This is a genomic window from Xenorhabdus littoralis (assembly GCF_033949345.1).
Lineage (GTDB): Bacteria > Pseudomonadota > Gammaproteobacteria > Enterobacterales > Enterobacteriaceae > Xenorhabdus > Xenorhabdus littoralis.
Map to the genome: position 1 here is coordinate 1 of NZ_VCDP01000010.1, position 115,343 is coordinate 115,343.

79 protein-coding genes, 1 tRNA gene, 1 pseudogene and 1 other annotated feature (1 of these 82 running past the window's edge) are annotated in these 115,343 nt (G+C 42.6%); of the genes and pseudogenes, 37 read left to right on the plus strand and 44 right to left on the minus strand.

Annotation, left to right across the window (positions count from 1 at the left end; all coding sequences use genetic code 11):
- The 5 genes from FE394_RS03525 to FE394_RS03545 all read left to right on the plus strand — a co-directional run.
- Positions 1-5,663: amino acid adenylation domain-containing protein (locus FE394_RS03525; RefSeq protein WP_419836296.1), on the plus strand; the 5,663-nt coding region annotated here is incomplete at its 5' end.
- A 397-nt stretch (positions 5,664-6,060) separates the two neighbouring features.
- Positions 6,061-8,154 carry a prolyl oligopeptidase family serine peptidase gene (locus FE394_RS03530; protein ID WP_319925123.1) on the plus strand — a complete coding sequence of 698 codons (2,094 nt, stop codon included), beginning with the start codon at positions 6,061-6,063 and terminating at the stop codon, positions 8,152-8,154.
- A gap of 763 nt (positions 8,155-8,917) precedes the next feature.
- Complete coding sequence (locus FE394_RS03535) at positions 8,918-9,208, plus strand: putative hemolysin (protein WP_319925024.1); 291 nt, start codon at positions 8,918-8,920, stop codon at positions 9,206-9,208.
- 223 nt (positions 9,209-9,431) lie between these two features.
- Positions 9,432-10,148, plus strand: coding sequence for a tyrosine-type DNA invertase (locus FE394_RS03540; protein WP_319925025.1), 717 nt, complete (start codon positions 9,432-9,434; stop codon positions 10,146-10,148).
- Between the two features lie 317 nt (positions 10,149-10,465).
- Positions 10,466-16,255, plus strand: coding sequence for an inverse autotransporter beta domain-containing protein (locus FE394_RS03545; protein ID WP_319925026.1), 5,790 nt, complete (start codon positions 10,466-10,468; stop codon positions 16,253-16,255).
- 120 nt (positions 16,256-16,375) lie between these two features.
- Here FE394_RS03545 and dsbB read toward each other — a convergent pair whose 3' ends face one another.
- Together dsbB and nhaB are read right to left on the minus strand one after the other, a co-directional pair.
- Positions 16,376-16,894: a disulfide bond formation protein DsbB gene (gene dsbB / locus FE394_RS03550; protein WP_319925027.1), complete on the minus strand. Its 519-nt coding sequence runs from the start codon at positions 16,892-16,894 to the stop codon at positions 16,376-16,378.
- 182 nt (positions 16,895-17,076) lie between these two features.
- Positions 17,077-18,621: a sodium/proton antiporter NhaB gene (nhaB, locus tag FE394_RS03555; protein WP_319925028.1), complete on the minus strand. Its 1,545-nt coding sequence runs from the start codon at positions 18,619-18,621 to the stop codon at positions 17,077-17,079.
- A gap of 265 nt (positions 18,622-18,886) precedes the next feature.
- On the opposite strand from nhaB, the gene fadR reads away from it, so the two are divergent.
- A complete protein-coding gene (fadR, locus tag FE394_RS03560) occupies positions 18,887-19,609 on the plus strand; it encodes a fatty acid metabolism transcriptional regulator FadR (RefSeq protein WP_319925029.1) in 723 nt (240 codons plus the stop codon).
- Between the two features lie 1,084 nt (positions 19,610-20,693).
- On the plus strand, positions 20,694-22,175 hold the full coding sequence (locus tag FE394_RS03565; protein WP_319925030.1) for a hypothetical protein: 1,482 nt from the start codon (positions 20,694-20,696) through the stop codon (positions 22,173-22,175).
- Positions 22,176-22,553: 378 nt separating this feature from the next.
- Here FE394_RS03565 and tssH read toward each other — a convergent pair whose 3' ends face one another.
- From tssH to FE394_RS03655, 18 genes are all read right to left on the minus strand, one after another.
- Entirely contained in the window at positions 22,554-25,274 is a 2,721-nt protein-coding gene (gene tssH, locus FE394_RS03570) for a type VI secretion system ATPase TssH (RefSeq protein ID WP_319925031.1), read from the minus strand.
- A gap of 137 nt (positions 25,275-25,411) precedes the next feature.
- The gene (tssG, locus tag FE394_RS03575) at positions 25,412-26,461 is read right to left on the minus strand and encodes a type VI secretion system baseplate subunit TssG (RefSeq protein ID WP_319925032.1); all 1,050 of its coding nucleotides are present in this window, start codon (positions 26,459-26,461) and stop codon (positions 25,412-25,414) included.
- Between the two features lie 16 nt (positions 26,462-26,477).
- Positions 26,478-28,352: a type VI secretion system baseplate subunit TssF gene (tssF, locus tag FE394_RS03580; protein ID WP_319925033.1), complete on the minus strand. Its 1,875-nt coding sequence runs from the start codon at positions 28,350-28,352 to the stop codon at positions 26,478-26,480.
- 31 nt (positions 28,353-28,383) lie between these two features.
- Positions 28,384-28,938, minus strand: coding sequence for a type VI secretion system baseplate subunit TssE (locus tag FE394_RS03585; RefSeq protein WP_319925034.1), 555 nt, complete (start codon positions 28,936-28,938; stop codon positions 28,384-28,386).
- A gap of 148 nt (positions 28,939-29,086) precedes the next feature.
- Entirely contained in the window at positions 29,087-30,703 is a 1,617-nt protein-coding gene (gene tagH / locus FE394_RS03590) for a type VI secretion system-associated FHA domain protein TagH (protein WP_319925035.1), read from the minus strand.
- Between the two features lie 114 nt (positions 30,704-30,817).
- Positions 30,818-31,309: an Hcp family type VI secretion system effector gene (locus FE394_RS03595; protein WP_319925036.1), complete on the minus strand. Its 492-nt coding sequence runs from the start codon at positions 31,307-31,309 to the stop codon at positions 30,818-30,820.
- A gap of 157 nt (positions 31,310-31,466) precedes the next feature.
- On the minus strand, positions 31,467-32,969 hold the full coding sequence (gene tssC / locus FE394_RS03600) for a type VI secretion system contractile sheath large subunit (RefSeq protein WP_319925037.1): 1,503 nt from the start codon (positions 32,967-32,969) through the stop codon (positions 31,467-31,469).
- Between the two features lie 3 nt (positions 32,970-32,972).
- Entirely contained in the window at positions 32,973-33,530 is a 558-nt protein-coding gene (tssB, locus tag FE394_RS03605; protein WP_319925038.1) for a type VI secretion system contractile sheath small subunit, read from the minus strand.
- A gap of 127 nt (positions 33,531-33,657) precedes the next feature.
- The gene (tssA, locus tag FE394_RS03610; RefSeq protein WP_319925039.1) at positions 33,658-34,749 is read right to left on the minus strand and encodes a type VI secretion system protein TssA; all 1,092 of its coding nucleotides are present in this window, start codon (positions 34,747-34,749) and stop codon (positions 33,658-33,660) included.
- 90 nt (positions 34,750-34,839) lie between these two features.
- Positions 34,840-38,565, minus strand: coding sequence for a type VI secretion system membrane subunit TssM (gene tssM / locus FE394_RS03615; RefSeq protein WP_319925040.1), 3,726 nt, complete (start codon positions 38,563-38,565; stop codon positions 34,840-34,842).
- A 12-nt stretch (positions 38,566-38,577) separates the two neighbouring features.
- Positions 38,578-39,798 (minus strand): DotU family type VI secretion system protein, encoded by a 1,221-nt coding sequence (locus FE394_RS03620; RefSeq protein WP_319925041.1) that lies wholly within the window; start codon positions 39,796-39,798, stop codon positions 38,578-38,580.
- Between the two features lie 8 nt (positions 39,799-39,806).
- Positions 39,807-41,153 (minus strand): type VI secretion system baseplate subunit TssK, encoded by a 1,347-nt coding sequence (gene tssK / locus FE394_RS03625; protein ID WP_319925042.1) that lies wholly within the window; start codon positions 41,151-41,153, stop codon positions 39,807-39,809.
- Entirely contained in the window at positions 41,146-41,730 is a 585-nt protein-coding gene (tssJ, locus tag FE394_RS03630) for a type VI secretion system lipoprotein TssJ (protein WP_319925043.1), read from the minus strand. The genes tssK and tssJ overlap by 8 nt, the downstream gene beginning before the upstream one ends.
- Positions 41,731-41,762: 32 nt before the next feature.
- Positions 41,763-42,155 (minus strand): DUF4150 domain-containing protein, encoded by a 393-nt coding sequence (locus tag FE394_RS03635; RefSeq protein ID WP_319925044.1) that lies wholly within the window; start codon positions 42,153-42,155, stop codon positions 41,763-41,765.
- 70 nt (positions 42,156-42,225) lie between these two features.
- Positions 42,226-42,846, minus strand: a complete 621-nt coding sequence (locus FE394_RS03640) for a DUF3540 domain-containing protein (RefSeq protein WP_319925045.1) — start codon at positions 42,844-42,846, stop codon at positions 42,226-42,228.
- A gap of 14 nt (positions 42,847-42,860) precedes the next feature.
- Positions 42,861-43,928 (minus strand): pentapeptide repeat-containing protein, encoded by a 1,068-nt coding sequence (locus tag FE394_RS03645; protein WP_319925046.1) that lies wholly within the window; start codon positions 43,926-43,928, stop codon positions 42,861-42,863.
- Complete coding sequence (locus FE394_RS03650) at positions 43,925-46,528, minus strand: DUF2169 family type VI secretion system accessory protein (protein ID WP_319925047.1); 2,604 nt, start codon at positions 46,526-46,528, stop codon at positions 43,925-43,927. Before FE394_RS03650 ends, FE394_RS03645 begins: the two co-directional genes overlap by 4 nt.
- A 23-nt stretch (positions 46,529-46,551) precedes the next feature.
- On the minus strand, positions 46,552-48,750 hold the full coding sequence (locus tag FE394_RS03655) for a type VI secretion system Vgr family protein (protein ID WP_319925048.1): 2,199 nt from the start codon (positions 48,748-48,750) through the stop codon (positions 46,552-46,554).
- 1,058 nt (positions 48,751-49,808) lie between these two features.
- Between FE394_RS03655 and FE394_RS03660 the strand changes: the two genes are divergently transcribed.
- On the plus strand, positions 49,809-51,110 hold the full coding sequence (locus tag FE394_RS03660) for a D-amino acid dehydrogenase (protein ID WP_319925049.1): 1,302 nt from the start codon (positions 49,809-49,811) through the stop codon (positions 51,108-51,110).
- 19 nt (positions 51,111-51,129) lie between these two features.
- Positions 51,130-52,197, plus strand: a complete 1,068-nt coding sequence (gene dadX, locus FE394_RS03665) for a catabolic alanine racemase DadX (RefSeq protein WP_319925050.1) — start codon at positions 51,130-51,132, stop codon at positions 52,195-52,197.
- 208 nt (positions 52,198-52,405) lie between these two features.
- Here the strand turns inward: dadX and FE394_RS03670 are convergent, their stop codons facing one another.
- Together FE394_RS03670 and gapA are read right to left on the minus strand one after the other, a co-directional pair.
- Positions 52,406-53,287 carry a D-hexose-6-phosphate mutarotase gene (locus FE394_RS03670; protein WP_319925051.1) on the minus strand — a complete coding sequence of 294 codons (882 nt, stop codon included), beginning with the start codon at positions 53,285-53,287 and terminating at the stop codon, positions 52,406-52,408.
- Positions 53,288-53,395: 108 nt separating this feature from the next.
- A complete protein-coding gene (gene gapA / locus FE394_RS03675) occupies positions 53,396-54,391 on the minus strand; it encodes a glyceraldehyde-3-phosphate dehydrogenase (protein WP_319925052.1) in 996 nt (331 codons plus the stop codon).
- A 342-nt stretch (positions 54,392-54,733) separates the two neighbouring features.
- On the opposite strand from gapA, the gene msrB reads away from it, so the two are divergent.
- Together msrB and FE394_RS03685 are read left to right on the plus strand one after the other, a co-directional pair.
- Positions 54,734-55,147 (plus strand): peptide-methionine (R)-S-oxide reductase MsrB, encoded by a 414-nt coding sequence (gene msrB, locus FE394_RS03680; protein ID WP_319925053.1) that lies wholly within the window; start codon positions 54,734-54,736, stop codon positions 55,145-55,147.
- Positions 55,148-55,334: 187 nt separating this feature from the next.
- A complete protein-coding gene (locus FE394_RS03685; RefSeq protein ID WP_319925054.1) occupies positions 55,335-55,616 on the plus strand; it encodes a YeaC family protein in 282 nt (93 codons plus the stop codon).
- A 79-nt stretch (positions 55,617-55,695) separates the two neighbouring features.
- On the opposite strand, the gene pncA is transcribed toward FE394_RS03685, so the two are convergent.
- The 3 genes from pncA to sppA all read right to left on the minus strand — a co-directional run bounded on the left by pncA (position 55,696) and on the right by sppA (position 59,404).
- The gene (gene pncA / locus FE394_RS03690) at positions 55,696-56,334 is read right to left on the minus strand and encodes a bifunctional nicotinamidase/pyrazinamidase (RefSeq protein WP_319925055.1); all 639 of its coding nucleotides are present in this window, start codon (positions 56,332-56,334) and stop codon (positions 55,696-55,698) included.
- Between the two features lie 20 nt (positions 56,335-56,354).
- Complete coding sequence (gene ansA, locus FE394_RS03695; RefSeq protein ID WP_319925056.1) at positions 56,355-57,374, minus strand: asparaginase; 1,020 nt, start codon at positions 57,372-57,374, stop codon at positions 56,355-56,357.
- Between the two features lie 140 nt (positions 57,375-57,514).
- Entirely contained in the window at positions 57,515-59,404 is a 1,890-nt protein-coding gene (gene sppA, locus FE394_RS03700) for a signal peptide peptidase SppA (protein WP_319925057.1), read from the minus strand.
- 167 nt (positions 59,405-59,571) lie between these two features.
- On the opposite strand from sppA, the gene FE394_RS03705 reads away from it, so the two are divergent.
- The 3 genes from FE394_RS03705 to FE394_RS03715 all read left to right on the plus strand — a co-directional run bounded on the left by FE394_RS03705 (position 59,572) and on the right by FE394_RS03715 (position 63,402).
- Positions 59,572-60,123: an NAD(P)H nitroreductase gene (locus FE394_RS03705; protein ID WP_319925058.1), complete on the plus strand. Its 552-nt coding sequence runs from the start codon at positions 59,572-59,574 to the stop codon at positions 60,121-60,123.
- Between the two features lie 14 nt (positions 60,124-60,137).
- On the plus strand, positions 60,138-61,181 hold the full coding sequence (gene selD / locus FE394_RS03710; RefSeq protein WP_319925059.1) for a selenide, water dikinase SelD: 1,044 nt from the start codon (positions 60,138-60,140) through the stop codon (positions 61,179-61,181).
- 271 nt (positions 61,182-61,452) lie between these two features.
- Entirely contained in the window at positions 61,453-63,402 is a 1,950-nt protein-coding gene (locus tag FE394_RS03715) for a DNA topoisomerase III (RefSeq protein WP_319925060.1), read from the plus strand.
- 55 nt (positions 63,403-63,457) lie between these two features.
- On the opposite strand, the gene xthA is transcribed toward FE394_RS03715, so the two are convergent.
- The gene (gene xthA, locus FE394_RS03720) at positions 63,458-64,264 is read right to left on the minus strand and encodes an exodeoxyribonuclease III (RefSeq protein WP_319925061.1); all 807 of its coding nucleotides are present in this window, start codon (positions 64,262-64,264) and stop codon (positions 63,458-63,460) included.
- Positions 64,265-64,914: 650 nt separating this feature from the next.
- On the opposite strand from xthA, the gene FE394_RS03725 reads away from it, so the two are divergent.
- Complete coding sequence (locus FE394_RS03725) at positions 64,915-65,778, plus strand: LysR family transcriptional regulator (RefSeq protein ID WP_319925062.1); 864 nt, start codon at positions 64,915-64,917, stop codon at positions 65,776-65,778.
- Positions 65,779-66,074: 296 nt separating this feature from the next.
- Here the strand turns inward: FE394_RS03725 and FE394_RS03730 are convergent.
- From FE394_RS03730 to FE394_RS03740, 3 genes are all read right to left on the minus strand, one after another.
- Positions 66,075-66,159: transfer RNA gene (locus FE394_RS03730), tRNA-Tyr, on the minus strand.
- Between the two features lie 146 nt (positions 66,160-66,305).
- Positions 66,306-67,154 (minus strand): formyltetrahydrofolate deformylase, encoded by an 849-nt coding sequence (gene purU / locus FE394_RS03735; RefSeq protein ID WP_319925063.1) that lies wholly within the window; start codon positions 67,152-67,154, stop codon positions 66,306-66,308.
- Positions 67,155-67,220: 66 nt separating this feature from the next.
- Entirely contained in the window at positions 67,221-67,682 is a 462-nt protein-coding gene (locus FE394_RS03740; RefSeq protein ID WP_319925064.1) for a YchJ family protein, read from the minus strand.
- A 476-nt stretch (positions 67,683-68,158) separates the two neighbouring features.
- On the opposite strand from FE394_RS03740, the gene galU reads away from it, so the two are divergent.
- The 3 genes from galU to FE394_RS03755 are packed head-to-tail and all read left to right on the plus strand — an operon-like array spanning position 68,159 to position 71,460.
- On the plus strand, positions 68,159-69,076 hold the full coding sequence (galU, locus tag FE394_RS03745; protein WP_319925065.1) for a UTP--glucose-1-phosphate uridylyltransferase GalU: 918 nt from the start codon (positions 68,159-68,161) through the stop codon (positions 69,074-69,076).
- Positions 69,077-69,100: 24 nt separating this feature from the next.
- Positions 69,101-70,444: a UDP-glucose dehydrogenase family protein gene (locus tag FE394_RS03750; RefSeq protein ID WP_319925066.1), complete on the plus strand. Its 1,344-nt coding sequence runs from the start codon at positions 69,101-69,103 to the stop codon at positions 70,442-70,444.
- Positions 70,445-70,452: 8 nt separating this feature from the next.
- Complete coding sequence (locus tag FE394_RS03755; protein WP_319925067.1) at positions 70,453-71,460, plus strand: NAD-dependent epimerase; 1,008 nt, start codon at positions 70,453-70,455, stop codon at positions 71,458-71,460.
- A gap of 239 nt (positions 71,461-71,699) precedes the next feature.
- Here the strand turns inward: FE394_RS03755 and hns are convergent, their stop codons facing one another.
- Entirely contained in the window at positions 71,700-72,104 is a 405-nt protein-coding gene (hns, locus tag FE394_RS03760; protein WP_319925068.1) for a histone-like nucleoid-structuring protein H-NS, read from the minus strand.
- A 646-nt stretch (positions 72,105-72,750) separates the two neighbouring features.
- Between hns and FE394_RS03765 the strand changes: the two genes are divergently transcribed.
- Positions 72,751-73,347: a thymidine kinase gene (locus tag FE394_RS03765; RefSeq protein WP_319925069.1), complete on the plus strand. Its 597-nt coding sequence runs from the start codon at positions 72,751-72,753 to the stop codon at positions 73,345-73,347.
- A 115-nt stretch (positions 73,348-73,462) separates the two neighbouring features.
- Here the strand turns inward: FE394_RS03765 and adhE are convergent, their stop codons facing one another.
- Entirely contained in the window at positions 73,463-76,123 is a 2,661-nt protein-coding gene (gene adhE / locus FE394_RS03770; protein ID WP_319925070.1) for a bifunctional acetaldehyde-CoA/alcohol dehydrogenase, read from the minus strand.
- 479 nt (positions 76,124-76,602) lie between these two features.
- Between adhE and FE394_RS03775 the strand changes: the two genes are divergently transcribed.
- From FE394_RS03775 to oppF, 7 genes are all read left to right on the plus strand, one after another.
- A complete protein-coding gene (locus FE394_RS03775) occupies positions 76,603-77,247 on the plus strand; it encodes a YchE family NAAT transporter (protein ID WP_319925071.1) in 645 nt (214 codons plus the stop codon).
- Between the two features lie 725 nt (positions 77,248-77,972).
- On the plus strand, positions 77,973-79,613 hold the full coding sequence (locus tag FE394_RS03780) for an ABC transporter substrate-binding protein (protein ID WP_319925072.1): 1,641 nt from the start codon (positions 77,973-77,975) through the stop codon (positions 79,611-79,613).
- Between the two features lie 123 nt (positions 79,614-79,736).
- Positions 79,737-81,383, plus strand: a complete 1,647-nt coding sequence (oppA, locus tag FE394_RS03785) for an oligopeptide ABC transporter substrate-binding protein OppA (RefSeq protein WP_319925073.1) — start codon at positions 79,737-79,739, stop codon at positions 81,381-81,383.
- 86 nt (positions 81,384-81,469) lie between these two features.
- Positions 81,470-82,390, plus strand: a complete 921-nt coding sequence (gene oppB, locus FE394_RS03790; RefSeq protein ID WP_319925074.1) for an oligopeptide ABC transporter permease OppB — start codon at positions 81,470-81,472, stop codon at positions 82,388-82,390.
- A 14-nt stretch (positions 82,391-82,404) separates the two neighbouring features.
- Complete coding sequence (gene oppC, locus FE394_RS03795; protein ID WP_319925075.1) at positions 82,405-83,313, plus strand: oligopeptide ABC transporter permease OppC; 909 nt, start codon at positions 82,405-82,407, stop codon at positions 83,311-83,313.
- A gap of 9 nt (positions 83,314-83,322) precedes the next feature.
- Complete coding sequence (oppD, locus tag FE394_RS03800; protein WP_319925076.1) at positions 83,323-84,321, plus strand: ABC transporter ATP-binding protein; 999 nt, start codon at positions 83,323-83,325, stop codon at positions 84,319-84,321.
- A complete protein-coding gene (oppF, locus tag FE394_RS03805; RefSeq protein ID WP_319925077.1) occupies positions 84,318-85,319 on the plus strand; it encodes a murein tripeptide/oligopeptide ABC transporter ATP binding protein OppF in 1,002 nt (333 codons plus the stop codon). Before oppD ends, oppF begins: the two co-directional genes overlap by 4 nt.
- 113 nt (positions 85,320-85,432) lie before the next feature.
- On the opposite strand, the gene FE394_RS03810 is transcribed toward oppF, so the two are convergent.
- The gene (locus FE394_RS03810) at positions 85,433-85,762 is read right to left on the minus strand and encodes an HI1450 family dsDNA-mimic protein (protein ID WP_319925124.1); all 330 of its coding nucleotides are present in this window, start codon (positions 85,760-85,762) and stop codon (positions 85,433-85,435) included.
- Between the two features lie 157 nt (positions 85,763-85,919).
- Entirely contained in the window at positions 85,920-87,380 is a 1,461-nt protein-coding gene (cls, locus tag FE394_RS03815; RefSeq protein WP_319925078.1) for a cardiolipin synthase, read from the minus strand.
- Positions 87,381-87,619: 239 nt separating this feature from the next.
- Here cls and FE394_RS03820 point away from each other — a divergent pair, with 239 nt between their 5' ends.
- Positions 87,620-87,799: a YciY family protein gene (locus tag FE394_RS03820; protein ID WP_319925079.1), complete on the plus strand. Its 180-nt coding sequence runs from the start codon at positions 87,620-87,622 to the stop codon at positions 87,797-87,799.
- A gap of 248 nt (positions 87,800-88,047) precedes the next feature.
- Complete coding sequence (tonB, locus tag FE394_RS03825; RefSeq protein ID WP_419836297.1) at positions 88,048-88,725, plus strand: TonB system transport protein TonB; 678 nt, start codon at positions 88,048-88,050, stop codon at positions 88,723-88,725.
- Between the two features lie 244 nt (positions 88,726-88,969).
- Here tonB and yciA read toward each other — a convergent pair whose 3' ends face one another.
- Positions 88,970-89,404: an acyl-CoA thioester hydrolase YciA gene (gene yciA, locus FE394_RS03830; protein WP_319925081.1), complete on the minus strand. Its 435-nt coding sequence runs from the start codon at positions 89,402-89,404 to the stop codon at positions 88,970-88,972.
- Positions 89,405-89,482: 78 nt separating this feature from the next.
- Positions 89,483-90,019 carry a septation protein A gene (locus FE394_RS03835; RefSeq protein WP_319925082.1) on the minus strand — a complete coding sequence of 179 codons (537 nt, stop codon included), beginning with the start codon at positions 90,017-90,019 and terminating at the stop codon, positions 89,483-89,485.
- Positions 90,020-90,245: 226 nt separating this feature from the next.
- Here FE394_RS03835 and FE394_RS03840 point away from each other — a divergent pair, with 226 nt between their 5' ends.
- Positions 90,246-91,952, plus strand: a complete 1,707-nt coding sequence (locus FE394_RS03840) for a SulP family inorganic anion transporter (protein ID WP_319925083.1) — start codon at positions 90,246-90,248, stop codon at positions 91,950-91,952.
- Between the two features lie 120 nt (positions 91,953-92,072).
- On the opposite strand, the gene FE394_RS03845 is transcribed toward FE394_RS03840, so the two are convergent.
- On the minus strand, positions 92,073-92,828 hold the full coding sequence (locus FE394_RS03845) for a YciC family protein (protein WP_319925084.1): 756 nt from the start codon (positions 92,826-92,828) through the stop codon (positions 92,073-92,075).
- A gap of 500 nt (positions 92,829-93,328) precedes the next feature.
- On the opposite strand from FE394_RS03845, the gene ompW reads away from it, so the two are divergent.
- Positions 93,329-93,970, plus strand: coding sequence for an outer membrane protein OmpW (ompW, locus tag FE394_RS03850; RefSeq protein WP_319925085.1), 642 nt, complete (start codon positions 93,329-93,331; stop codon positions 93,968-93,970).
- A 178-nt stretch (positions 93,971-94,148) separates the two neighbouring features.
- Here the strand turns inward: ompW and trpA are convergent, their stop codons facing one another.
- From trpA to FE394_RS03880, 5 genes and pseudogenes are all read right to left on the minus strand, one after another.
- Complete coding sequence (gene trpA, locus FE394_RS03855; RefSeq protein WP_319925086.1) at positions 94,149-94,955, minus strand: tryptophan synthase subunit alpha; 807 nt, start codon at positions 94,953-94,955, stop codon at positions 94,149-94,151.
- Positions 94,955-96,145 (minus strand): tryptophan synthase subunit beta, encoded by a 1,191-nt coding sequence (gene trpB, locus FE394_RS03860; RefSeq protein WP_319925087.1) that lies wholly within the window; start codon positions 96,143-96,145, stop codon positions 94,955-94,957. The genes trpA and trpB overlap by 1 nt, the downstream gene beginning before the upstream one ends.
- A 31-nt stretch (positions 96,146-96,176) precedes the next feature.
- Positions 96,177-97,541, minus strand: coding sequence for a bifunctional indole-3-glycerol-phosphate synthase TrpC/phosphoribosylanthranilate isomerase TrpF (gene trpCF, locus FE394_RS03865; RefSeq protein ID WP_319925088.1), 1,365 nt, complete (start codon positions 97,539-97,541; stop codon positions 96,177-96,179).
- Between the two features lie 2 nt (positions 97,542-97,543).
- Positions 97,544-99,205: pseudogene (trpD, locus tag FE394_RS20105) on the minus strand (anthranilate phosphoribosyltransferase).
- Complete coding sequence (locus FE394_RS03880) at positions 99,205-100,779, minus strand: anthranilate synthase component 1 (RefSeq protein ID WP_319925091.1); 1,575 nt, start codon at positions 100,777-100,779, stop codon at positions 99,205-99,207. Before FE394_RS03880 ends, trpD begins: the two are co-directional and overlap by 1 nt.
- A gap of 56 nt (positions 100,780-100,835) precedes the next feature.
- Positions 100,836-100,936: a sequence feature (Trp leader region), on the minus strand.
- A gap of 454 nt (positions 100,937-101,390) precedes the next feature.
- On the opposite strand from FE394_RS03880, the gene FE394_RS03885 reads away from it, so the two are divergent.
- The 5 genes from FE394_RS03885 to rluB all read left to right on the plus strand — a co-directional run bounded on the left by FE394_RS03885 (position 101,391) and on the right by rluB (position 111,564).
- Entirely contained in the window at positions 101,391-103,703 is a 2,313-nt protein-coding gene (locus FE394_RS03885; RefSeq protein WP_319925092.1) for a hypothetical protein, read from the plus strand.
- Positions 103,704-103,727: 24 nt separating this feature from the next.
- On the plus strand, positions 103,728-108,833 hold the full coding sequence (locus FE394_RS03890; RefSeq protein ID WP_319925093.1) for a trypsin-like serine protease: 5,106 nt from the start codon (positions 103,728-103,730) through the stop codon (positions 108,831-108,833).
- A gap of 216 nt (positions 108,834-109,049) precedes the next feature.
- On the plus strand, positions 109,050-109,922 hold the full coding sequence (gene rnm, locus FE394_RS03895; RefSeq protein ID WP_319925094.1) for an RNase RNM: 873 nt from the start codon (positions 109,050-109,052) through the stop codon (positions 109,920-109,922).
- A gap of 16 nt (positions 109,923-109,938) precedes the next feature.
- Positions 109,939-110,559, plus strand: coding sequence for an L-threonylcarbamoyladenylate synthase (locus tag FE394_RS03900; protein ID WP_319925095.1), 621 nt, complete (start codon positions 109,939-109,941; stop codon positions 110,557-110,559).
- An 81-nt stretch (positions 110,560-110,640) separates the two neighbouring features.
- Positions 110,641-111,564 (plus strand): 23S rRNA pseudouridine(2605) synthase RluB, encoded by a 924-nt coding sequence (gene rluB, locus FE394_RS03905; protein ID WP_319925096.1) that lies wholly within the window; start codon positions 110,641-110,643, stop codon positions 111,562-111,564.
- Between the two features lie 45 nt (positions 111,565-111,609).
- On the opposite strand, the gene cobO is transcribed toward rluB, so the two are convergent.
- Entirely contained in the window at positions 111,610-112,206 is a 597-nt protein-coding gene (gene cobO, locus FE394_RS03910; protein ID WP_319925097.1) for a cob(I)yrinic acid a,c-diamide adenosyltransferase, read from the minus strand.
- Positions 112,206-112,970, minus strand: a complete 765-nt coding sequence (locus FE394_RS03915; RefSeq protein ID WP_319925098.1) for a YciK family oxidoreductase — start codon at positions 112,968-112,970, stop codon at positions 112,206-112,208. Before FE394_RS03915 ends, cobO begins: the two co-directional genes overlap by 1 nt.
- A 225-nt stretch (positions 112,971-113,195) precedes the next feature.
- Here FE394_RS03915 and sohB point away from each other — a divergent pair, with 225 nt between their 5' ends.
- Positions 113,196-114,242 (plus strand): protease SohB, encoded by a 1,047-nt coding sequence (gene sohB, locus FE394_RS03920; protein WP_319925099.1) that lies wholly within the window; start codon positions 113,196-113,198, stop codon positions 114,240-114,242.
- A gap of 206 nt (positions 114,243-114,448) precedes the next feature.
- Here sohB and FE394_RS03925 read toward each other — a convergent pair whose 3' ends face one another.
- On the minus strand, positions 114,449-114,700 hold the full coding sequence (locus FE394_RS03925) for a YciN family protein (RefSeq protein ID WP_319925100.1): 252 nt from the start codon (positions 114,698-114,700) through the stop codon (positions 114,449-114,451).
- Between the two features lie 307 nt (positions 114,701-115,007).
- Here FE394_RS03925 and topA point away from each other — a divergent pair, with 307 nt between their 5' ends.
- Positions 115,008-115,343, plus strand: the start of a protein-coding gene (gene topA, locus FE394_RS03930; RefSeq protein ID WP_319925101.1) for a type I DNA topoisomerase. 2,262 nt of this gene lie beyond the right edge of the window; only the first 336 of its 2,598 coding nucleotides appear in the window; its start codon is at positions 115,008-115,010; its stop codon lies off the right edge, out of view.

The following is a 115,343-nucleotide window of genomic DNA, read 5'->3' on the forward strand; positions in this document are numbered from 1 at the left end:
GACTGGCGCATCAATTAATTGCGCTGGGGGTTGAACCGGATCAACGGGTAGCCATTTGCGTGACACGGTCACCGGCCATGGTGGTGGGTGTGCTGGCGGTATTAAAAGCGGGTGGAGCCTATGTACCGTTGGATCCTGCGTATCCGAGTGAACGTCTGGGGCAGAGTCTGATGGATGCTGCGCCTGCTATTGTGCTGGCGGATAATCTCGGGCGCACAACACTGGGTGAGCAGGCACTGGCAGGACGGAGGATTTTTGATCCGAATATCTTGCCTGAACAGCCGGACACAAATCCCCAGATAGCCGGATTGACGTCACGGCATTTAGCCTATGTGATCTACACTTCAGGTTCTACCGGATTACCTAAAGGCGTCGCCATCGAACACCGTAATGCAGTGAATTTCCTCACTTGGGCAAAACAGGCTTTCAGCCGGGAAGAACTGGAACACACCCTTTTTTCGACGTCACTGAATTTTGATTTGGCTGTGTACGAATGTTTTGCGCCACTTATCTCGGGTGGCACAGTGTATCTGGTTGCTGATGTCCTCTCTCTGATCACGACAAAACAAACTGTCAGTCTTATCAACACCGTGCCTTCAGCTATCACGCATATGATTGAGACTGATACGATCCCGACAACCATACACACCATCAATTTAGCCGGAGAAGCCCTGAAACCCCATATTGTTGAGCAATTATTTGCCCGGACGGAGGTACAAGACGTATGTAATTTGTATGGCCCTTCGGAAACCACAACCTATTCAACGTGGGTACGCATGAACCGATCAACAGGCGTGACCACTCATATCGGCCGGCCTATTGCCAATACGCAAATCTATATTCTCGATCCCCACGCGGAACCTGCTCCAATAGGTGTTATCGGTGAAATCTACATCGGAGGAACCAGTGTCGCCCGTGGTTACCTTAATCGTCCCGAACTGACAGCAAAACACTTTTTACCTAATCCGTTTGATGAAGAACCAGAAGCACGTATGTATAAAACCGGTGATCTGGCTCGCTGGTTGCCTGACGGTAACATTGAATATCTTGGTCGCAATGACCAGCAGGTTAAAATCCGTGGCTTCCGTATTGAACCGGGGGAAATTGAAGTCCGGTTGATGGAACACCCGGCAGTACGTGAGGCGGTGGTGTTGGCGCTGGGGGAGGTACAGGACAAACGACTGGTGGCGTATGTTGTGGCAGAAACGGCAGAAGCAGATACGGGGCTGGTAAGCAATTTACGTATACACCTGAGTGCGGTTTTACCGGATTATATGGTGCCGGCGGCGTTTGTGCGGCTGGAGGCGTTTCCGTTGACCCCGAACGGCAAGCTGGATCGTCGGGCGCTGCCAGCCCCGGACAGTGAGGCATTTGCCCGTCAGAGCTATGAGGCCCCGCAGGGCGAAATGGAAACCGCATTGGCAGCCATTTGGCGTGACGTGCTGGGGATTGAACAAATCAGCCGACACGACAATTTCTTTGCTTTGGGCGGTCATTCACTGCTGGCGGTACGGGTGATGAACCGGATAGCCGCGTTGGGGGCTGAGCTACCGCTGACGGAGTTGTTTATCTCTCCTTCTTTGATTGCCCTTGCTGAGGCGATTCAGGCCCGGATTGATTCACAGCACAGCACATTGCCTGCCATTATGCCCGTCTCCCGTGAGGGGATATTGCCGCTGTCATTCGCTCAACAACGTCTGTGGTTTCTGGCCCAGCTTGATGACATCAGCGAGACGTATCATTTATCGATTGCGCTGCGTTTGCGTGGTCAGTTGGATATAGCAGCTTGGCAGCAGGCCCTGAATGCTTTGTTTGCCCGTCATGAAGCCCTGCGTTCTGTATTCGTTTCCGTTGACGGTCAGCCGCAGGTTAAGTTGCTGGCAACAGATAACGGATTACCGTTGACCCAGCATGACCTGCGCGGGTATCCGGATACCGAAACGACACTTAAACAGTTGTGCGGTGAGGCAGCGTCTGCGCCATTTGAACTCAGCCGTAGCCCGCTCATCCGGGCGGCGCTTATCCGGCTGGCGGATGACGAATATCAGTTTTTACTGACCCAGCACCACATTGTCTCCGATGGTTGGTCAGTCAATATATTGATACGGGAACTGAATGCGCTTTATACGGCGTGTCTGGCCGGACAACCAGATCCCTTGCCACCGCTGATGATTCAGTATCCGGATTATGCAGTATGGCAGCGTCAGTGGTTTTCCGCAGAGCGTATTCAGGTGCAGTCGGACTATTGGCGTACAATGCTGGCTGATGCCCCCGTGTTGCTGGATCTGCCTACCGATCGGCCTCGGCCGCCTGTACAGTCGTTTACCGGACAGTTTTTACCGATCAATCTGGATACCGAGCTAACGGGTGCCCTGAAACGTCTTAGTGAGCAGCAGGGATGCACGTTATTTATGACGCTGTTGTCCGCTTGGTCGGTGGTCTTATCACGTTTGTCCGGCCAGACGGATATCATTATCGGGACCCCCAGTGCTGGCCGTAATCGTCAGGAAGTGGAGCCGTTGATTGGATTCTTTGTGAATACGCTGGCATTGCGTCTGGCGATCTCAGGTGAGCTAACGGTAGCGGAATTGTTGGCGCAGACAAAGCAAACAGCGTTAGCGGCACAGGCGAATCAGGATTTACCGTTTGAACAGGTGGTGGAAATCGTGCAACCGCCGCGTCGGTTGGCACATACGCCGCTGTTTCAGGTGATGTTCGCCTGGCAGAACAATGAAAGCACAGACTGGGAATTGCCGGGTCTGGCCGTGTCCCCGGTTGAGCAAGCTCAGGATGCCCGGGATGCCCAAGATATAATTAATATAGTTAAATTTGATCTCGAGCTGAACCTGTCTGAAGAGGGAGACAGGATTGTCGGAGCGTTGCGTTATGCGACAGCCTTGTTTGACAAACCGACAATCGAACGGCACATCAATTACTTACACAAAGTGTTGCAGGCGATGGTGGGCTCTTCTCAACGGCGGCTCGGCGAGATTGATATCCTGCTCCCGGCAGAGCGCCGGTTATTGCTGGAAACCTGGAACGCGACGGACATTGTGTACCCAGAACAGTTATGCACTCATCAGCTATTTGAGCTGCAAGCGGAGAACACCCCTGACGCTCCAGCATTAATGCATGAAGGACAGACACTCAGTTATGCCGAGTTAAATGTCCGCGCCAACCAGTTGGCCCGCCAGTTGATTGTGTTGGGGGTTAAGCCGGAACAGCGGGTAGCGATTTGTGTGACACGGTCACCCATTATGGTAGTGGCATTATTGGCGGTATTAAAAGCCGGCGGTGCCTATGTGCCGCTGGACCCCGCTTATCCGAGCGGGCGCTTGGGGCAGAGTCTGGTGGATGCTGATCCGGCGATTGTGCTGGCGGATCATATCGGCCGGACAGCACTGGGTGAGCGGGCACTGGCAGGACGAACGGTGCTTGACCCGAATACCCGCGTTAACCAGCCGGACAGCAATCCGCAGATAGCCGGATTAACATCACGGCATCTGGCTTATGTGATTTACACCTCCGGCTCAACGGGAACGCCGAAAGGCGTGATGGTGGAGCATCGAAGCGTAGTGAATCTGGCTTTGGCGCAAATCACCCGATTTAATGTTGATGAAACCAGCCGGATATTACAGTTTGTCTCATTGGGATTTGATGTCAGTGTATCGGAAATTATGACGGCGTTAAGTGCCGGTGCCTGTCTGGTTATCCCTGACGACTCGGTTCGTCAGGACTCTCATTGCTTCTGGCATTATCTGGAAAAACACGCGGTGACGCACGCCTGTTTAACCCCGGCTCTGCTGCGTGACGGGGCTGATTTAGCGAGCCTGACGGTAAAACCAACCCTGATCCTGGGAGGAGAAACCCCCAGTGCGGTTCTACTCCGGGCGTTGTGTGAGCGGGTCACGCTGTTTAATGATTATGGTCCGACAGAAGTGACGGTGTGTGCCATGGCTTGGCGCTGCCCGTCAGATTATTCAGATACAAGAGTACTTATCGGGCGTCCAACGGCTAACACACGGGGTTATCTGTTGAATGCTGATGGTCAGCCGGTACCACTGGGAAGCGTGGGGGAACTGTATATTGGTGGAGCCGGCGTGGCGCGGGGCTATCTGAACCGCCCTGAACTCACGGCGGAACGTTTCCTTGTCGATCCGTTCAGTAATACACCGGATGCGCGCATGTACCGCACTGGCGATTTGGCTCGTTACCTGCCTGACGGCAATCTGGAGTTTCTGGGGCGTAATGACCAGCAAGTGAAAATCCGGGGCTTCCGCATTGAACCGGGAGAAATAGAAGTCCGGCTGATGGAACATCCGGTGGTGAATGATGCTGTCGTGCTGACGTTGGGAGAAGGTGCAGAAAAACGACTGGTGGCCTATGTGGTAGCGCAAGCCGATACGGGGCTGGTAAATAGCCTGCGTGACCACCTGAGTACGGTTTTACCGGATTATATGGTGCCGGCGGCGTTTGTGCGTCTGGATAGTCTTCCGTTATCTCCGAACGGTAAGCTGGATCGTCGGGCATTACCGGCACCGGACGACGAGTCGTTTGCCCGTCAGGTTTATGCCGCACCGCAGGGAGAAAACGAGCTAGTGTTAGCGGCGATTTGGTGTGAGTTACTGGGTATTGAACAGGTCAGTCGATATGACAGTTTCTTTGCTCTGGGTGGTCATTCGTTGCTTGCCATGCGAATGATAGATCTTGCCGCCACTCTGGGTATGGTTTTTACATTGAATGATTTGTTTCAGTTCCCGGAGTTAGCCGAACTGGCTGCGAAAACCTCCTCAAACTTGATGTCTCAGCCACAAAATAGCGCGATATCAATACGGTCAGCCGGAACAGGATTGCCGCTGTTTTTTGTTCCCACGGGCATGGGTGATCATTCCTATGCTTTTGTGTTGGCTCAACATCTCCCGCCGGATTACCCGATTTATACGCTGCCTTGGCCTTCCATTAGTGAAACACCAATGTCAACGATGGAAGAGCAGGCAGCCAGAATGATCACCTTGATGAAAGCCGTTCAACCAACAGGTCCGTACCGGATGAGTGGCTATTCTTCCGGCGGTGTATTGGCTTATGTTATTGCTCAGCAACTTTTGAGTGCTGGTGAGCAGGTGAATTTTCTGGGATTGATTGATACATCTGCACCTCATCTTCTCAGGAAAGAAGTTAAACAGCCTAAATATCACTTCTTTACCAGACTGGCTTGGCGGTCAGGAGAGGAGCACTCAGAGACGCTTGCGGAACTGTACCAACAAATTGATGTGTTAAATTTGGTGCAGTTTATTGAAGCAGCACAAGAATTGGCGCTATATCCGGCAAATCCATGTGCTGATGTGATCGCAAAACGTTGGGAACAAATTGTGCGTTACGGACAAATCGTTGCGGATTATGAGCCGCCGGCATTGGCAATAACACTGCACCAGTTTTATGCAACAGAACCTGTCCCCGGCACTTCTTTTGTGTCGGATGAAAAGTCTGAGTCTGCCAGCATAGATCCGTCATTAGGCTGGACAGAAATCATTCCCGAGACTTCACTTCAGTTGATTGCTATTCCGGGTAATCATGTTAGCTTGATGGAGGATAACGAACACAGAATCGTTTTGGCTGAGGCTCTGAATAATTTGTTGACAACCAGTTATGGTGATAATGCGTAAATATCCGCTCATTGCACCTTGCTGACCTCAGATCTGTATATTGTTTAGTCTTGATGAGTCATTTGTACGCCCCGTCCTGAATGCTTAATCGGTGTTTTTGAGCCTAAAAGCTGAACAGGGTTTCGGGGCGTCAGTTTGACCTGTTCTTTATCATCTTTGTCGGAGGCAAGAAATATCGGACACTTGTTTAGCCTCTTCCCATTGGGCATATCGTGGATAACCGTTTCACGCCCTCAATATTCTATTGGTTCACGTACAGGAAATCTTTTCAGGTTCCTATGCGTTGAAAGTAACTCTTGTTTTATTTTTCGCTATCAGAAGGAGTTTGATTTTGCCCGTTACCAATCGACGCAAGTTTATTAAAATCTGTGCACAAACCGCAGGGGCCGTCTTAGCAATGACTTCACTGCCCAACAGTATCCGTCTGGCGATGGCCGCGGAGGGCGGAGCTACCGCCAGCGATGAATTCCTATGGCTGGAAGATCTGCAGGGCGAGGCGGCGCAGCAGTGGGTGAAACAGGAGAACCAGCGCACCATCGTGCGTTATGCTCAGGAAGATGGCTTCCACAAGCTGGAACAGCAGGTATTGAATATTCTCAACAAGGACACTCAGATCCCGTGGGTCAGCAAGCGTGGTGACTACTATTACAACTTCTGGCAGGACCAGGCCAATCCTCGCGGCCTGCTTCGGCGCACCACGCCGCAGGAGTACCGCAAAGCCAAACCAGCGTGGGAAACGGTGCTGGATATCGACGAGCTGGTCAAAGCGGAAGGCAGGGAGTGGGTGTACCACGGTTCGCAGCCACTGGCACCAGAATACCGATATTGCCTGATGAAGCTGTCTCCGGATGGAGGAGATGCTATCGAAATCCGCGAATTTGACCTGATCGCCAAGCACTTCATTAAGGACGGTTTTAACGTACCTGCGGCCAAAAGCGAGGCGTCGTGGATCGATAAAGACACCGTGTTCATCGCTACGGACTTTGGTCCCGGTTCGATGACCCAGTCCGGCTATGCGCGTATCGCTAAACGCTGGCGGCGCGGTACACCGCTGAGCGCTGCCGAAACACTGTATGAAGCGCAGCCGGAGGACATAATGGTATTCGCCTATCACAATCGCACACCGGGCTTTGAACGCGATTATGTAGGCCGCTTTCTGGATTTGTATCGCCGTGAATATTTCTTGCTGACAAAACAGGATCAGAAGGTCAAGATTGATATCCCGGAAGACGCCGAGCTCAACACTCACCGTGAATGGCTGCTGATCAAACTGAGCAGAGATTGGAAAGTGGGCGGGAAGCGCTACCCGGCCGGTGCTTTGCTGACGGTAAACTTCGATGATTATCTGGCGGGCAAGCGCGAGTTGCAGGTGCTGTTCACGCCCAATGAGCAGACGGCGTTGAGCGGCTACAGCGGCACGCGCGATCACCTGATCCTCAGCATTATGGATAACGTGGTAAACCGACTCGAAGTATTGACGCCGCAGGGCAATAGTTGGCAACGTCGGCCGCTGGGCAATCCGGGTACTATCAACACCATTTCCGCCAGCGGCGTTGATGAGGAAACCAACGATTACTTTCTGATCATCAACGGCTTCCTGCAACCGACTTCGTTGTATATGGGCAACCTCGACGGCAGTGAAGCGGTGCTGCTGAAACAGGGGCCACAGAACTTTGATGCTGGCCGCTATCAGGTAAGCCAGCATTTTGCCCGTTCCAAAGACGGCATCCGCGTGCCGTATTTCCAGATTTCAGCCAAGGATCTCAAGCTGGACGGCAGCAATCCGACGCTGCTGTACGGCTATGGCGGCTTTGAAGTGCCGCTGCTACCGAACTACATGGGCAGTGAGGAGTCAGTCTGGCTGGAGCGTGGCGGGGTGCACGTGGTTGCCAATATCCGTGGTGGTGGGGAGTATGGTCCGGCCTGGCACCAAGCGGCGCTCAAGCAAAATCGCCACCGCGCCTATGAGGATTTTGCCGCGGTAGCGGAAGATCTGATTGCACGAAAAGTGACGTCATCACAACATCTTGGGGCGCGTGGCGGCAGCAACGGCGGCCTGCTGGTCGGCAACATGCTAACGTTATATCCGCAGCTGTTTGGCTGCATAATTTGCGAAGTACCACTGCTGGATATGCAGCGCTATACCCAGCTTTCCGCTGGCGCCTCGTGGATTGCCGAATACGGCGATCCGAGTAAACCGGATCAGTGGGCGTATATCAAGACCTTCTCACCGTACCACAATATCAAGGCGCAGATGGCCTATCCGCCCGTATTGTTCTATACCGCAACCAGCGACGACCGGGTCAACCCAGCGCACGCGCGCAAAATGGCGGCACGTATGCAGCAGATGGGTTACCAACAGGTGTATTTCTATGAGAACACCGGAGGCGGGCACAGCGCCGCAGCCGATAAAAAACAGGCGGCGTTCCATAGCGCTCTGGTCAGCGAATTTATGTGGTCCAGCCTGAACAGTAGCACTCCGGCGACGTAACCGTGTTTGTGTCGGCAGGTTGAAATGAAACGGGCAGTATCGTGGGCCCTGTCTGGCTTGGCGTTGTAAATAAGCATTCAAAATGCGAAATCACATCCTTACTCCTCGCGCTGCGAGGAGTAAGGAATCTTCATCCGATAAGTGTACTACTATTATGAAACCTTTTTACTTCGGGGTTAAATTCGCGATTTAATATGTGAATCCAGCTTTTGTTATTCGTAAAAATATATTTTTATTGAGTTTCTTGGAAAGAACAGAGTTGGTTATAGTGAATGGCAGTGAAGTTGATGCATGTGAGTAAATAAAATGAATAAATTATAAGCAAGATTTTTCTGATAAATTCAATGAAATAAAAATAGACTGTATTTTTTCATTGCGGGGTAATTCCGGCCTTCATAAGGATATAAAAACACCTGTTTTCATTAAAGCATTGTATTTCGAGTTATGGTAGATTAGCCCGCTTTTTTGAAAATGGGTTTTATCTTATAAAATTTGAGTCATCGGTATTCTGTTGATTATTTCAGGTGTTTTGGTGATTAATTTACTGTCTAAAAGTGCCGGGAACTGATTGATACTTCATTAATCGTCACTTGTAATTACCCATCGTCTTTCAAATTCAACTCGAAATTTATTGAGTGTAAATTACACTAATATTAACTAGTTATTATGACTTGAATAGTTAAACTATCTTGAACTTTTGGTAAAAAACTTCCAAAAGTGTAACGGGTTGATTTATATCTAACTAGATTCAATGGGAGAAAACATGTTTTTGAGGCGGACAATGCTTTTGGGCAATCTGTTGTTAGTCGGATGGATATTGGCAGGTTGTAGTGGGCATCAAACGAATACTTCACAAAAACGGTATAAACATTATCAAAACTCTGATTTGGGGATTAATTGGAGTCAGGATGCCAATGATACCTGTTCTGATGCAGGAGGAATTCCTTCACTAACTAAGCAGTTGAATGGTAACTCAATTCCTGTATGTCAACTGGCAAATGGTCGTCGTTGTAATGAACAGGCTTTGTTGGATGGAGGATGTGCATCGATTTAATTTTCTACGGCAGAAACGTGTCGTGGTCCATAAGCATGTTTCTGCCAATTCCTGAAGCCTATCCCTTCATCTTTCACGCTGTAATACGAAATCCAAACCCATTAGATATTAAGAAAAACTTCCGAATCAGGCAGTGATCAACATTGCAGTCTGAAAATAATCAGCAAGAATCATTCAGGTGTCCTAACGACATCTTTTAATTAATTATTTGGAGATAAAAAATATGTTAAAGCGTAAATATCTGACTCAAACCGAGATCGAAGTGTTACTTAACGAATTAGAAAAGCATGCTCATTCTAAACGTAATCTCTGCATGATATTTATGGGATTTATTCATGGATTCCGTGTTTCTGAATTATTGAATCTGCGAATTTCTGATGTGGATCTGGAAGGCAAAAGCTTACGGGTACAACGATTGAAAAATGGTTTTTCCACTATTCACCCAATGGTGTCCCGTGAAATCCAATTAATACGACATTGGTTAATAGAACGTCCGAAATATCTTCCTAAAAAAACAGTTTTATCGGATGAGCAACAAATGAGTAGTGAAGAACCTGAATGGTTATTTTTGTCACGTTCTGGTCAGCGTATGTCGCGTCAACAGGTCTATAAAATCATTCGACAGACCAGTTTAAAGGCTAAATTATCGATTTGCGCGAATCCGCACATGTTGAGACATGCCTGCGGTTATGCGCTGGCAGACAATGGCGTCGATACCCGTTTGATTCAGGACTATTTAGGCCACCGGAATATTCGCCATACCGTCCGTTACACCGCGAGTAATGCGGGTCGCTTTGAGACGATATGGGATGGAAAAGGAAAACGAAAACAGTTGACAATTAGTACCAAACTGTCAACTGCGGTAAGTTCGTCTTTTTTAAAGTTAGTTCATTTTATTATTATCTGCAAAAATAGGCATAATTTCTTGATATTAAGATAAAAATAAAATATCGGTTTTTAATCCTGTCTGTGACCACGGTTCGTAATATTTTTTCCTCCTTTCCTATGCAATTTTCCAATCTTGTACACCACTCAAATACGAAAGACCAATTCACTTAATTGTTTGATTAGGATGGTTTATTCATCTGAAATTTTTTATTTATCAGATTGAAAGTCCTCACTTGACAGTTTGGTACTAATTGTCAACTCGGTATGGGGTGCAACGTGTGGACAGCAACATCGCTCCGGGATGAGTCAATAGCACTGGTGTCTGCGGACAGCCGATGAGGATAATGTTGATTCGAAAGGTGAATAATTATGCTAAAGAAACAAGATAAGCGGTGGACAAAAAAGCCGTATCCGTTGCTCAAACGGGTGGCCTGGGTAAATATTGTTGCCCAGATAGTTTTTCCGGTGGCGGGGACAGTGACACCGGCTCTTGCCCGAGCCAATACGCCGCCGGTATCACAGGCAGCGCCCCTGCCTCACGTGCAGACCCAGCCTTACCGGCTGGCAGCGGGGGAAAGCGTCAAGACCGTGGCGAAACGTCATGGCCTGACTGAGACGGAACTGAAAAAACTCAACCAGCTGCGCACATTCAGCAAGCCCTTCAGCGCACTGGGGGCAGGCGATGAAATTGATGTGCCGCAATCGCAATCCCACAAATTACTGGCGGACAGCCTGCGACAAGCCGCAGCGGCGGAAACTCCCGTCCGTGATACGGAAAGCACCCTCGCCAATGCCGCATCCCGGGCCGCCGGCATGCTGAAAAGTGGTCATCTGGTGGACAGCGCCAAAAATCAGTTACGCGGGATGGCAGTCAGTGAAGCCAACCAGACCCTGCAAAACTGGCTGCAACGCTACGGCACGGTCAAATTGCAGGCCAATGTGGATGACCGTGGGCGGCTGGACGGCAGCCAGTTCGATATGCTGCTGCCGCTGTACGATACCGAAAAACAGATGGCCTTCACCCAGTTCGGCCTGCGCCACATTGACAGCCGCACCACCGCTAACTTCGGTCTGGGACAGCGCCATTTTCTGGCTGACGGCATGGTCGGCTACAACGCCTTCCTTGACCATGACATTACCCGCGACCATACCCGTCTGGGGGTGGGGGCGGAATATGCCCGGGACTTTATGAAGTTCGGTGCCAACGGCTATTTCCGTGCCAGTGGCTGGAAAGACGGTAAAAAACTGACCGATTACGAGGAGCGCCCGGCCAACGGTTTTGATCTGCGGGCGGAAGGTTATGTGCCGTCCTATCCCCAGTTGGGCGGCAAGCTGATTTATGAACAGTATTTCGGCAATGAGGTCGGCCTGCTGAGCGAAGAGCGGCGGCAGAAAAATCCGGCTGCCTTTACGCTGGGCATGAACTACACCCCCATTCCATTGGTGACACTGGGACTCGACCGCCGCCAGAGTGCGTCCGGGGGCGGGGAAACCCGGTTTAATGTCGGGCTGAACTATGAAATCGGCACCCCGTGGTCAAGACAGGTTGACCCGGATGCGCTGGCCTTTAAACGCAGCCTGCAGGGCGGACGGTATGATTTGGTCGAGCGCAATAACCAGATTGTGCTGGAATACCGGAAGAAAAACCTGATACGCCTGATGATGGAGGCGCGAATTAGCGGACGCGGCGGTGCGGTCATCCCGCTGAACGTCAGTGTCAGCGCCAAACATGGCCTGAAAGATATCGTCTGGGACACCGCCGGTCTGGTGGCGGGCGGCGGCAAACTGGTCAGCACCAGTGCACCGCAACAGGCAGCCAGCCTCGCGGCGGAACCTGGGCGCGGGGGAACGCATTACCTGCTGACCCTGCCGCCGTACCATGAAAAAGGCCACAACACCTACACCCTGTCCGGTATCGCCTATGACACACAGGGCAATGCCTCTGACCGGGTGGACGCGCAAATTCTGGTGGTTTCTTCCGCCGTCAATCCGGCCGGATCCGGCTTTGAACCCACCCATAAAGCGATGGTGGCCGACGGCAAGACCCAGACCGTTATCCGCCTGAAACTGACCGACAATAATGGCAAGCCGGTCACGGGGGCGGCAGACAGTATTACACTGACTGACGATAAATCTAAACTGACCGGAGACGGCAAAGACCCTGCACTGGGCACGGCAGTAAAAGAAGTCCCGCCGGGCAGCGGCATTTATGAGGTCACAGCCACCGCCGGCACCAAACACGGCAAATGGAAAATTACCCCGACGGTTGACGGCCATGCATTAAGCCCGACGGTGATTGATTTCGGGGATTCACTGGCCAACATGATAGATACGGACAAGACCGAGTTCAAGCCGGCCACCGGCACGCTGAATCAGGCCGGGGACGAAACCGACATTATCCTTAACCTGAAAGACAAGGACGGCAACCCCATCACCGGCGCGGCAGATAAAATCACCCTGACCGATGACAAGAGCGATCTGTACGGCCAGAATCCCAACCCGACCCTGACGGCGATAAAGGAAGACCCGCTGGGCAGCGGCATTTACAAGGCCAAAGTCATCGCCGGCAAGAAAAAAGGCACCTGGAAAATCACTCCGACCGTGGACGGCAAAGCGCTGAAACCCACCACGGTGACTTTCGGCCAGTCACTGACCGACATTGTGGACACCCAAGGCTTGGCCTTTACCCCGGCCACCAACGTGCTGGTGGCGAACAATGAAGACAGCACTGTCATGACCCTGCACCTGAAAGACAAGTCAGGCAACCCCATTTCGAATGCCAAAGACAGCATCACGTTTGAGGATAACGGGGACCAACTGACGGGGGACGGGAAAAACCCACCGACCATCGACAACGTGTGGGAAGAGCCGGAAAACAGTGGGATTTACAAGGTGAAAGTCAAAGCGGGGGATAAAACCGGCCAGTGGCAAGTCACCACCAAAATAGACGGCAAACCGCTGGACACCCCGACAGAAATTACCTTTGGCCCCTCCAGGGCAGACCTGTTTGATCCGGATAAGTCTGAGTTTATCCCGGAAAAAGGCGAACTGCCCCATGAAGGCGATACCACCGTCATCCGGCTGAACCTGAAAGACATCAACGGACATCCCATCACCGGGGTGGAAAACAGCATCAACCTGATACCGGATAACCATGAGCTGTACGGCGAGGGGGATATGCCCACTTACGGTCAGGCCAAAGAAGTGCCGCCCAACAGTGGTATCTATGCCGTGCCGGTGACGGCCGGGGCGAAAAAAGGCAAATGGACACTGACGCCGAAAGTGTTCGGCAAGCGCCTGAAACGCCCTGCCATCATTAACTTTGGCCAGACACTGGCAGATGTGCTGGACATCAACGGCTCCACCGTGGCACCGACGGATGGCAGCAATGCCCTGCCTGCCGACGGTGTCACCACCAAAACATTGCGTATTGAGCTGAAAGACAAAGAGGGCAAGGCCCTGATCGGTGCCAAAGACAGCATTAAGGTCAGCGCATCGGGAGAGCTGAAAGGCGATGGCAAAGACCCGCAAATAGGGGAAGTGAAAGAAGTGGCGGACGGCGTGTATGAAGTCATCGTCACGGCGGGCCTGAAAACCGGTAACTGGAAACTGACCACTACGGTGGACGGCACGGAGATGAACAAGGAGACCGTGCTTGAGTTTGATGACAATAAGGCACCGAGCGTCAACATCGCGTATCTGGAGGGAGAATTGGGCGTCAATTCGACCTTGCGTGCCCTCTATCAGTTTAATGCCAAAGACGGCAATGCCACAGATCGTTCGTTCTATGTCTGGGGCGATAAAGGTAGCACGGCGAAACAGGTGATGGCGCTGGCAGACGCTGCCGGAGCGAAAGAGCCGATAGAGCTGGTGCAGAAAAACGGGGAAGGCCGGGTGGCTGCCGGAGTCGCAGATAAGGACAAAGTCACCTATGTGATAGGCAGCGGTGATATCGGCAAGGTACTGGAAGTGTCCATACTGGCCGCCAACGACGCGAACCTGCGGGCGAAAGCGCCGGAGACTATTGATGTAAACGATCCGCAAAATAGGGGACATATTATCGGCGGTAATGGTCACGGCGGTGTATCCGATCCCAATGCCAAACCGTTGGTTGATGAACTGGCACTCACGGGTGAACTCAAGCTACCGGTAACCCTGACAGCCAGTTACAAGTTTGTGCCGAACGGCGGGGATTCAAGGGACAAGTCACGTTATGTCTGGAAAATTCAAGGCAAGGAAGTTGATGCAAAAGACTGGAAAGACGTCACCCAACCCGCTCAGGGCGAGAAAAAAGGACAAACCACATTCACACTGGAACAAAAGGATGCGAAAGAAATTGCGGGTAACGTGATTGTGGTGTCCATTCTACCGGCTAACGTCGCCGGACAGGATAATCAGGCCGGCATTAAGAGCGTGACAACAGAACCGGGTACGACCGGAAACAACACAACCGGCGGTGGGAAAGACAGTCACGGCAAGAACATCGGTACTATCGTCGATCCGGATGCGAAACCGAGTATCACGGCACTGATATTAGAGGGTAAACTGGAATCTGGTCGGGAATTAACCGCCAGATATACCTTTGATGCCAATAACGGGGAGCCGCAGGATCACTCGGAATATTCATGGTATCGGTTGAAAGGTACCCCGGGTAATGAAGGCCAGCCTGATGAAAATACCGCAGTTGAAATAAAAGATGTCGGGGGAATTGTGTCTAAGAATGGTGAAATCCCGCCATACACAGTCCAACTCAGTGATGTCAAACACTTTGTCGAACTCCGGGTGCAGGCAAAGCATAATGGAAAAGACGTTGGTGCTCCATTGAAGGTGAATACAAGCAGACAGAACAGTTCAGAACATGGCAATCAAAACAACTCGGAGGGAGGGGATAAGATAGGCATGATAATTAACCCGGCTCTGGGGCCTCAAATAACCAATTTGAAGTTAGAATTAAAAGAAAAAGCGGGTGAGAAATACCTGACAGGAACTTATCTTTTTGATGCAGATCAAGGGCATATAGACGATGAGTCCCGGTATTTGTGGGGAGATTTTGCTGTGGGTGAAGAAATAACGACCGGGCGGGATGTGGTCGTTCAAGACAGGAGAGTGGAGAAAGGTCAGGATCTTGAGGATCAACCCCATAAGGTTCCGGACTTTAAATTAGAGCAAAAACATTATGGCAGAGTTATCGCATTATCTGTACAGGGGAAAAACGGCAAAGGTATAGATGGTGATACCTTAAATGCAGACACCAAGAAATCTGCCAGCCAAGTGAACGCTAATCCGGATGGTTCGATGAAGGGAAGTGCGGATAGATTCGATGAGGATTGGGATAATAAAGGTAAGGATGAAGTGACCATCGATAACAAGCCAGTTGTTAAACTCAAAGCGAAGGAAACCCTTCTTGACGGTGCAACACAAGGCAATATTCAGTGGACAATTAAGACCTTCTATCAAGGAAACCCAATTGGTGGAGTGCCGGTAACGATAAAACTGACTGCAAAAAATCGTCAGAGAAGTACAGAAAAAGCCACTGTGAATATTGAAGTTGTTAATAATAAAGGATTTATTGAAGTGGGTAATGGTATTTATACGGGGCATACAGATGAAAATGGTGAGTTAGTTATGAACGTTACAGATCCTAATGGTAAGGGCGTAATGACTAAACTATCAGCCACTTTAAATGATGCTAAATTAGGTAACACGCTTCCTGTCAAAGATGAAGAGGTTATTTTTACTGTGATTACCAGTCCTGATGTGCAGGGAGCTAATTATTGGGGGCACATGCATGACACTATACCAGAGGGGGGAATGACTTTTAATCGACCTACAATACAAGCAGAAACTCGGGGAGAGCCAAAGAATGGTGGAGGAAGTGATCCGTTGGTAAATAATGAAGACTGGGCGTACTTCAGCGCGAGAAATACATATAAATATTGTAGTAACAGAGGACTTAATCTTTCAAGTCTTAGTAATATTCAAAACGTTCTGTTGAAAAATAACAAAAACAATCTGATTTATAAAAAATATGGTTGGCCTACAGAGTATAATTACTATTTATCAGATCTTAATTCTGATGAAGACAGGGCCACAATAGATCTTAGCGATGGAAGTATTTCTTGGGGGCCAAATCAGCGTTTATTTGTAAGTTGTCGTTAGACTAGAGACTATGATTTTTGTTTTCTTAAGTAATATTTAAATAAAATCATCACCAAAAAAACAAACTGCCCCTAAAGTTATCTCCACCAGCAACAAGGGGCAGTTTTCTATTCTCAGTTATCAGTACTTATTCCGAATCCGAAATACTTGACTCACCAACACCAAAACGCCCACCACCAAATAAGCCGCAAAAACACCAATCAACCACTGCGGCATATCCAGTGTTAAAAATTCCCACTGTTTCATTGAGCAATCGCCATATGCCTCAAATACCGAAGGCAGCCAGTTGTTCAGTGGCAGCCAGTCCGGGAAATTGACAAAGAAATCACAGGTGTTGAACGGGGAAGGGTATAACTGCATCATAGTGTGATCCCATGCCAGTCGCAATCCTCGCCATGCACTGTAAATCCACAGCAGGATCGCCAGCCAGCGCAGCGGGGTTTTGGGTGCAATGGCCCCCAGCAATGCCGCGCCCAAAATACCAAACAGTGCAACACGCTCATAAATACACATGACACAAGGCTGTAACGACATCACATGCTGAAAATAAAGTGCAGTTGCTTCCAGGATAAGAGCTGTCAGTGCCATCAATAGCCATGCGCCTCGCCCTTGGGAACTCTGTTTTAAAAGCTGAAACATTTTTCTTTTCTTCCCATCTTATTAAGATCATTAATTGGCTTATTGTGCCGTTTCATCAGCGATAAAAAAATAAAATTAAAGTTAACTAAACCATTTTTTTCAGAAGATAAATGAATAAAAAAGCCGGATAGTGTTGTTTTATACACTATCCGGCCGGATACAAGATTAAATCTGATCAATAATTATAGCGGAACAATCAAACCAAGCTTGATGAGATATTCAGTGGCAGGCACAAGCCAGAACTCTACGCCCAGCAGACCCACTAAAGTCATCACGATGGTATAAGGCAATGCCATCAGCACCATGCGGCCATAAGAGAGGCGAATTAATGGAGACAGGGCAGACGTCAGCAGGAACAAGAAAGCGGCCTGCCCGTTTGGTGTCGCCACGGATGGCAGGTTGGTCCCCGTGTTGATGGCAACGGCTAAATACTCATACTGTTGTTGCGAAATCAGACCCTCTTTCAGGGCAATCAGCGCTTCATTAATGTAAACCGTGCCCACGAAGACGTTATCCGAAATCGCAGAGAGCAATCCGCTGAATAAATAGAACAGGGAAAGCTGTGAAGCAGGCGACGATTGAAGAACGAACTGAATGAATGGTGTAAACAGTTGCTGGTCAACAATCACGGCAACCACAGAGAAAAATACCGTTAATAATGCGGTAAACGGCAGGGCTTCCTCGAATGCTTTACCCAGTGCATGTTCTTCGGTAACGCCACAAAATGTGGTGGTCAGAATAATCACTGACAAACCAATCAAACCGACTTCCGCCAAATGGAAGGCCAGCGCAACAATCAGCCAAATACCAATCAATGCCTGCACAACCAGTTGGGCTTTCTCTTGGCGGGTCCGTTTTTCACCTGCTTTTTTGGCGTAGTCTTCCAGAACAGTACGAACGCGCTCAGGCAATTCAGCACCGTAGCCAAACAGTTTAAAGTGTTCAACCAATAAACAAACCAACAGGCCACAAACAAAAACAGGAATGGTAACAGGCGACATGCGGATAAAGAAGGTGGCAAAATCCCAGCCAACGTGTTTGGCAATAATCAGGTTTTGTGGTTCCCCGACCATGGTCATCACGCCACCCAATGCTGTACCGATACCCGCATGCATCATCAGGCTGCGCAGAAATGAACGGAACTGTTCCAGCGTCTGTTTTTTATCTTCACTATCAATGAATTTATCATCGCTCAGTTCAAAATTGCCATTTTGGGAAAGGAACTGATGGTAGATGGAGTAAAACCCGACTGAGACACTGATAACAACCGCGATAACGGTCAGGGCATCAAGGAAGGCAGATAAGAAAGCACTTGCCAGACAAAACGCCAGTGCCAGCATTTTTTTGGAGCGGATATTTAGCAGTAGCTTCGTGAAAACAAATAGCAGCAGTTGTTTCATGAAGTAAATACCTGCAACCATGAAGATCAACAGCAAGATAACTTCCAGATTATTGCTGATTTCATGGCCTATTTGTTTTGGCGAAGTCATCCCGATGATAACTGCTTCAATAGCGAGTAAGCCGCCGGGTTGCAACGGGTAGCATTTCAATGCCATTGCCAGAGTGAAAATAAACTCAACAACGAGCATCCAGCCAGCAATGAAGGGGCTGACAAAAAAATAAACCAGTGGATTGATGATAAGAAAAACAATGATAGCCAATTTGTACCAATCCGGCGAATTGCCGAGAAAGTTTTTCACCACTGCACGTCGGATACTGATTTCCATTATTATTAACATTCCTCTTTGTGGATACGTGGAACAAATCTAAACGGCCAAATCTAGATAACCAAATTCAGATAACCATAGTACGCCCAACACGATAACAATTTAAGGGAGTCAGGACATAATTAATCCATGAATGATTGCATTTTTTATGAACCCTTTCACTCTTTAGCGGTTTATTTCCTGGGTAACTATGTCGATCAAACACATTCTGGTATGATCAGCAGCCATTATTAGCCAAGAAAACTGCTTTGGAATAATTAAAATTATGGTAATTAAGGCTCAAAGTCCTGCGAGTTTCGCGGAAGAGTATATCATTGAAAGTATTTGGAATAATCGCTTTGCGCCCGGGACTATACTACCAGCAGAACGTGAATTATCTGAATTGATCGGTGTCACCCGTACGACTTTGCGTGAAGTGTTGCAGCGCCTTGCCCGTGATGGCTGGTTGACTATTCAGCATGGAAAACCGACAAAGGTCAATAACTTCTGGGAAACATCCGGTCTTAATATTCTGGAAACACTGGCGCGTCTTGATCATGAGAGCGTTCCCCAGTTAATTGATAACTTGTTGTCAGTGCGCACTAATATTGCTGCCATCTTTATCCGTACTGCATTCAGGAATAATCCGGAAAAATCACTGGAGGTTCTGGCGGAAAGGGAAAACGTGGAAGATACCGCAGAGTCATTCAGCTCTGTGGATTATAATATTTTCCGTGGTCTTGCCTTCGCGTCAGGAAACCCGATTTATGGTTTGATCATTAATGGACTGAAAGGGCTTTATACCCGGGTGGGTCGCTACTATTTCTCAAGCCCTGAAGCACGTAAACTGGCATTGAATTTCTATCAGCAATTAATCTCACTGTGTCAGGAACAATCTTATGACAAGATCATGGATTGTGTACGTAATTATGGTAAAGATAGCGGGATGATCTGGCATGGGATGCAAAGTACCATGATCAATGATTTAACAGAATCACGTTTTGGCTGATGATATTTTCATGTTCATTTTTTAATTTCCTGCGTTGTTGAACGCGCTTTTTCCCCTGCTACACAGTTAACTGTGTAGCAGGGGTTATCTCTTCTTTAAAATCCTTGCGTTCTATAAGGACTTTGTTGTGGATTGATGATTTTTCTTAAAACTGATTCTTTTTAGATATCAGTGACGAATTGAAAACAGGTTAATTAAACTTCACTTTTGTTAAGTCATCCCATGCCATAACATGAACTTCTGTATCTTTATTTCCATTATTATCAAGCTTTAATCGTCAGTTAGTTTTGCTCAATTAAACCAATAAAAAATAGCATCCTCCATTGAGGATGTGATAACTATTTTGAATGATACTAATTTAAATTCTTTTACTACTATATAATGAAGATGAATGAGGATTTATAAATAAATTTTCAAAATAGTGTAGCAATGCTTTAAGTCTTATTTAGGTGAGATAAAAAATGGGTTGAAAGTCATTATCTGATATAAAAATACCTGAGGTACTTATTTATGCCATCCTACATAAGGAAAAAGCGTAGAGTTATGTAATATTTCATCGATGACAGAAAGTTATCAATTGATAACTTTTTTTCATCGTTTTTTTTGGTTTGTGTTTGCACGATGTAAATTTAAATTTATTGGGTGTAGATGGATATAAATATAATTTAATTGATTATTTTCCAATAAATATACGAGTGGATATGTAAATAACATCTTATTTCAATATTTGAATTTTTTTTGATTTCGAGGCTTGCAGTTGTTATTTAAATTTAAGACACTGCAATAACAGGTTTTACTTAAAATTTTAATATCTATAAAAATACATAATAAATATACATTATAATGACTGTGTGGAAATAAGTGTATTTTAATTTAATTATCTCTTCTTAATGGTAATGTAAATAGTGAGGTCGCTGCTCTATTAAACAAACTGATCTTTAAATTAGATGGTCATAATTAGTGGTTGTTTTGGAGGGTGATGAATAAATGTAATACTTACATTTATATGGTTATGTTTTAACGGAATTTCAATGTCTGCAATTACTTTCTGAATAATACACAGGTAATTTATCAGGAGAAAATTATGTCTATAACAATAATTCCTAACAAAAATGAAACAATTGATATAAAAAATAGATCATTGACTGTAAAAATCACTTATAGTGATAGCGTAAGTGGTAATTCAGTTCCAGAGAAAAAATTGAAATGGGAACTTGATTCGTCCTCAGCAAAAATTGCTGAATTTCATTATCTAACTTTATTCACCGGCGATAAGGGGACAACGACTAATATTCTTTACCCGCTTGCTGATGCAAAAGCTGGAGATAAAATCACCTTCAAAATTACAGATATAACCGATAGTAATAATGAAAAACCACTTGATACAATTACCTATATTTATGAGGATGTTCTGTTATCCCCGTTAGTAGCTCCACTTGGTTTACTCGCTTACAGTACTTTTTCTGATATTGCTGATATTGGTATTACAGGTTATTTTCTGCAATTAACAGTAAAGGTAACCGATGCAAAACCTGACGGTACATCAGGAAATCCCAAAAAAACAGCCAAAATATATTTTTATACTCATAGTTCTGCAGTACAATTTTTTTCAGATATAAACAAAAATACCCAGTTGAAAAATGATAATGATTTAGGATTCCAAGTCCAGACAGATCCTCAAGGTATGGCTACCATCTATCTGGGGGCAACTATGCCAGGAATATTTAATATCACAGCTTCATATTATTCAGGTAGTATCCTCTATAAGAGAAATGTTTTAACTCAAGTTATCTTCCTTGATACAGAGCCGGGAGGAAATTTGCCTCCTTTATTTCTGCCGTTAGACATTTATAATGTGCTGGATTTAGATGAATATGCAGGAAATTATTATCCTGCTAACCTACCATCAAGTTTAACTACCAACTTACACTTTGATGAAGAAAGAACATTAGGGGCGGTTATCATTAACGATCAATTTGTAAAAATTAATAAATTGAAGAAATTAATAGAAGGTATTTTATTAGCAAAAACTCATGTTAATACAACTAACGATAATTCGATCTATTATCTTTTAACTAATGAAAATGGTGATAGTTTTTCTTCCTCAGTACAAAACTTTACTGCCGTAAGCAGTACATTATCAATACCAGATCCTGCTGTTTCGCGTACGCTTGCGGCCCCGGAAACTACAGTTACTTTTGTAAACATTTCCGCCATTACTGGAGATTTACACCTCACAATTCCTAATTATACAAATAAAGCGGTAAATGATAAAATTCACGTTACCGTTTATCTGAATGGCTATAAAGATAACAGCAACGTAAAAAAACGTAATATCATTACATATAATGATATTAAGATAAATAAAGATAATCTTAAGACTGAAATCCCTATCACTATTGCTCAAGGTGATCTCGCGGGTTATTCCAGCGATGCTGAAGGATCTTCTGGTACTTTTCAAGTTGATTATAAGGTTATACCAGATGTTTCCCCAAACACTCCCGTTTATTCTAATATATTGAATTTGCCTCTCTCTACTTATTATGAAGATATGAACATAGAGTGATTTTTGAAATAATAATATTGAAATTGGTGATGAAGTGGTTGTTGACATCTATTTAAATGCCTATTTTATGGGTTCTAACTCACCGAAAACGGCACATTTAGAGAGCAGATATATTGTTAGTGAAGCTGATTTAGATAATGATTTTACAGTATTATTTCAACAATCTGATTTATAAGGGTTTACTATAAGTGAGAATGGCAAAGAAGGTGTATTTCAGGCTCAATATACCATTGTTGGTAAAGAGAGTTCTCAAATACTGATTTTACCTTTAAATACTACTGTATCAGGAGTGGCTTAGGATGTATCAGTGCAAATTAAATCCCTTTATAGGGATTTAATTACATCAGATATTTTTTGAGATCTTTGGGATGCACAAATTTAATCCGTAAACTCAAATTGAAATTCACCTTGTTCGAGAAATACCTTTAATTGGTGATATTGTTTATCACGGGCGCTGGCAGCAAGCAGTTGCTGGCTGATTTGTGGTAGCAGGCTATTTGTCAGGATCGCATCAACCATACGCCCACCCGATTCAATTTCTGTGCATCGGTTGACGATGTGTTCTACCATGGCATCATCAAATATTGCTGTGATGCCATGATTTTCTAATAAACGTTTTTGAATCCTTTCCAATTGCAGGTATACGATATTGATCATCACTTCATGACTTAACGGATAGTAAGGAATGACCAGCAAACGACCCAATAGGGCAGCGGGGAATACATTCAATAGTGGTTTGCGCAATGCGGTACTGAGTTTTTCTGGCTCTGGCATGGCAGCTTCTTCATCCGATTGAGTGCAGAGTGAGCTTATCAGGTCAGAACCTACGTTGGATGTCAGAATAATAATCGTATTCCGGAAATCGATGTGGCGTCCTTCGCCATCTTCCATCCAGCCTTTATCGAAGACCTGAAAGAAGATCTCATGGACATCGGGATGGGCTTTTTCTATTTCATCCAGCAAAACGACACTGTAGGGACGCCGCCGGACAGCTTCAGTCAGTACGCCGCCTTCACCATAACCCACATAACCGGGAGGCGCACCTTTCAGGGTGGATACTGAATGTGCTTCCTGAAATTCACTCATATTGATGGTGATCAGATTTTGCTCTCCACCGTATAAAGTCTCTGCGAGAGCAAGCGCTGTTTCAGTTTTACCGACACCAGACGGGCCACATAGCATGAAAACTCCGACGGGTTTGTTGGGATCATCCAGTTTCGCGCGCGAAGTGCGTACCCGTTTTGCGATGAGTTCTAATCCGTGATGCTGACCGATGACACGCTGGCTGAGTGTGTCAGCCAGTTGCAGTACGGCGTCGATTTCGTCTTTTACCATGCGATTGAGGGGAATGCCTGTCCAGTCTGAAACAACGGAAGAAACAACATTATTATCTACGGCAGCAAAAATAAGGGGTTCTTCTCCTTGTAAGGTTTTCAATTGATGTTGTAGTTCTGATAGTTCGGTGTACTCTGCTTTATTATTATCATATTCTCCCTGATGTTCCTGATGTTCCTGATGTTCCTGATGTTCCTGATGTTCCTGATGTTCCTGATGCTCCTGATGTTCCTGATGCTCCTGATGTTCCTGATTTAATTTTGCCCGCAGGGAAATAATTTTGTCGATCAAGGCCAGTTCCTGTTCCCAGCGTTCTTGCAACTGAATCCTTTGTGCTTCCAATACAGAGAGTTCGTTTAAAATAACTTCTGAACGCTGTTTATCACCGATATCCAGTTTGGATTCCCGCCTGACAATATCCAGCTCAATATTTAATGCATCTATCTGGTGACGACAATTTTCCAGTTGCGGCGGTTCTGCATGTTGGCTGACGGCAACTCTGGCACAGGCGGTATCAAGCAATGCTATTGCTTTGTCCGGTAATTGACGGGCCGGGATATACCGATGTGAAAGACGCACGGCAGCTTCAACAGCTTCATCCAGCAAGAGCACGTGATGATGCTGTTCCAATACACTGACCAGACTGCGTAGCATCAATAATGCTTTGGTTTCATCGGGTTCGTGAACTTGGACAACCTGAAAACGGCGGGTCAGGGCGGGATCTTTTTCGATATACTTTTTATATTCAGACCAAGTAGTGGCCCCGAGAGTCCGTAATTGACCACGTGCCAATGCGGGTTTCAGCAGGTTGGCTGCATCTCCGGTTCCTTGTTGTCCGCCCGCCCCAATCAAGGTGTGGATTTCGTCAATAAACAGAATTATCGGGATTGGGCTGGATTGCACTTCGTCAATGACTTTACGTAAACGAGATTCGAACTCGCCTTTGACTCCTGCTCCTGCCTGTAACATTCCTATGTCGAGCAACCAAAGCTGGACGTTGCGCAAAGGTGGCGGAACTTCTCCCGATGCAATTCTCAAGGCCAATCCTTCAATGACGGCGGTTTTGCCGACACCGGCTTCACCAGTCAGGAGCGGATTGTTCTGACGGCGGCGCATGAGGATATCAACAATCTGACGAATTTCTTCATCGCGTCCTGATACGGGATCAATTTCACCGTTGCGCGCACGGGCTGTCAATTCCTGCCCATATTGTTGTAATGCTGAGTTTGCCGCTGTTTGTTGTGTTGTTTCTTGGGTACTTTCTGACAGTAATGCGCTTTCTTGAGCCTCATCACTGCTGTTGCAAATTTCATTGAAATTGTCGAGTAGAATATCCGCATTAATCCGGTCGAACTGAGTGGAAATCGCTTTCAGTGCATTGTGTAAATTAAACGTTTTTAACATACCAATCAACCAATGCGCACTACGGATCTTATCAACCCCAAATTTCAGTGAGCCGTATATCCAGGCGCGTTCTACCGAATTATCAATATGCTCTGAAAGATCAGAGATAGCACTGGCTCCACGTGGCAAGCGATCCAGTGCTGCAACAATATCTTTAGTCAGTATGGCCTCGTCCAGTGCAAAGTAACGGATAATTTGCTGTAGATCACTGTCTTGCTGCTGCATAAGCTGATGCATCCAGTGAACTAATTCGACGTAAGGATTACCCCGCAATTTACAAAAGGTGGTCGCACCCTCCAAAGAAGTGAATAGAACACGGTTGAGTTTACCAAAGAGTACAGAACGATTGATTTCTGACATAGAGTATAATCCGTGGAGCTATCGTTGATATACCCGTCGTCTTTCAAGCTACAGCTTGAAATCCATTGGGAGTAGGTAGTGGATAATAACAAGCAGTAGACAACGGACAGTAATGACACCGAGAAAGTGAGAGAGATTTAAGAAACAGCCGGGGATTCTGGGTCATAGAGTAAATCTCCGCGATGGATCGGTTGTTCCATTTTGCCCAGCCAACTATTCAGACCCAATTTTATCGGCTCGGATAGATGTATTCCTTTAGTCTCTGACTGATGGAGTATTAATCGAACATCCCATGCGTATTCGATTCCCAGATATTGATGAACCCAGTCACGAAGTTGTTGTGATTTAGGTTCTCCCGGCAAGAACTTTTTATATTCCGCCATGATTAACGGGCCTAATTCGATGCGAAATTTATGTTGAACATCGTATAGTGCTGTTCCTAAAAAGGTAGATTGGCCTAAACGGGGCATATTGCGTCCTGCCTTTAATTGAGCCTGATCACGCGTTTCGATTTTTAGCCATTGAGGGATATTCTGCACAATTTTTATTGGAATACCGAAATAATTGAGCAGTATTTTGCTTAATCCTTCTGCGTTATGGCCCTGACGGGATAAATGACCAGATAGTGAATATCGGGCATGATCACTGATTGAATCCGGTTTTTGCTGAGCGGGTAATCCCATTCCTACCAGACAGGCGAGATAATGGCAAAAGCGTTGGTCATCCTGCCTATCGAGCGAGACTGTAGGTTGGGCATTAGCCCAAGCCCGGTAGAACAGCATGATCAGTCTATGGTGAAATAAATTGATAAATGCATTCAGAGTGGAATCTTGATAATTATACTGCCGCGAATAGGCATATTCGGTTATATGCAGCGGCATGGGACCATTAGGGCCGAACAAACCAAAACTGTAAATCAGAATGTCATACAGCGTTGAGTTATCGCGTTTTTTAATTTCAGAAATAGTCGATGGTGCGAAAATCATGGAAGCTTTTTGTCCTAACCGCAAGAGTTCGTATTTCGGCAATGGGGCAGAGCCAAGCATATAATCTGCTCCGGATTGGGCATCTATACGGCGTAAAGTTTGAAATAAATCGAATTGCCACGGCGCTTGCGTGAGTTGCTGCCAAAAATCATCCGGCAAACGAGATATACGACGAATGGAAAGAGCGGTTGCTTGACTCATATTCACCTTTCCTTTTTTATATCAGCTTTTTGCTACCCATACGGGCAGGCCAAAAGCCGATATCGCCACGTTGTTGGCTGTATAAAGTCGTTTCAGTAAAGGAGTTCATGGTTATCAGGCGTGAAAAGAGTTTGTCCAGTACACTGCCTAACAGCCAGGGACTGGTTCCCGCAAACTCCTGTTCGTTCACTTCTAACCGGATGCTGATACCACGGGCGAAAACTATCGGGCCGGGTTCAGGAACCCGCCGATAGACAGTCTTTAATGAACAGTGACGAATACCGTTAATCTGGCGGACGATGGCCGGATCTGCAAGGTCAGCATATAGACTCAGTAACTGTCGTAATGCCTGAGTTCCTTGCTCATCATCTTTATCCATAAAATTCAAATAATTAAGTTGAAGCTGACTGATTAATTTCCAAGAGGTTGCACCCTGTGCCAAAGCCGGGCGTGGTGGTGTCGGTCTTTTGAGAAACACAATTTTGTTGATGGGAATAGAATCTAACATGGCAAAGTTCTCAAGATCCTGCTGGCGCAACATCGCAGATAAATCACGGTTAGTACACATGACATCAGCGGTCAGGAATTTTAACTGATTAGGCCACGGCGAATGCTGTTCATCAACAATGGAAACAAATGTTTCTGTACCGATATAGCTGGATCGTGTTCCGTAATGACGAGCTTGCGCAGATAAAATACGGGGGTCCCGGCGTAAAGAAAAATAAGTGCCGTAATTGTTTTTATCATTACTGAAAGTAGACCAGAAGGGTCTGAATATTTGTGTTTCTTTGCGTTTGATATCGGCACCGTGCAAACGTTGTACCGAAAAAATCTCATAATCCAGCGGGCGGGTATTATCGACAACTAAATGATATTCATTGGTATTTTCGCCCACTGTGATGCGTTCAGTGATTTTAGGAAATAAATTAATTACTGGTGTGCAGTTTAAGGTTAAGTAAGAGACATCTATCAGACGCTCCAGATCGGCATCTGTTTTATCTAAAAGCATAAGCAGCTCAAATTCACTTTTTTCTGTTATGTTTTTCAGTAATGAGTTCATTCCACTGATACTGAAAAACTGGAAACGTGCCGGAAAAGCGAAATATTCCTGAAGTTGCCGATAGCCACTGAAATGACGTGGGTCGTTAGGAAACAATGACTGCTCATCTTCAAATCCCTCATGATGCGGGGAAATATCGGGCAAGACCTGATATTGGGGATTATCACCCAGCGTCTGGCATACAATACCAACCGAGTGCTCCATAATCAGTTCCAGCAATTGTTGGGATTGAATCTCCGGGCCTGAAAGAAAAAAGACCAGTTTGTTGAGATCCAGTTCATTAAGGAAAAATTTTTCCTTGCAGCTAAGATGAATGCGCAGTGCGCTGACAGCACCATATTGGTGGAGATCTAAGGTTACGAGAGGAAGGTTGGCGGGAATTTTACCGAGTTCAACATTTTGCAGATGCAGGGGTTGCAAGACAACATCTTGTGTTGTGGCATACTGAAAGGTAATACCATCTTTTTTTAACGTCTGGCAATGCATGAACGTTCCACGCGGTACTAAAAACCCGTGGCTGATATCCCCCTTGCTGGTATCAGGCTGGAGTTCAACGATTGCCATTGAAGGTGTTGGTGACAGGTAATTAGGATATAACATCTCCAGCAAGTGTTCGGAAAAGCGGGGAAACTCCGCATCCATTTTCAATTGAATACGGGAGGTCAGAAAAGCAAATCCTTCCATCAGGCGTTCAACATAGGGATCTGCAACATCAATACCATGCATTCCTAAGCGATTGGCGACTTTAGGGTAGCGTTCGGCAAATTCTTTACCCATTTCGCGTAAGTACACCAACTCGCGGTTATAATATTCAAGCAGTTTACTGTCCATGGCCCCTCTTAATATCTTTGTTATCTTGACGTTAACTGGCGTCTTTTACGGTGAAATAACCGTTTTCCAGATCGATATCAGCGTGGAACAGGAATTCTATTTGCCAGGGAATGCACCATAAAAACCCTTTTATTTCTATGGGTAGTGTGTTGTATAAAATCAACGAATCAGTATCAGTAACGCAGCTCACTTCAAGTCCATCGGGAATGATACGTGGTTCGAATATACGAATAGCAGAAATGATTCGATGCTGGATATCTTCCTTCTCTATTTCAGAGAGGGGTTTACCCGCAAGGGGAACCAAACCAAAGTTATAAACAGATTTGCAAATTTCCGGGAAGGGAGTCAGATCCTGATCTGATTCACTGTTAATGCTATTGAGCAACCATTGTAAATCCTTCATGACACTTTGCCGGAAGGCACTATGCGACAATAGATAGTTATTGATAGCCTCTTTTTTTTTATCCGGTTCGTTATCGGTGAGTTTGTCCAGCAAAGACGGCTGGACTCTGTCTTTGGCAGTGATACGAGTCGCATTACTTCTGCTGCGATAACCGCCATGGAGTAAGTTGAGATTGTCGTTCATGGGCTATCCTATTAGTCGTTATATACCCAATAGATTTCAAGATGCGGCGCGACGGCAAAGGAACGAATTTGCCCAGCCAAAGGCTGGCCTCCGGTGAGAGGCAGGAGCCTCTTATTCATCCCCAAGAACATAGACAGCTATGTGGCTGCTATTTTGGGGTTCTGCTTTGGCTGTTTTTATATCGTTCAACTTCTGCGTCATAAGCTTGCAGGAAATTGTCGCTAAACAGCGCGGAGTCATGTTCAAATTGACCCGTTTTTGCTCGGTAATATTTAGTGAAATAATCCCACATGAATGCTTTGTTGGTTGACGAGAACGATAAACGTGATAAATAACCGTCATCCTGTGCTGTTTGTTCAAGAATAGCGGGGTTGAATAAATGTAATATATCTGCCGCAGTCGTACGCATTCCTGCAACCATGCCCAATTGGTGTGCCTGTAGCTCGGTTAATATATCGCGGGTAGCTTCCTCAAGTGGCATAAACCCCGGCATATGACCACTCAGTATCATTGCCAGAACAGACTGGGCAGAAGGCAAAAGTTTAAATGGGTTATGTAAATCCGGCAGAATCCGGACCATGTCTGTCTCCACATCTAATTTGCGTTTCAGCAAATTGCGTGTGGCGTTGAGGGATATTATCCCTTGGGATAATTGACTGACTAACCGCCCTAACTGATACATGAACTGTTCATCAAATTGCAGTCTGTGAAGATCTTTTAGCCCCATTCCATCCAGCAAGGCGGCCAGTAACTTTCCTTCTGGTTGTTCTTCCAATTTGACTTCATGGGTTTGATGGTTATGGGGTTCATGGTGGTTATTGATTCTCTGATCCGGCGTTCTGGCTGTTTCCTTTATGTTTTCTTCTGTTGCTTGAAATTCAGGTACCCATTGAGATTCAGAAGTCGTTGCATCATGCAGAGAATTTAGTGGCACGGCGTTATCCAATATCTGGTTAAAGAGATCATCATCTTTATCTTTGGCATGTTGCGTATGTTTATCAGAAAACAAGACGAGTGGATCAATTTCCTTTTTATCGTCATCTTGATGTTCATATTGCTTATCGCGTTGTAATAACGTTGTCGGCGTATGGTCATTCAGGATATTTTCCTGTTGGAAAGTTGTATCTGAATTGAACATACTCATGGGATCTGTAGGCCGTAGTTGCAGGCTCTCAAGATCAGTTGTCCGCTCAATTTGAGTCAGTGGATCAATCGGGTTTCGTTCCCTGTGTTGACTCTCTTTCACCAGAGGATTTACCGGAGAATGATTGACTGGAGAATGGTTTACCGGGGGATTATTGTTGTTCCACTCCTTCTCCTGAGTTGCCGGAGGCTTTTCTTGAGAGGAAAAGGTATCTGAAGCCGCAAGAATTTGTTCAAGATCGTCCCAAATTCCATTGGAGTTTTCCGGTTGATTGCGATTTAACGGTGAGAGTGGCGTTTTATCGATATTCATGACTTTAATCTGGTAGCTGCCGATATCCAGCCTATCGCCATCACGAATTTCAACCTGACGTTCAGGAGCCAGCGGTATCATATTCAGCAAAATTTCAGATGCAGAACCTTGATTGTTAATCCGACATTCTCCATCGGCAGTAATGGACACCACGGCTTGCAATCGGGCAATGGCCAGCTCTTCATCGGGCAGAATCCAGTTATTGTCTGTACTGCGACCAATAGTGCCTCCGGGAGGGGAAAAGTCGTAACTCAGTTGTGATGGTTGGTTTGTTCCAGAGTTTTTAACAATGGAGAATCGCATCATCATGGATACCTATTGTCGTGGAGATTTATTGTCGTGGATATTTATTGTTATGGATGCCTATTGTGATGAAATAACCTCTCTGATTTTAGAGAGGTTATTGGGTATGTTTTAGGTATATTAACCACCGGTATTGGCATAAGAGTCCCAGTCATAGCTGACTTCAGCACCTTTAGCTCCTGATCCATACTCTTGAGAGAAGTAGCTTTCTTTGTGTTTCTGGAAGGCTATGATGATGGAGGAAAAGAAAAAACCGTCTCCATATGTCAGCGTGGATCTTGCAATGATTGCGTTTGTTAATGCTAATGAATACCAATTCTCTTGTTTACCCCCTTGTCGACGTACATTAAGTGTCACATCTTTAATATGTGTTCCCTTAACAATATATTGGCGTAGGGTGATAGCTGATTTATCAAACAGGAGATCGACGGCCAGACCTGAAACATCTACGACACCAGAACCTAATCCGCCTCCTTGTTTTTCATGACTAACACGGTTAACTACTTCGAGTGAAAATGACCTGACAGCCGTCCAATCTTTATACGCGCTGTCACCTGACTCGCCCTTAACATTCGTAAAATTAATAAATGCATCAATGCCAGCAGTAGACATAATGTTCCACCTTAAATAAAGTTGAATTAGTTGAATCCAATAAGTGCATATTGGATATCCATTGGGTATATACAGGGTGTAGGGATAGATATGTATGTATGGCTATCTAAAGATTAATGATGAGATTTTGTTTGGGAAAAGCGTATTTAATATTGCGTTAAGCTCCTTTTAGTGAAGGTAGTTTTGAAACCAAGCGTAGAGAAACAGTCAGACCTTCCAGCTGATAATGCGGCCGCAGGAAAAATTTCGCTTGATAATATCCGGGGTTACTTTCTATTTCCTCTACCAGAACTTCTGCCGCAGCCAGCGGTTTCCTTGCTTTAGTTGCTTGCGACGAGTTGACCGGATCACCATCAACATAATTAGTGATCCACTCATTAAGCCACCGCTCCATATCCGCCCGTTCTTGAAAAGTCCCTATTTTGTCGCGCACCATACATTTCAGGTAGTGTGCAAAACGACAGCAGGCGAATAAGTAGGGAAGACGCGCCGCAAGGTTGGCGTTAGCGGTAGCATCTGGATCGTAGTATTCGGCTGGTTTTTGCAGGGATTGAGCACCAATAAAGGCAGCCATATCGGTGTTTTTGCGATGCAATAACGGAATAAAGCCATTTTTTGCCAATTCCGCCTCACGACGATCACTGATTGCAATCTCGGTGGGGCATTTCATATCTACGCCGCCGTCATCAGAAGGAAATGTGTAGCAAGGCAGGTTTTCCACCATCCCGCCGGATTCTACTCCCCTGATGGAGGTACACCAGCCATAGAGCTTAAATGAGCGATTAATATTGACAGCCATGGCATAAGCGGAATTTGACCAAGTGTAGTTGTCGTGATTCGGTCCTTCGGTATTTTCCTCAAAATTGAAATTATCAACCGGATTTGTAAGAGCACCATAAGGTAAACGGGAGAGGAAACGTGGCAGTGCTAACCCGATATAACGTACGTCTTCTGATTCGCGTAAACTGCGCCAGGGCGCATATTCAGTATTTTGGAAAATCTTGGTGAGATCTCTGGGGTTAGCCAACTCCTGCCAGGACTCCATTTGCATAACACTTGGTGCTGCACCTGCAATGAACGGGCAATGTGCTGCTGCGCTGATTTGTGCCATTTGGCGCAAAAGTTCAACATCCGGCGCAGTATGGTCGAAATAGTAATCCCCCACCAGACAGCCGAAGGGTTCACCACCAAACTGACCATATTCAGCTTCATAGATTTTTTTGAAAAGCGGGCTTTGATCCCAACTGATCCCTTTGAAACGTTTTAGTGTGTTGCTCAATTCCTTTTTGGAAAGGCACATCACCCGGATTTTCAGCATTTCATCGGTTTCTGTATTGTTGACCAGATGGTGCAAACCCCGCCAGGCCCCTTCCAGAGTCTGAAACTCCTTATGATGCAGGATATGATGCATCTGCTGGGAAATTTTGGCATCGATTTCAGCAATGAGTGACTGGATGGTACGATAAGTATCGCCAGAAACCGTGACGGTATTTTCCAGTGCTTGTTGTGCCAGTGTTTTTACCGCATTTTCAACGGCATTGCGTGTATGATCACTTTGCGGGCGGAATTCTTTATTCAGCAATGTACTGAGTTCATCAGGGGTATACTCTTTAGCTACCTGCTCTTGCTGAAGCAAAGTGTCTTGTTCAGGTGTACTCATTCATTACTCCTTATCTTCTGTACTGTCTTCAGTAGTGCTGTTTTCAGTACCACTTGCTGAAGCGCTATTTTCAGGATTTGGAGCTTCCGCCAGTGATTGCAGCAGGGCGGGGTTTTGCAATATCTCAGAAATCAGTTTTTCTGCTCCGTCTTTACCGTCCATATAGGACAGTAAATTGGCCAACTGGACACGGGCTTCCAGTAGCTTAGCCAGGGGCTCTACATTTTTGGCTATTGCATCCGGTTGAAAGTCCTCCATATTTTTAAACGTTAAATCGATATTCAACTTACCTTCGCCCGTCAGGGTATTGTCAACCTGAAAGGCAACACGGGGATTGACTGAACTCATGCGTTCATCAAAGTTATCAACATCAATTTCCAGAAATTTGCGGTCATTGACATCTGGCAAGGCTTCCTCAGGTTTTCCTGCCAAATCAGCGATAACTCCCATGATAAAGGGTAATTGAACTGCTTTTTCCGAGCCGTAAAGCTCAACATCATATTCAATCTGTACACGGGGGGCCCGATTCCGGGCTATAAACTTTTGTCCGCTGGATTTCATGGCAAGTACTCCGTCATTGGTTACAAGGCGGTAAATTGATCTCCTTGATCTTTCTAGCTGTCGCTTAATCTAAGGGATATAAGGAGACATGCGGTCAGATAACTAAAAGTATTAAAAGAAGAAATAATTAATCCATATCAGGGTCCATGTCATAACTGGGTTCAGAATCCATGTTGGAATGGTGTGAGCGACCAAAAATGATTTCTAGCTGGTTCAATCCTTCTGGTGCAAGGTCGAGAATGATATTCATAAAATCACTATCAATCAGCCGCTGAATACGACTAATCATTATCGGAGCAGGATGGCTTGGTTCGTGCTTCAGAAAATAGATTTTGGCTTTTTCCAATAACATGCGTGCTTCATCACGATTATTGGCTTCGGCTGCCTGCCAATGGGAAAAAGGGACTTGTTCTGAAGTTATGATGGCTGAGGTTGCCTGTTCCATTGATGTGTTTGGATTGCTAAGCGATGCCGAATCAAGTGATTCTGCACTGCCTGTTTCTGAGTCATCTGTGGCGCAAAATTTAATGATTGTATCCAGCTGTTTCAGGAAATTCGGTAGTTCTGGCACATGACCGGCCGATAAGTTATGACGGATAATCTCCATCAGGGCAGTCAAGTGTTCGTGAATAGCTATTGTTGCCAGAACCTCAGGGTTATCGGACTGTTGTTTCAATTCATTGATTAATCGGGTTCGCCCACCTGTATAACCGCTGACTTCTGTTACTGTGCCGCTAAGGAGTAAATATGCGTTCTGCAATGTCAGCTCATCCGAAACACTTTTCAGCAAAACAGAGTGCTGAGCCTTTACTGTACAAGGTGAACCATCTTCGATGGCGGCCAGTGTGTTCAGGCGAAGTAAAAAATCATACTCACCATCAAATTCCAGCCTTGGCCACACCTCTGCCCAATAACGCTCCAGGGTCTGGCGGAGCAAGTCCAGTCCATCAGCATAACCACATAATCCACGCAGGTTCAGCCATGACTGCATAAGCGCTATGATGATACGCAGATCTTTGGTGCGAGAGAGTAGGTGAATGGTTTTTTTCTCCACCTCTCCCCAATGGGGTGGTTCGGCCGGAATGATGACATCGCCAAACTGCTGCTCGGGTTTTTCGACCAATAATTGCTCTAAGGCCATGAATTCGTCATCGTATTCCAGATTTTCTCCACAGGCCAACTCTGTATCGATCGGGGTAAGCAAGGTGTCAATATTCATGATATTTTCAGTCTATATTCAGGTCATATTGAGATAATCAGTTCATATTGAATTGATTGTTTATGCGGTGATTGTTTATGCAGTGATTGCTTATACGGTCAGGATCTTCAAATTAGGACAAGAGAAAACAGGAAGTCTGAATGGGCTGAAAACACTGTTCGGTGTAAAGTCCAGAGAAACAGAGTGACCTTTGATATTAAACATGGCTTGTAAGCCCATATCATCAGATGAATCCTCCGTGCTGCCATGCGGGATTCGTTGTGCCTGATCCAAGAGTCGATTTAGTGCCCAGAAGCCAGAAGTTGATAAATTCACGGTTGTACCATCGTTCAGATTCAACTGCATATGAACCTGATTGCTTTTAGCCGGACCCGGCCAACTGATGAGCTGTGAAAGTTGTGGCCCGTGGCTGTATTGTAATTTCTGCCCATCTACATCCAGTATCATGCTTAATACATTGTTATCCATGCTGATTGGACGAACCATGACACGAAATAAGGGCGTCGGTGTTCCACTGGTAAATAACGCATTACGGATAATTTGCGCCTGCTGGAAAGGCCGGAGTAAGGTTTCTCCTCCCGGTAACGGCTTGCCATTGACACCCGGCATAAACCGCCATCTTTGCAGAGTTGTGTCTACTTTCCCCACTAAATTCTTCTGGAAAAAACTGTCCATTAAACCTGTCTCAGGAGCAAATATTCTGGCCATGTCATCCGGTTTGATATCCCGACGTGCCTTAGCGATTAACGGATAGCGATTAGCAATTGCCTGATTACAAAAACTGCCGATTTCTGCACTGAGGTGCTTGGCGATGTTTTTCATATCACTCATCTGGGTATCGCTACTGGCACCGACAGCCAGTGAGTAAACCATGCTTCTGAACGGTATTGGCAGGCGTTCGGATGTGGCTTGTAACTGAGTGATAATATTATTGGGAGGAAAGGGCATACTGGTTTTTACCGCACTTTGTACGGATGTGAGGTACTGATATAACTCGCCAATCTTTTTCAACGTATCATCGAAAGGGATCTTCTGATTATTTTTTTCATTTGCCCCTTTTGCCAACGCAGTAATTTGTGAAAAATGGGCTTCCAGCGCCTGTTCCGGCGTATATTTCTGATTGTCAGGCCATATTTGTTTGGGAACTAATTGCTGTGCGGAAACTAACGGTTGTTTAGATGCTAATTGTGTGAGTTTATCCGTTTGACTCTTTACAACTCTGTTGAGCTGTTTGGTCGCTGCGTTATTTTTATTGAGTATTTCATTATGCAGTGTGACATTTTTACTGATATTAATAACAAGATTACGCAGTGGTGAATCAGAAGCAGAGAGTAAACGTGCGGTATTGGTTCGTTGATCCAGACTGTCAATATTGTTTAAACGGATATCAGCCAGAAATTTGTCCCATTGATATATGTAATCATTGATATAGAACTGTTTAACGAAGGATTTAATTTCGTTGATTGTTAATTTTCTCGCATAAGGGCCAAGTACCCAATTATCTTGCGAATATAACGTGGTAAGAAAAGTATTGAGATCTTTATCAATGCCTTTCTGATAACCAGCCGGAGTAAACATTCCCGGTATACCGTTGGCAAATGATGTTCCGCTATTGCTTGCCTGATTGTTTGCGAGATTGTTTGCGAGATTGTTTGAAAACATGCTTGAGAAAGCTAATTCAGCCTGCGGACCCGCAAGCGTCTCCAAATTCACCGGAGCTAATTCAGGATCATCCAATAACTTATTCTTTAAATAGTTGTAGGCACGTTGGGCTGGTGGAATTTTGCTGATTAAGACTTGTTTTTGTTTAAGCAGATTATTATCACGAATAAACGGTGATGTCACAGCCTGATTTTCCAATAATTGACTAAGGTGTTCATCAAGTTGTTGCAGCTGTTTTTGTGTTGTATTTGCATCCAGGCGGGTTTCCAGATAGCGCATTATCCAGTTGTGCAGAAACTTGCCATCATAATGTTCAGGCTGATACAACATTTGATACGCTTTTAGCGTATTGTAGGTTTTCTCTATATCATCCTCATTTTCATTTTTCATCTGGTTAGTAATTAGCTTTGCTACTTGGGGTAACAACAATGTTTGTAGCGCCTTTCTGTACAGAGAGTTGCTTGCATCACTGACTTGCTCACCACTGTATAGCCCCATACGGTAGGATAGCGGGGGATTATCCAAAGAAAAGTTTTTACTTTTATTTAACTGAGCCAGACTATTTAAAATAGGCAGCAGGGCATAAATATTATTCGGGTTTCTCTTTACTTCATCTCCCTGAAGTACGATAGCCGGAATTTTGTCTTGTACTTCCATCAGATAATTTTTGTTGTTGTTATAACTGGTAAAAAACAAGTCGGTAATCACTGCCAGTATGCCAAGCAAAGAAAGATAACCTAATCCGTTTAGCAGGCGTTTTCGGTATACCCACCAACGGTTATAACTGGCAATGCCTGCTTCACGGAAAATATTTTCCAGTACATTTTTCAGAAAATAAGCCTGACGCACAGGAGAAGGATGCACAATTCCTTTATCATCTCCCCATGACATGGAATCACTATCATTATTTGTTGGCAGTTGAAATTTCCGGTTAAATTGCGCCATCACATTGTCGAATGGCTGTCCTTCTTGTATTCCGCTGGTGAAATACAACCCGCGTGGATAGCAGGGTATTTCAAATCCTGATTTTGCGAATACGATTTCAAGATATTGTTCAATGAGTGGACGCAAGGAAGCCATTTCTTGTGGGAACAGATAACTTTCTGCACATTCCCGTGAATCATGTCCATTCAAGAGGATATAGGGTAATTCTGCATCCAATCGTTGTTGTAACTGACTATATTGTTGTTCAAAGATTGTATTCAGATTACAACCCAGCTTACCGCCCCACGGGAAATTGAATCCCCAAATTTGCTCGCGTGATGTTTTATCAAAATGGGAGAAATAAGCGGTAAATCCTTTTAGTAAATCCGTTTTGGTGATCAAGATATAAATAGGAAAACGTATCTTCAGACGTTCATGTAATTCCGATAGGCGTCTACGCAATATATAAGATTGTCTATCCCGTGCTTCGGCTGATGGATTCAGTAAGTCTTCCACGCTAATGGTAATAATGAGTCCATTGAGCGGCTGACGGGTACGGTATTTTTTCAATAACTGGATAAAACTTTTCCATTCATTGGCATCTTGCCCGTGTGAACGGTCCTGTGTGGTATAGCGTCCGGCAGTATCAAGCAGAACGGCATTATTGGTAAACCACCAATTACAGTCATTCATACCCTGCATTCCATACAGAGCCGATTTCCCAAGATAGTCTTCTAATGGAAAGTGCAGACCAGAATTTGCCAGTGCGGTTGTTTTACCGGAATTGGGTGCACCGATAACGAGATACCAGGGTAATTGATATATATATTGACGGTTGAAAAGGTTGCTCCAGCCGGGTCTGTTTTTATTGTATAGCCCAGAGAAATAGGCTTTTTTCAGTAACTTTACCGCATCAGAAAAATGCTCTGCCAATGTAATATATTGCTCATTTTGTTTTGTTCCTTCTTTTTCATCCCGATTGATATTTAATTGATTTTCCAGTTTTTTATTAAACCATATCCGGTACAGTCGGGGGGCTAATTTAATTAAAATCCATGCAAGGAAAAGAACAAGAATAACAACGATTCGTATTGTATTGGATTTTAAAGGCGTGGTGTTACCGACAGAAATAATAGGACCCAAAAACCAGATCATGAGAGATATTACTGTTATTCCGAGAAAACTCCATGTCAATCGACTGGTGATGATGGAAAGGAGTGTATTCAGCATGTATGCGTTTCCTCACATCGTTTCATTTATAGGAGAAACTAACAGTGTGATTTCAACTCGCCTGTTTTTAGCTCGATTACTGGGAGTATTATTGGGAACTAATGGATTTTTGGCACCTTTTCCTTCAGCTTTGACTCTTTCAGGTTGATTTAAATAGCGTTGAAGTTCTTTTTGTACAGATTTGGCTCTGGCTAGCGATAAAGCATAGTTAGATGAAAAACGTGAGCGACGGGAATTGGTGGGAACATTATCGGTATATCCTTCGACTAAAATTCCACCTTCGATATTATTCATGGCTTCAGCAATACGCTTGATGATATCCAGATAACGATCTTTGATCTGAATTGAACTGCTTTTGAATAAACCGTCACCTTTCAACGTAATGACACTTCTGTCAGGCGTATTGGTAACGTCTAATAATCCGGCGTCTATTTCCTCTTTCAACATATTTTGTAGATTCAGAACAGGTAATGCGGGCGGTAATATCTGATTATTGGTTACTGTATTGGGTAAATTAGTTTGATAGATTTTTGCCATAACGGGATTGAGTATGCCCCCCAACCGCGAATTCAGGCTGATATAGATGACACATATCAAAAAACTTAATACGGCGGCAATCACCCATATCGGTAAAGAAAATCGCCAGGTTTTATTTGGCATGGCAATCGCTTGTACTTTCGATGACAACTCAGCAGAGTAATTTCCCCGGACTGAACGTATGAGTTGATACAGGCGTTGTTTCACGGTTTCTAACTGGGAACGTCCGTTATCCATAACACGATAGCGTCCTTCAAATCCGAGTTGTAGACAGAAGTTAATAAGTTCTAACAGGAATATGTTCTCTTTGGGGTTTTGTGATAATTTGGCCAGCAGTTGGAAAAATTTTTCTCCTCCCCATGTCTCATTATGAAAAGTAACAAGCAATCCACTGCCTGACCAGACACTGCGAAGTCCCCAGGGCGTCAGCGCTGCGGCTTCGTCCAATGTAGTACATAAACAGTAGCGCGCTCCGATGATCACTTCATAAGGTAATTTGGCCTGCTGGCATACCACTTCAAAATGCCGGATTTCATTTATCAGTTGCTGTCGTAAATCGGTTGGATCAGGATGAACAATAGAATGCCGGATTTGGGGGATAGTATTCAGCAACGGATTGGCGGCGGAAACCAATGGATTAGAAATAGCTTCATCAGAAAACAGACTATATTGGTTTTCTTGTTTTTTTTGCATCATCGGCTACGTTACCTTAATTTTTCCTGATTGCGGACAGCCCAAAATTCTATGTGCAGACCAGGAAATTCACCGGCCAGATGTAATGCAAAACCCCCGGATTTGTCCATCTGCTTCCACAGATCTCCCTCTTTTTCCAACTCAAAATAGACGTACCCTGAATGCCAGGGAATTTGTCTGGGTACAGATGGCATGGCCCGCAGTGGAATACCCGGTAATTGCAACTGAACCAATTCACGTATGCGGTCAACAGGCGAAATTTTCATTTGGGCCGGAAAGTTGCTCATCAATATATCGTTAGCAACGTCAGCATGGACGGCCAGTACAAAGCTGAACATATTTATCATATTGGAATCGGGTAACGTAGCAATGTTCAGGCCATGAGAATATTCCGTTAAAGGTAACTGAATAGCCTGTTCTTCCAGAATTATTGAGAGTCCCTGACGCAGTTGGAACATAAGCTGGTTGAAACACTGAATTAAATTATCGTGGTTATAAAGCGGCAAGATCTCTTCTGGTACACGGTTTGGGGAGAACGTTGTCAGTTCGGTCGCAAATTGCAGCCATTCACTGAATAACCGTTCCGGATGCAATAATGATAAATTCTGCATGTGGTTCACTTGGCCGCTATAGCGATTCAGAAGTGACAACAAGAGAAAATCCATGATTTCAGAATCGTTATAGCGTCCCAGTTGTAACAGGCGTTGGCTGATTTGCTGGCGGCGCTGTTCCAGCAGACCCTGTATGTCGGTGATAAAACTGACTACCCGCGGACTTGCCCGACAATTGAGCAGCGGAGGAATGAATAACGCGTCAAGATGGAGTTTATTATCGCTCGTTTTATTGACGACATGTGCGATGGTCAATGCAGTCCATTCCGGCGTTAAATCGGATTCCAACATCAAACGTAAACGCATTTTGCCAAATTGGATTGCGGCATTACCGACTGACATCGCGTTAAAGTCATTGACTTCAACGTCGATGCTGACAAAGCGAGCCAAAGAGTCTTTTTGTTCACTGAAAATGATTTCTTCTTTTCCCCGCCGGAAAGTGGGGAGAGCCAGTACTACATTGATATTTGACTGATTTTCAGTGAGTTGCAAGGGTGTTGGAGCATTGGCGGCATCAAAACTAAATGGGGTTCCGTCAGGAAGAATTCCGCTGGCAGAGGAAAGTTTTATTTTACTTTGATTGAGTAACTCTTGATCTAATTCGAGGGTCAAAAATCCCCAATAGTAAGGTGTTTGTGCTATCCCCCAATCACGAGTATAGGCTTCTAAATAGTTTTCCGCCTGTTGGAAATGGTGAGGGCGTAAAAACATACCTTCTGTCCAGATAACTTTTTCTGATCTATTCATCGTTTTCTTCATTTCCTGCTGTACAACTTAAGTCACATTTTTTGATGAGACTTAAGCCATTGTTAGTGACTTTGACGCACACACGTAATTCGTCAGGAGCAGAACGCCAGAACTCATAAAAAGCAGGTTTTTCAGGTATAGGAACGGGAAATGAAAGACGCCACTTCTTACCGTTCAATTGTTGATACTCAGCAATAATTCCGATGTAGTTAGCCTCCGATTTATTTTTTTCCAATAAGCAATGAATAGGTTGGGAAGGGCGGACAAAAAGTTGATCTTCATTAATTAATTTATCGTCTAATACATTCTGAGCGTTTTCTTGCAGAGAAAAAAAATCAGCGGACATAAACTTTTCATTCGACTTCAATAAAATGACCCGCATTTTCAGTGGAGCGGAATTATTCGAGCCAGAGGCGGTATCGAAGATAATTTTATAAGGTGGTAATTTTTTTTCTTCTGATGAACAACCTGCAATGGCCAACAAAAACAGGGACAAAAATACGCCTCTAAACAACCATCCGATTGAATGTAAGCTATTTATTGAGATTTCTTTTTTCTGGGGCAGAGGTATTTTCATTAGGTTCACCATATCTGCCGGATAGTACAGCGTCAGGCGGCCATGATAAGCACTTTTGTTTGACTGGGCACAATGCGGGAACCTACTGCATTAGTTGAATTCTGCATGCTGGTGCTTGATAACCGTGTGGCAGGTGTACCTTTGATCAAGACCGAATTGGCTCCCATGACATGGCGTGATGGCCCCATGACCGTACCGGAAGCCACGCCAAGATTGACGCCCGCATTATCTCCCATTGTTATGGGAATAGAGGTTGCCAGATTATGTGCGGGACAACCCATAAACAGGATATTCATTGCATTGCTGATGCCGGTAGGGCCTTGCGCTATATTAGGATAAGGCACCGGCACAGGAGTAAACATGGGTGTCAGGCAAACATCGGGGGTAGCCAGATCCATTCCGCCACCTTGAGTATTGGCAAACATAGTTTTTCCTTTAGTTGAGATAAAATTAGTTGAGATAAAATTAGTTGAGATAAAATTCGTTGATATGAAATTAGCCGATATGGATCTGTTCAGCATCGATTTTGGTGATGGCTTTTGCCGTCACGATAGTTTGTTGAGCATGTAACCGGACATAATCTTCAGCCTGCATATCCAACTGACCGGCATGAACTTTCTCTGTTTGTGTGGTATGGCGAAATAGCCGGTTGCTCAGTTGTGTGACTGTTTGCCAGAGAGATTCAAACTGATTGCCGACCAAACGGGTGATTGACACCCACGCAGACAGCGATTCTCCACTGTATTGCATCTCACTGATATGGCAGTTCCCGCTGTTGGCTGTGATATTCAACCCATTGCTATTCATGTTCAGATTGCCGTGGGAAGTGATGGTCAGATCGCCGGAAACGCTGATTTCAGCCGCCTGTTGCTGTTCTGTCCGTTCTAATATGGCTAAAACCCAGAGTTGATCATCAATTTTTGTAATGAGTACGGTATCTCCCAGATCTGGTTTCAGCAAACAACTGGCAGCGCGTCGGCAATGCCAGCCACGGTTGTTCTTGCTCTCTGCCATAAAACTGCCGTCCTGATGAATGCTGACGATCTGTCCGGTAATTTGCTGTAATGGCTCGGTAGTAAGGGTATATGAGGAAAGCGCATAAGAAGGATTCGTCATGTTGATTCTCCGGATTAAATCTTATTATGTTGCATACTCCACTCTTCAGCCGCGAATAGCTCAGGATCATTTTCCAGAATGCCCTGACGATCAGAAAATAATGTTTCAATCTGTTGGGTGCGATGAAAAAGTGTCCTCATGAAATGGGCTGCGCGAAAATCACTGTTGTTGACATTTGCATAAGAAAGATCAGCGTAAGGCATATCGCAGCCGGTAAATTGTGCATTCTCTGCATTCACTTTGTGCATGATTGCCATTGAAAGTTTGCTGTGCCGGAAATCCGCAGATTCCAGACATGCATCAACAAAAATGGCTTGTTCAAACTGACTGTCTTTGCAACAGGCCCGGGTTAAATCGGCTTCGGTGAATAGCGCCTGAGTTGCATTGACATTTGATAGTAAGGCATCTTTTAAAATCGCCCCCTTGAAATTGCAATTAGTCAATATGGCATGACTGAAATCGACATTATCAAGCTGGCTATTTGTGAACTGGCACATTTTAAATTGCTGTTTGTGGTAATTTTGACCACGGAGGTCACATTCAAAAAAAACAGCTTTGTCGAATTCATTGACAGAAAAATTAACTTTCCGTAAATCCTGCCGAAAAAAAGTAACCAGAAAAAAGTGATTATGACTGAATTTAGTTTTATCCATGGAGGCATCAATAAATGTGACCCGATCAAAGTGGCTGTGGTTGAAATCAGCCTGCTGCAAAGAACTGGATGAAAATTGGATATTATTCTGTTTGGTCGCGGTAAACTGAGTTTTGTCTAAAACAGATTTATTGAACACACTGTCTGCCAATGTACTTTTGTTGAAAACCGTTCTAATCAGATTGCACTGATCAAATACGCTTTGTTCAAATATGGCAGCATTGAAAATGGCTTCTTCTATTTGGCACTCGGTAAAAACAGATTCTTTTATTACAGCATGAGAAAAATCAGTGCTTGAAAAATCGACTTCTTTGAAAATTCCCCCTGATAAATCACGTCCTGCGAGTGATATATTCTGCAAGCTGATTTTTTCAATAATCTCACCTTGTTTGATTTTATCCACTAATTCATCAGCTGTGAGTGAATTCATATTATTTCCTTATCTCTTTTGGGCAAGGTTTTGGTTCGATTAATGTAGGCATTGGTAATTGAAGTCGAATCATCGATAATCGATTGGGACATATCGGTGCGGAATAAATTGGCGTTTTGTAAGTTCGTGTTGATAAAGCTGCATTTCTGCATCAGTGCGCCAGCCAGATTGGCATTATTGAGTAAGGTATCCCGAAAATTAGCGCTAGTAAATATACTGTTTGTTGCATTTAAATACTGCATATCGGCTGACTGGCAGTCGGACTCACTGAGATCACTGTTATTCAGGGTTGCGGCATAGAAACTCGCTTTGACCAGAGGCATCTGGCGCAAATTGCATTCTGTCAGTGTCGCATGGCTGAAATCCGCCTGATTAAGTTCACTGTCCATGGCGAATGCACAGGTCAGTAATTTGGCTGAGTGAAACCGGCTTCCGTTTGCCATCGTTTCCACCCATGAACAGCTTTCCAATTCCGCGTTGTCAAAAATCACTTGTTTCAGCTTACATTTAATAAATGTCACCTTACTCAGGTTTGCGTGATGGAATTTGAGCGCAGGGAGTTCAAGTTCCATAAATGTGCAAGATTTCCATTGTGAATATTGGAAATCACAATGGCTGATAAAGATTTTTTGTAAGAGTAAATCTTCAAATAGGACATGATGAAAGCGGCAGTGATCAAACCGCGTTTCCTGTAGCTGGGTTTTCTCAAAACTTACCTCAGAAAAGTCGCTGTGCTCGCATTTAGCCAATGCCAGACTGGCGCTATCTAACTTGGCACCCCGCAGTGAAGCATGGCAGATATCTGTTCTGGCCAGCATGGCTTCATTGAAATTTGCTTCATCCAGTTGGCAGTGATTTAAACAGGCGCTTTCCAATAAAGTACGGGAGAAGTTGGCTCCCCGTAAATCCATGCCTGACAAATCAGCACCGGTAAAATCCATGCCGCTGAAATCTCCTCCGTGCAACATGATATTCTGTACTCGTTTCCGGATAATCTGTGACAGGTTGCCGGTCAGACGCAGAGCGGGTAGTTGCGATTGAACCGTAGACAGGTACATTGTGTGCATTGATTGTGTAATCCGAGCCAGCTCTTTATCATCAATCTCCATTTTTTGCTGCTGCTGACGCAATATATCCTGCATTCGATGCATATTTTCCGGCCCTCTGATCTGGTTCTCCGTAGTCTGATTTTTAACATCAATGCCTTGATCCTTTGCTTTGGCAACTGCTTCTGTCCGTTGCAATTCAGCTTCAGCACGTTTCCGAACGATATCCTGCTCTATTTGTTCTATGAACTCCGGTAATTCATCCAATTTGGGCGATTTAAAATCAGTGTGTTGTTCGGTTTGTGCCGGAATCAACGCATTGATATCTTTACCATATTCAGCCAATCTTTCTTTCATCTGTTCACGCAGGCGTTTTTCTCGATTTTGGAAATTTTTCTGCAATTGCAATAGAGGAGCACTTTCAGGCTGTTCTGTATCTAGCCACGGGCCAATGATTTCTTCAGGAATCAGATCTTTTTCCCGAAAAGTGTATAAGGCACCTTTTTCTTTATCCATGCGTTGTTCCAGAACCTGTAAATAATGGCTCTCCGGGCGGGGCTTATCAGGTAATTCCAGTGCCGATATCATTTGCAGGACATCTTTGGCATCATCTTCATTAACTTGTATGCTGCCATGCCAAATCAGGAACATTTTTTCCAGATGAGGAAAAAACCATACAGTTGTGTTGCGCATGATGACTTCTTCAAAAACTTCTTCATCAAGACGCAATCGTTTGATAAAACAACGTGCATTCCAGTCCGGTAATGTACCTTCCTGCACGGGTTTTTCCGGATGCATATTCCAAATGCGCCATGCCGCCTGTTCTGGCAGGGAGGGTTTTTCTTCCCACCACTGATCTTTTGGCGCTGCATTAAATAATCGCCAGTCGATATCACCGGAAAAGCCGGGAAATTCGTTTTCCAGCCACGCGTTGTCGTATTTTTTTCCAATACGGGTAAACCGGCATGGCCAGGAAAAATCCAGAGGGCAAAAACTGGCCGGAGCAGGTATTTCTTGTTCGGATAGTAAGCGCTGTTTTGATATCAACCGATTATGCAGTGTTTCAATATTGGGTAAGCGGTGAACCCTCATCCCATCTTCTTGCTCCTCTGGTTCGGAACCGATACCGAGTGGATTATCTTCATAGTTTTTACCGCCAAAAGCCCGGCTCCAATCCAATCGTATTTGTTCAAAAGGTTGGGGCTTTGAAGGACTATCATCAACCCAATAACGGTCACCAAAAACAGCTAAATTTTTTTCCAGTTTTTCCACCTGAATACGGGCCGTACACGTGGTTTTATCTGTCTGATGATGAGTATAGGCATAGCCTGTTGCCAAAAATTCAGCACAGGGTTTAGGTATCGCGAGATCGATAATGTTGTTACAGGTTTTCAATTCTCTTTCAGCCAGTTGCCACAGTTCTGCTTCCGGACGCAGGCATGGAGCAGAACTCATGTCAGCCAGTGCCATAGCGGAGATCCCAAGATGATTTTTCTGCAACCAGCGATAAGGTCGGTAAAGTATACTTAAACGCAAAGGTTTAATAATTTTCATTGAAATCCTGAAAGGGATAGTTATTAACTGATGATATGTAATGTGCTGTTTATAATATTGCTTGTTGATTTGATGATTGAAATAGTGGTATCGCTTAATACCGTGGTTGCTTTAACGATTTTGGTTTCTATTTTATTAAGGTCAATAAGGCTCTCGCTGACACTGGTCCCCGTTGTTGACAAATTTACTGCTGTAAAACTTTGACTATTGCCTGTTCTGGATTGCGATACTCCTGTATAACTTTGGCTCATGCCCACGATGGAAACAGATAAAGATTTAACTGACCAAAAATGCTGTGGACAATCTATTACCACGTTGGTATCGCTTTTGATCGTAATAAGGTTGGGGCTTGAAATCGTTGTTACCCCTGTAATATCTTGTATCCAATTACCATTAATTTTTGCGTTCAGATTACCATTAAGTTTATAAGTATCCCCGCCACTGATTTCTGTTTCTCGTCCGTTTTTAATGGATTCTTGCTGACCATCTTTGATAGTTAATTTGTCTGAACCTTCAATCGTTGTTTCGTGATTTGCTTTGTAAGTGAAATTAGCATTTCCTTTTACGGTATCTTTTTGTTCTTTTTTTATCTCAGTGGTACGGTTTCCATCAATTGTGATTTTTTTATCTTTTTCCACCGAGATATTCATGTCACGTTCGGCATGTAAATCAAATAATTCTTTATCAGGTTCATCATCTAAAAAGAGATAGTTTGCCTGATCGTGTTTTCCTCCCTTTGTATTTGACATAATGCCGACACGGGTTTCATGTTTCGGTAAATCCCAGGGAGGCATATTCTCATTATTGTAAGTACTGCCGATGACTAAAGGTTTATCAGGGTCACCATTGACAAAACTGATGATAACTTCTTCCCCCACGCGAGGGATACAGACACTGCCATAACGCCAGCCGGCCCAACGTGTCGCAACACGCATCCAGCAAGAACGGGTGTCATCTTCTTTATCGTCCCTGTCCCACCGGAATTTCACTTTTATCCGGCCATATTTGTCAGTCCATATTTTTTTATCATCGGGGCCGGTGACAATGGCAGTTTCAAGGCCGGTTGCTTTTGGCCATGGTGTGACAACCTGCGGTTTCCAGTGCGTATCAGCCGGAATAGCATCAAATTGAATGATGTTTTTATTCTTATCAAGCGCGTCTCTGTTTTTATTAAGATGGTCATCTTTATCAGGATAATCGTCAGTAGTGCCGGATATATAGTGAGACTCTTGGAAGAAGTAGTGTGCGCCTACAATTAAGTAGTCATTGTATTCATCGCCTTTAATATCAGTGGGGAGTGATAGATTAAAGACATGTCCAGGAGCCATGCCCATTACATTTCCTTCTCCATCAATCAATTCGCTTCTTGCTTCGGCAGCTTGCTGGCGAATCCGGGTATAAAATTGTCCTTGTTCGCTTTTTGCATAGTGCCCGGGCCAAATAAACATTTCTGAATCATCAATAGAACTGATCGGGGTCTGGGTAACTGTAGATAATTTCGCCCGTGGTTTACGGAAATCGTAATCATCAGAGCTATAAGTTTGTGGTATGGTGATACTGGAGACATTCCAGTTATAGATATATTCTTTAAGGTGTCTTTTAAGTGAGTGACGTGTGTGGTGTATATTGATATATTTAATTTTTTCATATCCCGGCATAGGTTCATGTGATTGAGGCGCATCTACCAAAATCATGGTATGAATTCCCATCTCATGTTTGAAGTAGTAATAAATCCCTTCATGTTCCATCAACCGATGAATAAAATCGAAATCAGTTTCGTTATGTTTAACGCAATATTCCCATGTGCGATATTTTTCGGTGAGCTGATTTTCAAAGATAATGCCTGCATTACTCAATATCTCTGAGATAATATCGGGAACATCTTTATTTTGCCAAATGCTATAACCAAGATTTTTCTTTAAATCCCATAATTTAGGTCTTACTGTGGCAGTATATAAGTAGAGCCTGTCGTCATATTTGTAAAATGGAGAGTAGGATATCTTTTCTATGTAACCACTTAAATATCTTGTTGGCAGAGACTTGCTTTTTATTTCTATAGTGAGTGCTGTGTTATGTAAAGAAATGGGATCAGCCAATCTCTTCTCACTTAATAATTGAATCTCAAACTCGTAGGCTTCCGATAATCTTTCTATTCCTTTAAGTGAATTGAAATATAAAGATTTTCCAGACAATGAGCTATGTGCGATAAATTTTCTCTCCATAGGATGTCCTTGCTTTTGCTTAAAGCTACCGCATATTCCTGACTGATCAAGGAACATACGAAGATTGGAGTAACACATGAATGATGAGCTTTCCGACTAACATTGATTTAAGCATAAGGTTTACTATTTTCAATTTACGAATGCTCTTCTGTTTACTTGATGTATAAGTTTATTTTATGGTTTTTTAGGGGGTGATGTTTACTTGCTTGTTAAGTAAGCAGTTTTAATAAGGCCTGATTGAGCAGAGTTATGGATATTATTTAACGAAGACTAAACCCATTTGACCTACAGATTAAGTTGTGCTTTTATCCTGTTTTTTTGGGATTTCCCTGATGTAATGTTGATATTTTTCCTCTGTATTTCTGCGGATTACAAGACTCTCGTCAGACCGAAAGAATCAATCTTTCTCTTATTTGACATTCTTTTCCCGACAATTTGTATTGTTATTATTGGTGCTGGAAGATGAGAATAGATTGGGTTTTTTGATGACACTCATCTTGATTGACATGTTTTTTTCAGAAAAATGTGCAACTTAACTCTCGTTACAACATCTCATTACAACATCTCATTACAACAATATTAATTTTGATTCATTTTGGTTTGATTAAATCTATCCTGTTGGTTGTGTTTTAATCATTTGTTTGGGATGGAGTAATCGGTCTTGAAAATTCATGCAAACTGTATAATTCAATTTTTTAAATTATTATTCTGCTTAATCAATATTTGATTGGAATATTATTTTGATAAATTTATTTTTTTTGGTGTTTTGTAAATTCAACATTGTAAATACTATGTTTCTTTTTTACCGCGAAAAACACTTTTGCAGATATAAAATAAAGGGGGAAAGCAGCATTTAATTCTGCATTAACTCTATGAATTAAAAGTTTTTATACCACAGTTCGCTATTGTTTTAAATATGATTGCCATCCTGGTTTTGTAACATAAATGTGATTTAAATCTTATAAATTGATTAATTCTGTTACAGGCTATTATTCTGTATTGGATTTTTATATTCAGCATATTATGCTTGTGGATATCACTCATCAATAGGGGGCAGAATGAAGGTCCTTATTTTAGGCGGCGGTGTTATTGGTGTAACCAGCGCGTGGTATCTCGCGCAAGAAGGTCATGAAGTTATCGTGGTAGATCGTCAAAATAGTGCTGCTGAAGAAACCAGTGCAGGTAATGCCGGACAAATCTCGCCCGGATATGCGACACCCTGGGGAGCTCCGGGGATCCCACTGAAAGCAATAAAGTGGGTGTTTCAACGTCATGCGCCTCTGGCCATTCGTCCTGACGGTTCGCTGTTTCAATTGCGCTGGATGTGGGAAATGCTGCGCAATTGTGATGCAAGCCATTACGCCATGAATAAAAGCAGAATGGTGCGTTTGGCAGAATATAGCCGGGACTGCATTAAACAATTAAGGGCAGATACGGGAATACAATATGAGGGTCGTCAGGAAGGCACTTTACAACTGTTCAGAACCGGTAAGCAATTTGATAATGCTGCCAATGATATTAAAGTATTAGAACAGGAGGGCGTTCCTTATCGGTTATTGACCGCAGAACAACTGGCAACAGTAGAACCTGCTCTTGCCCATGTCTCCCATAAATTGACAGGGGGATTGCAATTGCCGAATGATGAAACCGGTGATTGTCAGATTTTTACCAAGGCACTGGCAAAAATGGCAGAAGATGTTGGTGTAAAGTTTATATTCAACAAGCAAATTAAACAGATTTTGGTAGAAGGAAATAAAATCACGGGTATCCAATGTGATGATGGCATCATGACAGCGGATAATTATGTAGTGGCAATGGGGGCTTATTCTACCGATATATTGAAAGATCTTGTCAAAATTCCGGTCTATCCAATGAAAGGTTATTCACTGACAATGCCGATTGTGGACGAATTAAGAGCGCCTGCGTCAACGGTTTTGGATGAGACTTATAAAATCGCCATTACTCGTTTTGATAATCGCATTCGTGTTGGTGGAATGGCGGAAGTGGTTGGTTTTAATTTAAATGTCCCCCAGAATCGCTGTGAAACCTTAAAAATGGTTGTGCAGGATCTTTACCATAATGGTGGCAATATTGCGGAAGCCTCATTCTGGACAGGTCTGCGCCCCATGACACCGGACGGAACACCAATCGTCGGTCCAACTAAATATTCGAATCTCTATTTAAATACCGGGCATGGAACATTAGGCTGGACGATGGCCTGCGGTTCAGGAAAGCTACTGTCTGATTTAATTTCTGGCAATAAACCAGATATTGCAGCAGATGATCTCTCTGTATTCAGATATATCAATGGGTTCAATATAAAAGTGCTTCCAATGAAGCCTCATTTACATATTGCATAAACGATAAAAAGGGGTCGTCATGCCACGTCCTATTTTGGCAACGATCCATCTCGAAGCATTTCGCCATAATTTGGCGCTTATTCGCCAAAAGGCCGGCCACAGTAAAATCTGGTCGGTGGTGAAAGCGAATGCGTATGGGCATGGATTGGACAGAATATGGCAATCACTCATTCAGACGGATGGTTTTGCTCTGCTTGACATGAATGAAGCTATTTATTTAAGGGAACAGGGATGGCAGGGACCAATCCTGCTATTGGAAGGTTTTTTCAAACCGACAGATTTGCAGATTATTAATCAATATCGTCTGACAACTTCTGTACATAGCCATTGGCAGCTTGAGGAGATAGAAAAAGCCAAATTAAATAACCCTATTGATATCTATTTAAAACTCAATAGTGGAATGAATCGGCTGGGATTTACGCCAAAAGATTATCCACAGATAGTTTCATTGGCAAAAGGGATCAAGAATATCAATTCAGTGACTTTGATGACCCATTTTGCCAATTCAGATAATGGCGTGGGGATTAATGAACAGTTTGCTGTTGTAGAACGCCTGCAATTGGACTCGCTTCCTTACTGTCTGGCTAATTCTGGTGCAGTTTTATGGCATCCTGAAACACATGGCGATTGGGTACGGCCGGGCATTATTCTTTATGGTGCATCTCCCAGCGGAAAGTGGCGTGATATTGCGGATGTTGGGCTCAAATCAGCTATGACATTGCAAAGTGAACTCATTGCGGTGCACGAACTCCCTGTGGGCGAGAAAATTGGCTATGGCAGCCGTTACACGACTCAGCAGTCCATGCGTGTTGGCACAGTCGCTTGCGGCTATGCGGATGGATATCCCCGACACGCTCCAACAGGAACGCCTGTCATCGTTGATGGTGTCCGTACTCAATTATTGGGTGCTATATCAATGGATATGCTGACGGTTGATTTGACTCCATGCCCGCAGGCAAAAGTCGGCAGTGTTGTTGAATTGTGGGGAGAAAACCTATCCGTGGATGAAGTTGCAGAATCGGCTGGAACCATTGGTTATGAACTTTTGTGCGCTTTAGCGCAGCGCGTCCCTGTTATTGTGAGCTAATCGCTAATAGAATCGCTGACTAATAGCTGATTCATCAGGTTATAACTCCTTCTGTCTCAGGCATTTTTCTTTTTTGGTTTTAGGATAAATGCCTGTTTTATTGATTTTTTATGCATATAGCTCTTTCATACTCCAAGCTACTATTTCCTTTGTTGCCTTTGTTGATTGCGTTTTCCCGCTCCAATTAGATAATCAACCCAAATTCAGGTTAGCTTACATCAGAGATTTTGCGGCAGCGGATAACAACAGAAAGTCTGTCGGGATTGCCATTTTTAGGTAGTAATGGGCTATTGATACGTGCAGTTTCGATACAAGCCATATTTTTATAACCTTCCTTGCCCATATCCTTCATGCTACTGGATAGTGCGGCTCCGGGATTCCAGCACACTATATCACTTTGGTGATAATGGTGTATTTCAACCGTTCGTTTCCACTGCGGATCTCTGAGCAGACTAAAATCGTCTGGCTCTGTATAGATACGATCGGTTCGTCCTGAGAAGATTAAATCTCCATGAACGTACTGTTCTCTGTCAGCAACAGTGTCAATAAAATGATCACCAAGCCCGCTGACCCGAATTTGATTGATATCGCTGACATTGAAGTAAGAGTGAAGGGCGCAGGTAGCTTGATATTCACCATGAGACTCTAATTCTATTTCGCAGGTTTCCCCTAATTTAAAGCGGGCAATCAGGGTGAACTCATGTGGCCATAATTTATGGGTATAAGCATTATCCTGTAGTGTGAATGTCAAAATAACGCCATTCTCATTTTCATTATGCGCTTTGAGCTCCCAAGGTAATATCCGTGCAAATCCGTGGCTGGGAGCGGAAGACGGCCCGAACCAAGGCCAACAGATGGGAATACCACCACGAATGGGCGTTCCTGAACTGAAAGCGGTTTTATCACTCACCCATAAAACCGGTTTTTCACCACTAGGCTGCCATGTGATTAGATGCGCACCCTGAATACTGATCGCACCACGCGCTTTAGGGTGAGAAATAACTATCAGCGGAAAACCATCAATATTTCGCTGGCTGATATAAGGGGATATCTGTTCTACAACCGGTAATGAGAAAATTTTATCAAGCATCTGTCATAACCTTATGTAAATCTGAATTGGCAGTGAAACCAAGCCTCAAGAATAGCGCAAAAAAGCCATCTGTAAACAGATGGCTTTTGAATGGGTATGAAAGCTCAATTATTTAGAGATATGAGCGATCAGATCCAGAACTTTGTTAGAGTAACCCGTTTCGTTGTCATACCAAGAAACCAGTTTCACAAAGTTGTCGTTCAGCGCGATACCGGCTTTTGCATCGAATACAGAAGTCAGTTTTTCGCCGTTGAAGTCAGTAGAAACAACGTCATCTTCAGTGTAACCCAGAATACCTTTCAGGTCGCCTTCTGCTGCTGCTTTGATTGCGTCACAGATTTGTGCGTAAGTTGCTGGTTTCTCCAGACGTACAGTCAGGTCAACCACAGAAACGTTAGGAGTAGGAACACGGAAAGACATACCAGTCAGTTTGCCGTTCAGTTCTGGAATAACTTTACCTACTGCTTTTGCTGCGCCAGTTGAAGATGGGATGATGTTCTGCGCTGCACCACGACCACCACGCCAGTCTTTCGCAGAAGGACCGTCAACCGTTTTCTGGGTTGCAGTAGTTGCGTGAACAGTTGTCATCAGACCTTCAACAATGCCGAATTTGTCATTGATAACTTTAGCCAGTGGAGCCAGACAGTTAGTGGTGCAAGATGCGTTAGAAACGATCTCCTGACCTGCATAGGCGTTGTGGTTGACGCCCATAACGAACATTGGGGTGTCGTCTTTGGATGGGCCAGTCAGAACAACTTTTTTCGCGCCAGCAGCGATGTGTTTACGTGCAGTCTCGTCGGTCAGGAAGATACCGGTTGCTTCAGCAACGACATCAGCACCAACTTCGTTCCATTTCAGGTTAGCTGGATCTCTTTCTGATGTAACACGGATGGTTTTGCCGTTAACAACCAACTGACCGTCTTTAACTTCAACAGTACCGTTGAAGCGGCCGTGGGTTGAATCGTATTTCAGCATGTAAGCCATGTACTCAGCATCCAACAGATCATTGATTGCAACGATTTCAATATCTGAACGCTCTTGTGCAGCACGGAAAACAATACGGCCGATACGACCAAAACCGTTAATACCTACTTTGATAGTCATAGTATTCCACCAGCTATTTTTTAGTGAATTAAAAGTTGTTTCTAAAGTTACCAAAATCTTGCCAGCCGTCAAGCGGAATCGTGTCAACAATTGAAAAATATCAATTTAAGCAGCACTATCTGAACGCTTGCTGTACAGCCGGGACAAGCTTTACGGGCACTATTATCGGGGTATCAGGAGATATTGAAAGTTACCATTGGTTAGATATGTGAGATTTATCACAATTAGTAAAGTAAATTGCTATGTTTAATGGGGTAGAATGCGTTTCGTCATTTTGATGTTAATTTTTTGTTGTTTTCGATGATTTTGTATTGAAAATATTGGCCTTAAAAGGTGGTCATTATGATTAAAAGTCAACACATTTCCCTTTCTATGGAAAAACTTAGCCCAATTCAGCGCCATGTTACCCAGGAAGCCGGCACTGAACCGCCATTTTCAGGGAAACTACTACACAACAAGAAGAGTGGCATTTACCATTGTTTGTGTTGCCGGCAGCCACTGTTTATTTCTGATACCAAATTTGATTCCGGTTGTGGATGGCCGAGTTTTTATCAGCCGATTAATGATAAATCCATCACTTATATTGATGATTATTCGCATAACATGCACCGGATAGAAGTGCGTTGCAGTCATTGTCAGGCACATTTGGGGCATGTTTTTCCCGATGGCCCCAAGCCGACAGAAGAGCGTTTTTGTATTAATTCAGCATCATTGCGTTTTGTTGATGATGAAACGGGTGAAGAAACAGCCGGTTAATATCATTATCGACGATTTTTTGATCCGATCGGACGTTTAGTTTTAACAAAGAAAGCAGAAACAGCGCAAACAATAGAAACGATTCAGCTTAATGCTGAATGATAAAAGCATTAATAAAAGTATCAATTTGTAATCGTGTCGGCTTATCGTTGTGCGAATAGTACATACAGCCGTTAAGGAAATATCGATGAAGTTAGATCATTTACTCTCTGCCATGACGCCTGAAATCTATCAAAGATTAGTACAGGCAGTTGAACTAGGAAAATGGCAGGATGGCGTGCCGTTAACGCCAGAACAAAAAGAATATAGTTTGCAGGCGGTGATGCTCTGGCAAGCCAAGCATAATCACGATCCCGAACACATGACGATTGGTACAGATGGCCAAATTACCGTAAAAAGTAAGCAAGAGTTAAAGGCAATATTCCAGTCTGAGATGGTTGCTAAATTAAAGCCCCAACCAGAAGAGTGAATTGAATTGAGATAAAACCTCGTCCGTGCAGAGAATAGGCCGAGGTTATGTTTTGGGTTATCGCATTAGGTTTTGATGTTCATAAGAACTTTATGATTTCGCTCTGTGAAATTAATTTGGCACCATGGGCGGCCATCTCTTCAAGTGCATGCTGGCTGTCATTTTCCTGAATATTTACGCCACGGCAACCATCAACCACAACATAGATTTCATAGCCTAATGCCAAGGCATCAAGCACCGTAAATCTGACGCAATAATCTGTGGCAATGCCCAATACAAACAAACGCCGTATATGTTGGTCTGTCAGCCATCCATGCAATCTGGTTTCGCTTTTATGGTCATTGTCGAAGAATGCACTGTAGCTATCTATCTGGCTATTCTCGCCTTTCTGGAAAATCTCTTGGATAGCTGATTGATTTAATGCAGGATGGAGCGCTGCACCAGATTGGCCCTGAACACAATGGATGGGCCACCATACCTGAGGTATGCCATTGAGTTCGCCTAATTCACCTATTTTCTGCCCGGAGTTTTCTGCAAAGCTCATGTGGGTAGCAGGGTGCCAGTCCTGACTGGCTATGATTGGGAGATTGTGTTGCTGAAACAGATCAACGACTTGATTTGCGACCTCAATGACCACATCACTTTCTTTGACCGCCAATGGACCTCCGGTACAGAAGTCATTTTGCAGATCGATAAGTAATAATGCTGTTTTCATCATATTTCTCGATTTATCTTTTATTATTCATTGGAATAGCTCAACTCTCCACGCAGATTTTGTTGCATCAGGCTGCGGATTTCTTCAGGTGTATAAGATTGGCTCAGTAAGTAGTGCAATTTAGTCAAAGCTGCTTCGAACGTCATGTCGTAACCGCTGATAACGCCGGATTTGGCTAATGCGTGACCCGTAGCATAACCTCCCATGTTGACCCTACCAGAAATACATTGGGTCAAATTAATCACGATAATTCCTCGCTCGTTCGCTTCCTTTAATGTTTTCAGCAAAGCGGCACACTGCGGGGCATTGCCGACACCATATGATCGTAAAATCAATGCCTTGACAGGTTGCATCAGGATATTTTCGACTACTTGGCTGGATAACCCCGGATAGATGGTGACGACTCCAATTGGTTGCGATGTAACCGAATTTACGACAAATTCATTGTGACTGACAGGAAGAGGGCTTGCTTGAAAGGTACGAATATTAATGCCCGCTTCCATCAGTGGTGAGCAGTTGGGGGATGAGAAAGCATCAAAGCCGTCTGCATGGGCTTTAATCGTTCTATTGCCGCGGAACAATTTATTGTTGAAAAACAGGCCTACTTCGTTGATAGGATAGTGAGCGGCGAGATACAGCGCATTAAGTAGATTTGTCTGCCCATCGGAGCGTAGAGCTTCTAAAGGAATTTGTGACCCTGTCACTATGACCGGCTTATTCAGATTCTCGAACATAAAAGAGAGCGCCGAGGCAGTAAAAGCCATGGTATCTGTACCATGCAGAATAACAAAGCCATCATAGGCATGATAATTCTGGCTGATATCATCCGCGATAATGGCCCAGTCATTAGGACTCATATCAGAAGAATCAATCAGGGGCTGGTGTTCACGGATCGTAAACGTCGGCATTTCTGGGCGATGGAATTCGGGCATTTGTGCGAGTTGTTGCTGTAAATGGCCGGAAACCGGAATGTAGCCATTGGGAGAATGCTGCATCCCGATTGTGCCGCCTGTGTAAACAACATAGATAGATTTTTTCTGCATGGTAACGCCTCAATAAAACATATTTAGCCGGATTGGATTATAGGGAGTACGTGAAATAAAAAAAGCCTGATGGTGAGATCAGGCTTTAAATTTGAGAAAGATTTTGTCAATCAGCTATTTTTAGCGGATATCAACATATTTTATCGAACATCGACACAATTCAGACAGAATGTATAGATGTTCTGCGGATCATTCAGATTATTGTAAAATACTGCTTGTTTTTTCATGTCTTGAGCAACTTGGGCGAATGGAGCCGGCAACATGGATTGCAATGTATTTGGCAACAGTGCTTGCGTGGATGCAGTCAGCCCCAATAAGACTTTTTCAGAGAATGAAAGTTCAGGCTGCATCCAGTCCAGAGAGACATTTTTAACTCCGGCCAATTCAGCCGCTTTTTTAACCGCATCATCAAAATCACCCAGCTGATCGACTAAACCCTGTTTCTTGGCATCAAAACCGCTCCAAACACGTCCTTGGGCGACATTATCTGTTTCGTCCAGAGATTTATTGCGGGCATGTGCAACCAGCCCGATAAATTTGCGGTAGCCACTTTCAATAGATAACTGCATTACTTCGGAGAATGCTGGGTTAATACCTTTGGTAGCAGAGATATCTGCCAACGGTGTTGTTGAAATACCATCTGTATTCACGCCAATATAATTCAGGCTCTTTTCAAAAGTCTGAAGGACACCAAAAATACCGATAGAGCCTGTTAAGGTACTTGGATCAGCAATGATGTAGTTAGCCGGGGTAGATATCCAGTAACCACCGGAAGCTGCTGTTCCGCCCATTGAAACAACAATGGGTTTTGCACCTTCACCATTATTATCTTTATCACCGTGACGGATAGCGGCGATCTCACTGCGGATGATTTCAGACGCACCAACACTGCCGCCAGGGCTGTTTACCCGTAATACGATAGCTTTTATATCGGGATTCTGATGTGCTTCGCGCAGTTGTTTCGTAATCGCATCACTTCCCACTATTCCTGGTGCTTGTTTACCATCTAAAATCGCCCCTTCAGCAATAATGACAGCAATATTGCCTTTATTATCCGGAGATTGCAGTGGTTGTTTTTCCATGTAGTCATAGATACTGATGTAGTTGAAATGCTTTTGCTCTTCATCCCAGCCAAAGATTTTTCTCATTTTATTTTCAACTACACTGCGTGGTTGAATATCATTTACGAGTTGGTTTTGACGCGCATACAGTGAAGGATCACCACCCGCTTTACGGAGTTTTTCAATAAAATGAGTTGCGCCGGGGAAAACTTGTTCGGCAGGGATATGTCTGTTAGCCGCAATGGTATTCAGGTAATTGTTCCAAAGCTCGTTGAGCCAAAGGCTATCGGCTTCACGTGATTCGTCTGACATATTATTCCGCAACAGGGGTTCCACTGCGGATTTGTAAGTGCCTACACGGAAAATATGAATGGAAACTTTCAGGGTGTCTAATAATGATTTGTAGTATAAATGATTAGTTGAGAAACCATGAATATCAACGAGACCTTGTGGAGACAAGTATATTTCATCCGCATAGCTGGCTAAATAGTATTGTGATTGGCTGTAATTATCACCAATTGCATATACTGGTTTGCCGATTTTTTTAAATTCATTAATGGCCTTGCCGATGTATTTCATGGAAGGCTGATCTGCCCCTGTAAAATCATTCAGATTTAACACCATGCCGGTAATTTTGGGATCATCTTTTGCGCGCCGAATGCTGTCAACAATATCAAATAACGAGTTTTCTTTATAATTACTATTGGAAGGATCAAAAAGGTCTTTGCCCAATTTTTCAAGCGGATTAAGAGGGGTGACGCTATCAAGAACGATACCCGATAAGTTGACATATAATGCGCCATGGTAGTTATCGTTAGATGCAGATTGATGCTGATAAGCAATTATGCCAACAGCAACAACAAATATGAATAGAATAAAAATAAGATTAGAAATGAGTTGGCGAACAAAATTCAGCAGCTTCCAACTCCACTGAAATAGAGCTGCTATAAAATTCCATAAAGTACGCATATCGTCTCCAGTTACGGTATCAAGTTGGGGTATCCTAATCAGCTCGTTTGAAAATGTCAGCTGGAAATCATGTGAATGATGGAAAAAATAATTTCTGTGCTTTCATTCGCTAACGAATAAACAGAGAATGTTGAGTTTTTACAGATTATCTTATTCAGGAGAAAAGCATGAATGCTTTAGAACTTTTGTTGAATCGTCGTTCAGTCTCACGTTTAACAACACCAGCCCCACAAGGCGATAAATTACAACATATTTTGGCAGCAGGGATGAGAGCGCCTGACCATGGGGCATTACGTCCTTGGCATTTTGTTGTGATGCAGGAAGAAGGCATTGATAAATTCAGTCAGTTGCTTGAAAAAGCCGCAATTGAAGGTGGATTGGGTAAAGATGTTGAGGAAAAAGCGAAAAATGCACCTTATCGTGCGCCCATGATTATCACTGTGATTGCTAAGGTTGTTGAACATGCGAAAGTGCCTGAATGGGAACAAGTTGTAGCGGCAGGCTGTGCTGTGCATGCTATGCAGATGGCTGCCGTTGCTCAGGGCTTTGGCGGTATATGGCGTTCAGGTTCATGGACTGAAGATCCTATTGTCAAAGCAGGTTTAGGCTGTGGGGAGAATGACAAAATTGTGGGTTTCCTCTATTTGGGGACGCCAGAACTCAGATCACCGATGAAAGTATCTACACCAGATTTGACGAACTTTGTCAGTTACTTCTAACTGGAGGTGAGTGAATGTCAACTGAGATCCGTCTGACTCAGTACAGCCATGGTGCCGGATGTGGCTGCAAAATCTCCCCAAAAGTGCTGGAAACTATCCTGCGCAGTGAGCAGGCAAGTTTTTTTGATCCTAATTTGCTGGTAGGTAATGAAACTCGTGATGATGCTGCTGTGTATGACATTGGCAATGGCACAGGCATCATTAGCACCACTGATTTTTTCATGCCGATTGTAGATGATCCGTTTGATTTTGGTCGTATTGCAGCCACTAATGCTATCAGCGATATTTATGCAATGGGGGGAAAGCCGATAATGGCGATTGCAATTCTGGGCTGGCCGATTGCTAAACTGGCACCAGAAATCGCGCAAAAAGTCATTGAAGGTGGTCGTTCTGTTTGCAAAGAAGCGGGCATTTCTCTGGCCGGAGGGCATTCGATTGATGCACCGGAGCCTATCTTTGGTCTGGCAGTCACCGGTATTATCGATATTGAACGTGTAAAACGCAATAATCAGGCAAAAGCAGGATGCCGCCTGTTTCTGACGAAGCCTTTAGGCGTTGGTGTATTGACTACGGCTGAAAAGAAAGGTCTGCTTCAGCCTGAACACCAAGGTGTTGCGAAAGAGATAATGTGCCAGTTGAATAAGGCGGGAGCAGATTTTGCCGGAATTGACGGTGTCACGGCGATGACGGATGTAACAGGTTTCGGCCTGTTAGGGCATTTGGGTGAAATCTGTGAAGGTTCGGGCGTTCATGCAACGGTCAAATTTTCACAGGTACCAAGATTGCCTGATGTTGATATTTATATTGAAAAAGGTTGCGTACCTGGTGGCACAGGGCGCAATTTTGACAGCTATGGACACTTGATTGGAAAAATGACGGAGAACCAACGTCATCTCCTGTGTGACCCACAGACTTCGGGTGGTTTATTGCTGGCTATTTTGCCAAATGCGGTGGAAGAGGCGAAAGTTATTGCACGAAACCACGACATTGATTTGGTTGCTATCGGTGAACTGACTGAACCTCGCTCAGGCAGGAGATTGATTGAAGTTATTGAATAATGATTTCTCTTTATTAGCCGTTTTTATCGTCAACAATCAGGTGTCGTCATCGCTATTTTTTCAGACCTCGCAAGTGCGGGGTTTTTCTATTAGTTGTGGTAAGTGGAAAACATGTCTAATACTATAGAATCAGTCTTCGAACTAGATGTTTTGAGTAATTTTTTGTTTGTACATAATTGAGTATATTTCTATCTTATTTAGAACGGTTATTGATATAACATTATGTATTTAAAGTAAATTTTATTTTAACTGGTAATCATTGAATAATTCCATGCGTCTTTTTATTGCAGAAAAACCTAGTCTCGCGAGAGCCATAGCGGATGTTTTACCGAAACCTCATCGGCGTGGTGATGGGTTTATCGAATGTGGTAACAACCAATTTGTTACTTGGTGTGTCGGTCATCTATTGGAGCAGGCGGAGCCAAATGCTTACGATAGTCGCTATGCTCGCTGGGTATTGGCAGATTTACCCATCATTCCTGAAAAATGGCAGTTAAAGCCACGGGCTTCAGTGGCCAAACAGCTCAACACGATAAAATCCCTGTTGGAAAGGGCGAACGAAATTGTCCATGCCGGTGACCCTGATCGTGAAGGCCAATTGCTGGTGGATGAAGTGCTGGATTTTTTGGAACTGGACACCGAAAAAAAACAGAATGTCCAACGTTGCCTGATTAATGACCTGAACCCTCAGGCGGTTACAAAAGCAGTGGAACGATTGAGGAGCAATCGGGAATTTATTCCCTTGTGTGTTTCTGCTCTTGCCAGAGCCCGGGCTGATTGGCTTTATGGTATCAACATGACCCGCGCTTATACGCTATTGGGCCAGAATGCGGGTTATCAGGGAGTCTTGTCCGTTGGGCGTGTTCAGACACCTATTTTGGGACTGGTTGTTCGTCGTGATGAAGAGATAGAGCATTTTGTGCCGAAAGATTTCTTTGACGTCAAAGCACATATTGTTACGCCAAATGAAGAGCGATTCACAGCCTTATGGCAGCCCAGTGAATCTTGCATTGATTTTCAGGATGAAGAAGGAAGAGTGATTCATCGAACCTTGGCAGAGCATGTTGTAGCACGAATTACGGGACAACCAGCCAATGTCACTGCATATCAGGACAAACGAGAATCAGAAACTGCACCGTTGCCATTCTCGCTCTCTTCCTTGCAGATTGATGCAGCCAAACGTTTTGGCCTGAGTGCTCAGGAAGTGCTTGATGTCTGTCAGCGACTATATGAAACCCATAAATTGATTACTTATCCCCGCTCTGACAGCCGCTATCTGCCAGAAGAGCATTTTGCGGGTCGTCATGCGGTTTTCAATGCCATCTCAATCCATGCGGCTCAGTTACTCCCGCAGGATGCTTTAGATATGGAAAAAAAGAATCGTTGTTGGGACGATAAGAAAGTTGATGCACACCATGCGATAGTTCCTACTGCACGTAGTAGCCAAGTCAATCTGACAGAAAATGAACATCGGATTTATGGCCTGATTGCCAAACAGTATTTGATGCAGTTTTTCCCTGATGCAATATTCCGCAAGTGTACGATCGAACTTGATATTGCCGGCGGGAAATTTATTGCTAAGGCTCGTTTTCTGGCAGAAGCAGGGTGGAGAACTTTGCTTGGTAACAAAGAAAGGGATGAGGAGAATGAAGGCACTCCATTACCTGTTGTTGCTAAGGGAGATAATCTTTTGTGTGAGAAGGGGGAAGTGGTCGAACGACAGACACAACCACCAAGACATTTTACTGATGCAACATTATTATCTGCAATGACGGGTATAGCACGATTTGTTCAGGATAAATCCCTGAAGAAGGTGTTGCGTGCAACTGATGGCTTGGGTACAGAAGCCACTCGGGCAGGGATTATTGAACTGTTGTTCAAACGGGAGTTTCTGTATAAAAAAGGGCGTCACATTCATGCTACACCTGCGGGACGAGCCTTGATACATGTATTGCCGGATATGGCGGTATTACCAGATATGACAGCTCATTGGGAATCACGGCTGACGCAAATCAGCGAAAAGCAATTTCGCTATCAGGATTTTATGTTGCCTCTTCAGGAAACATTGCAGCAATTAATCTGGCAGGCTAAACAGTATCGTAATTTGAAAGCTTTCAGAGACTTGCCACCTGCGCCTGCCAAAAGCTCTGCGAAAGGCAAAAAAGGAAAGCAGACAAAATTCAGTAGTAAGGCAAAGGCAGATAAAACCAATCAGGCATAACAAAAAATGATAACACAGCACCATAATTGACGGTGCTGTGTTTCATGTCCGGCGCTTACATTTCAAAAACTGTCCAGACCGGAGCATGGTCAGACGGTTTTTCCATGCTGCGAATAGCATAATCAATCCCAGAAGAGACGCATCGTTCTGCTAATGGTTGGCTGGCAAGCAGTAAATCAATGCGTAACCCGCGATTATCATCAAATCCTTTTGAGCGGTAATCAAACCAAGAGAATTGGTCGCTGGTTTCGGGATATTGTGCTCGGAATGTATCGATAAATCCCCAGTTTTTAAGGCGTTCCATCCATGCTCTTTCTTCAGGCAAAAAAGAGCATTTCCCGGTTCTCAGCCAGCGTTTTTGGTTATTTTCCCCAATCCCTATGTCGAGATCAGTTGGGCTGATGTTCATATCCCCCATGATCAGAATATGCGATTCTGGCGAGTGGTGATTTTCTAGATAGGATTGTAAGTCCTGATAGAATTTTTCTTTAGCAGGAAATTTAACCGGATGATCACGGCTTTCCCCTTGAGGAAAATAGCCGTTGATTACGGTTAATACACCGTGAGGTGTTTCTATATCAGCCATAATAATACGACGTTGTGCATCATCATCATCGGTAGGGAAACCTTTACGAACCTCTATAGGTTGCTGACGGGTGAGCAGGGCGACACCGTAGTGTGATTTTTGACCATGATAGAAAACGTGATAACCCAATTTACTGACTTCTTCTAAAGGAAACATTTCATCATGGACTTTTATTTCCTGTAATCCGATAACTTCTGGTTGGTGTTTTTCAACGATGGCAGCAAGTTGATGAGGACGTGCCCGCAACCCATTAATATTGAATGATATAAATTTCATGACGTTATAATCACCTTTAGAATATACTGATTTTCAATGTTAGCAGATGTAAATAAAGATGTAACTATTTATTAAATAATAAGTTTTACCTGATTATCTTGATATTTAGCTATTTTACTCCTATATGTCATACTATACTGAGTATAATACGCCTGCTACCCAAAATTTAGAGTATTGAATCGTGTTTTAATAATAAAAATAACAAAATTAAGAAGTGATAAATTAATGGATATATAATAATTAACTAATAGTAATCTGTTATATTAAACATTCGATATTATAATTTACCGTGAGGGTTTTTATCCTTGAAATTTATTTTATGTCATGCGTTACAAAAAATAATTAATGAAAAAGTAGAAGAGTTAATCAATCTCTGATAGAAATTTGAACTTGTAAGCATGACGATATTTATTAACGGCTTACAATCACGGTGGAATATTCATCATGATATAGATGGGTAATATAAATCTATCTAAACCGCATTATTGCATCAGGGACTGGCATTTATATAAAATGTCATTTGAAAAATATCTGTTTTTATTGTACAAAATTATATCTTCATAATATCAAGCTTGATTTAGCGGTTACCTGATGAGAAAGCCATTTCAAGGAAATTACTTTAGCCACAAGTTATATAGGAACGGTGAATTATGTTTTTTTCTCGTAAATTAGAAGCATTCATGGCGGTGGTGGAAATGGGTTCTTTAAGCAAGGCGGCAAGAGTGATGAACCGTACGACTCCCCCAGTAGCTAAATCAATTAAAGACTTTGAGGCGACGTTAGGAAAGCGCTTATTTAAAAGGGAGAAGTTTGGGATGATTCTTACCAAAGACGGAGCGGAGTTATATAATGACCTAAAAGAGCTCTATTTGAGAGAGAAAGAAATTACAAAGAAACACATCAGCGGGAGTATTTGTAATGTTGTAAATATATACCATGATTGGGGTAAGAAAAAGCATTTAATTTCGCTTTATAAAGCAGCGGAAAGAAATAACGCTCAAGTTAATATATTACGCTTCAGTTATGATAACATTGATGAAATAGTTGATTATGAGGGTAATACGATAATTTTAACTTCAGAAAAAGTACTTAGTGATAGATTTAGTCTTGTACGGAAAATTGATGGACCAAATTTGGGGATCTGCTGCCGTAAAGAATTATTAGACGAAGTTCATGGAGATTTTACTCAATTGCTGAAAAAGAGAACATGGTTATGTGATCCAGTCCTCTATAAAGGTAATTTGATTAAAAATTTGGAAGAGGAAATGGTAAAAAATGGAGAGAAAGTCAATATTAGGCAGATGGATAATATAGAATGCTGCCTTAATTTCATTCAATCAACCGATTATATTTTTATTACAGATTCCCACTCCGGTGCGCTGGAAGAGGGAGAAAGTTTAGGCTTTATGCCGATACTACGACCTGATGCAATTAGTCAGTGTTATGTTTACAAATCGAAATCTCACTCAAGCGTGTTAAATCGTTTCATCGACTCTGTCAGCGATATGGAGTAACCGATTGCATAAGCGGAGCGAACTTATCAGTCCCTCTAGCTCCGCTATTGATACTCATCCATGTGTATTTATTCCGAAATATTAATTTACTCGTTGCCCGTCCTTTCAGACAATGAACTGTGCGTATTGTTTATATGTATTGTTTATATGCATTGCTTATATGCATTGTTCTTATTGTTATTTCGCTGCGCTCAGTTCGAACCTTGGTCGAAGGTTCTCGTCCTTCCCCAAAAAATTATATGTTGGTTTGATTATTTGATTATTTGTTTGTTGGAAATTTAGGAGTCATTCTTTGATGGTGGTGGGGGAAGGATTCGAACCTTCGAAGTCTGTGACGGCAGATTTACAGTCTGCTCCCTTTGGCCGCTCGGGAACCCCACCAGATTTTGCATTGTACGCTGTCGTTAGCAGCGGACGGCATAATATCAAATAAGCCGCCGCTGTAAAGTAGTTAATTGAAAATAAAGTTTCAATCGATGGTTTTTTAAACCTTTAGATCAAGTTGCGCTCTATGACCAAACGTTTTATCAAAGAATAACGGTACGGTTGCCATATACAAAAACGCGTTGAGAAAAGACCCAGTGTAATGCTTGACTCAGTACATTCTTTTCAACATCCCGGCCTGCCCGCATCATCTCTTCAGCAGTATAAGTATGATCCACATTTATCACATCCTGAGTGATGATTGGACCTTCATCCAGATTGTCATTTACATAATGAGCCGTGGCGCCAATAATCTTCACACCACGTTCATAAGCCTGATGATAAGGCCGTGCTCCGATGAATGCAGGCAAGAATGAATGATGGATGTTGATTATCTGATTCGGATAATGCTGAACAAATGCTGGTGTTAAAACCCGCATATATTTAGCGAGTACAACATAGTCAGGTTTATATTGGTCAATCTGAGCCATCAGCGCTTCATCATGCTGATCGCGGGTTAAACCTTCATGACTGATGTGATGGAATGGAATGCCGAATTGCTCAACCAATTGTTGCAAGATCGTATGGTTACCGATAACAGCAGCAATTTCGACATCCAGCCCACCGTAGACGCTTTTTACCAAAATGTCACCAATACAATGTGCTTCTTTCGTCACCATGATAACAATGCGACGACGGCCAGCAGTATTTAACTCACGGTTTGAACCTGCGGGTAGAGCGTCATCCAAATCCGCCAGAAGTGTTTCATCATTGAAAATACCTTCCAGCTCTGTACGCATAAAAAAACGTCCGGTGAGATGATCTACAAACTCATTATTTTGAACAATATTTAATTGATGTTTGTAACAAATGTTTGTGATTTTTGCGATTAATCCTTTGGCATCAGGACAAATTGTCCGCAAGATTTTTTTTTGTATGTTTGCGTTTTGCATGGATTACGAGATCCTCAAATTTTCTTCACTGTGTGTGAATTATTGTGTTTGATATTAGATAATGATTTAACCGCAGCACTTCTTGTATTTTTTGCCTGAACCACATGGACAAGGGCTATTACGACCTAATTGAGGACGAATACCATCGATATAAAACCAATGTTGGTTAATCCGCAAAAAACGTGAGCGCTCATGAACCAATTGTCTATCTTGCTTCCCTTGTTCAATAAAGCAAGCTGAAAATTCGACATAGGCTTCATTATTATGTTCACCTTGGTTTGTTTCGAGGATATTTAATCCTAACCATTGTACACCCACGAAACTTTGTTCTATTTCTGAACGGAAATTTTCAGCCTGACAATCAGGATGCCAACTTGCGATAAGATAATCTGCATTTTGTGTAACGTAAGCACTATATCTGGAACGCATCAATGATTCGGCATTGGGTGTGGGATGGTGATTTTCGATATAGAGATTACAGCAATGAGCAAAATCTGCTCTGCTGCCGCAGGGACACATTTTTGTCAAAATAACTCCGGTTATTAAAAGTGGTTGCTATTAATATGAGCAATATTGAAAAGGCATGTAAGAGCGTAAATAGCACTGGCCTATTATTGAACTATTATCGACTAATGATACTTGAATATAGGCGAAGCTCGCAATGTTTGGTAAGAGCTACCTTTATGGAAACGGGTGGTGATTTAAATCAAATTTCAGAAAGAAATAAGATAAAAAATTAAATAAAACTGATGTTTTATCCATCATTTTGTCTATGGTTTTATAACATTTATGTATCATCCTATGGTGATACTAAATATTGAATCATGTAAGTGTGATTAGAAACCCATATACTATATATACGGTTGAATTAACTGGTATACTCTTGCGCATTATTTTTTCGGGTACGATTTTTTTCACACACATAATTTTTTCATAGAGTTAGTGCTATTGTTTAATCTGTATAGGATTTTATCAGTGATAACATAGCAGTAGGAGACAATGTAATGTCAGTAATAAACAAAAAGGTAAAAAAGGCTGTTATACCCGTTGCTGGTTTGGGAACCCGGATGTTGCCAGCCACTAAAGCCATTCCTAAAGAAATGCTTCCTTTGGTGGATAAGCCCCTTATTCAGTATGTCGTCAATGAATGTATTAAAGCGGGTATTAACGAAATTATTCTGGTTACACATTCATCCAAGAACTCTATAGAAAACCATTTTGATACCAGTTTTGAGCTGGAAGCCATTCTTGAGAAAAGGGTCAAACGTCAGTTATTGGAGGAGGTGCAGTCAATTTGCCCAAATCATGTGACTATCATGCAAACCCGTCAGGGGATTGCCAAAGGATTGGGGCATGCCGTGTTATGCGCTAAGCCACTTATTGGTGATGAACCGTTTGCTGTTATTCTGCCGGATGTCATTTTGGATGAGCACAGCACGGATTTATCAAAATATAATTTGAGCGAAATGTTGTCACGCTTTAATAGCTGTGGGGCAAGTCAGATTCTGGTCGAACCTGTTCCTGTAGAAAGTGTTTCGGATTATGGCATTGTTGATTGCATGGGTGAAGAGTTACAGCCAGGTGATAGCAAACCTATTGCTCGTGTTGTTGAAAAGCCGAAACCGGAAGAAGCCCCATCAAATCTTTCTATCGTTGGTCGCTATGTATTATCTGAAAAGATCTGGCCATTATTAGCGAAGACAGCACCGGGAGCCGGGGATGAAATACAGCTGACGGATGCTATTGCTATGCTGATGGAAAAAGAACCCGTTGAGGCTTATCATTTGCAGGGGCGCAGCCATGATTGTGGCAATAAATTAGGTTATATGCAGGCATTTGTTGAATATGGCATGAGACATAAGGAACTGGGCAAATCATTCACGGACTGGGTTATGGCTTTACAAAATAAGATTGAAAAATAATCTACTCGTAATTTAAGGTGTGATATGAAAGTTACTGTATTTGGTATTGGCTACGTAGGCTTAGTTCAAGCAACCGTCTTTGCGGAAGTCGGTCATGATGTTCTTTGTGTTGATGTTGATGCAAAAAAAGTCGAGAACCTGAAGAATGGTCAAATCCCTATTTTTGAACCCGGTTTGATACCCTTGGTAAAGAAAAATCATGCTGAAGGGCGTCTAAATTTCACAACGGATGCTAAAGCCGGTGTTGCACATGGCAAATTACAGTTTATTGCAGTAGGAACACCTCCCGATGAAGATGGCTCAGCTGACCTGAAATATGTCACTGCCGTAGCTCGCACTATTGCGGAAAATATGGATGGTTACAAAGTGGTTGTCGACAAATCAACCGTGCCAGTGGGCACGGCTGATAAAGTCAGGGCAGTGATGCAAACAACATTAACGCAACGTAATGTAGAACTTCCCTTTGATGTCGTCTCCAATCCTGAATTCCTGAAAGAAGGTGCAGCAGTTGCCGATTGTATGCGACCTGAGCGCATCATCATTGGTTGTGATAACGATAATGTGATTGATGTCATGCGTGAGCTGTATGAGCCATTTAATCGCAATCATGATCGTATGATAGTTATGGATATCCGTAGTGCGGAGCTGACTAAATACGCAGCTAACTGCATGTTGGCAACAAAAATCAGTTTCATGAACGAAATCGCCAACTTGGCAGAGATGCTGGGGGCGGATATTGAAAATGTACGTCAGGGGATCGGCTCTGATTCACGAATCGGATATCATTTTATCTATCCCGGATGTGGATATGGCGGTTCATGTTTCCCGAAAGATGTGCAGGCATTGATCCGGACTTCTGAACAAATTGGATATACCCCAAAAATTCTTCAGGCAGTCGAATTGGTTAATGAAAAACAAAAAAGCAAATTGCCTACTTTTGTAAAACGCCATTTCGGTAATGATTTATCAGGCAAAACATTCGCTATCTGGGGACTGTCATTTAAACCTAATACAGATGATATGCGTGAGGCGTCAAGCCGCGTATTGATTGAAACGTTATGGGAATGTGGTGCGAAAGTACAGGCATATGATCCCGAAGCGATGCAGGAAGCCCAGCGTATTTATGGCCAGCGTGATGATTTATCTCTCATGGGAACAAAAGAAGCGGCACTGAAAGGCGCTGATGCTCTGATTATCTGCACCGAGTGGCAAAATTTCAGAGCACCTGATTTTGATGTGATTAAGGATTCATTGAAAACCCCTGTGATTTTTGATGGACGTAATCTTTACGATCCTGAACGCTTGCAATTGCGCGGATTTACTTACTATGGTATTGGTCGTGGTGCCTCTATTAATCCGGTTATTTGAGTTGTGATATGAAATTTTTAGTGACAGGTTCCGCTGGTTTTATTGGCTTTCATGTCAGCCAGCGGTTATTGAATATGGGTCATGAAGTTGTCGGTATCGATAACCTCAATGATTATTATGACGTTAATTTAAAACAGGCGAGATTAAATTTATTACTCCCTTATTCAAATTTTAAATTCGAAAAATTAGATCTGGCCGATAGAGTTGCTATTCCAGAATTGTTTACTAAACATCAATTTCAGCGAGTGATCCATTTGGGTGCTCAGCCGGGTGTACGCTATTCAATACAAAATCCAATGGCATATATCGATGCCAATATCGTCGGTCATATCAATATTCTTGAAGGATGTCGTCATAATCGAGTAGAACATTTATTATATGCATCCTCAAGTTCAGTATACGGACTAAATAAAAAGCAACCATTCTCCACTGATGATTCTGTTGATCATCCTGTTTCTTTATATGCGGCAACGAAAAAAGCTGATGAGCTAATGTCTCACAGCTATTCTCATCTTTATAACCTTCCAACCACAGGGTTGCGTTTTTTTACCGTATATGGGCCATGGGGTCGCCCAGATATGGCTTTATTCAAATTTACTAAAGCCATGTTAGAAGGTCAGTCAATTGATGTTTACAATCATGGCAATATGGTGAGGGATTTCACATATATTGATGACATTGTTGAATCTATAATCAGATTGCAGGATGTTATTCCTACTGCCAATGAAAATTGGTCAGTTGAAGATGAACAAATATCTGCCAGCTCTGCGCCATATCGTATTTACAATATTGGTAATGGTCAGCCGACCAAACTGGGTGATTTTATTAAAGCTGTCGAATCCTCATTAGGGATTGAGGCAAGGAAAAACTTTATGGAAATTCAGGATGGCGATGTGTTATCAACGTGTGCAGATTCCAGTGCACTTTACGATAAGATTGGTTTTTTACCCGATACTCAGGTGCAGGAAGGGGTAAAACGGTTCGTCGATTGGTATTTGGATTTTTATCAGAAATAACCACAGTGAAAACAAAAAAAAAGGAGCATTTAGCTCCTTTTTATAAGTATATGTTAATAAAAAACTAAGGTAGTGTTAAATTCTTTTTTAGCACGTTGAGAATATGAAAGCGACTTGGCTATTAATATAACTCACAGTGTTTCTACATCAGCCAGTAATTAACCTAGTTATTTATATTAACCATAAACAAAAATACCCTACCAAGGGTATTTTTGTTATTAAATGTACAAAGCAACTGATTAGATAAGGAAATCTTCCAGTTTTTTGCCTTCTTCATCAATTGCTTTTTTGATTACAGCAGGTGTACGACCTTGGCCAGTCCAAGTTCTGTTTTCACCTTCTTCATCAACGTATGAATATTTAGCTGGACGAGCAGCACGTTTAGATTTGCTGGTAGCTTTACCACTTAAAGCGTCCAGTAAGTCACTTAATTCAATACCGTCTTTTTCCAGCATTTCACGGTATTCTTGAACTTTACGTGTACGCTCTTCTATTTGTGCACGAGCTTGGCTTTCTTCATCACGACGTTCTTCAACAACAGTCGTAAGTTTTTCCAGCATTTCTTCTAAAGTAGTCAGTTCACATTCTCTTGCTTGCGCGCGCAAGGTACGGATGTTATTTAAGGATTTTAAATTTTCGCTCATTGTCCTGGTCTCAAATTATAATGATGATAGCTGATGTAGGGATAATAATAGAATGCTATTTTATTTTCTGCAATAGTGAATTTACTTTCTCGGGCTAAAATATCACATTTTAAAATGCAATTTTTTTGAGAATCGATATATTGCGTTTTAATTCTGCTATTGGGTTTATCATTTCTCAATAAGCTTTGAAGGGGATTACTGTAAAGTTGAGTAAGGGATAATCGACAGCGTATAAAACTAATTTATAGTCAATCTGTAAGAAGTGTTAACTGTTCTTCTGAAAATAATTTGAAGTCTGAGTGTAGGATGAAAGTTTTTTTATGGGTAATCCATTAGTTATGATTATAGTGGGGTGGATTGAACAAAAGTAAACCGCTATGATTATTAATATGCAAAGTTTGGTAGAAAAAATAACTATTTCTTTCTGATGTTAATTTTGTTCATTTGTCATGCAGAAGGTGTTTATAGCGCTGATTTTATATACATAAATGTGATGATTATCATGAAAATAATCTTTTTTTATTCACTCTAATTTCTTTCTGCTATCACCTATTTAGTAATAGCAAAGGATAATCTCAATCAGAATTTATGGTAAACTGCCGGCGATATATCACCTGATTAATTTGACAAGAGGATGGACGGGCCAATGGCTCAGCTTTATTTTTATTATTCTGCCATGAACGCAGGGAAATCAACTTCCTTATTGCAGTCTTCTTATAACTATAACGAAAGAGGAATGAGAACGCTGATCTTTACAGCAGAAATTGATACTCGATTTGGTAAAGGAAAGGTCAGTTCCCGTATTGGTTTATCCGTTGAAGCTTTGTTATTTTCACCAAAAACAAATATTGCTGAGCTTATCCGAAGTGAAAATGAGGCGGAAAAAGTCCATTGTGTTTTGATTGATGAGTGCCAATTCTTGACGAAAGAACACGTTGAGCAGCTTTGTGAGGTTGTAGATTATGATGATATTCCTGTTCTTTGTTATGGCTTACGAACAGATTTTCAGGGAGAATTATTTAGAGGAAGCCAATATCTTCTTGCTTGGTCTGATAAATTGATAGAGTTGAAAACAATCTGTCACTGCGGAAGAAAAGCCAGTCATGTGCTGCGTTTTGGGAGCGGTGGGGACGTTGTTTATGACGGCGCCCAGGTTGATATTGGTGGTAATGAAAAATACGTCTCCGTGTGTCGCAGACACTATACTGACGTTATTCGTGAAGCTAAAGCAAAGAAGGTTTAATACGCCGCAATCTGAAATTGATGGGGTATAATCATTAAGCCAGAGAAATGAAATAATAAAAAAGGCGTCAGGATAATCCAACGCCTTTTAAGTTACATCAGCTTATTATCTATTATTATTTCTTATTGTTTTTCCTATTTTGTTTACCAATCTCCTGAGATATGGTCTGTTCTGTGAATTCATGACCATAAAATGAATCCGACAGCAGTTGCCTTAACTCTGAAATTAACGGGTAACGTGGATTGGCTCCCGTGCATTGGTCGTCAAATGCGTCTTCTGCCAGTTTGTCGATTTTCGCTAAAAAATCAGCCTCCTGAACACCTGTTTCACGAATGGATGCAGGAATGCCTAACTGAGATTTCATTTCTTCCAACCAGCCCAGCAGTTTTTCAATTTTGGCAGCAGTACGATCACCTGAGTCGGTTAATCCCAGATAGTCTGCAATTTCTGCATAACGGCGTCGTGCCTGTGGGCGATCATATTGACTGAATGCGGTTTGTTTTGTTGGATTATCGTTAGCGTTATAGCGAATCACATTACAGATTAACAAGGCATTAGCTAAACCATGTGGAATATGGAACTCAGAGCCAAGTTTGTGGGCCATAGAGTGGCATACTCCCAAAAATGCATTGGCAAACGCAATACCTGCAATCGTCGCTGCATTATGGACACGTTCACGGGCCACGGGGTTTTTTGCTCCTTCATGATAACTGGCGGGAAGAAAATCTTTCAACAGTTTCAGTGCTTGCAGAGCCTGCCCATCAGAGTATTCATTGGCCAGCACAGAAACATAGGCTTCCAGTGCGTGAGTTACAGCATCCAGACCACCAAAGGCACACAGTGATTTTGGCATGTCCATGACCAGATTCGCATCGACAATCGCCATGTCGGGGGTCAGTGCGTAGTCTGCCAACGGGTATTTCTGCCCCGTGATGTCATCAGTGACAACAGCAAAAGGAGTGACTTCTGAACCCGTACCTGAAGTTGTCGTAATAGCAACCATTTTGGCTTTCACGCCCATTTTCGGGAATTTATAGATACGTTTGCGGATATCCATAAAGCGCAGAGCCAGCTCTTCGAAATGGGTTTCCGGATGCTCATACATAACCCACATGATTTTGGCTGCATCCATAGGAGAGCCGCCGCCCAGAGCAATAATGACATCTGGTTTAAACAGGTGCATTTGTTCAGCACCTTTGCGGACGATATTTAACGTCGGGTCTGCTTCAACTTCAAAGAAGACTTCAGTTTCTATGCCATATGATTTCAATACATTGATAACCTGATCGGCATAGCCGTTATTAAATAAGAAACGGTCTGTCACGATGAAAGCGCGTTTTGCGCCATCTGTAGCGACTTCTTCCAAGGCGATAGGCAGAGAGCCACGTCGGAAATAAATTGATTTTGGAAGTTTATGCCACAACATATTTTCAGCTCTTTTAGCGACAGTTTTCGTATTAATCAGATGCTTCGGTCCCACGTTTTCGGAAATGGAATTACCACCCCAAGATCCACAGCCCAATGTCAGGGAAGGAGAGAGCTTGAAGTTATATAAATCGCCGATCCCACCTTGAGACGCAGGTGTATTGATCAAAATGCGGGCTGTCTTCATTTTATCGCCGAAATACCTGATGCGTTCAGCCTGATTATCCTGTTCAGTGTAAAGACATGACGTGTGCCCAATACCGCCCATTTCCACCAATTTTTCTGCTTTTTCAACCGCATTTTCAAAATCTTTGCCACGATACATGGCGAGCAGAGGGGATAGTTTTTCATGGGCAAAGGGCTCAGCTTCTTCTACAAGCGTGACTTCACCGATCAGGATCTTGGTGTTCTCCGGAACGCTGACGCCCGCCATTTCAGCAATTTTTGTTGCTGGCTGACCCACGATCGCGGCATTTAAGTTGCCATTTTTCAGGATAATATCCTGAACGGCTTTCAATTCTTTTCCTTGAAGGAGATATCCACCATGAGTTGAAAAACGTTCGCGGACTTGTTCATAAACCTCATCAACGACAATGACAGATTGTTCTGAAGCACAAATCACGCCATTATCAAATGTTTTGGACATCAGAATAGAGGCGACGGCACGTTTGATGTCGGCTGATTCATCAATCACTACCGGGGTATTGCCCGCACCGACACCAATCGCTGGTTTGCCAGAACTATAGGCCGCTTTTACCATGCCGGGGCCGCCCGTTGCCAAAATCAGATTAATGTCAGGATGGTGCATCAAGGCATTTGAAAGCTCAACCGAAGGCTCATCTATCCAACCGATGATATCTTTTGGTGCGCCTGCTTCAACTGCTGCTTTCAGGACAATTTCGGCTGCTTTATTTGTTGCCTTTTTGGCTCGAGGGTGAGGAGAGAAAATAATACCATTGCGGGTTTTCAGACTGATGAGTGCTTTGAAAATTGCGGTGGATGTTGGGTTGGTTGTTGGAACAATACCGCAAATCACGCCAATTGGCTCAGCAATAGTGATGGTACCAAAAGTATTATCTTCAGATAAAACCCCACAGGTTTTATCATCTTTATAGGCGTTATAAATATATTCAGAAGCGAAGTGATTTTTGATTACTTTATCTTCCACAATTCCCATGCCAGATTCAGACACTGCTAATTTTGCCAACGGAATACGGGCGTCTGCGGCAGCAAGAGCAGCAGCACGGAAAATCCGGTCAACTTGTTCCTGAGAAAAGTCAGCAAACTCGTGTTGAGCTTTTTTCACACGAGCAACTAATTCATTGAGTTCAGCAATCTGAGTTACAGCCATAAAAATTACTCCTGATAAATGTTAAATTTTTTAAGGCAATTGGCGGTATTCATAAATGATTAACATCACAGCATCTTTTAACAAATTAATAAGCTCACAGCTAATTGCCTTAAAAAATTAATTAACAAAATGATTCATATAGGAATAGTTTATTTCCTTGAATTTCCACCTTGGATACAGATTAACAGTTGCAGGTATTTTTATAGTGATTTAGATCATGAAAACATTAAGCTGACTCAATTCAGCTCATGTTTTCATAGAATGGTGATTAGTGGATATTTGGGTGGGACTTTAAACATTTATTTAACCAATAAAATCCAATTAATTAACTTAATTTTATTATGTTTTCTATGGCGAGATTAAATTTACTGGCAGAATTTACGGGATTAATTGATTTAACGTAACGAAAAAATCCTCATTTACTGTATTTTTTAAGTAGTGTTATAAATTTTATTTATTTAAATTGAAGGAGGCCGATCGTGGGAGACTCATTACTGGGGATTTCTGGGTATATTAAATTTTTTATGGGGTTGTTTGCGTTAGTGAACCCGGTTGGCGTTTTACCTGTTTTTATTAGCATGACGAATTACCAGACAATAGTAGGACGTAATAAAACTAATTTTATAGCAAACCTGTCTGTTGCCATTATCTTATGTATTTCATTATTGATCGGCGATTCTATCCTTTATGTGTTTGGTATCTCTATTGACTCTTTCCGTATCGCAGGTGGGATGCTGATAGTTACGATTGCAGTATCAATGATTAATGGTAAGTTGGGTGAAGATAAACAAAATAAACTGGAAAGATCAGAGGCTGCGGTCAGGGACAGCGTTGCTGTTGTTCCATTGGCTTTACCTCTGATGGCGGGTCCGGGAGCGATTAGTTCCTGCATGGTATGGAGTGCTCGTTATCAGGGATGGCAAAATTATCTTGGATTGGCATTAACCTGCCTGTTGTTTGCTTTTTGTTGTTGGTTATTATTCCGTTCGGCATCTTTGCTAGTAAAATTTTTAGGCCAGACCGGGATTAATGTGATTACTCGAATAATGGGATTATTGTTAATGTCGTTGGGTGTTGAGTTTATTGTCATAGGAGCAAAAGCGCTCTTTCCTGGGTTATTGTGAGGCATAACCATCACCTTTCAGGTTACTGATTTATTAGCCATTTTCTCTCATCCAATTGCATAGCCAGTTACATTAGCCAATTACATTAGAGAGTTACATATCTATTGAATATAGATAAGATAACTTATGTATTTGTTTAACTTGTTAATATAAAAAGATGAAATTTTTTACTTAAATATTTTACTTAGATAACGAGTAAATTGGTTTAATATTAACTATAAAAAGAGTGATTAAAGTACAATTCATAACAACAGAATTTCTGCATAATCTCCCCAAAACCATTGTTTATATTTTATTCCTATTTAGTCTACTACTTCCCCCCAATAATACTGTAATTTTTTACACTGTTTTTTTTAATAATCTTATCGGCCTGATGGCTTGTGTGGATATTTTGTGATGAAGGTGGGTTTTTACTCTGAGATGATTGCAATTTGTTAAAATAATGTTTATTTTCTTTTGTAATGGCATTTTATGGTTATCACACTAAGAAAGTAAAATAAAAATGATTATTATCAACATATTATATTCTTCTTGTGAATGGATTGTATACAATGATAACGAATGGAGTTACATGCTGTAATATATTTTTATAAAAAACCCATAACAATTGTTATGCAAGTGTAGCTTTTTAATAGATGAATTACCGATTGCTAACGTAACAAGTAAATTATCGGAGTTAATAGATTAAAAACGATCCATTTGGTATCTATAAATTGGAGCAAAAAATGAGAGAAAAACCATCAAAGTTGACTCAGTTGATTTCAAGTATCGTTTTATTATCGTTTCCTGCTGCACAGGGTCTGGCTGCGGTTGTTCCATCTGACGTCACACTAGCCGAAAAACAAGAAATAACCGTTAACAATGGTGTTGAAGTGACTTCACTGGATCCGCATAAGGTTGAAGGTGGTCCAGAAACGAGCATCATCCGTAATTTGCTGGAAGGATTGGTTACAACAGATGCAAACGGCAACACTGTGCCGGGTGTGGCAGAAAGATGGGAAAATGAAGGTTATAAGGTATGGACGTTCTATTTACGCGAAGATGCCAAATGGAGCGACGGTAAGCCTGTGACTGCACAGGATTTTGTCTATAGTTGGCGTCGTCTTGCTGATCCAAACACGGGTTCTCCTTATATCAGTTATTTGCAGTATACCTATGTGCAGAACGCTAATGATATCCTGACAGGGAAAAAAACACCGGAACAATTGGGTGTAAAGGCATTGGATGAACGCCGTTTCCAAGTCACACTCAGTCAGCCGCTGCCTTATTTGGTTGATATGTTGAGTCATACCCCGATGAAACCCGTCAGGCAGGATGTCATTGAGAAATGGGGAAACAAATGGACATCGCCAGAAAACTATATCGGCAATGGCGCTTATATATTGAAAGATTGGGTAATTAATGAGCGACTTGTTTTAACTCGTAACTCTCATTATTGGAATAATAAAGAATCCATTATTGAAAAAGGTACTTTCCTGCCTGTCGTTTCTGGGATCAGTGACGTTAACCGTTATCGTAGCGGAGAAATTGATATCACTGATAGTGCCATCCCGCCTGATTTGTACCAAAAAATGAAACGGGATATCCCCGATCAATTGCAAATTTCACCTTACTTGTGCACATTTTATTATGAAATCAATAATCAAAAACCGTTGTTTAAAGATAAACGAGTACGTGAAGCGATAAAATTGAGTCTAGATCGAGACATCATCACGGAAAGAATTATGGGGCAGGGGCAAATTCCAGCGTATGGTTTTACCCCGACCTATATTGGTGGCGGTTTATCTATTAGCCCTGAATGGGCAAGCTGGACACAAGAACAGCGTAATCAGCGGGCAAGAGAATTATTGAAAGAAGCTGGTTTCGATACCAGCAATCCCCTTAAATTTACCTTGCTGTACAACACATCAGAACAGAACAAACAACAAGCCATAGCTGCTGCTTCTATGTGGCAGAAAAATATTGGTGCAAAAGTTACGTTGCAGAACCAAGAGTGGAAAACCTCTCTCCAGAATCGCCATGAAGGAAATTATGATGTTGCAAGAGCGACATGGTGTGGCGATTACAACGAACCTTCCTCTTTCCTGAATATGTTATTGTCAAATAGCAGTAACAATACAGGTTTCTATCAAAGTGAGGCTTTTGATAATTATCTTAGTCAGGCACTTATCGCTAAAGATGATGCAACCCGCAAGGCACTTTATCAGCAGGCTGAAGCTCAGCTTGATAGAGATTCAGGAATGATACCTGTTTATTACCGTGTCAGTGTGCGCCTGATCCGTCCGACGGTTGTAGGAATAACAGGGAAAGATCCCCTTGATTATGTTGATTTAAAGAATCTGTATATTAAGAAAGTGAATAACTGATCATTTTCAAAAATATTGTTTTGCTGTAAACAAAAAAGTTCTTGTTGAATACGGATAATAACCATCCCAATGCGTGGATATGGCTTTAACGAGTCAGATGATATTAATTGGAGTAAGAATAAGATGATGAACACAACAAAGAAAAAACTTGCTGTTGGCATTACAGTAGCTCTGGGTATGATGGTAGGGATGCAGGCCTTTGCAGCGAAAGTGCCTGCAGGTGTGCAACTCGCAGACGCTGCAAAACAGGTTCTGGTCCGCAATAATGGCTCAGAACCTCAATCATTGGACCCGCATAAAATTGAAGGTGTACCGGAATCCAACATCGCTCGTGATTTGTTTGAAACGTTGGTGATTAATGAGCCCGACGGCAAAATTATCCCCGGCGTGGCAGAACGTTGGGAGCATCAACCCGATTTTAAAGTCTGGACATTCCATTTACGCAAAGATGCTAAATGGTCTAATGGTGCTCCTGTCACTGCAGAGGATTTTGCTTACAGCTTCCGTCGATTAGTCGACCCAAATACAGCATCCCCTTACGCAAGTTTTATGCAGTATGCTCATCTTCTTAATGTTGATGATGTCATCAGAGGCAAACAAAAACCCGAAATGTTGGGTGTGGAAGCATTAGATGATCATACATTACAATTAACATTAAGTGAGCCTGTTCCTTATCTGGTCAAGTTATTTGTCCATACAAGTACATCACCCGTCCATCGTGCAACGGTAGAAAAATATGGAGAAAGATGGACACAGCCCCAGAATTTTGTTGGTAATGGTGCTTATAAAGTAAAAAATTGGGTGATTAATGAACGCCTTGTTTTCGAACGAAACCCGAACTATTGGGATAATAAAAATACAGTCATTAATCAGATCACTGTCTTACCAATTTCTTCTGAAATAACGGATGTTAACCGCTATCGTTCCGGCGAAATTGAAATGAGTTATGACAATTTACCCGTTGAGTTATTCCAAAAGCTGAAAAAAGAGATCCCCGAACAATTACGTGTAAATCCGAAATTGTGCACTTACTACTATGAAATCAATAACGAAAAACCACCATTTAACGATTCACGAGTACGTACAGCACTAAAATTGGGAATGGATCAAAACCTTTTGACTAATAAAGTAAAAAATCAGGGTGATATACCTGCTTATGGTTATACTCCGCCATATATAGCGGATTTTAAAGATGAAAAACCAGACTGGTATGCCAAGTTAAACCAGCAACAGCGTAACGAAGAAGCGAAAAAACTGTTGGCAGAAGCCGGATTTACCAAAGATAACCCGCTGAAAATGAAATTGCTGTACAACACGTCTGATCTACATAAAAAATTAGCCATTGCAGCTGCTTCCGTTTGGAAAAAGAATATCGGCGTTGACGTTTCTCTTGAAAACCAAGAGTGGAAAACGTTTCTTGATTCCCGTCATCAAGGTAATTATGACGTTGCCCGCGCCGGATGGTGCGCTGATTATAACGAAGCCTCCACGTTTTTGAATCCTATGCTATCCAATAGTAGTAACAACACTTCTCACTATAAGAGTAAAGAATTTGACGCATTAATGAAACAATCGCTTCAAGTTGAAAATGATGAAGAACGAGCTGAAATTTATGCTAAGGCCAATGCTCAACTGGATAAAGATTCTGCGATTGTTCCAATTTATTACTATACAAACTCTCGTTTAATAAAACCTTATGTCGGTGGTTATACCGGTAAAGATCCATTAGATAACTTCCATACCAAAGATCTATACATAATAAAACACTAGGAATCAGTAGGTGGCCCCATTATCGGGTCACCTAAATGTCAGGTTATTTAAAGGCCACGGTTTGGCTAAACAATTAGGAACGGGCAATGCTAAAATTTATTTTACGCCGCTGTTTAGAGGCGATCCCGACACTTTTTATTCTCATCACGATTTCGTTTTTTATGATGCGGCTTGCACCGGGTAGCCCATTTACAGGGGAAAGGAAGTTACCGCCGGAAGTAATGGCAAATATTGAAGCGAAATACCACCTGAATGACCCGATGTATAAACAATACTTCAATTACTTAATCCAACTTTCCAAAGGGGATTTTGGCCCTTCATTCAAATATAAAGACTACAGTGTAAATGATCTGGTTGCAGAAGCTTTGCCTGTTTCTGCTAAATTGGGATTTGCAGCGTTTGTTATGGCAGTGATATTTGGTGTCAGTGCCGGAGTTATTGCGGCGTTAAACCAGAATACCAAATGGGACTACACGGTTATGGGGTTTGCCATGACGGGGGTTGTTATCCCCAGCTTCGTGGTTGCCCCCTTATTGGTTCTGATATTCGCCATTATATTAAAATGGCTGCCGGGGGGAGGCTGGAATGGCGGGGCGCCTAAATATATGCTTTTGCCAATGGTCGCACTTTCCCTCTCTTATATAGCCAGTATCTCCCGTATTACCCGTGGTTCAATGATAGAAGTTTTACACTCCAACTTTATTCGTACTGCACGAGCCAAGGGTTTACCGTTACGCAAGATTATTTTCCGGCATGCCCTTAAACCCGCCTTATTACCTGTGATCTCTTATATGGGACCCGCATTCGTCGGCATTATTACAGGCTCTATGGTCATCGAAACGATCTTTGGTTTACCCGGCTTAGGTCAATTGTTTGTTAATGGTGCATTAAACCGTGATTACTCACTGGTACTCAGTTTGACGATTCTGGTGGGAGGGTTAACCATCATGTTTAATGCCATCGTTGACGTGCTGTATGCTGTCATTGATCCGAAAATCCGTTACTAAGACTGGAGCACGCAATGTTACTAAATAAAAAAAATAGCGAAGCTCTGGAAAATTTCTCCGAGCAACTGGAAATTGAAGGCCGCAGTTTGTGGCAGGATGCACGTCGCCGTTTTATCCATAACAAGGCGGCGATTACGAGTTTATGTATCTTGTTTGTGATTACATTATTTGTGATTTTAGCACCTATGCTGTCCCAATTTGCTTACGATGACACGGATTGGAACATGATGACGATGCCTCCGGATTCAGAATCCGGCCACTATTTCGGCACTGATTCATCAGGACGTGACTTATTGGTACGAGTTGCCATCGGTGGACGAATTTCGTTGATGGTCGGAATTGCCGCAGCCTTGATTGCCGTAGTGTTTGGGACTTTGTACGGTGCGACGTCAGGTTATCTCGGTGGTAAAATCGATATGATGATGATGCGCTTGCTGGAAATCCTAAACTCCTTCCCATTCATGTTCTTCGTTATCCTTCTGGTTACTTTCTTCGGTCAAAATATTCTTCTGATTTTCGTTGCGATAGGCATGGTGTCATGGCTGGATATGGCGCGTATTGTCCGTGGTCAGACATTGAGCTTAAAACGCAAAGAATTCATTGAAGCCGCGTTAGTTGGTGGAGTCTCTACCCGCTATATTGTTTTACGCCATATCGTGCCAAACGTCTTGGGTGTTGTGGTGGTTTATGCCTCATTGCTTGTACCCAGTATGATCCTGTTTGAATCTTTCCTGAGCTTCCTTGGTTTGGGAACTCAGGAACCACTCAGTAGTTGGGGAGCGTTGTTAAGTGATGGTGCCAACTCAATGGAAGTGGCTCCGTGGTTGCTGCTATTCCCGGCAGGCTTTCTGGTAATGACCCTGTTTTGTTTTAACTTTATTGGTGACGGCCTGCGTGATGCCCTCGATCCAAAAGACCGTTAAGGAGAGCCTATGAATAGCGTAGAAACTTCAAAAAACACTGAAACACTATTAGCAGTGAAAGATCTGGATGTCGTGTTCAGTACTCCTGATGGCAACGTGACTGCCGTGAATAAATTGAACTTTGATTTACAGGCAGGAGAGACATTGGGGATCGTGGGAGAATCGGGTTCTGGTAAGTCACAGACAGCATTTGCGCTGATGGGATTATTGGCCAGTAACGGGATGGTCAGCGGTTCGGCGACCTTCAATGGACGAGAAATTCTTAACTTGCACGAAAAAGAATTAAACCAAATGCGAGCGGAAGAGATCTCGATGATATTTCAAGATCCCATGACTTCCCTTAATCCTTATATGAGAGCGGGTGATCAGTTAACTGAAGTGCTGATGCTGCATAAAGGTATGAGTAAAAGTGAGGCGTTTGAAGAATCCATTCGTATGCTGGATGCTGTTAAAATGCCAGAAGCGCGTAAGCGCATGAGAATGTACCCGCATGAATTTTCCGGAGGTATGCGTCAGCGTGTCATGATAGCAATGGCGCTGTTGTGTCAGCCTAAACTGCTGATTGCCGATGAGCCGACAACCGCTCTGGATGTAACGGTTCAGGCACAGATCATGACCTTACTTAATGAACTGAAAAACGAGTTTAACACCGCTATTATCATGATTACTCATGATTTGGGTGTAGTAGCAGGCATTTGTGACAAAGTTTTGGTGATGTATGCGGGAAGAACGATGGAATACGGTACGGCACGTGATATCTTTTACCATCCTACGCATCCATACTCCATCGGATTATTAAGTGCCGTCCCTCGTTTGGATGGTGATGAAGAATTACTGACGACTATTCAAGGCAATCCTCCCAACTTATTGCGCTTGCCGAAAGGATGCCCATTCCAGCCGCGTTGTCAATTTGCCACTGAACATTGTGTTCGCGAAGAACCGCAGTTGGATAAATTTGGCCTTGGGCGCTTGCGTGCCTGCTTTCATCCCCAGGAGGAATTAGTATGAGCACAATAGCTGAAAAACGAGTCCTATTGGAAGTCGACGATCTCAAAGTTTACTTTAATATTAAAGATGGGAAACAGTGGTTCTGGCAGCCTGCGCAGACTTTAAAAGCGGTAGATGGTGTCACCTTAAGATTATATGAAGGTGAAACGTTGGGAGTCGTGGGAGAGTCTGGTTGCGGAAAATCAACCCTTGCAAGGGCGGTGATTGGACTGGTGAAAGCCACGGGTGGTTCAGTCAGTTGGCTTGGGCAAAATTTGTTGGAGATCAATGACAAACAATGGCGGGATATTCGCAACGATATCCAGATGATTTTCCAAGATCCCCTGGCATCGCTGAACCCGCGTATGACCATTGGTGATATTATCGCAGAGCCATTGAGAACCTATTACCCTAAGATGAAAGTTGGGGAAATAAAAGAAAAAGTCAAACAGATGATGATGAAGGTAGGCTTGTTGCCTAACCTGATTAACCGTTATCCCCATGAATTCTCGGGAGGGCAGTGCCAACGCATTGGCATTGCCCGGGCCCTGATCCTTGAACCTAAATTAGTTATCTGTGACGAACCTGTTTCTGCACTGGATGTTTCCATTCAGGCGCAGGTAGTTAATTTGTTGCAGGAATTACAGCGTGAAATGGGGCTTTCCCTGATATTTATCGCACATGACCTGTCGATAGTGAAACATATATCAGATCGCGTACTGGTGATGTATTTGGGGAATGCGGTGGAGCTGGGAACCTACGATGAGGTTTATCACAACCCGTTGCATCCTTATACCCGCGCACTTATGTCTGCTGTACCGATTCCTGATCCAGACAAAGAACGCAACAAACATATTGAATTGTTGGAAGGAGAGCTTCCTTCGCCGATTGATCCGCCATCTGGATGCGTATTCCGTACTCGTTGTCCGCTGGCTGATGCTGAATGTGCCAAGACCCGCCCATTGCTAGAGGGCAGTTTTAAACATGCGGTGTCTTGCCTTAAAGTGGATCCACTATAGCCGGAAGCATGGGGAAAAACTCATGTGACGTTGTCACGAATATAAATTCAATGCCCTCGTATCATGAGGGCATTTTTATCGGTCAGTAAGAGATTCAGGAAAAAGCTTATATTTTATTTTTTCCATATAATGTGGCAGATAGGGTGAGATTTTTCCCGGCAGATCAATATGCGGGCAAAGATATCATCAATTTCGGCATAGTCCGATTCTGCTAAGCCAATAATGACTTCAGAAAAAAAATCCGGGTTTAAATCAAAATCAACATGTTCAAACCAGACTTCTGAAAGTTCCAATAATTCAGCGCCGCCCCGTTCTTCAAATTGTAAGTTAAACAATAGACTATCAGCCGGATCGAGATTAGAGAGAGCTTGTTCCAAAAAGATATCGTAGGCTTTTTCAAGCGCTTCATCTTGAGTCATTCGGTTATTTAAATCTAATTGCATAGAATGTGTCGATTGATTTTCCATGATGGCATTGTCCGAGATTAATCACATTAGGAAATTAAAACATGTTCTATATTGAATGAATAGCCCCAATAGTCATAACGGGGCTATGGAATATATTAACAGATAATAATGATAAATTTTTTTCTATTATGAATTACAAAAGAGGGCTAAAGAAGTAGCAGACACGTTCAAGAATCCGGTGCCAAACAGGTCGCTTCTCCCATGCATTATTTGCAAGCAGGGTTGAACGCATAATATAGTCTTGCTGGACTAATGTTAAATCACTGCCAAAATGCTCATCGTCAATAACGACTGTGATTTCAAAATTCAGCCATAAACTACGCATATCCAAATTCACTGAGCCAACCATACTGAGCTGCCCATCGACCAAAACACTTTTGGTATGCAGCAGTCCATCCTCAAATTGATAAATTTTTACGCCTGCTTCCAATAACTCGGTAAAAAATGCGCGGCTGGCCCAGCGAACAAGAAATGAATTATTTTGGCTTGGCACAATAATGCTGACATCAACACCGCGCATGGCAGCCGTACAAATAGCATGCATTAAATCATCACTGGGCACAAAATAAGGTGTGGTAAGAATAAGTTGCTCCCGAGCGGCAAAAATAGCGGTCATCAAGGATTGCTGGATCAATTCATCAGGAAAGCCCGGCCCGGAAGCAATAACCTGCGCGGTATGCCCGCTGGCTTGTTCGAAAGGCATGATGATGGTGTCAGGAGGAGGAGGAAGGTGGCGCTTGCCTGTTTCCATTTCCCAGTCGAAAGCGTAGATAATGCCCAGAGTGGCAGTGACCGGACCTTCCATTCTTACCATAATATCGACCCACTGACCGACACCTGCATCTTGTTTAAAAAATCGCGGGTCAACCATATTCATGCTGCCTGTGTATGAAATATGATTATCGATCAGAATAATTTTCCTGTGCTGGCGTAAATCCATACGGCGTAAAAACAGGCGGAAAATATTAACTTTCAGTGATTCGACAAATTCAATGCCAGCCTTACGCATGATATCAGGATAAGGGCTACGGAAAAATTGCCAGCTCCCTGCTGAATCCACCATAATTCGACATTTAACTCCGCGTTTAGCGGCACGCATCAGGGCATCAGTGACTTGATCAACCAATCCTCCTGATTGCCATATATAAAACACCATCTCAATACTGCATTTGGCATTTTCGATATCATGAATAATGGCTTTCAGGGAATTATCATAAGACGTCATTAATTGCATTTTGTTGCCTCTGACGCCTTTGATTTTCTGACGACGTTCGCACAATTGGAATAGTGGCGTGGCAACTTCACTATTTTCATTGGCAAAAATGAAAGGGGATTTTCTTAACTCTGTCAGCCATTTTGCAACAGATGAACGCATTTGTTTAGCTTGTTCGACTCTGCGTTTACCAAGATGCAATTCGCCGAATGACAGATAAGCAACGATTCCCACTAAAGGTAGAATGTAAATAATGAGTACCCAAGTCATTGCTGATGTCACTGGGCGGCGTTTCATTAAAACGCGAATAGTAATACCCGCAATAATCAACCAGTATAAGAAAATCGCCATCCAGCTCAGTACAGAATAAAAGGTTGTCATATGTGGCAATCAATCCCGTTTATTAGAGAGCCTATCCATTAGGCTATTTTATTTGTCATAATCCCTACCAGGATAGGGTATATAAAAATTTCACACCGTCGTTACCGCAAGTTTCTAGAAATTTTGACAAACTATCAACCTAATCTGTGTCAGACTGCTAATTAGTTGACATCACTGATCGTGAAGATTAAGAATAATACAATTCATCTCCATGAGAGAACTAATCTGGAAAATATCTTATGAAACACAGTAGGCATGAAGTAGGGCGCTGGAGAATGCTTCGTCAAAGCATCCGTCGCCGTCGTCGCTGGTTGGAAGACCAATCTCGCCGTAATCTTCGGATATATAAAATCCGTAAAACAGACGATTGCAATCGTCGCAGATCAACCCTGTTTGTCCAGAATTTAGAATGTCTTTAACGTGATAGGCAGCATGATATACACCCAATGAACTTAGAGTTACAGCGAAACAGGTGTATATGTTTTCGAATCATTATTGAATATGATAGTCATTTGCATTTAAACTAATAGTAATCTGAAAACTGACTATACCAATAGATTTCAAGAAGCAGCTCAATGGCGAGGGAACGGATCCCCGAGAACATAGCCAACAAAGCTGCAACTTGAAAGACGACGGGTATATCATGCTGCTAATCAAGAATTCTCTTATGCGTTGGATACATTGGCCATTACTACTTGCTGTTTGTTTACATATTTCTATTGCTGCGGTGCTTTTCCATATTATGAAGTCTGAAAAGCGATTTGAAGCCGCTGCTCCCATGTCTGTTGCCATGATACAGTTGGCTGCTGAAGAGGCCCCGGTTTCAGAAGCAGCGATGCCTGAATCAGCCCCTGAGCCTCCGGCACCCGAACCCGAGCCTGAACCTATTGCGAAAATTGCTCTGCCTAAACCGGAAAAAAAACCTGAAGTGAAAAAAATTGTCAAAAAAGAGTCTAAGCCAACAGAGAAAATTTCAGAACAACCGCTGAAACCGACTTCTGATCAGGATTCTCAGATGACAAAAAACCTAAACGATCAGAAACCCGCTGACTCTGTCATTAATGACAACGTTAAAGTACAAAGCGGGCCAAGGGCATTGAGTAGACCAGATCCTGTTTATCCATCCAGAGCCCAGCAGTTGGGTACTGAGGGTTCGGTGAAGGTGGAATATGATATTGATGAAGATGGCAGAGTTAAAAATATCAAGATTATTGCTTCAAATCCCAAGAATGTTTTCGAACGTGAAGTGAAGAAAGTGATGAGAAAATGGCGTTATGAAAAAATGCCGGCAACGGGATACATTACCACTATCGAGTTTAAAATAACGGGTATTTCACAAAGTTAACTTACTTAAATATTTCTTCCCAAATCAGGGGAAGGTGAAAATTATTCCCCTGATTTCATCATAAACTTTCATTTTTCATTGTTATTAAGATTTACATCTTGAAATTCATTGGGTGTATTCAGTATCGTTCAGATTCCATTGTACGAAAGCCAAAAATAGGAACAATATATGAAGAACTATAAGAAAGGGTACAACAAAAGATGTACCCTTTAATTTACAAGTTAGTCACTTTTCTAACCAATCGTTACTCTGAATCACTGCTTTCCAGTTTGAAATGTCTTTTCCCTTCAGGCAAAGGTCGTGAAGAGTTATTTTCATCAACAGCGACATAGGTGAAAACCGCTTCGGTTGCACGATAACGCTGCCCAACGGGTTCGGAAGCCACTTTTTTCACCCAAACTTCAATATGAATAGTGATTGATGAATTTCCCGTTTTAAGACAACGGGCATAACAGCATACGACGTCACCTACCGCAACCGGTTTCAGAAAACTGATGCCATTCACGCTAACAGTTACTACGCGTCCCAGTGCAATCTCTTTTGCCAGAATTGCGCCGCCAATATCCATTTGAGACATCAGCCAGCCCCCGAAAATATCTCCATTGGCATTGGTATCAGCGGGCATGGCCAGTGTACGGAGAACCAATTCTCCGTTTGGTAAGCATTGTTGTTGTGTCATGAGAAAACTTGCTTTATTTGGTGAAAATAACAATACCTGCTGGTGGTTCCAGCAGGTATCCATATGAAGGTCATTACATTATTGTTGTTCGCGAGGCAGATGACGGTAGATATATATCACACTCAGTACAGTAAAAACCAGTGTCAATGCCGTTAGCCCGAACACTTTAAAGTTTACCCAAATATCCTGAGGTAGCCAGAAAGCGACATAAATATTTGCCAGCGCACAAACGATAAAAAAGATAGCCCAAGCCATGTTCAGTTTATTCCAGACAAAATCAGGTAATTTTAATTCCTTGCCTAGCATTCTCCGGATAAGAGGTTTTTTCATGACCCATTGGCTGAAAAGCAGAACCAGCGCAAAAATGGCATAAATGACAGTCACTTTCCATTTAATGAAGAGATCGCTGTGGAAGGCCAGAGTCAGTGTACCGAAGACAGCAACCATGACAAATGTAATCAAGGAAGACTTTTCGACTTTACGATAAAGCAGATAAGTAATGACAACGGCTAATCCTGTGGCTGCAATCAAGGCACCAGAAGCATAGAAAATGTCATACATCTTGTAAACGATAAAGAAAACGACTAATGGCAAAAAGTCTAAAAGTTGTTTCATAATTTGAACCCATTGTGATGCCGATGATGGCATGTTCTTGAATTTGAGCCAGAGTGTATCAGATCTCAATGAAATGGTTTATTTATCGGATAAAAACATTTTTCATCTATTTATAGAATTTTAACATAGTGAACTAAAAACTGAGCAATAGCGGGGGAAGGCTTGAGAGTTTCTATCTTACACCGCATTATACTGAACTCCATTTTCACGAAAGGACATAAAAGTCATGATGTGGGAAAGATTACTTCGTTGGATGCCGGGTTTGGGGAGTCTCTGCCATTATCGTAAGGAATATCTTAGCTATGATATGCGGGCTGGCCTTTCTGTTGCTGCGGTCGCATTGCCTGTAGCGATTGCTTATGCTGAATTAATGGGTGTCAGCGCTATTGTTGGTTTGTATGCCTGCATTTTACCGATGTTTGCTTATGCATTGTTTGGAACTTCCCGACAGTTGATTGTTGGACCAGATGCAGCAACCTGCGCTGTTATTGCCGCTGCTGTTGCACCATTGGCGCTGGGAAATGAATATGTTCGTTGGCAGCTTGCGATTGTAATGACATTGATGACGGGTTTTTGGTGTATTCTGGCAAGCCATTTTCGACTGGGTGCATTTGCGGATTTTTTATCCCGTCCCATTTTGAAAGGTTTTATAAACGGTGTGGCCATTACCATTATAGCCGATCAGCTTTCTAAAGTTTTTGGCTTGTCCGGTTTGCCAACAGAACTGATAGAACGATTAATTGAACTTCCCCATAATTTATTGGAATCGCATTGGCCGACAGTAGGGATGTCTGCAATAACATTGCTGGTCTTGCTCTGTGTACTTTTTTTCCGGCCCAGTTGGCCTGCGCCACTAGTGGCAATGATAGTCTCAATTTACCTCAGTTGGCAGTTTGAGGTTGAGCAATATGGTATCCAGATAGTGGGTAATCTGGGAAATGGCTTACCCATCGTTCCTATGCCTGAATTTGAACTTGGCATCTTGCGTGATTTGGTTGTTCCTTCGATTAACCTTGCAGTAATCAGTTTTGTCAGTTTTATGATGACAGCCCGTAGTTTTGCCAGCAAAAATGGTTATCAAGTTGATGCGGATTTAGAACTCAGGGCGCTGGGTATAGCGAATATTGCTTCGTCATTATCACAGGGATTTGCTGTCAGTGCCGCCGGTAGCCGGACGGCAGTCAATGATGCGATTGGTGGTAAGACGCAAATGGTCTCTGTCATTTCCGCCAGCACTATCCTGTTAGTATTATTGTTTATGACAGAATTACTGATGCATATTCCTTTGTCATCATTGGGGATCGTTTTAATATTTTCTGCATGGTCTCTGCTGGGGTTAAAGAATATTTGGGCGTATCGGAAACGTAATCGTCAGGCTTTTATACTCTCAATTTTCACATTGGTTGCAGTCTTACTGGTAGGTGTTATCGATGGCATCGGTTTTGCTGTTTTGCTGGGATTATTGCAATTCTTGCGTATTATTTTCCGGCCGTCAGACCAATTGTTGGGAGTCAATGACCAAGGCATGGTACGTTCCATCCATCAAGATAATGATATCAAGCCTGTTGATGGCATTATGATGTATCGCTTTAATTCTCCCTTAACTTATTTCAATGTCGGATATTTCAAAAAACGGATTTTGCAGCATGTGGATAGTGCATTAAATCGTCCGACATGGCTGGTGGTCGATGCTGCTGTCAGTTTTACCTATGATGATGTCAGTGTATTTGCTGCGTTGGATGAATTGATCTCGGAATTAAAAGAGAAAGGTGTGACATTAGTATTGGCGGGCCGCAGGACAGAACTGAATCTCTGGATTGAACAAAATAAACTCAGCCGCAGTGATGATGACTTGATTATAGTGCCCGATCTCTACTTTGCTATTCGTTTGATTCAAAGTAAGCGGCAGGTTGAGGAAACACAAGAAGGGTAAGTGAATGCAGCCAAAAAGGCTACAATTTGAAAGGCAAAAGTGACAGGCGAAAGGCATATATCCCCTCACTACTTATCCCCTCACTACTGTAGTGAGGGGATAAGTATTATCTAGGGGCTATTACAAGCTGTTTGCGGCTTTATTTTGTGGCTTAATCAGCATATACAGGCGGAATAGATAAATCAGCAGTATGGCCGATAATAAATTACCCAATGTTGACATCAGAATGTCGGGCATTCTTACCAGCACAAGTGCTAACACCAGCTTTACTGCAAGCCATAACAGTATAGCGGGAATCAACAACCGTATATTTTCGAATGCCGATTTCCAACTTTCCTGCATAGCAGCAAAAATATTTTTGCCTTTTTCAAAGAGAAAAATAGGGGCAAGAGCAAAGGTGATAGAAAATAAAACACCGGGCAGGAACATTAAAGCATAACCAATTTGAACCAATAGGGTACAAATAAACATTAGCAAAAACATTTTTGGCAATAGTGTTATCGATAATATGCTGGCATGGATCGCATTAGTTTTCTGACCATTAGAAACGGCATTGATAAGCACCAACACGCTGGTAGTGAGCAAGGTATTACCGAAGATGTTGGAAAATAAGATCCCGAACGCTGTGCGTAAGAACATGAATTGTTGATCTGGTGTTAATTGAGCTACAAAATCTTTGATCCCCGTATTGCCGGATTCTTTATAAGCGTTTTGTATCCCGATCAGCAAATTGAGTTGTTCACCGTTCGGCATGAGAAAATGCTCAAGCAATGTTGTCACCAACGCGGCTAAGACAGAGAGTAGGACAATATTCAACAGTTGATTCTTCAGAAAGTTGATGCTGTCGCGATACAGGGTATTTGCCGTGATGGGCATGAAAGTGGCTCCTATCAAATAAAACAACGATAATGCTCAATTGTACCTTGTTCGGGGGATTATTGGATACCTAAGATTTCCCCTTTCACCGTTACCCTGTAACTTAAAATCGGGGCATTCATTGAAGAGCATAGAATGAGAGTTTTATCAGATAATGTTATTGCAAGCTGATTTTTTATCGAAATGATAAATGTATTAAATTAGTGTTAATTAATTGAGAGATTAAATGAAAGATCTCAATATAGTATGTCTGTTATTCATTATTGCTGATTATCCAAAATTAATATTGAAATATAAATATAAATATGAAACAAAAATAAAACTAATATGAATCCAATATTGATTTGGATCAAATTAAAATATCCATCAGATGAAATAATAAAACCATAACCACCTTATTTTGCCCAATATCTTTAAAAAATGTGATCTGTCTTAGATCATAATAGTAAGCAAACGGGTATATTTCTGACTGTTTTAAAACCACATAAATGGGATGAATAATGAAAAAGATTTCTGCGTTCGTATTGGCTGCTGCTACGTTAGCTCCGTCATTGACCTTTGCTCATGAAGCAGGTGACTTCCTGTTCCGTGCTGGTACAGCAACGGTAAGACCAAATGCTGGGTCTGAAAATGTATTAGGTTTGGGATCTTTTGATGTCAATAATAATACTCAGTTGGGTTTAACTTTTGGCTATATGATTACGGACAATATTGGTGTTGAATTATTGGCTGCAACACCATTCCAGCATACAGTGAGTTTGCCGGGAGCAGGTGAGATCGCTGAAGTTAAACATTTACCCCCGACTTTAATGGCACAATATTATTTTGGTTCCACAGAAAATAAATTACGTCCTTATGTTGGCGTTGGCATTAACTACACGAAATTTTTCAGTGAAAAATTTAATAATAATGCAACTGTACAGTCGGCTAATTTAAATAGTCTGGATCTGAAAGATTCTTGGGGAGTGGCAGGACAGGTTGGTCTGGATTATCAGCTGGATAAAAACTGGATGCTGAATACCTCGCTTTGGTGGATGAACATCGAAACTGACGTGAAATTTAAAGTCGGTGATACCCAGAAAGAATATAAGACTCGTCTTGACCCGTGGGTCTTTATGTTTGGTGTAGGTTATAGTTTTTAACTAATTGAAAATTATAGTAAAATAAAGAATAAGTAAGTAGGTTACGTGTGTGTTTGACATAAGAGAGAACCAATGGGGCATTATGCCCCATTTTAAACAATGGAAAGAAATTTAAGTCTTCCCCCATCAATACGTCATGGGGGAATTCTGAAATCGCGCAGGGGGCATCATCGCAGGATCATAATTGTGTCGCGTTTTTCATGTCACGGACAAAATTCATTAATTTATCCAGCATGATTTTGGGTTGAAGTAAGTTATCTTCAATGATTTTTACGATGGCAGAACCTGAAATCGCCCCCGCCGTTCCGCTATTGAGTGCTGCCGCGACCTGTGCAGGTTCTGAAATGCCAAAGCCTTGCAGGGCAGGAGCTGCATGATATTCTTTGAGTTTATTGACAAGATGATTCAGTGACTGGGTGGCACGATTTTCACTGCCGGTCACTCCGGCTCTTGACAGCAGATAAGTATATCCACGTCCAAATGACGCAATTTCACGCAGTAAATCATTGTCTGCATCAGGAGGACAAATAAAGATAGGTGCAATATCATATTTCATAGCGGCTGAACGGAAAGGAGAAGATTCAGATAATGGCACATCAGCCACCAGAACGGAATCAACGCCAGCCTCTTGACAGCGACGATAAAATTCATCGATGCCATTGTGGAAGACGAGATTGGCGTAGACCAGAAGGCCAATCGGTATATCAGGATGTTTAGCCCGGATCTTTGTCAACAGGTCAAAACACAATGCAGGAGTAACTTTGGATGACAATGCCCGTAAATTGGCATTTTGGATAGTCGGGCCATCGGCGAGAGGATCAGAAAATGGAATGCCTAATTCAAGTGCATCAGCTCCACCATCGATTAATGCATCAATAATTTCCAACGATAAATCGGGTTCAGGATCACCTAAGGTAACAAAAGGAACAAAAGCCCCTTGATTTTGGTGCTGTAGTTTCTTAAAGAGTTGCTCATAACGTTCCATCAGATTTCCCCCCTGGATTTTAAAATATCGTGAACGGTAAAGATGTCTTTGTCACCACGGCCAGATAAATTGACAATCAATAATTGTTCTTTATCCGGAGCCTGATGGATCATTTTCAAAGCATGAGCCAGCGCATGAGAAGATTCCAGGGCAGGAATAATGCCTTCGTTGCGGGATAGTGCCTGAAAAGCGTCAAGTGCTTCATCGTCAGTGATTGAGACATAGTCAGCTCTACCAATGCTATTTAAATAAGCATGTTGAGGGCCGACAGAAGGAAAATCTAAACCAGCAGAAATGGAGTAAGATTCTTCAATTTGTCCGTCTTCTGTCTGCATAATCGGTGCTTTCATGCCGAAGTAAATCCCCAACTTTCCATGTCCTAAGGGAGCACCATGTTCTCCGGTTTCTATACCATGCCCGGCAGGTTCAACACCGATCAGGCGGACGTCGTTTTCTGGAATAAACTCAGCAAACAGACCAATGGCATTTGAACCCCCGCCAATACAAGCAATGACAGCATCAGGTAAACGTCCTTCTCTTTCCAGAATTTGCGCCTTAGCTTCTTCACCAATCATACGCTGGAATTCCCGCACGATTGTTGGATATGGATGGGGGCCTGCTGCTGTTCCCAACAGATAATGGGCTTCTTTATAGCAGCCAGACCAGTCTCGCATTGCTTCATTACAAGCATCTTTCAACGTTGCTGAACCGCTGTGGACAGGGATGACTTCAGCGCCCATCAAACGCATACGAAAAACATTCGGCGATTGGCGTTCAATATCTTTTGCCCCCATGTAAATACGGCATTTCAATCCTAATAATGAACAAGCCAGTGCCGTTGCCACACCGTGCTGACCCGCTCCCGTTTCAGCGATGATCTCATTTTTCCCCATTCGCTTTGCCAGTAATGCTTGTCCCAAAACCTGATTGGTTTTGTGTGCGCCGCCGTGGAGCAAATCTTCGCGTTTCAGGTATAGCCGCGTTTTTGTACCTTTAGTTAAATTCTTGCACAGCGTTAAGGCAGTAGGTCTTCCAGCGTAGTTCTTCAATAAATCCTGAAATTCCTGCTGAAAGTCAGGATCTTTCTGTGCATCAATAAATGCGTCTTCTAATTGATTGAGTGCGGGGATCAAAATCTGAGGAACAAATTGACCACCAAAATCACCAAAATAAGGATTCAATTTACTCATTATTCTACTCATCCACTTTTAGTCTGAAAAATTAGTGATAACAGCGTAATTGTTGAAATACTTGTTTGATTTTCTGGCTGCTTTTGATCCCGGGAGAAATCTCGACTCCTGAATTAAAATCCAGCCCATAACAGCCTAACGTTGCTGCTTGTTGACAGTTGTCAGCGTTCAGACCGCCAGCCAAGATGCTGTTATGTTTAAACTGCGGTTCGATTAATTGCCAATCAAATGATTTTCCTGTTCCCCCTGCGCCATTATCCAGCAATAAATGATCGACATTGGACAATTCAGAAAATTCTGCCACTTTAGCCATATCGATGGCTTTCCAAATCTCGCAGTGTTCAGGTAATACCGAACGTAATGCGTTGATGTAGTCTTTATCTTCATGTCCATGCAGTTGAACAGCCGTTAGAGAAAGAGCCCGGGCTGTATCACTGACAAAATCCACTGATTGATTTTGAAACACCCCGACATATTGTAGAGAGGCTTCATTGATGATTTTCTGGGCTGTTTGCAGATTAATTTTGCGCGGTGATTTTTCGGCAAAAATTAAACCACCATAAACTGCACCCATCTGCAATGCAGTTTTGGCATCTTGCGGGCGGGTTAATCCACAAATCTTGTTATCACCTAAAATCAGGCGACGTAAAGCGAGATCGATATTTGTTTGTGCCATTAAAGCACTACCAATGAGAAAACCATGGGCAAATTGGCTTAAGTCACGCACTTGATTGTGCTGATAGATACCGGATTCGCTAATGATAATCGTACCTTCTGGTAAACCGACGGCCAGTTTACGAGTACGATCTAAATCAATGGACAGGTCGCGTAAATCCCGATTGTTGATACCGATAACTTTGGCTCCCAGCTCAATTGCCCGGTGCCGTTCATCTTCATTGCTGATCTCGGTCAGGACGCCCATATTAAGGCTATGTGCCAGTGCAGAAAGTTCACGATACGTATTATCATCAAGGACTGAAAGCATCAATAAAATTGCGTCGGCATGATAATAACGGGCAAGATAAATTTGATAGGTATCGATAATAAAATCTTTACACAGCACAGGTTGATGGACGGTTGAGCTGACCATTTTGAGAAAATCATAGCTGCCCTGAAAGTATTTTTCATCGGTCAAGATTGAGATTGCAGCGGCATAGGGCTGATAAGTTTTAGCGATGCAGACAGGATCGAAATCTTTACGAATTACCCCTTTTGATGGGGATGCTTTTTTGCATTCCAAAATAAAAACAGTTTGCTTATGAGTGAGCGCCTGATAAAAACCACGATGGCTTGGTGCAATAGCATCAATAAAACTTTCCAGCGGTTGCTCTGCCTTACGCGTGACCAGATATGCCACCTTATCATCAATAATTTTCTGTAATACACTGGTTTTCATGATTAAATCCTTGCCGCCAATGCGGTCACTTTTTCATAAGCCCGGCCACTATAAATAGTATGGAGTGCCAATTGCGTGTTTTCCCGTAGATCTTCTTGTCCATGAAGTTTCATCAAAAGCGCCACATTTGCCGCTACGGTATCGGCATGAGCTTTTTGTCCACGACCCTGCAATAACTTTGCCAACATATCGCGATTTTCTTCTGGTGTTCCACCTTTTAGCGAAGAAATATGATGATTCGGTAAATCAAAATCGGTTGCTGTCAACTGATATTGGATGATTTCGCCATGATTGAGTTCTGCAACGTAAGTCGGGGCATGTAAGGAAACCTCATCCATTCCGCCACCATGAACAATGGCGGCACGTTGATAATCTAATACCTTCAAGGTACGGGCTATTGGTGCTACCAAGTCTGCACTGTAGACCCCAATCAATGATAAAGGCGGACGGGCTGGATTGATCAACGGGCCAAGTACATTAAATAACGTCCGCGTTTTTAATTGTTGCCGAACCTGTACTGCATGGCGGAATCCACTGTGGTATTGAGGCGCAAACAGGAAGCACACACCAAGATCATCCAAAGCACTGCGTGAATCTTCGGGACGTGCATCCAATGCAATGCCGAATGCTGCCAGCAAATCGGATGAGCCGGAACGACTGGAAATACTGCGGTTTCCATGCTTTGCCACTTTTAGGCCACAGGCCGCAGCAACAAAAGCGCTGGCAGTTGAAATATTGATGCTATTGGTGCCATCTCCGCCTGTGCCGACGATATCACTAAAAATATAATCAGGGCGAGGAAAGGGAGCTGAGTTAGCCAAAAATGCACGGGCTGCGCCAGCTATTTCTTGTGGGTGTTCGCCTCGCAGTTTCAGGCTGATCAATGCAGCAGCGAGTTGTGCATCACTCAACTCACCATGAATGACGGCAGTGAATAGTTGTTGGCTTTCTTGCTGTGTCAGTATTTGTGCGTTGAATAATTTATCAAGAATCAGCTGCATTTTCCCGTTCCTTCCAATTTAGCGCCTTTAAATTCAACATGGTTAACCCAGTATTTTTAACTCAATATTTTTAACTCAATATTCTTAACTGAATGCCCACTTCAGCGTTTGTTCCAACAGCTTGGCGCCCTGAGTCGTCAGGATAGATTCGGGATGGAATTGGAATCCACAAACTTTATGCCCATCATGGCGCACAGCCATCACGGTATCGCCACACAAGGCAGAAACCGTCAGCGTTGCAGGAACACTTACACCTACAAGGGAATGATAACGGGCAACAGGCAGAGGGTTTGGCAAGCCGGAAAACATATCTTGGCCATCATGAGTGGCAAGAGCCGATTTTCCATGCAGGATTTCCTGAGCAGCAGCAATTTCTCCTCCGTAGGCTTCAATGATTGCCTGATGTCCGAGACAAATCCCTATGACCGGGATCTGGCCTATGACTTGCTTGATGAGTTGGGGCATACAGCCTGCATCCGATGGTTTGCCGGGACCGGGTGATAACACCAACAATGGTGATTCCATTTCATCAAGCTTGGAGATGATGGTATTTGTTGGCACTGTATTACGGTAAATAACCACATGGTGACCGTTGGTACGTAGTTGATCGACGAGGTTATAAGTAAAGGAATCAATATTATCGAGTAGAAGAATATTGGCCATCAGAATGTCACCTCCACATTGTGAGCTTGTGCAATTGCCCGAATAACGGCTCTGGCTTTACTATGAGTTTCATTCACTTCTGATTGAGGGATGGAATCCAGAACAATACCCGCGCCGACTTGAATTGCGGCTTGACCGTTTTCCACATAAGCCGAACGGATCACAATGCAGGTATCAAAATTTCCTCTGCCGGTAAAATAGCCAACGGCTCCACCGTAGCTACCACGCCGCTCACCTTCATATTCTGCAATGAGCTGCATGGCCCGAACTTTAGGTGCTCCTGTCAGTGTTCCCATATTCATGCAAGCCTGATAGGCATGGAAGATGTCTAAATCATGGCGGAGAGTACCGACAACACGGGAAACGAGATGCATAACAAATGAATAACGGTCGACTTTAGTTAAATCGGCAACATAGCGGCTACCCGGTTCACAGATGCGGGCTAAATCGTTACGAGCCAGATCAACCAGCATGACATGCTCAGATAGCTCTTTAGCATCTGTGCGCATATCCAACTCAATCCTGCTATCGAGATCGGCGTCCGGTTCTCCGTTGGCATCATGCCCGCGTGGTCGGGTACCGGCTATTGGGTAGATTTCTATCTGGCGACTGTTGGCATCATATTTAAGGGCACTTTCAGGTGAGGCACCAAACAAGCAGAAATCTTGATCCTGCATAAAAAACATGTAGGGACTTGGATTTTGTTTTTTCAATGCGTGATATGCGTTCAGTGGAGAAGGGCAAGGTAAAGTGAAACGTCGTGATGGTACTACCTGAAAGATATCCCCTTGACGAATGAATTGCTGTAGCTGTTGCACGATATCCGCATATTGCTCATCACTTTGATTGCAGGAGAGAGTGATATTTGGCAATGGAATGGGCGAGTGTGGTTGAAGGGGAGCTGAAATATCTGTCGTTAATATGTCATTAGCTAATATTGTTAAACGTTCTTCAAGGCGTTGTCTTTCTGAATCTGATTCGCCGAACAGAGACGTTTGCAGAAATGAATGTTTATTGCGGTGATCGATAACCAATAGTGTTTCTGCAAGATAAAAGCAGAAGTCCGGACAGTGCTGGTGGTTTTTTACCGTGGGCAATGGTTCAAATCCGGCCACTAAATCGTAAGCAAATAACCCGCCAACAAAAATTGCATCAGGCGATTCGGAGACGGATGACAAAGCGACTAAAGCTCGTAATGCGTCAAAAACTGAATCAGATTTTAATCGGTTATCTTCGTCCAGATTAGGTTGAGTCTCTGGAAATAGTGCTTGAATAACATGAGACTCTACCCTCAACAGGGCTTTTTCTGACAGTAAATGGGTGAGTGTGGGAATAAGGTTCTGACCATTTTGGGTCAGTGCTTCAAAAGTGACTTGTCGCCCATTGGCCGTAATGCGCATGGCACTATCAATGATCAATATGCTTTTTATATTATTTTTGCTCTGAATTTCAGCAGATTCCAGCAATAACGTTGCCGGACGATTGTTGCAAAGCTGATGAAAAAGCTGTGTTGGATCTGTTTTATAAACAGTTTCCATCTGATTTGTAGAGATATTAAATTCGTTGCCAGTCATATTGATACCTCGATTTTGCCGTCATCCACAGAAACTTACGTTATAAGAAAATAGTTATAAAAAAACCCGCTTCTTAGGGCGGGTCTTGGCACTTTCGCATTTGTATTTATGTGCGTAAGCCAACCGCCCTGAATGGGAAGTTGTGCCACCAACGACTGACTTGCATAGTTTGCATAAATACGATCATGTTCGAGTGCCTCATTGATTCAATGGAGTTTTGGTTAAGAATCTCATTTTTATCTGTGTACTAGTAGACTGGTTCGGTGTTTGATTGTCAACCGTTTTTTTAAGTTTTTAGCAAAGTGGTGAAATAAGGGGGAATCGGAAAGATATTGTTAAAAGATTTAGTTATTATATTTATTGGTATTATTTTTTATAGGAACAATCCAATTAAAATTTTGTGTTAATGATGTTAGCGTGATTTAACTAAATTTTAAATAAGTAATATTATTTTGTGATGAAGTAAGTTTTTTTAAAGCGAGATAATATACTATATTTTTTATTATGTTGATTTTTTCATGATCACATAAGAAATTAAATTAATGTTTTCTTTTTATAGAATTAGTATAATTTTTAAATTAATAATATTGTTTTTAAATGAGGGGGTCCTTATGAAAACAAGTTTATATATTATGATTTTTATTATGCTGTTTTTTGTTTTTAAAGCTAATTCAGTTGGATTAATAGAAGGTAAAACTGATTATGATGATATCCACAATGAAGCGAAAAATAATCATTTTAGGGATAATTTCGCTCAAAATTATAATACAACATTTGAAAGCCTTAATGATTATGACGATTTAGATATTGAGGTAGTCGGTAATCAGTGTATGTATAAGATTGGAGAGAAAAAATTTTCTTTGACACCAAAAGGAAAACACGTTGAAACGCTTGAAGATAGCAATGCTTTTTTTGGAGGGTGTGCTGCGGTATCAAAATATGTAATATGGGAAATAAAATTATCTAATAGTATCTTAGAATCTAAATCATGCAATATTAAACTAAATACTTATTTGCCTTCTTCAGGAGCCTATTTTGTATGGCAGACAGTGGTTAACGTTGATACTGATAATTGTCCTTTTGAAATCACTGCATATTGTAATGAGGGAAATTGCTTAAATCATCATGTTAATTCTAGTGATACTAATGAACCTAATAAAATTGCTATAACTATTAAAAGTAAGAATGAATGGAATCCACCCAAAATTACTTTTCCTCCTTGGGGGTATCAGGTTGCAAAGAATTATATTACAGTGACAGGGAAAGGTCTGATGAGTGATAACTCATTACCTTCTCTGGTGACGAGTTTTGATGATAATGTATACGAAACTCATTCTACAGGGCCGGACGAATGGGCTGCTGACGTTTGGGTAAATTGTAATTTAGCAGGTGCCCTTATTAGTATTAAAGATATAGAAAATTCAGATGTTACTGTTAATGGAGTGATATGTGGCGCAGAAATTACTTCAATGACGCAAGATCAAATAATTCTTGCTGGTAAATATAGTTTATCAGGTACGGCTTTTGGTTTTACGCCTGATGATGCGAGAAATAGTGTTAGACTCAGTATTACAGGCTATAAAGCGTATAATTCAGTTTATTCACCGACAAAAGTATATACACCAACAAAATTTGATTTTAAAGAGGGAACATGGAGTATAGATGATTTAGATGCTGTTTGCGGTATTGGTTATATAGCTTCTTTACCCAATAGTAATGATGTGGACTATAGTGTATTCCCATGCCCCAGTAAAATTACTTATCCCGCGAATAATTATAGTGCTCCAAAGAATTATATTACAGTGAAAGGGAAAGGTCTGATGAGTGATGGCTCATTGCCTTCTCTGTTAACTGATTTTGATGATAATGTATACGAAACTCATTCTACAGGATCGGACGAATGGACTGCTGACGTTTGGGTAAATTGTGGTATAACTGGAGTGATTAGTATTAAAGATGTAGAAAATACGGGTGTCACTGTTAATGGATCAATATGTGGTGCAACTATTTCTTCAATACAAGATGGTCAATATATTATCGGCGGTCATTATAATTTAACTGGTACAATTAATAGTAAAACGCCTGAAGATACCAAAAATCTTGTAATTGATATTACAGGTTATAATGCGGATGGTTCAATTTATTCACCGACAAAATCATATACACCAGTTATTCATATTAAATATGGTGAATGGATTGCAAACGAATTATATGCCGTTTGCTCCATTAATTATACTGCCTCTGTATCTGGTGATATTTATTTGCAATTCATGGGATCTTCTTTTTTTTCTAATTTCTCTGGGAAGGGAAAGGTTGATTATAATACATTATCATGTCCAAAAATAATTGAGCCTACAAATTATGGAATAATTTCCTCGACAACTGAAAATACACAAAACTTTTCAATTGAAGGTACTGATGCACTTACTAGTGACAATCCTACTGTTACTATAAATAGTGTTCGCCAGCCTTCACAGATTTTATATCCTGACGACTCTAATAATGGAAAATGGACTGTGGAAGCTAACAATATTATCGTTGGTTTTATAACAATTCAGGCCAGTGATTATAGGACGGAAGAAACTACTGGTAATCAAGTAGAGGCACTCATTTCTAAAATTTTTTCTGTGGAAAATAAAAAGAACGGTGTCTTTACTTATTTTCAGGGAACATCTATGCCATATGCTCAAGAAAAGAATTTTACACCTAAAGTCAGTATATTAATGAATGGTACAAAAGTAGAAGAAAAAAATACAGACATTCAAGGCGATTGGACATCAACTCAACAATATTATGCCAAAAGAGGAACTTATGTTTTTACTTTCGGAGAGAGTACTGATAACGATAATTATAAAAGAGAGGGTAAAAAGAAAATACAGTGTGTGGGAGAAAAAGGTGGAATGAAATGTACTAAACAAGAATAAGTATTACATATTAAGGGGGTTATTATGAACAAGATAATGGCAATAATGATAATGTTATTATTGTTTTTTTTTAGTTATTCATTTTCTGATGATAAAATTGAATATCCTCCTTTAGAAGATATCGCTGGAGGAGAGGAAAGTTGTAAGAAACCTATAGGTGATAAATGTAAACCTTGGGTTGTTGATATTGCTGCCGTAAAGAATAATGCTAGAGAAATAAAGAGTTGTAGTGGTTCTTTGATTTCACCTAAACATGTTTTAACAGCTAGGCATTGTAAGAATGAAGGAGCTGAATCATATAAAATATATGATTATGATAATGAAGAAATCGGTGTTGTCCATAAAGATAAATTTTTTACATATGGAGATAAGCATGATTTTGCTATCATGGAAATGGAAAAAGATTCGAATTTAGAAGAATATGGCCGTGTTCGTCGATTTTTTGATTATGATGAGGCTCATGAAAAATTAGATAAAAATTATTATCAATCTTCAGTTTATGGTTATGGTTTTCGGGGAGTTAATAGGGAAACGGGTGAAGAAGAGGATAATAAAGGCGATAAACAATATCGAGCCGATACGAAGATTACTTCTTTTTTTATGGATGGTTATAGTCAGCCGGGATTAATGATAGACACAATTGAAGGACAAGGTTTAGTTCCAGGAACAATACAATCAGCAGATTCAGGTGGCCCGATTATTTGGAGAGATACAATCATCGGTATAACTTCTTGGGGATATGATGCTCCTGAAGTAAAAACAGAAATTGATTACTATCTTCCATTCGGTGCTACAGATATTACCGGGAAACATAATGATATATTTTGGGGTAAAAAATATTCTTTAGGTAACTGGTTTTCTGAAACAATGAAACAAATTTGGATTGAAAACCCTGATTGGAAAGCTCACTTAACAAAACGGGGTGACAGTATTCTTATTGAAGGATGGGGAAGACCAGGCAGTAAAATAAAACTTTCTTATCGCATTGATGGAGGCCAAGAAAATGGAATTTCATGTCAGGAAACTGTGAACAAAACAGGAAAATGGAAATGTTCTATTCCACGTAACGACTTTTTTACTGGTGACTTTAATGAAGAAAAAGATCATGATGTAATAATTACAGCAAAAGAGGATAGCACACAACCATCAACTAAGTTATGGAGAGAGGATTCTGTTAAAGCAACAATACCAGCTATTTCAGAAGAATTCTCTATCATTTATCCAGCTGATAAGACCACTGTGCTGACTAAAAATTTTACAGTACGTGGATATGCTGATCCTGGTTCTAGTGTTCAGTTTGTATTACAATCTAATATAGATCATAAAAGTTTTACACAAGAACAATTATGTCAGAACCTTAATAATGATAATTTAATTCAAACAACAGATTATGGTGCTTGGCAGTGTACCATAAATGCTGAAGTTCTTGGTGAGATAAATATATATGATGATGAAAAAAAATGGAATTTTAAGATAACAGCAAGCCAAAATACAAAAAGTGATGTAAATATTTACGATCAGGTTGAAATTCGTTATCAACCAAAGGAATATGGTGAATTAAAAATTATTGAAAATGATAAGGATATGTATAGAAAAATGTCGGGTTTTGAAGTTAACTATGATGATGACGCTAATTTTCTTTGTGTTTTTAAAGCTCAATCTTTTGATTGTAAAAAAAATGGCGATAATAGAAAAACCTTTTATTTGGATAATCCAAAATTGAATAATTTAATTGACTTTCCCATAGGGGCAATTCAAAAAATTAATAATGCAGATCCATTAGATACAAATTTGTATTTCACAACAAAAGGTCAAGGAGAATATTACAATCCTACTTTTAAAAGTCCGCACAAAATTGAAGACATACAACAAATTTATTCGTATGAATTAAATAATAAAAAAACATTGAAGGGGTTCGGTGGTGATAATAAAAAATATATTCTGCCAGATAAAACGGTATATCTCCCTTCAGAATATTCTATATGTATGAAACGAACTGAAGAATCGCCTTGGTCTCCAGGAGAAGTTGAATGCGAAGAATATGAAGATAAAGATAAATATAGGAAGATAATATTAGAGACAGGTCAATATTTTGATAATATTCCGATAATATATGGTTATTATCAAGACGAAGAAAAGAATAATTTCCCAACTTGGGATATTACACTTCCTTCTACGTTAGAAGAAGGGGTATATTATATTGAAATAAATGATAAGAAATATCTATTAGGATGGGAAGATAAAAAAGTACTGAGTAATAAAGCAGCTAGAGAAACATCTAGAAGTTTTTTTGAAATAAAACGGCCTCAATTGAAAATTACAAGTCCCTCCCAAGGTGAAACCGATACGGTAGGCACCTCAACTCATTTATCAGGGCGTGCTAATGAGCCTGGAGGTCAAGTTGTTATAAAGAAACCCAGACTTGGCTTTTTACCCTTGGCTAAGGATCAGGGAAATCTAAGCGGAGAACAAGAAACAATTATATGCAATGATGCTGTGGTCACTGATAATGGTAATTGGAATTGTGACAAACCAATTATTTTTCCGGCGGGTTCTTATGAATTGACAGCGGAATTGGTAAAAGAGGGAAAAGTGATTGCTACAGATGTCACGCACCTTACCATTAAAGATAAAAGTGATGATGAACCCGAAAAGAAAAAATTTGAAATCAAGAGTCCTAAGAATAATTCAGAAGTCGATCCGGATAATCCCATTACTGTTTCGGGGACATTAAGTGGCCCTGATGGCGGCGGCGGAGGTGGAGGTGGATTTGGCGGATTTATCAGTGGTCTGGTAGGGGGCTTTTTTGGTTCTATTGGTTCACTCATTAATACCCTCCTGAGCGGGGGGCTGGGTTTCTTTTGGGAGTTAGTATTGCCATTGGGTGAGAACGCCGGGGAGATTCTGGGCGGAGATACCTATACATTGACATTACAGGAAACCGATAACAAACTGAATATCGGCAATCCCATTACTTGGACATTCACGGTACCAATACGGATTATGGAGCCGGCTGCTGGGGCGCAATACAGAGTAAAAGATAAGATTAGCATTCAAGGTCAGGGAAGCCCCAAGCAGCTTATTCTCGTGGCAAGTTCCCAATATTTTCTGCCGGCTGAAAAATTCTCACTGATCCCCCGTGATGGGATTATCTGTATAGCAAACGTAGATAATAAAGGGAAATGGACTTGCCCCGATAATCCGGTGATAACGGCGGCGAATGAAGGGACGTTCTTTCTTTATGCGGCTCAGTATAAAAAAACCGGGACAGGGGAATTAGGCGATATTTATGAAAGAACGTCACAAGTCAGGCGTAAGTATGAAGTGGCTAAAACAAAAATACAGATCACGACACCGGCACATGGTACAAAAATAACCAAGCTGCCTTTTATGATTTCAGGGACCGGAGAGAAGGGCGCTCAAGTCCATATTGGAGGGTTTGGGGGTTCAGACAATTGTAAGACAACCATTGATGCCTCATCAGGTAAATGGTCTTGTGGGCCTTATCAGCCTAAAGAAGGTAAATACACGATTTCTGCCAATCAATTTATTCATGGCGATTTAACGTCAAGCGATCACATCTCCTTTGAAGTGCAGACGAAAAAGATTATTCCCGTTGTGATTACACAGCCGCACAATGGCGAGGTATATCATCGTTTTGACAGTGTCTTGCCGCAGGGAACCGGTGAATCTGGAACCACCATTTGTTTAGATAAAAAAGTGCTTTCTCAGGTTTGTAAGCAGGGTGTTGCTGTGGATAAACAAGGGAATTGGCAATCGAATGATGGGTTGGATACGTCCATTAAAGGGAAACATAAACTGGTCGCAACAGCCTTTTTGGATGGTGTCCGCCAGTCCACCGCCACGGTGATATTTGATATTCTCTCTACTGCGGGTGATACCACGTTAACAGTGAAATCACCTAAAGAAGGCGAAGTGATTAAAACACCGTCATATACCTTTAGTGGCACGATGCCGAATAATGCGAAAGCCGTGACAGTGAAAGCGTTTGGTGGTCGCGATGATTGTCATGCAAAATTGAATAAGGAGAATAACACGTGGTCTTGCGGGCCTTACAGTTCCGTGCCCGGAAATTATGACGTTACGGTAGAAGATGATACAGGATCGAGTATTGACCGGGGTTTTAAAGTACGATATGGGCCAAATTTACAGATGCAGGTACTGAATCCGACAGAAGGGGAACAGATCCATACCCCAACGTATACCATTAAGGGAACAGGACAAACAGGGGCTGGTATTTTTGTCTTTATTACAGGTACCTCCGCCTCTACTCAGGATAAATTTATATGTAATGTGTATGTCGATGGGAATCAGCAATGGACGTGCCCTACTACGGAGTCTGTTCCGGGCAAGTATCACATTTTGGCCCAACAATGGGTAGATAATGTGCCTTCTGGCAAACCCGTCACACGTAACTATGAAGTCGGGAACGGTATCACCGAAATTACGATTGACCCGACGGCTTATCCGGGCTGTACGGCACCGAATTCTAACCAAAATGCAACTACAAACACCGCTGCAATTATCTCAATGGGATCTATTCCTGTTATGCAGAACAGCGGGTCGATTTCTATTCCAATTACAGGAACAGCAACAAAAGGAGCACATATTTCTTTGAAAGCAAAATCGGCAGATGGGAAATCTTGGCATTGTGGTGCGGTGCAAGCTTCAGAAATAGACGGTAAATGGCGTTGTACTATACATAATGCACAGTTAGGGACTTATCAGGTATCAGCAACACAGTCCATTAAATTTAATAATCCTACTTCTGGCACGAGTCAAATAGGTCAGGTTAGTGCGTCGATATTAGATATTACTTGGCCGCTCGAAAGAGGTGTACTTTACGACCATAAACCTCCTATAACTGTTTCTGTGAAAGGAACGGCGCGGCCAAACATGGATGTATCATACAAAATTCAAAGTTCAGAATCATTTGTACCCTTTGGCGATATTAAAAAAGGAAAAGTCACTGCCGATGCCCAAGGGAATTGGGACTTTGATGCAGTACGTCACAATCTTGGGTGGCAGAAAATAGATATTTCGGCCTCATTTTGTGACCAACCTACGAGCTTTGAAAGAAATTTTAAATTGAGGCTTTATCTTAATTAGGGATTTCATCTGTTTATTGTGGGATAAAATCACGTTATTGATTATGCGGCTGAGCTAACAGCCGCATAACATTATCTATACCTAATGGATTTCAAGTACAACTTGAAAGACGACGGGGATATATCACCTATGTTATTATTGCCGTTTTGCACTTGATATCACGATAGCTATCGATAGGTGCCTTTATTTCCCATTCGACCAAACAGGTACAAAACAATGACTGAAGCTGCCAGTGAAATAACAAGACGCTATGACTTACATAGCCATACGACTGCTTCAGATGGAGTTTTATCACCTGAGCAACTCGTGGACAGAGCCATCGCCATGGGTATTCAAGTATTGGCAATTACCGATCATGATACGACGGATGGTATTCAACCTGCTTTAAATCATATCCAGCAAAATAACCTGCCGCTGACATTAGTATCTGGCGCTGAAATTTCGACGTTATGGGAAAATTTTGAAATCCATATTGTTGGTTTAAATATGGACATTCATTCAATCCACTTAAGAAAATTTCTGGTTAATCAAGTTAACTTAAGAAATCAGCGTGGTATTGAGATAGGGAACCGTCTAGCCAAAGCGGGGATTCCTGATGCCTGGGAAGCTGCATCCCGACTGGCTAATGGTGGGCAGGTTACACGCGGGCATTTTGCCCGCTTTCTGATTGAAGCAGGCGTAGAGCCGACGATCCCGAAGGTATTTAAAAAATATCTGGCAAAGGGAAAAATCGGTTATGTTCCTCCGCAATGGTGTACAATCGAGCAGGCGATTGAAATCATTCATCAAGCAGGTGGACAGGCTGTCATTGCCCATCCGGGCAGATATGATTTGTCGATGAAATGGCTAAAACGGTTAATAGCTTGGTTTAAACAACATGGTGGTGATGCAATGGAAGTTGCACAGTGCCAGCAAGCACCTAATGAAAGGCAACAACTTGGTCAACTGGCAAGAGAATACGGGTTGAAAGTATCATTAGGATCGGATTTTCACCAGCCTTGTTCATGGATAGAACTTGGACGTAATTTGTGGTTACCCGGTGATGTTGTACCGATATGGCATGACTGGTCACGGATTGAGACTGCATAGAAGTAGAGGTTATGTTATGAGCCAGTTTTTTTATATCCACCCTGACAACCCACAAACCCGTCTTATTGACCAAAGTGTGGAAGTGCTGAAAAAGGGCGGCGTTGTCATTTATCCTACTGATTCCGGTTATGCCATTGGTTGCTGTCTTGAAAATAAGGATGCAATGACCCGTATATGCCGCATTCGTCAATTGGAAGGGCGCCATAATTTTACGTTGATGTGCCGTGATCTTACCGAAATATCGACTTACGCCCATGTGGATAATCAGGCATTCAGGTTAATCAAGAATAATACACCAGGAAATTACACCTTTATTTTGCAGGCGACAAAAGAAGTACCTCGCCGCTTGATGAATGAAAAGCGTAAAACTATCGGTCTGCGTGTTCCTTCCAATCCTATCGCTTTAGAGCTGCTGGAAAAAATGGGTGAACCGCTGATGTCATGCAGTTTGATTTTACCCGGAAATGATTTTGCCGAGTCCGATCCTGAAGAGATTAAAGATACATTGGGTAAACAAGTTGATTTAATTATTCACGGTGGTTATCTTGGGCAGCAACCGACAACGGTAGTGGATTTAACTGGGGATTCTCCAGTAATTTTTCGCGAAGGCGAAGGTGATGTAACACCTTTTTTATAAGGTGAATAATTGAAGTTCTTATTTAATTGAAGTTCTTATTTTAAACACGACGCCTGTGAAGGCGACAATAGAGGTTGCTCAATGAGCGATAAAACAGAAAAGTTACAAAAAATTCTTGCGCGTTCTGGTCATGGTTCCCGTCGCGAAATTGAAGGATATATTCAACAAGGGCGTGTTAGCATAGATGGTAAGACCGCAACGTTGGGTGATCGAATCGAAGTAAAATCCTCAATAAAAATTCGTCTGGATGGACGGATCTTAAATATCAAAGAACCACAAAAAACAGTTTGCCGTGTTCTGGCTTACTACAAGCCCGAAGGTGAATTGTGTACCCGCCACGATCCTGAAGGTCGGCCGACTGTGTTTGATCGTCTGCCAAAAATGCAGGATGCGCGTTGGATTGCGGTAGGGCGTCTGGATATCAACACGTGCGGCTTGTTATTATTTACCACTGATGGGGAATTGGCAAACCGCCTGATGCACCCAAGCCAGGAAGTTGAGCGTGAATATGCTGTTCGCGTTTTTGGTGAAGTTGACAATGCCAAACTCCGTCAGTTAACACAAGGTGTTCAACTGGAAGATGGCCCTGCTTCATTCAAAACCGTCACCTTTAAAGGCGGAGAAGGTATTAACCAATGGTACAACGTCACTTTGACTGAAGGCCGTAACCGTGAAGTCAGAAGGTTGTGGGAATCTGTTGGAGTGCAGGTCAGCCGTCTGATCCGTGTTCGCTATGGTGATATCGTTCTGCCAAAAGGTTTGCCGCGTGGTGGCTGGAGTGAGTTAGGACTGGAACAGACTAACTATTTACGTCAGTTGGTTGGTTTGGGCGAAGAAGTTGTGACCAAAGTTGCCGTTGAGCGTGATCAGCGTCGTATCAAAGCTAACCAAATCCGTCGTGCAATGAAACGACACGCGAAAGTTGCCTCCCGTCCTGCGGGAAAACGTCCAGCAAGTAGCTCTCGTCAAAATGCAGGGAGAAAAACGACACCTAAAGGTCGTTAACATTCTCAATCCGCTGTTTCAGTATGAACTGAAACAGCGAGTTATTTACCAATCGACGCCTTTCTGTGCCTTAACGCCAGCCTCAAACGCGTGTTTTACCGGACGCATCTCTGTAATCGTATCAGCATATTCCAGCAATTCCCGATGACATCCCCGTCCAGTGATAATTACCGTTTGGTGTGAAGGCCGATGTTTAAGTGCGGTAAGTACATCAGTAAGCTCTAAATAGCCATAACTGACCATATAGGTTAATTCATCCAGCACAACAAGATGCAATGAAGGATCAGATAACATCATCAGGGCATTTTTCCATGCTGTTTGGCAAGCTGCGGTATCTGACTCACGATTTTGTGTCTCCCATGTGAAACCTGTTGCCATCACATGAAATTCAACGCCATGCTGCGCCAACAAATTTCTTTCACCACTTTCCCATGTTCCTTTAATAAATTGGATAACGCCAGCACGCTGCCCATGCCCGATGGCACGAGTGACAGTACCAAATGCAGCGGTGGTTTTTCCTTTTCCGTTTCCGGTGAATACAATAACGATCCCACGTTCTTGTTGTGCCGCCTCAATACGGGCATCGACTTTCTCTTTCAGGCGTTGTTGCCTTTTCTGGTACTGGCTGTTATCTCTGGTCATTATTCAGCAGGCCCCGCTTTGCGTCCGGGTTGAGCATCAAAACTGATACCTGATTCATTCCGGCTATCATCGGCCATCACATAAAGATAAACAGGCATAATATCCGCAGGTGTTTTTAATTTAGCCGTGTTCTCATCAGGAAAGGCACTTGCCCTCATGTTGGTACGAGTACCACCCGGGTTAATGCAGTTAATACGCAGGGAAGTGTTCTGATATTCTTGCGCCAAAACCTGCATAAGGCCTTCTGTGGCAAATTTGGAAACAGCGTAGGCTCCCCAGCCACTTCTGCCTTCACGACCAACACTGGAACTGGTAAACACTAAAGAACCGCTGGTGGATTTCAGTAGCAAAGGAATTAATGCCTGAGTCAGCATAAAAGTGGCATTGACATTGACTTGCATCACTTGATGCCAAAGCTGGACAGGTTGTTCTATGATGGGGGCGACAACGCCAAGCAGCCCGGCATTGTGCAAAACACCATCCAAATGAGTGTAACGTTGTGCCAGTTCTTCAGCAAAAATTCGGCATTCTTCTGTCGTTACGGTCAGAAGATCCATTGTATAAATGTCAGCAGGCAAGCCGCCATCATTTTCAATTTGTTGCTTGACCGCTTTCAGTTTTGCGGTAGTTCGTCCCAGCAAAATGACCTGCGCACCGTGGCGGGCATAAGTCAGGGCCGCTTCACGCCCAATACCATCACCGGCACCGGTCACTAAAATAATTTTTTGTTGTAGCAAATCATTATGGGGTTGGTAATCAAACATCGGGCAGTCTTCCTGTATTGCTTGTAAATCTGTTAATTGCCATCTCGAATTGGCGCATGGGGCTTATCATCAGAACAAAACTTAAAGCGGCCGTCAAATTTGACCAAGATGACGGATATAGCCCTAATTGGAATAAATTTGGTTAAGTAAACTGTTAGAGCACGGTTTCCCGTTTTTAGTTAGAATGAAAGACATTGTTTATCATAAATTAACTAAGGTGGTTCTGTGGAATATTTGTCTCTATACGGATTGTTCCTAGCCAAAGTGCTTACAATAGTATTATCAGTCGTCGTTCTGGCGGTAGTTTGTATCGGGTTAGGTGTACGTAAAACAATGCACAAAGGGGAATTGAGGCTAACCAATCTTGGTGAGTCGTACAAGAAAAAACAGCGTCAGATGCAACAAGCTCGTATGAGTGAAGCAGAACAGAAGATCTGGCAAAAAGCCTTAAAAAAGCAACAAAAAAATGATGAGAAGCAGAAAAAAACGGCGGCAAAAACAGGACAGAAAGGTTTACAAAAACCAAATCTTTATGTCTTGGACTTTAAAGGCAGTATGGATGCCCATGAAGTTGATTCCCTCCGCGAAGAGATCAGCGCAATACTGGCAGTCGCAGATAAAAAAGATGAAGTTTTACTGCGTCTGGAAAGCCCTGGCGGCATGGTTCATGGTTATGGGCTGGCTGCATCTCAATTGGCTCGTTTACGGCAGAAAGAGATACGTCTGACAATTGCTGTGGATAAAGTGGCTGCAAGTGGGGGCTACATGATGGCGTGTGTTGCTGATCGGATTATTGCTGCACCTTTTGCCATTATTGGTTCTATTGGTGTCGTGGCTCAATTACCGAATATTCATCGATTATTGAAGAGAAATGATATTGATATTGAGCTTCATACTGCTGGTGAATACAAGCGCACACTGACGATGCTGGGTGAAAATACTGAGCAGGGCCGGAAAAAATTTCAGGAAGATCTGAACGAAACGCATAAATTATTTAAATCATTTATTCATCAACATCGCCCATCTCTGGATATAGAAAAAGTAGCCACGGGTGAATATTGGTATGGTACACAAGCGAAAGAAAACGGACTGATCGATGAAGTGGGCGTCAGTGATGATTTCCTGATTGAAAAAATCGAACATTGTGAAGTCATTGGCGTGGGTTATTCTCGCCGTAAACGGGTGGTAGAGCGTTTCATGGGCAGCGCAATGGAAAACGCTGATAAATTGCTTATGCGCTGGTGGCAAAGAGGTGAGAAACCGTTGTTATAACGATATGAATGGTTAACATAAATGATTAACTGATTGTATTCCCGATAAATATATCAGGTTGCAGAGAAGCAGTAAGGGAACGAACTCAACAAAGCGGCAATTTGAAATGTGACGGGAATAATGCGGGTAAACAGGGCGTATTTTATTATATTCTTTATTACCCGCATCATTATTGATGGTTGTTCAAGAATGATGCGATTCAGTTTTTAATCTACTAAATGATACTTTTCGGACAACATATGAGCTAAATGTTTAAACATATTAAACACAACTGTACTTTTCGCGGTAGGCAATCCGCATTCATCCAAAAAATACTCTCCGCAAAAAACTAGCACTCCGCCTTTTTGTTCTACACTCTCTGCATATATTCCTTGTATAAAATCTTCGTGGGTCTTAATGATTTCATTTGCTTTTTTTAGTAACAGTTCCCGCTTGATGGGCATTGTTTCAGTTTGCATCGATTGTGCTCCTTCAAGAAATAAGTTGTTGCGCATCATTTTTTATCAGGTAGAGTGTGGACTTTTCGTCATGCAGATGGAAGATTTTGTTTACAACTGTTAAATCATACAATTGCATGGTCTGTGTTGGTATATAAAATACCTTAAATATTTCAAAGAGTTTTGCGCTTAAGCAAAAGGACAAGATAAAAATTAGTTGATATCTTGTAAATCTATCGCAATATAAAAAGAGATTTTAATTTATATATCGCAACATAACGCCGTGATTTTCGCCATCTGAAAAGAAGATAATTAGGTAAAGGTAACTATGGCTAAAGCTCTTGTTATAGTGGAGTCCCCGGCAAAAGCCAAAACAATCAATAAATATCTGGGGAATGACTACGTTGTGAAATCCAGTGTGGGTCATATCCGTGATTTGCCGACGAGTGGAGCAGCGAGTCAAAAGAGTTCAAGCTCATCTACCGATAAGAATAAAAAGAAAGTAAAAAAAGATGAGAAAACAGCACTCATAAGTCGTATGGGTGTCGATCCCTATCATGGTTGGGAAGCAAACTATCAGATTTTGCCGGGCAAAGAGAAAGTAGTCACTGAGCTGCAAACGCTGGCTGAAAAAGCAGAGCATATTTATCTCGCAACGGATCTC

Bases quoted from the DNA above. Each gene is read 5' to 3' on its own strand.
- FE394_RS03780 (WP_319925072.1), top strand. From the start codon at position 77,973: ATGAGAGAAAAACCATCAAAGTTGACTCAGTTGATTTCAAGTATCGTT.
- cls (WP_319925078.1), bottom strand. From the start codon at position 87,380: ATGACAACCTTTTATTCTGTACTGAGCTGGATGGCGATTTTCTTATAC.
- FE394_RS03585 (WP_319925034.1), bottom strand. From the start codon at position 28,938: ATGAACGACAATCTCAACTTACTCCATGGCGGTTATCGCAGCAGAAGT.
- oppD (WP_319925076.1), top strand. From the start codon at position 83,323: ATGAATAGCGTAGAAACTTCAAAAAACACTGAAACACTATTAGCAGTG.
- FE394_RS03640 (WP_319925045.1), bottom strand. From the start codon at position 42,846: ATGACGAATCCTTCTTATGCGCTTTCCTCATATACCCTTACTACCGAG.
- FE394_RS03535 (WP_319925024.1), top strand. From the start codon at position 8,918: ATGTTTTTGAGGCGGACAATGCTTTTGGGCAATCTGTTGTTAGTCGGA.
- FE394_RS03725 (WP_319925062.1), top strand. From the start codon at position 64,915: ATGTTTTTTTCTCGTAAATTAGAAGCATTCATGGCGGTGGTGGAAATG.
- FE394_RS03755 (WP_319925067.1), top strand. From the start codon at position 70,453: ATGAAATTTTTAGTGACAGGTTCCGCTGGTTTTATTGGCTTTCATGTC.
- tssJ (WP_319925043.1), bottom strand. From the start codon at position 41,730: ATGAAAATACCTCTGCCCCAGAAAAAAGAAATCTCAATAAATAGCTTA.
- FE394_RS03715 (WP_319925060.1), top strand. From the start codon at position 61,453: ATGCGTCTTTTTATTGCAGAAAAACCTAGTCTCGCGAGAGCCATAGCG.
- FE394_RS03565 (WP_319925030.1), top strand. From the start codon at position 20,694: ATGTCTATAACAATAATTCCTAACAAAAATGAAACAATTGATATAAAA.
- dsbB (WP_319925027.1), bottom strand. From the start codon at position 16,894: ATGTTTCAGCTTTTAAAACAGAGTTCCCAAGGGCGAGGCGCATGGCTA.
- rnm (WP_319925094.1), top strand. From the start codon at position 109,050: ATGACTGAAGCTGCCAGTGAAATAACAAGACGCTATGACTTACATAGC.
- FE394_RS03545 (WP_319925026.1), top strand. From the start codon at position 10,466: ATGCTAAAGAAACAAGATAAGCGGTGGACAAAAAAGCCGTATCCGTTG.
- gapA (WP_319925052.1), bottom strand. From the start codon at position 54,391: ATGACTATCAAAGTAGGTATTAACGGTTTTGGTCGTATCGGCCGTATT.
- FE394_RS03620 (WP_319925041.1), bottom strand. From the start codon at position 39,798: ATGATGCAAAAAAAACAAGAAAACCAATATAGTCTGTTTTCTGATGAA.
- nhaB (WP_319925028.1), bottom strand. From the start codon at position 18,621: ATGGAAATCAGTATCCGACGTGCAGTGGTGAAAAACTTTCTCGGCAAT.
- FE394_RS03685 (WP_319925054.1), top strand. From the start codon at position 55,335: ATGAAGTTAGATCATTTACTCTCTGCCATGACGCCTGAAATCTATCAA.
- FE394_RS03845 (WP_319925084.1), bottom strand. From the start codon at position 92,828: ATGCCCATCACGGCAAATACCCTGTATCGCGACAGCATCAACTTTCTG.
- FE394_RS03750 (WP_319925066.1), top strand. From the start codon at position 69,101: ATGAAAGTTACTGTATTTGGTATTGGCTACGTAGGCTTAGTTCAAGCA.
- tssG (WP_319925032.1), bottom strand. From the start codon at position 26,461: ATGAGTCAAGCAACCGCTCTTTCCATTCGTCGTATATCTCGTTTGCCG.
- oppB (WP_319925074.1), top strand. From the start codon at position 81,470: ATGCTAAAATTTATTTTACGCCGCTGTTTAGAGGCGATCCCGACACTT.
- trpA (WP_319925086.1), bottom strand. From the start codon at position 94,955: ATGGAACGTTATGAGCAACTCTTTAAGAAACTACAGCACCAAAATCAA.
- adhE (WP_319925070.1), bottom strand. From the start codon at position 76,123: ATGGCTGTAACTCAGATTGCTGAACTCAATGAATTAGTTGCTCGTGTG.
- FE394_RS03810 (WP_319925124.1), bottom strand. From the start codon at position 85,762: ATGCAATTAGATTTAAATAACCGAATGACTCAAGATGAAGCGCTTGAA.
- FE394_RS03765 (WP_319925069.1), top strand. From the start codon at position 72,751: ATGGCTCAGCTTTATTTTTATTATTCTGCCATGAACGCAGGGAAATCA.
- ompW (WP_319925085.1), top strand. From the start codon at position 93,329: ATGAAAAAGATTTCTGCGTTCGTATTGGCTGCTGCTACGTTAGCTCCG.
- ansA (WP_319925056.1), bottom strand. From the start codon at position 57,374: ATGCAGAAAAAATCTATCTATGTTGTTTACACAGGCGGCACAATCGGG.
- FE394_RS03530 (WP_319925123.1), top strand. From the start codon at position 6,061: ATGACTTCACTGCCCAACAGTATCCGTCTGGCGATGGCCGCGGAGGGC.
- dadX (WP_319925050.1), top strand. From the start codon at position 51,130: ATGCCACGTCCTATTTTGGCAACGATCCATCTCGAAGCATTTCGCCAT.
- oppC (WP_319925075.1), top strand. From the start codon at position 82,405: ATGTTACTAAATAAAAAAAATAGCGAAGCTCTGGAAAATTTCTCCGAG.
- FE394_RS03885 (WP_319925092.1), top strand. From the start codon at position 101,391: ATGAAAACAAGTTTATATATTATGATTTTTATTATGCTGTTTTTTGTT.
- FE394_RS03925 (WP_319925100.1), bottom strand. From the start codon at position 114,700: ATGCAAACTGAAACAATGCCCATCAAGCGGGAACTGTTACTAAAAAAA.
- FE394_RS03890 (WP_319925093.1), top strand. From the start codon at position 103,728: ATGAACAAGATAATGGCAATAATGATAATGTTATTATTGTTTTTTTTT.
- galU (WP_319925065.1), top strand. From the start codon at position 68,159: ATGTCAGTAATAAACAAAAAGGTAAAAAAGGCTGTTATACCCGTTGCT.
- tagH (WP_319925035.1), bottom strand. From the start codon at position 30,703: ATGATGATGCGATTCTCCATTGTTAAAAACTCTGGAACAAACCAACCA.
- FE394_RS03660 (WP_319925049.1), top strand. From the start codon at position 49,809: ATGAAGGTCCTTATTTTAGGCGGCGGTGTTATTGGTGTAACCAGCGCG.
- fadR (WP_319925029.1), top strand. From the start codon at position 18,887: ATGGTAATTAAGGCTCAAAGTCCTGCGAGTTTCGCGGAAGAGTATATC.
- rluB (WP_319925096.1), top strand. From the start codon at position 110,641: ATGAGCGATAAAACAGAAAAGTTACAAAAAATTCTTGCGCGTTCTGGT.
- pncA (WP_319925055.1), bottom strand. From the start codon at position 56,334: ATGATGAAAACAGCATTATTACTTATCGATCTGCAAAATGACTTCTGT.
- FE394_RS03670 (WP_319925051.1), bottom strand. From the start codon at position 53,287: ATGCTTGATAAAATTTTCTCATTACCGGTTGTAGAACAGATATCCCCT.
- FE394_RS03835 (WP_319925082.1), bottom strand. From the start codon at position 90,019: ATGAAACAACTTTTAGACTTTTTGCCATTAGTCGTTTTCTTTATCGTT.
- yciA (WP_319925081.1), bottom strand. From the start codon at position 89,404: ATGACACAACAACAATGCTTACCAAACGGAGAATTGGTTCTCCGTACA.
- FE394_RS03595 (WP_319925036.1), bottom strand. From the start codon at position 31,309: ATGTCTACTGCTGGCATTGATGCATTTATTAATTTTACGAATGTTAAG.
- msrB (WP_319925053.1), top strand. From the start codon at position 54,734: ATGATTAAAAGTCAACACATTTCCCTTTCTATGGAAAAACTTAGCCCA.
- hns (WP_319925068.1), bottom strand. From the start codon at position 72,104: ATGAGCGAAAATTTAAAATCCTTAAATAACATCCGTACCTTGCGCGCG.
- tssH (WP_319925031.1), bottom strand. From the start codon at position 25,274: ATGTCAGAAATCAATCGTTCTGTACTCTTTGGTAAACTCAACCGTGTT.
- FE394_RS03645 (WP_319925046.1), bottom strand. From the start codon at position 43,928: ATGAATTCACTCACAGCTGATGAATTAGTGGATAAAATCAAACAAGGT.
- cobO (WP_319925097.1), bottom strand. From the start codon at position 112,206: ATGACCAGAGATAACAGCCAGTACCAGAAAAGGCAACAACGCCTGAAA.
- FE394_RS03655 (WP_319925048.1), bottom strand. From the start codon at position 48,750: ATGGAGAGAAAATTTATCGCACATAGCTCATTGTCTGGAAAATCTTTA.
- xthA (WP_319925061.1), bottom strand. From the start codon at position 64,264: ATGAAATTTATATCATTCAATATTAATGGGTTGCGGGCACGTCCTCAT.
- FE394_RS03650 (WP_319925047.1), bottom strand. From the start codon at position 46,528: ATGAAAATTATTAAACCTTTGCGTTTAAGTATACTTTACCGACCTTAT.
- oppA (WP_319925073.1), top strand. From the start codon at position 79,737: ATGATGAACACAACAAAGAAAAAACTTGCTGTTGGCATTACAGTAGCT.
- FE394_RS03635 (WP_319925044.1), bottom strand. From the start codon at position 42,155: ATGTTTGCCAATACTCAAGGTGGCGGAATGGATCTGGCTACCCCCGAT.
- tssA (WP_319925039.1), bottom strand. From the start codon at position 34,749: ATGAATATTGACACCTTGCTTACCCCGATCGATACAGAGTTGGCCTGT.
- FE394_RS03840 (WP_319925083.1), top strand. From the start codon at position 90,246: ATGATGTGGGAAAGATTACTTCGTTGGATGCCGGGTTTGGGGAGTCTC.
- FE394_RS03900 (WP_319925095.1), top strand. From the start codon at position 109,939: ATGAGCCAGTTTTTTTATATCCACCCTGACAACCCACAAACCCGTCTT.
- FE394_RS03705 (WP_319925058.1), top strand. From the start codon at position 59,572: ATGAATGCTTTAGAACTTTTGTTGAATCGTCGTTCAGTCTCACGTTTA.
- trpB (WP_319925087.1), bottom strand. From the start codon at position 96,145: ATGAGTAAATTGAATCCTTATTTTGGTGATTTTGGTGGTCAATTTGTT.
- oppF (WP_319925077.1), top strand. From the start codon at position 84,318: ATGAGCACAATAGCTGAAAAACGAGTCCTATTGGAAGTCGACGATCTC.
- sppA (WP_319925057.1), bottom strand. From the start codon at position 59,404: ATGCGTACTTTATGGAATTTTATAGCAGCTCTATTTCAGTGGAGTTGG.
- purU (WP_319925063.1), bottom strand. From the start codon at position 67,154: ATGCAAAACGCAAACATACAAAAAAAAATCTTGCGGACAATTTGTCCT.
- selD (WP_319925059.1), top strand. From the start codon at position 60,138: ATGTCAACTGAGATCCGTCTGACTCAGTACAGCCATGGTGCCGGATGT.
- tssM (WP_319925040.1), bottom strand. From the start codon at position 38,565: ATGCTGAATACACTCCTTTCCATCATCACCAGTCGATTGACATGGAGT.
- tssF (WP_319925033.1), bottom strand. From the start codon at position 28,352: ATGGACAGTAAACTGCTTGAATATTATAACCGCGAGTTGGTGTACTTA.
- trpCF (WP_319925088.1), bottom strand. From the start codon at position 97,541: ATGAAAACCAGTGTATTACAGAAAATTATTGATGATAAGGTGGCATAT.
- FE394_RS03915 (WP_319925098.1), bottom strand. From the start codon at position 112,970: ATGTTTGATTACCAACCCCATAATGATTTGCTACAACAAAAAATTATT.
- tssB (WP_319925038.1), bottom strand. From the start codon at position 33,530: ATGAAATCCAGCGGACAAAAGTTTATAGCCCGGAATCGGGCCCCCCGT.
- FE394_RS03820 (WP_319925079.1), top strand. From the start codon at position 87,620: ATGAAACACAGTAGGCATGAAGTAGGGCGCTGGAGAATGCTTCGTCAA.
- tonB (WP_419836297.1), top strand. From the start codon at position 88,048: ATGCGTTGGATACATTGGCCATTACTACTTGCTGTTTGTTTACATATT.
- tssK (WP_319925042.1), bottom strand. From the start codon at position 41,153: ATGAATAGATCAGAAAAAGTTATCTGGACAGAAGGTATGTTTTTACGC.
- FE394_RS03540 (WP_319925025.1), top strand. From the start codon at position 9,432: ATGTTAAAGCGTAAATATCTGACTCAAACCGAGATCGAAGTGTTACTT.
- tssC (WP_319925037.1), bottom strand. From the start codon at position 32,969: ATGAGTACACCTGAACAAGACACTTTGCTTCAGCAAGAGCAGGTAGCT.
- FE394_RS03880 (WP_319925091.1), bottom strand. From the start codon at position 100,779: ATGACTGGCAACGAATTTAATATCTCTACAAATCAGATGGAAACTGTT.